Source organism: Actinoplanes campanulatus (assembly GCF_014647795.1).
Classification (GTDB): Bacteria; Actinomycetota; Actinomycetes; order Mycobacteriales; family Micromonosporaceae; genus Actinoplanes; species Actinoplanes campanulatus.
Map to the genome: position 1 here is coordinate 1 of NZ_BMPW01000029.1, position 100652 is coordinate 100652.

At 71.8% G+C, this 100652-nt stretch carries 66 protein-coding genes and 4 pseudogenes; 34 read left to right on the forward strand and 36 right to left on the reverse strand.

Translation table 11 applies throughout. The features are described 5' to 3' along the window. From IEZ13_RS39825 to IEZ13_RS39860, 8 genes are all read left to right on the forward strand, one after another. Nucleotides 1-1159, forward strand: a 1159-nt coding sequence (locus tag IEZ13_RS39825; protein ID WP_229795622.1) for a thioesterase domain-containing protein, incomplete at its 5' end; no start/stop codon positions are given. A 1-nt stretch (nt 1160) separates the two neighbouring features. Next, nucleotides 1161-2915 carry a carbamoyltransferase family protein gene (locus tag IEZ13_RS39830; RefSeq protein WP_183226753.1) on the forward strand — a complete coding sequence of 585 codons (1755 nt, stop codon included), beginning with the start codon at nt 1161-1163 and terminating at the stop codon, nt 2913-2915. Further along, nucleotides 2912-6190, forward strand: a complete 3279-nt coding sequence (locus IEZ13_RS39835) for a non-ribosomal peptide synthetase (protein WP_183226754.1) — start codon at nt 2912-2914, stop codon at nt 6188-6190. Before IEZ13_RS39830 ends, IEZ13_RS39835 begins: the two co-directional genes overlap by 4 nt. Next, nucleotides 6187-6381 (forward strand): MbtH family protein, encoded by a 195-nt coding sequence (locus IEZ13_RS39840; protein WP_183226755.1) that lies wholly within the window; start codon nt 6187-6189, stop codon nt 6379-6381. The genes IEZ13_RS39835 and IEZ13_RS39840 overlap by 4 nt, the downstream gene beginning before the upstream one ends. Nucleotides 6382-6392: 11 nt before the next feature. Then, nucleotides 6393-7676 carry an MFS transporter gene (locus IEZ13_RS39845; protein ID WP_183226756.1) on the forward strand — a complete coding sequence of 428 codons (1284 nt, stop codon included), beginning with the start codon at nt 6393-6395 and terminating at the stop codon, nt 7674-7676. Between the two features lie 15 nt (nt 7677-7691). After that, the gene (locus IEZ13_RS39850; protein WP_203834076.1) at nt 7692-8495 is read left to right on the forward strand and encodes a thioesterase II family protein; all 804 of its coding nucleotides are present in this window, start codon (nt 7692-7694) and stop codon (nt 8493-8495) included. Further along, nucleotides 8488-9648, forward strand: coding sequence for a cytochrome P450 (locus tag IEZ13_RS39855; RefSeq protein WP_183226757.1), 1161 nt, complete (start codon nt 8488-8490; stop codon nt 9646-9648). Before IEZ13_RS39850 ends, IEZ13_RS39855 begins: the two co-directional genes overlap by 8 nt. Nucleotides 9649-9680: 32 nt before the next feature. Then, nucleotides 9681-22823, forward strand: a complete 13143-nt coding sequence (locus IEZ13_RS39860; protein ID WP_183226758.1) for a type I polyketide synthase — start codon at nt 9681-9683, stop codon at nt 22821-22823. Here the strand turns inward: IEZ13_RS39860 and IEZ13_RS39865 are convergent. Then, nucleotides 22807-23718, reverse strand: coding sequence for a methyltransferase domain-containing protein (locus IEZ13_RS39865; RefSeq protein WP_183226759.1), 912 nt, complete (start codon nt 23716-23718; stop codon nt 22807-22809). The two genes, IEZ13_RS39860 and IEZ13_RS39865, sit on opposite strands and share 17 nt — an antisense overlap. Nucleotides 23719-23882: 164 nt before the next feature. On the opposite strand from IEZ13_RS39865, the gene IEZ13_RS39870 reads away from it, so the two are divergent. Continuing rightward, complete coding sequence (locus IEZ13_RS39870) at nt 23883-25025, forward strand: histidinol-phosphate transaminase (protein ID WP_183226760.1); 1143 nt, start codon at nt 23883-23885, stop codon at nt 25023-25025. On the opposite strand, the gene IEZ13_RS39875 is transcribed toward IEZ13_RS39870, so the two are convergent. The 3 genes from IEZ13_RS39875 to IEZ13_RS39885 all read right to left on the reverse strand — a co-directional run bounded on the left by IEZ13_RS39875 (nt 24924) and on the right by IEZ13_RS39885 (nt 31247). After that, nucleotides 24924-27815, reverse strand: a complete 2892-nt coding sequence (locus tag IEZ13_RS39875) for an ATP-binding protein (RefSeq protein WP_183226761.1) — start codon at nt 27813-27815, stop codon at nt 24924-24926. The two genes, IEZ13_RS39870 and IEZ13_RS39875, sit on opposite strands and share 102 nt — an antisense overlap. A 75-nt stretch (nt 27816-27890) precedes the next feature. Next, nucleotides 27891-28133, reverse strand: coding sequence for a hypothetical protein (locus IEZ13_RS39880; protein ID WP_183226762.1), 243 nt, complete (start codon nt 28131-28133; stop codon nt 27891-27893). 3 nt (nt 28134-28136) lie between these two features. After that, on the reverse strand, nt 28137-31247 hold the full coding sequence (locus tag IEZ13_RS39885) for a type 2 lanthipeptide synthetase LanM family protein (RefSeq protein WP_229795626.1): 3111 nt from the start codon (nt 31245-31247) through the stop codon (nt 28137-28139). Nucleotides 31248-31475: 228 nt separating this feature from the next. Here IEZ13_RS39885 and IEZ13_RS39890 point away from each other — a divergent pair, with 228 nt between their 5' ends. Beyond that, nucleotides 31476-33578, forward strand: a complete 2103-nt coding sequence (locus IEZ13_RS39890; RefSeq protein ID WP_183226763.1) for an AfsR/SARP family transcriptional regulator — start codon at nt 31476-31478, stop codon at nt 33576-33578. On the opposite strand, the gene IEZ13_RS39895 is transcribed toward IEZ13_RS39890, so the two are convergent. Beyond that, entirely contained in the window at nt 33557-34885 is a 1329-nt protein-coding gene (locus IEZ13_RS39895; protein ID WP_183226764.1) for a Zn-dependent hydrolase, read from the reverse strand. The genes IEZ13_RS39890 and IEZ13_RS39895 overlap by 22 nt on opposite strands. A 50-nt stretch (nt 34886-34935) precedes the next feature. On the opposite strand from IEZ13_RS39895, the gene IEZ13_RS39900 reads away from it, so the two are divergent. From IEZ13_RS39900 to IEZ13_RS39910, 3 genes and pseudogenes are all read left to right on the forward strand, one after another. Continuing rightward, nucleotides 34936-35559 carry a LuxR C-terminal-related transcriptional regulator gene (locus tag IEZ13_RS39900; protein WP_183226765.1) on the forward strand — a complete coding sequence of 208 codons (624 nt, stop codon included), beginning with the start codon at nt 34936-34938 and terminating at the stop codon, nt 35557-35559. A gap of 266 nt (nt 35560-35825) precedes the next feature. Beyond that, a pseudogene (locus IEZ13_RS39905) lies at nt 35826-41867 on the forward strand (type I polyketide synthase); the annotation flags it as partial. Further along, a complete protein-coding gene (locus IEZ13_RS39910; RefSeq protein ID WP_183226767.1) occupies nt 41861-43762 on the forward strand; it encodes an alpha-hydroxy-acid oxidizing protein in 1902 nt (633 codons plus the stop codon). The pseudogene IEZ13_RS39905 and the gene IEZ13_RS39910, both read left to right, overlap by 7 nt. Nucleotides 43763-43885: 123 nt before the next feature. Here the strand turns inward: IEZ13_RS39910 and IEZ13_RS39915 are convergent, their stop codons facing one another. After that, complete coding sequence (locus IEZ13_RS39915) at nt 43886-45172, reverse strand: MFS transporter (RefSeq protein ID WP_229795628.1); 1287 nt, start codon at nt 45170-45172, stop codon at nt 43886-43888. Nucleotides 45173-45283: 111 nt separating this feature from the next. Here IEZ13_RS39915 and IEZ13_RS39920 point away from each other — a divergent pair, with 111 nt between their 5' ends. After that, entirely contained in the window at nt 45284-45742 is a 459-nt protein-coding gene (locus tag IEZ13_RS39920) for a MarR family winged helix-turn-helix transcriptional regulator (protein ID WP_183226769.1), read from the forward strand. Between the two features lie 363 nt (nt 45743-46105). On the opposite strand, the gene lanKC is transcribed toward IEZ13_RS39920, so the two are convergent. Next, nucleotides 46106-48664, reverse strand: coding sequence for a class III lanthionine synthetase LanKC (gene lanKC / locus IEZ13_RS39925; protein WP_229795629.1), 2559 nt, complete (start codon nt 48662-48664; stop codon nt 46106-46108). Between the two features lie 233 nt (nt 48665-48897). On the opposite strand from lanKC, the gene IEZ13_RS39930 reads away from it, so the two are divergent. Together IEZ13_RS39930 and IEZ13_RS39935 are read left to right on the forward strand one after the other, a co-directional pair. Continuing rightward, on the forward strand, nt 48898-50172 hold the full coding sequence (locus IEZ13_RS39930) for a DUF1800 domain-containing protein (RefSeq protein WP_183226771.1): 1275 nt from the start codon (nt 48898-48900) through the stop codon (nt 50170-50172). A gap of 12 nt (nt 50173-50184) precedes the next feature. Further along, nucleotides 50185-51414, forward strand: a complete 1230-nt coding sequence (locus tag IEZ13_RS39935) for a DUF1501 domain-containing protein (RefSeq protein ID WP_183226772.1) — start codon at nt 50185-50187, stop codon at nt 51412-51414. A gap of 232 nt (nt 51415-51646) precedes the next feature. Here the strand turns inward: IEZ13_RS39935 and IEZ13_RS39940 are convergent, their stop codons facing one another. After that, nucleotides 51647-52603 carry an AraC-like ligand-binding domain-containing protein gene (locus IEZ13_RS39940; protein ID WP_183226773.1) on the reverse strand — a complete coding sequence of 319 codons (957 nt, stop codon included), beginning with the start codon at nt 52601-52603 and terminating at the stop codon, nt 51647-51649. Nucleotides 52604-52779: 176 nt separating this feature from the next. Between IEZ13_RS39940 and IEZ13_RS39945 the strand changes: the two genes are divergently transcribed. After that, nucleotides 52780-53268, forward strand: coding sequence for an RICIN domain-containing protein (locus IEZ13_RS39945; protein WP_183226774.1), 489 nt, complete (start codon nt 52780-52782; stop codon nt 53266-53268). Between the two features lie 136 nt (nt 53269-53404). Here the strand turns inward: IEZ13_RS39945 and IEZ13_RS39950 are convergent, their stop codons facing one another. Both IEZ13_RS39950 and IEZ13_RS39955 read right to left on the reverse strand, forming a co-directional pair. Beyond that, nucleotides 53405-54355 (reverse strand): hypothetical protein, encoded by a 951-nt coding sequence (locus IEZ13_RS39950; protein ID WP_229795631.1) that lies wholly within the window; start codon nt 54353-54355, stop codon nt 53405-53407. A 400-nt stretch (nt 54356-54755) separates the two neighbouring features. Then, nucleotides 54756-55895 (reverse strand): MFS transporter, encoded by a 1140-nt coding sequence (locus IEZ13_RS39955; RefSeq protein ID WP_183226775.1) that lies wholly within the window; start codon nt 55893-55895, stop codon nt 54756-54758. A gap of 65 nt (nt 55896-55960) precedes the next feature. On the opposite strand from IEZ13_RS39955, the gene pdxR reads away from it, so the two are divergent. Together pdxR and IEZ13_RS39965 are read left to right on the forward strand one after the other, a co-directional pair. Next, a complete protein-coding gene (pdxR, locus tag IEZ13_RS39960; RefSeq protein WP_183226776.1) occupies nt 55961-57346 on the forward strand; it encodes a MocR-like pyridoxine biosynthesis transcription factor PdxR in 1386 nt (461 codons plus the stop codon). 290 nt (nt 57347-57636) lie between these two features. Continuing rightward, nucleotides 57637-61011 carry a 3-keto-alpha-glucoside-1,2-lyase-like domain-containing protein gene (locus tag IEZ13_RS39965; protein ID WP_183226777.1) on the forward strand — a complete coding sequence of 1125 codons (3375 nt, stop codon included), beginning with the start codon at nt 57637-57639 and terminating at the stop codon, nt 61009-61011. Nucleotides 61012-61066: 55 nt separating this feature from the next. Here IEZ13_RS39965 and IEZ13_RS39970 read toward each other — a convergent pair whose 3' ends face one another. Then, nucleotides 61067-62971, reverse strand: coding sequence for a serine hydrolase domain-containing protein (locus tag IEZ13_RS39970; protein WP_183226778.1), 1905 nt, complete (start codon nt 62969-62971; stop codon nt 61067-61069). 176 nt (nt 62972-63147) lie between these two features. Between IEZ13_RS39970 and IEZ13_RS39975 the strand changes: the two genes are divergently transcribed. Both IEZ13_RS39975 and IEZ13_RS39980 read left to right on the forward strand, forming a co-directional pair. After that, nucleotides 63148-64272: a sensor histidine kinase gene (locus IEZ13_RS39975; protein WP_183226779.1), complete on the forward strand. Its 1125-nt coding sequence runs from the start codon at nt 63148-63150 to the stop codon at nt 64270-64272. Further along, nucleotides 64269-64922: a response regulator gene (locus IEZ13_RS39980; RefSeq protein WP_183226780.1), complete on the forward strand. Its 654-nt coding sequence runs from the start codon at nt 64269-64271 to the stop codon at nt 64920-64922. Before IEZ13_RS39975 ends, IEZ13_RS39980 begins: the two co-directional genes overlap by 4 nt. Before the next feature lie 38 nt (nt 64923-64960). On the opposite strand, the gene IEZ13_RS39985 is transcribed toward IEZ13_RS39980, so the two are convergent. After that, nucleotides 64961-67864 carry a type 1 periplasmic-binding domain-containing protein gene (locus IEZ13_RS39985; RefSeq protein ID WP_183226781.1) on the reverse strand — a complete coding sequence of 968 codons (2904 nt, stop codon included), beginning with the start codon at nt 67862-67864 and terminating at the stop codon, nt 64961-64963. Between the two features lie 250 nt (nt 67865-68114). Here IEZ13_RS39985 and IEZ13_RS39990 point away from each other — a divergent pair, with 250 nt between their 5' ends. Together IEZ13_RS39990 and IEZ13_RS39995 are read left to right on the forward strand one after the other, a co-directional pair. After that, a complete protein-coding gene (locus IEZ13_RS39990; protein WP_221246286.1) occupies nt 68115-68513 on the forward strand; it encodes a winged helix-turn-helix domain-containing protein in 399 nt (132 codons plus the stop codon). Between the two features lie 257 nt (nt 68514-68770). After that, the gene (locus IEZ13_RS39995; protein WP_183226783.1) at nt 68771-69115 is read left to right on the forward strand and encodes a hypothetical protein; all 345 of its coding nucleotides are present in this window, start codon (nt 68771-68773) and stop codon (nt 69113-69115) included. A gap of 57 nt (nt 69116-69172) precedes the next feature. Here the strand turns inward: IEZ13_RS39995 and IEZ13_RS40000 are convergent, their stop codons facing one another. Continuing rightward, nucleotides 69173-70195, reverse strand: coding sequence for a HEAT repeat domain-containing protein (locus IEZ13_RS40000; protein ID WP_183226784.1), 1023 nt, complete (start codon nt 70193-70195; stop codon nt 69173-69175). A 182-nt stretch (nt 70196-70377) separates the two neighbouring features. On the opposite strand from IEZ13_RS40000, the gene IEZ13_RS40005 reads away from it, so the two are divergent. Continuing rightward, nucleotides 70378-71229, forward strand: coding sequence for an alpha/beta fold hydrolase (locus tag IEZ13_RS40005; protein ID WP_203834075.1), 852 nt, complete (start codon nt 70378-70380; stop codon nt 71227-71229). Nucleotides 71230-71325: 96 nt separating this feature from the next. On the opposite strand, the gene IEZ13_RS40010 is transcribed toward IEZ13_RS40005, so the two are convergent. Continuing rightward, nucleotides 71326-72033 carry an MMPL family transporter gene (locus IEZ13_RS40010; protein WP_229795632.1) on the reverse strand — a complete coding sequence of 236 codons (708 nt, stop codon included), beginning with the start codon at nt 72031-72033 and terminating at the stop codon, nt 71326-71328. A gap of 883 nt (nt 72034-72916) precedes the next feature. On the opposite strand from IEZ13_RS40010, the gene IEZ13_RS40015 reads away from it, so the two are divergent. Together IEZ13_RS40015 and IEZ13_RS40020 are read left to right on the forward strand one after the other, a co-directional pair. Continuing rightward, nucleotides 72917-73249: an ArsR/SmtB family transcription factor gene (locus IEZ13_RS40015; RefSeq protein ID WP_183226785.1), complete on the forward strand. Its 333-nt coding sequence runs from the start codon at nt 72917-72919 to the stop codon at nt 73247-73249. After that, a complete protein-coding gene (locus IEZ13_RS40020) occupies nt 73246-73968 on the forward strand; it encodes a cation efflux transmembrane domain-containing protein (protein ID WP_183226786.1) in 723 nt (240 codons plus the stop codon). Before IEZ13_RS40015 ends, IEZ13_RS40020 begins: the two co-directional genes overlap by 4 nt. Nucleotides 73969-73987: 19 nt before the next feature. On the opposite strand, the gene IEZ13_RS47155 is transcribed toward IEZ13_RS40020, so the two are convergent. Genes IEZ13_RS47155 through IEZ13_RS40035 form a run of 4 tightly spaced genes read right to left on the reverse strand, consistent with a single transcriptional unit; the run spans nt 73988 to nt 76323 of the window. Continuing rightward, on the reverse strand, nt 73988-74398 hold the full coding sequence (locus IEZ13_RS47155; protein WP_203834074.1) for an arsenate reductase ArsC: 411 nt from the start codon (nt 74396-74398) through the stop codon (nt 73988-73990). A 42-nt stretch (nt 74399-74440) separates the two neighbouring features. Beyond that, nucleotides 74441-75169 (reverse strand): aquaporin, encoded by a 729-nt coding sequence (locus IEZ13_RS47160; RefSeq protein WP_203834073.1) that lies wholly within the window; start codon nt 75167-75169, stop codon nt 74441-74443. A gap of 52 nt (nt 75170-75221) precedes the next feature. Continuing rightward, nucleotides 75222-75911: an arsenate reductase/protein-tyrosine-phosphatase family protein gene (locus IEZ13_RS40030; RefSeq protein ID WP_183226787.1), complete on the reverse strand. Its 690-nt coding sequence runs from the start codon at nt 75909-75911 to the stop codon at nt 75222-75224. A gap of 55 nt (nt 75912-75966) precedes the next feature. Beyond that, the gene (locus IEZ13_RS40035; RefSeq protein ID WP_183226788.1) at nt 75967-76323 is read right to left on the reverse strand and encodes an ArsR/SmtB family transcription factor; all 357 of its coding nucleotides are present in this window, start codon (nt 76321-76323) and stop codon (nt 75967-75969) included. Nucleotides 76324-76466: 143 nt separating this feature from the next. Between IEZ13_RS40035 and IEZ13_RS40040 the strand changes: the two genes are divergently transcribed. The 4 genes from IEZ13_RS40040 to IEZ13_RS40055 all read left to right on the forward strand — a co-directional run bounded on the left by IEZ13_RS40040 (nt 76467) and on the right by IEZ13_RS40055 (nt 80041). Then, nucleotides 76467-76718, forward strand: coding sequence for a hypothetical protein (locus IEZ13_RS40040; RefSeq protein ID WP_183226789.1), 252 nt, complete (start codon nt 76467-76469; stop codon nt 76716-76718). 141 nt (nt 76719-76859) lie between these two features. Next, the gene (locus tag IEZ13_RS40045) at nt 76860-77315 is read left to right on the forward strand and encodes a hypothetical protein (RefSeq protein ID WP_183226790.1); all 456 of its coding nucleotides are present in this window, start codon (nt 76860-76862) and stop codon (nt 77313-77315) included. A 42-nt stretch (nt 77316-77357) separates the two neighbouring features. Next, the gene (locus tag IEZ13_RS40050) at nt 77358-78773 is read left to right on the forward strand and encodes an NAD(P)-binding domain-containing protein (protein ID WP_183226791.1); all 1416 of its coding nucleotides are present in this window, start codon (nt 77358-77360) and stop codon (nt 78771-78773) included. A gap of 14 nt (nt 78774-78787) precedes the next feature. Next, nucleotides 78788-80041 (forward strand): MFS transporter, encoded by a 1254-nt coding sequence (locus IEZ13_RS40055; protein WP_183226792.1) that lies wholly within the window; start codon nt 78788-78790, stop codon nt 80039-80041. A 218-nt stretch (nt 80042-80259) separates the two neighbouring features. Here the strand turns inward: IEZ13_RS40055 and IEZ13_RS40060 are convergent, their stop codons facing one another. The 10 genes from IEZ13_RS40060 to IEZ13_RS40105 form a co-directional block, all read right to left on the reverse strand. Continuing rightward, entirely contained in the window at nt 80260-80574 is a 315-nt protein-coding gene (locus IEZ13_RS40060; protein ID WP_183226793.1) for a hypothetical protein, read from the reverse strand. Continuing rightward, nucleotides 80571-81002 (reverse strand): MerR family transcriptional regulator, encoded by a 432-nt coding sequence (locus IEZ13_RS40065; protein WP_183226794.1) that lies wholly within the window; start codon nt 81000-81002, stop codon nt 80571-80573. The genes IEZ13_RS40060 and IEZ13_RS40065 overlap by 4 nt, the downstream gene beginning before the upstream one ends. Next, nucleotides 80999-81343 carry a rhodanese-like domain-containing protein gene (locus IEZ13_RS40070; RefSeq protein WP_183226795.1) on the reverse strand — a complete coding sequence of 115 codons (345 nt, stop codon included), beginning with the start codon at nt 81341-81343 and terminating at the stop codon, nt 80999-81001. Before IEZ13_RS40070 ends, IEZ13_RS40065 begins: the two co-directional genes overlap by 4 nt. Then, entirely contained in the window at nt 81343-82203 is an 861-nt protein-coding gene (locus IEZ13_RS40075) for a MerR family transcriptional regulator (protein WP_183226796.1), read from the reverse strand. Before IEZ13_RS40075 ends, IEZ13_RS40070 begins: the two co-directional genes overlap by 1 nt. Beyond that, complete coding sequence (locus IEZ13_RS40080) at nt 82200-82547, reverse strand: hypothetical protein (protein WP_183226797.1); 348 nt, start codon at nt 82545-82547, stop codon at nt 82200-82202. The genes IEZ13_RS40075 and IEZ13_RS40080 overlap by 4 nt, the downstream gene beginning before the upstream one ends. Nucleotides 82548-82911: 364 nt before the next feature. Continuing rightward, nucleotides 82912-83280, reverse strand: a complete 369-nt coding sequence (locus IEZ13_RS40085) for a hypothetical protein (RefSeq protein ID WP_183226798.1) — start codon at nt 83278-83280, stop codon at nt 82912-82914. Between the two features lie 530 nt (nt 83281-83810). After that, entirely contained in the window at nt 83811-84470 is a 660-nt protein-coding gene (locus IEZ13_RS40090; protein WP_183226799.1) for a hypothetical protein, read from the reverse strand. Between the two features lie 233 nt (nt 84471-84703). Next, nucleotides 84704-85780, reverse strand: a complete 1077-nt coding sequence (locus IEZ13_RS40095) for a glycoside hydrolase family 6 protein (RefSeq protein WP_229795635.1) — start codon at nt 85778-85780, stop codon at nt 84704-84706. A 3-nt stretch (nt 85781-85783) separates the two neighbouring features. After that, complete coding sequence (gene glxA, locus IEZ13_RS40100; RefSeq protein ID WP_183226800.1) at nt 85784-87733, reverse strand: radical copper oxidase GlxA; 1950 nt, start codon at nt 87731-87733, stop codon at nt 85784-85786. Beyond that, nucleotides 87730-89628, reverse strand: coding sequence for a glycosyltransferase family 2 protein (locus IEZ13_RS40105; RefSeq protein WP_229795637.1), 1899 nt, complete (start codon nt 89626-89628; stop codon nt 87730-87732). Before IEZ13_RS40105 ends, glxA begins: the two co-directional genes overlap by 4 nt. A 739-nt stretch (nt 89629-90367) precedes the next feature. On the opposite strand from IEZ13_RS40105, the pseudogene IEZ13_RS47165 reads away from it, so the two are divergent. After that, nucleotides 90368-90436: pseudogene (locus IEZ13_RS47165) on the forward strand (hypothetical protein); the annotation flags it as partial. Between the two features lie 87 nt (nt 90437-90523). On the opposite strand, the gene IEZ13_RS47170 reads toward IEZ13_RS47165, so the two are convergent. From IEZ13_RS47170 to IEZ13_RS40140, 7 genes are all read right to left on the reverse strand, one after another. Further along, the gene (locus tag IEZ13_RS47170) at nt 90524-90712 is read right to left on the reverse strand and encodes a hypothetical protein (RefSeq protein ID WP_229795639.1); all 189 of its coding nucleotides are present in this window, start codon (nt 90710-90712) and stop codon (nt 90524-90526) included. Between the two features lie 10 nt (nt 90713-90722). Continuing rightward, nucleotides 90723-91277, reverse strand: coding sequence for a hypothetical protein (locus tag IEZ13_RS40115; protein WP_183226802.1), 555 nt, complete (start codon nt 91275-91277; stop codon nt 90723-90725). Between the two features lie 239 nt (nt 91278-91516). Continuing rightward, on the reverse strand, nt 91517-92263 hold the full coding sequence (locus IEZ13_RS40120) for an enoyl-CoA hydratase family protein (protein ID WP_183226803.1): 747 nt from the start codon (nt 92261-92263) through the stop codon (nt 91517-91519). Between the two features lie 13 nt (nt 92264-92276). Next, nucleotides 92277-93434, reverse strand: a complete 1158-nt coding sequence (locus IEZ13_RS40125; RefSeq protein WP_183226815.1) for an acyl-CoA dehydrogenase family protein — start codon at nt 93432-93434, stop codon at nt 92277-92279. Beyond that, entirely contained in the window at nt 93434-95362 is a 1929-nt protein-coding gene (locus tag IEZ13_RS40130) for an acetyl/propionyl/methylcrotonyl-CoA carboxylase subunit alpha (protein WP_183226804.1), read from the reverse strand. The genes IEZ13_RS40125 and IEZ13_RS40130 overlap by 1 nt, the downstream gene beginning before the upstream one ends. Nucleotides 95363-95373: 11 nt before the next feature. Beyond that, nucleotides 95374-96909, reverse strand: coding sequence for an acyl-CoA carboxylase subunit beta (locus tag IEZ13_RS40135; protein WP_183226816.1), 1536 nt, complete (start codon nt 96907-96909; stop codon nt 95374-95376). A gap of 50 nt (nt 96910-96959) precedes the next feature. Next, entirely contained in the window at nt 96960-98669 is a 1710-nt protein-coding gene (locus tag IEZ13_RS40140) for an acyclic terpene utilization AtuA family protein (RefSeq protein WP_183226805.1), read from the reverse strand. Nucleotides 98670-98757: 88 nt separating this feature from the next. Here IEZ13_RS40140 and IEZ13_RS40145 point away from each other — a divergent pair, with 88 nt between their 5' ends. The 3 genes and pseudogenes from IEZ13_RS40145 to IEZ13_RS47180 form a co-directional block, all read left to right on the forward strand. After that, entirely contained in the window at nt 98758-99408 is a 651-nt protein-coding gene (locus IEZ13_RS40145) for a TetR/AcrR family transcriptional regulator (protein ID WP_183226806.1), read from the forward strand. A gap of 251 nt (nt 99409-99659) precedes the next feature. After that, nucleotides 99660-99806 (forward strand): annotated as a pseudogene (locus tag IEZ13_RS47175) (transposase); the annotation flags it as partial. A gap of 56 nt (nt 99807-99862) precedes the next feature. Further along, a pseudogene (locus IEZ13_RS47180) lies at nt 99863-100060 on the forward strand (transposase); the annotation flags it as partial. A gap of 200 nt (nt 100061-100260) precedes the next feature. On the opposite strand, the gene IEZ13_RS40155 reads toward IEZ13_RS47180, so the two are convergent. After that, nucleotides 100261-100470 (reverse strand): hypothetical protein, encoded by a 210-nt coding sequence (locus tag IEZ13_RS40155; protein ID WP_183226807.1) that lies wholly within the window; start codon nt 100468-100470, stop codon nt 100261-100263. Between the last annotated feature and the right edge of the window lie 182 nt (nt 100471-100652).

Here is a 100652-nt window from a genome sequence, read left to right on the forward strand (position 1 = left end):
GGATCGGGAGTATCTGGCGGCGCGGTTGCCGGCGGTGGCCGTTCCGGCGGTGCTGGTCGCGGTCGAGGCATTGCCGATGACAGCCGGGGGCAAGCTCGACCGGCGGGCGCTGACCGAGCCGGAGGAGCTTTCACGGCGGGGCGTGGTGGCTCCGCGGACGGAGACCGAGCAGCGGATCGCCGCGGTCTGGCAGAGCGTCCTCGGCGTCGACCGGGTCGGCGTACACGATGACTTCTTCGCTCTCGGCGGGCACTCTCTGCTGGCCATCCGGCTCACCATGCGGCTGAGCTCGGAATTCGGGACCGAGATCCCGCTCGCCCACCTTTACACCGCCCCCACCGTCGCCGAACAGGCCGAACGAATCGCGACGCTGCGGCCCGACCGCTCGGCCGTGGTGTCCCTCGGCGGAGTCCGGGGCGCGCGACCCCTCGTCCTCGTCCACCCCATCGGCGGCACGCTCTTCAGCTATCTGGATCTGCTGAGCGAGGTACGCGACGACGTCGAGGCGTACGGCCTGCAGGCGCACCTCGGCGAGAACTCCGGCGCGTCCGACATCGCGGCGCTGGCCCGGCGCTACGCCGACGAGCTGGCACCGGTCCTCGGCGACCGGGAACCGGTGCTCGCCGGCTGGTCCGTCGGCGGCGTCCTCGCCCACGAGGTGGGCCGCGCGCTCGCCGACCGTGGGATCCGCACCCACCGGCTGGTCCTGATCGACTCCGATCCGCGACCCGATGAGGCGGACGACGCCGCGTACCGGGCCGACATCGCCACCCTCGACGCGCTCCGCCGCGAGGTCGCCGACCACGGGCCGGCACCACTGCTGGGGTCGGCCGACGCGGACCGCCTGTTCGCCGCGCTCGGCGTCGATCCGGCAGCCGTCGCCGAACTGGACGGGCCCACCACCGCCGGGCTCATCACCTTCTGGCGCGACATGTTCACCGGGCTCGCCGCCCACCGGCCGGGCGTGTTCGCCGGCCCCGCCGAGCTCGTCCTCGGCCGCGGCGAGGGCCGCGACCTCATGGCCGTGGCGTGGCGCGAGCTGACCGGAACGCTCACGGTCACCCACACCGGCGGCGACCACTTCCAGCTGCTGCGCCGTCCATGGGTGACGGCGATCGCCGACGCCGTCCGCGGCACCACCGCACAGACAGGAGAGTGACGTGCTGATCCTCGGAATCAGCGGTCTCGACCGGGCTGCCGCGCTCAAGAAGCGGATGATGCCCGACCTCGACCGGCGCGAGCAGCGCCTGGTGCAGGGCCTCGACTCGGCCGCCGCCCTGGTCGACGAGAACGGCGTGATCGCCGCCTCGGCGCAGGAACGGCACGACGGCGTCAAGGGAACGGGCGCCTTCCCGGCCGACGCCGTCGCCGCCTGCCTGCGGATGGCCGGCGCCACCCTGGACGACGTCGACCTCGTCGCCCACGGCTTCCGCTATCAGCCCTCCGCGGCCTTCGAGATCGACGGCTACCAGCGGCGGTGGTACCGGGAGGCGTACAGCGAAGAGGTCCAGCTCGACGTGCTGCGGTCGCATTACCCGGACCAGGACTGGGAACGCAAACTCGTCCGCGTCCCCCACCACCTGGCGCACGCCGCGAGCACCTACCACCTGAGCGGCTTCCGCGACGCGCTGGTGCTGGTCGCCGACGGGATGGGCGAATCGGAGTCGACCACCCTGTTCAGCGGGCACGACGGTCGGCTGGACACGGTGCGCACCTATCCCGTCGCGAGCTCGCTCGGCATCCTCTACAGCGTCGTCACCCAGTATCTCGGCTTCCTGCCGGGCATGGACGAGTACAAGGTGATGGGGCTCGCCCCGTACGGCGACCTGGGCTCCTTCCCGGACGCCGGGCTGGTCACCCTCCGCCCGGGCGGCGGTCTGAGCGTGCCGCTGCTGGCCTGTGACAGGACGCCGGAGGAGCGGGAGACCCACCGCGGCGCGATCCGCCGCCTCGAAGAGCTGTTCGGCCCGGCCCGCCATCCCGACGCCCCGATCACGCAGCGGCACATGGACGTCGCCGCCGTCCTGCAGCGGTCGCTGGAGCAGAGCCTGCTCTTCGTCCTGGACGAAGGGCTCGCCGGGGAGACGTACCGCGATCTCTGCATGGCCGGCGGCGTCGCCCTCAACTGCACCGCCAACGGCCTCATCGCGCGCAGCGGCCGGTTCGACCGGGTCTTCGTCCAGCCCGCCTCGGGCGACGACGGAACCGCCCTCGGCGCGGCCCTTCATGTGTTACGCGGCCACGTTCCCGCCGTACCGAAAGCAATGGGAATGCCCTTCTGGGGCGAGGAGTTCAGCGGGACCGAGATCGAGGCGGCCCTGGCCACGCTCGGCCCCGGGCATCGGGTGCAGCATCTTCCCGGCGAGGCGCTGCTGGCGGAGACGTCCGGCCTCATCGCCTCCGGCGCGGTGGTCGCCTGGTTCCAGGGGCGCATGGAGTTCGGGCCGCGGGCCCTGGGCAACCGCAGCATCCTGGCCGATCCCACCGCGCCGGACATGCGCGCCCACCTGAACGCGGTGGTCAAGCAGCGCGAGGAGTTCCGGCCGTTCGCGCCGGCGGTGGTCGCCGAAGAGGCGGGCGAGTACTTCGAGATCGAGCCCGGCGAGGAGGCCCTCTACCGGCACATGCTCGTCGTCGCCCGGGTACGGGACAAGTACCGCGACGAGTTGCCGTCGATCACCCACGTCGACGGCTCCGCGCGGGTCCAGGTCGTCGACCGGGACCTCGCACCCCGGTTCCACTCCCTGATCCGCCGGTTCGGCGAGGACCACGGCACCCCGGTGGTCCTCAACACCTCCTTCAACCTTCGGGGACAACCGATCGTGCGGACGCCGCGGGAAGCCGTCGCCACCTACGCCCGCTCCGCTCTGGACGCCCTCGCCATCGGCGACTGGCTGGTACGGAGGATCCGATGATCGAGCACCACGACGTCGCGGCCGACCACCTGCGCGAGGCGGTCACCGGGATCTGGTGCGCCGTGCTCGGCGCCGACCACGCCGGACCCGAGGACGACTTCTTCGCCGAGGGCGGCGACTCCGCGCTGGCCGTCGAGGCCGCACTCAGCCTGCGCGCCGTCACCGGAACCGACCTCGAGATCGACATCCTCTACCAGTACCCGCAGTTCGGGCGCCTGCTGTCCTACCTGGCCGACCCGCGGCCCGAGCGCGAGGAACGCCCGCTCACGCCGGCCGAGGAACTGCTCTGGTTCGTGGAACGGCTGCGCCCCGGCACGCCGGTCTACCACATCGCCGCGCTCTACCGGTTCCCCGGCCGCATCGACATCCCGCGCCTGCGGACCGCCCTCGACGCCCTCGTCGCCGGCCACCCGGCCCTGCGGCGCGGCTTCGAAGCCCCTGGCCGGGCGGTCACCGCGGCCCGGGCGTCCGTCTCGTGCCGGTGGCTGGACGGCCGCGGCCTGCCGGCCGGCACGCTGCGGGAGCTGATCGACGAGCACGCCCGCCTGCCCTTCGACCTGGCCCGCCCGCCGCTGCTGCGGGCGGTCGCCGTCGAGCGGGGCGACGAAGGCGACCTCCTGCTGCTCACCGTGCACCATTTGGTGTGCGACGGCGGTTCGCTGGCGATCCTTGAGGACGCCCTCAGCGAGCTCTACACCGACGGTGGAGCCGGGCCCGCGCCGGGGACGGCCGCGATCCCCGAAGGCGCGCGGGCGGTCAACGAGGAGTCCCGGGCCTACTGGCGGCGCGTCCTGGCCGACTGTCCCCGCACCATCGCGCTGCCGCACGACCTGTCCCGGCCGGCCGCGCTGGACAACGCCGGCGACGTCCACCGCCTCGTCTGCCCCGGGGACCTGGTGGCCGACATGGAGCGATTCGCCGCCCGGGAACGGGTGAGCCCGTTCATGACCTGGATCGTCGCCTACGTGGCCGGCCTCGTCGCGCAGACCGGCGAACGCGATGTGGTGATCGGGATCGCCGCCTCCTCGCGGACCGCCGAGCAGCGCGGCGAGATCGGGATGTTCGTCGACCCGGTGCCGTTGCGGCTGGCCGTCCCGGACGGGACCACCGCCCGGGACCTGGCCCGCCAGGTGCGCTCCGCGACCACCGCGGCACTGGCCCACCGCGGCGTGCCCTTCCCGACGATCGTCGACGATCTAGGCCCCGGCGGCGATCCCAGCCGCGCGCCGCTGGTCCAGGCCGGCCTCAGCTATCTCGACGTGGCGGCAAGCGCGCTGCGGTTCGACGGGCATCAGGCCGTACGCGATCTGCTGCCCACCGGGACCGCGAAGTACGAACTGCTCTGGGCGGTCACCCGGCAGGCGGACCGTACGATCACCGAGCTCGAATACCTCAGCGGGCTGTTCACCACCGAGCGCGCCGGGGAACTGCACGCCGCAATGATCGCGGCGGCCGGCGCGGCGTTCGCGAACCCGGACGCACCGTTGCGACTGCCCGAACGCTCGATCCACGCCGGCCGGCGCCCCCTCCCGGAGCTCATCCGCCTGCGGGCCGGTCAACGGCCGGACGCACCCGCCGTCCGCGACCACGGCGTCGAACTCACCTACGCGCAGCTCGACGAGCGGGCCGTCGCCATCGCCACCGGACTGCGGGCGGCCGGGCTGCGCCGCGGTGACGTCGTCGCCGTACCGATGGCGCGCGGAGCCGACGCCATCTGCTCCTATCTCGGCATCTTCTACGCCGGGTGCGCCTATCTGCCGGTCGACCAGGGCCAGCCCGCCCGGCGGCTCCGGGCCGCCCTCGACGGGGTGGCGGACGCGGCGCTGGTCACCGCGGGGTCGCCGCCGCTGCCCGGGGGTCTGCGTGTGCTGCGGCTGGACGAGTTGCTCGGCGACCCGGACCGGGTCGCCGACCCGGCCGTCCCGGTGCGCGTCACCGGGGACGACGCCGCCTACCTGATGTCCACCTCCGGCACCACCGGGCGCCCCAAGACGGTCGTCGTTCCGCACCGCGCGATCAGCCGCCTCGTCCCCGACGCCGCCGGTCTGGAATACCGGCGCGACGACCGCGTCGCGCATCTGTGCAATCCCGCGTTCGACGCCGCCATCCTGGAGATCTGGGGCGCGCTCGGCGCCGGCGCCGTGCTGGCGATCGGCAACCGGGAGGACGTCTCGTCGCCGGCCCGGCTGCGCGCGTTCCTCGACGAGCACCGGATCAGCGTGCTGGGGCTGCCCACCGCGCTGCTCAACACCGTCATCGACTTCGCGCCGGACGCCCTCGGTGACCTCCGCCTGCTGATCTTCGGCGGGGAGAAGGCCGACGAGCAGCGGCTCGCACGGCTGCTGGCACACCGGCCGCCCGCCTCGGTCGTCAACGTCTACGGCCCGACCGAGAACACGACGGTCAGCACGCTGCAGCAGGTGACGGCGGCCGGTCTCGACCCGGGCCCGCTGCCGATCGGCCGGCCGGTCTCCGGGTCGACGGCGTACGCGCTCGGACCCGACGGCGAACCGGTCCCGCCCGGCGCCGAGGGCGAGCTGTACGTCGGCGGCGACGGCCTGGCCCGCGGCTACCACGGCAACCCCGCCCTCACCGCGGCCTGCTTCGTCCCGAACCCGTTCGGCCCCGGACGCCTCTACCGCACCGGGGACCGGGTGCGCATGCTGCCGGACGGAACCTTCTTCTTCCGAGGCCGGACGGACGACCAGGTCAAGGTCCGCGGCTACCGGGTCGAACTCGCCGAGATCGAGCACGCGCTGCGCTCGCTGCCGGGCGTCGACGACGCGGTGGTCGCCGCCCGCGCCACCTCCGACAGCGCCGAGCTGCTGGCCTGGGTCACCGGCGCCCGCGACGCCGCCGGGCTCACCGAGGACCTGCGGGCGCGGCTGCCCGCTTACATGATCCCGGCCGTGACCGTCACCGACCGGCTGCCCCTCAACGCGAACGGCAAGGTGGACCGCGCCGCGCTGCTCGCCTCCCCGGACGCCCCGGGCGCCACTGACGAGGCGCCCGGCGAAGACCCCGCGGACGACTCCGTGACCGAGGCCGTCGCCGCGCTGTGGCGCGAATCCCTCGGCCTGGCGCGGGTCCGCCCGGACGACAGCTTCGTCGCGCTGGGCGGCCATTCCATCAAGGCGCTGAGGCTGCTCGCCCGCCTCGACGAAGAACTCGGCGTCACCGTCGATCTGGCCGACTTCCTGGCCGACCCCACCATGCGCGCGCTGGTCGCCGCCGTGCACCACCTCCAACCGACCACCGAAAGGAAGCAGCCATGAGCGAGGACGAGTACGACGTCGTCGTCAACGACGAGGAGCAGTACTCCATCTGGGCCGCGGGCCGCGCGGTCCCGGCCGGGTGGCAGACCGTCGGCGTACGGGGCAGCCGCGAGAAGTGCCTGGAACACATCGAGGGGGTCTGGACCGACATGCGGCCCAAGAGCCTGCGCCTCGCCATGGGCGAGCACTGAGGAGGATCCCCATGTGGACGCTGCTGCGCACCAATCGGAGCTTCAGAAAGCTGTTCGCCTCCAGCGCGGTGACGAGCTTCGGCGAGACCGCCGTCTATCTCTCGCTCGCGATCTGGGTCAAGGATCTGACGGGCTCGAACGCCGCGGCCGGCATCGTGTTCCTCACCATCACCCTGCCCGGCCTGTTCGCGCCGGTGCTCGGCCACATCGTCGACCGGGTCAGCCGGCGACGGCTGATGATCGGCATGGATCTCGCGATGGCGGCGCTGTTCCTCACGCTGCTGGCCGTGCGCAGTGAGGACCAGGTGTGGATCATCTATCTGGTCACCCTCGCGTACGGCGTGCTCTCCGCCAGCCCGGCCCCGCCCGCGCTGCTGAAGGACGCCCTGCCGTCGGACGACGCGGCATCGGCGCGCTCCCTGCTCATGGCCGTCGGCGAGGGCGTCCGGATCGTCTCCCCGGTCGCCGGCGCCGCGGTGTACGTCGCGTTCGGCGGGGCCGCGCTGGCCGTCTTCGGCAGCGCGACCTTCCTGATCGCCGCGCTCCTGCTGATCTCCGTCCGTGTCGTGGAATCCGAGCCCGAGCCGGTCGGCGAGCGGCTCCGCACCTCCGTCGTCGCCGGTTTCCGTTTCATCCGCGGCGTGCCGCTGCTGCTGCGCCTCTCGCTGACGACCGTGGCGTTCATGCTGGTGGTCGGGCTGCTGGAGACCGCCGTGTTCGCCGCGATCCACGGACTGGACCGGCCGGCCGCATTCTTCGGCGTGATCACCTCGTTCCAGGGTGGCGGCTCCGTCGTCGGCGGGCTCATCTCCGGCACGTTCGTGAAGCGGTGGGGCGAGGTCCGAACGACCTGCGCGGGGTACGCGATGATCACCGGTGGTCTGCTGCTCTGCCTGGCCGGGAACACCCCCCTGTTCCTGCTCGGCGTCTTCTGCGTCGGGCTCGGCGTCCCGTTCGTGATGATCTCCCTCGGCACCGCCCTTCACCTCTACACACCCGGGCGCATGCAGGGCCGTGTCAACGCGGCGGTCACCGCGGTCAGTGGCGGCGCCCAGGCGCTGTCGATCGCCGCCGGCGCCGCCCTCATCGGCGTGCTCGGCTACCAGGCGATGTATCTCCTGACGGCCGGCACGGCCCTGCTGTGTGCGGCCTCGCTGCTGCTGGGCCGGGTGCCCCAGCCCGAGATCGTGAAGTCGGTGGCCGACGACGCCGTGGCCGACGACGCCGTGGCCGACGACGCCGTGGCCGACGACGCCGTGGCCGACGACGCCTTGGATCCGGAGACCAGCCGCTAGACCAGGAGGACGTACGTGGACCTCAACGCACCGCGACCGAGGGCCGGGCGGGCCGGCGGCTGGATCACCGGCCTGCCGCCCCGGCGATCTCCGGCCCTCCGCCTGTTCTGCCTGCCGTACGTGGGCGGCGGGGCGCAGGTCTACGAGCCGTGGCGCCCCGCGTTCGGTGAGGACGTCGAGGTCTGCGCCGTCGAGCTGCCCGGCCGCCAGACCCGCATGCGCGAGAGCCCGTACACGCGCCTGGACGCGCTCGTCGGCGCGCTCGCGTCCGCGATCGTGGACGAGCTCGACGTGCCGTACGCGCTCTTCGGCCACAGCATGGGATCGCTGGTCGCGTACGAACTGGCGCACGAGCTGCGCCGCCGCGGCGCCGGGGAGCCGTGCGTCCTGTTCGTCTCGGCCGGCCCGGCGCCGCGGGTCCCGCGCCTGCTGCCGCCACTGCACGCCGCACCCGAGGAACGGGTGGTCGCCCGGCTCGCCGAACTGGGCGGCCTGCCCCAGGAGATCCTCGACGAACCGGAGCTTCTGCGCTACTTCCTGCCGGCGATCCGGGCCGACTTCGAGGTGATAGAGACGTACGCGTACCGCCCCCGGCAACCGCTCGCCTGCCCGGTGGTGGCCTTCACCGGCAGCGACGACGAGGATCTGCCACCCGCCGGCCTGGCGCCGTGGGGCGAGGAGACCACCGGCCGGTTCGACCAGTACGTCCTGCCCGGTGGCCACTTCTTCCTGCGCGGGTCGCAAGACGAGCTGCTGACGCTGATGCGCGGCGCCCTCGCCCCGTACACCCGCTCGTGGAGGAGATTCGCCGATGCCTGAGAACGCGACCGGCCTGGGACCCCTACCCGCGTTCCTGGCGACCGACGGCACCGGCGTCGTCCCGATCGTCACGCCGATGGGCGACAAGATGTGGCTCGTCCGCGACCACGCCCTGGGCCGTCTCGTGCTCACCGACCAGCGGTTCAGCCGGGCCGAGGCGACCAGGCCGCAGGCGCCCCGCTTCAACGACGCCCAGCCCGCCGCCGACGCCATGATGAGCATGGACGGCGCCGGGCACGCCCGGCTGCGGCGGGTGGTGAGCGGCGCCTTCAGCACCCGCCGGGTGGCCGCGATGGCGCCCCACGTCGAACGCCTCACCGACGAGTGCCTCGACGGGCTCGCCGCGGCCGGACCGGGCGCCGACCTCATCGCGGGCCTCGCCACACCCCTGCCGCTGGCCGTCCTCTCCGCGGTGGTCGGCATTCCGCCGGAGGACAGCGACGTCTTCCGCGACCGGGTCGAGGTGCTCTTCGACATCTCGGCCAGCACGCCGCAGGAGAAGTCCCGCCGCCGCATCGAGCTCGTCGACTACATGGGCGACCTGATCGAGCAGAAGCGGCGGCGCACCGACGACGACCTGCTGACCGCCCTGATCGGAGCCCACGACCGGGGCCATCTGTCGCCGGGGGAACTGCTGACACTCGGCCTCACCCTGCTGATGGCCGGGTACGAGACCACGGTCGGCCAGATCGGCCTCTCGGTGCTCGCGCTGCTGTCGGACCCGGCCGTCCTCGCCGAACTGCGCGGCGATCCCGCGCTCGTGGAACCGGCCGTGGAGGAACTGCTGCGCCTCACGCCGGCCACGCCGCTCAGCTTTCCCCGGGTGGCCGTGGCCCCGGTCCGGCTCGGCACGGTCACCGTCCAGGCCGGCGAAGCCGTGGTCGTCTCGCTGCTGCACGGCAACCGGGACGAGGAGATCTGGCCGCGGCCGGAGGAGCTGAACACGTACGGCCGCGACGCCGTCCACCTGACCTTCGGGCACGGGGTGCACCGCTGCCTCGGCGCCCCGCTGGCCCGCCTCCAGCTGCGGATCGTCCTGGACCGCCTGCTGCGCCGTTTCCCCCAGCTACGCCTCGCCACCGGGCCCGACGCCGTGGTCTGGAAGTCGGGGCTGTCCATTCGCGGCCTGGTCCGGCTGCGCGTCGACTGGTAGCCGAGCCGGTCGCCGAGTCTAGGAGGAGCACCGTGCCCATCGCCGTCGTCGGCCTCGCCTGCCGATTCCCGCACGCGCCTGACCCCGCCGCGTACTGGCGGCTCCTGGCCGCGGGGAGGAGCGCGGTCGGCGAGGCCCCGGCCGGGCGCTGGAACGGAGTGGCCGGGCCACGGCGCGGCGGCTTCCTCGACACCGTCGGTGACTTCGACGCGGCGTTCTTCCGCATCTCGCCCCGCGAGGCCGCGGCCATGGACCCTCAGCAGCGGCTCGTGCTGGAGCTGGTCTGGGAGGCCCTGGAGGACGCCGGCATCGTGCCGGCCGCACTGCACGGCAGCCGTACGGCCGTCGTGGTCGGCGCGCTGCGTGACGACTACGCGGCCCTGGTGCACCAGCGGGGCGGCGCGTCGGTCACCCAGCACACCATGACCGGCGTCAACCGCGGGATCATCGCCAACCGGGTCTCCTACCACCTGGGGCTGCGCGGGCCGAGCCTGGTCGTCGACACCGCACAGTCCTCCTCGCTGACCGCGGTCCACCTGGCCTGCGCGAGCCTGCACAGCGGCGAGTCCACCCTCAGCGTCGCCGCGGGGGTGAACCTCAACCTGCTGTCCGGCAACGTGCTGGCCGAGCAGCGTTTCGGCGCGCTGTCGCCGGACGGCACGACGTACGCGTTCGACGCCCGGGCCAACGGCTTCGTGCCCGGCGAGGGCGGCGGCGTCGTCATCCTCAAGCCGCTGAGCGACGCGCTGGCCGCCGGCGACCGGATCCACGGCGTGATCCTCGGCAGCGCGGTCAACAACGACGGCGCCACCGACGGGCTCACCACGCCCAGCCGGGCCGCGCAGGAGGACGCGATCCGGGAAGCGTACGAACGATCCGGTGTCACCGCCGACGACGTGCAGTACGTCGAACTGCACGGCACCGGCACACCCGCCGGTGACCCGGTCGAGGCCGCGGCGCTGGGTGCCGTGCTGGGGTCCGGGCGCGGCGGCGGGACACGCCTAAGGGTCGGCTCGGTCAAGACCAACGTCGGGCACCTGGAGAGCGCCGCGGGCATCGCCGGACTGATCAAGGTGCTGCTGAGCATCCGCAACCGTCAGCTCCCGGCCAGTCTCCACTTCACCGCCCCCGGCCCGGCCGTCCCCCTCGCCGAGCTGGGGCTGGAGGTCCAGACGCGGCTGACCGGCTGGCCGCGGCCGGACCACCGGCTGGTGTCCGGCGTCAGCTCCTTCGGCATGGGCGGCACCAACTGCCACGTGGTGGTGGCCGAGCCCCCCGCGGCACCCGGATATCACGACGGCGCCGTCCCGGGATGGCCGGTGTCGTGGCCGATCTCCGGGCACAGCGAGGCGGCGTTACGAGCGCAGGCGGCACGGCTGAGGGAGTTCGCCACCGCCCACCCGGAGCACACGGCCGGCGCCGTCGCCCACACGCTGGTCACCCACCGGGCCGTGTTCGACCACCGCGCGGTCGTCACCGCCGGCGACCGCGACGGCCTGCTGAGCGGACTCGGCGCGGTGGCGGCCGGCAGGCCCGCGGCCGGCGTCGTGGCGGGAACGGCGGCGCCGGGCCGTCTGGGTTTCCTCTTCACCGGGCAGGGCTCGCAGCGCACCGGCATGGGCAGCGGCCTCTACGCCGCCTTCCCCCGCTACGCCAGGGCCTTCGACGAGGTCGCCGCCGCCCTCGACCCGCTGCTGGACCGGCCGATCGCGACCGTCATCGCCGAGGGCGGGCCGGACCTCGACCGCACCCTGTACACCCAGCCGGCCCTCTTCGCGGTCGAGGTGGCGCTCTTCCGGCTGCTCGAATCGTGGGGTCTGCGCCCGGACTACCTGGCCGGGCACTCGATCGGGGAGATCAGCGCCGCGCACGTCGCCGGAGTGCTCGGGCTGCCCGCCGCGGCACGCCTGGTCGCGGACCGGGCGCGGCTGATGTCGGCCCTGCCGGCGGGTGGGGCCATGCTGGCTGTCCGGGCGACCGAGGACGAGGTACGCGACCTGCTTCGCGTCGAGCGGGGCCGGCTCGAGGTCGCGGCCGTCAACGGCCCCGACGCCGTGGTCGTCTCCGGCGACGAGGCGGCCGTCCAGCGCGTCGCCACCGAGCTCATGGCACGCCGCCGCCGGGCGAAGCGGCTCGATGTGAGCCACGCCTTCCACTCGCCGCACATGGACCCGATGCTCGACGACTTCCGGGCAACTGTGGCGAGCCTCGATCTCGCGCCGCCCACCATCCCCCTCGTGTCCACCGTCACCGGAGCGCTGGCGCCGGCCGGCGAGCTCACGTCGCCGGACTACTGGGTCCGGCAGGTCCGGCGGCCGGTGCGCTTCCTCGACGCGGTCCGCACCCTCGAAGCCGAGGGCGTGACCACCTTTCTGGAACTGGGGCCCGACGGCGTCCTCGCGGCGCACGCCGCGGGCGGCGTGCGCGACACCGCCGCCGCCGGGACCGCCGCGGTGCTCAGGGCCGGCCGCCCCGACCCGGGAACGGCCCTCGAAGCGGTGGCCCGCGCCCACGTCCGGGGGCACGCGGTCGACTGGGACGCGGTGCTCGGCACATCCGGCTCCGCCCATGTGGAACTGCCCACCTACGCCTTCCAACGGCGCCACCACTGGTTCGACGGTTCCGCCGACGCGACCGTGCCCGCCGACGAGGCTCTCGGCGCGGAGGAACTGGTGGCCGCGCACCTCGCCGCCGTGCTCGGCAGCGCGCCCGGCGAACGGGTGCCGCCGCACACCCCGTTCCTCGACCTCGGCGTCAACTCGCTGATGGCCACCGAGCTGCGTACCGCCCTCGCCGACGCCACCGGCCTGCCGCTGCCGGGCGGCCTGCTCTTCGACCACCCCACACCGGCCGCACTGACCGCGTTCATCGCCGCCGGGCTGAACGGCGCCACCCCCACCGTGCCGCAACCGGTCGCCGAAGCCGTGGCCGACCCGGGCGAACCGATCGCGATCGTGGGGATGGCGTGCCGTTTCCCGGGTGGGGTGTCGTCGCCGGAGGATCTGTGGCGGCTGGTCGCCGACGGGGTCGACGCGGTGGGCGAGTTCCCGGCCGACCGGGGCTGGGACCTCGACGAGGTCTTCGCCGCCTCGCACACGCGGCACGGCGGATTCCTGCACGACGCCGGCGAGTTCGACGCGGCGTTCTTCGGCATCTCCCCCCGCGAGGCCGAGGCGATGGATCCGCAGCAGCGGCTGCTCCTCGAGACCGCCTGGGAGGCCGTCGAACGGGCCGGCATCGACCCGGCGTCGTTGCGGGGCAGCGGTACGGGCGTCTTCGTCGGCGCCACCGCCCTGGAGTACGGCCCGAGGATGGCCGAAGCTCCCGAGACCACCCGGGGACACGTGCTGACCGGCACCACCCCCAGCGTCGCCTCCGGCCGCATCGCCTACCAGCTGGGCCTGACCGGACCGGCGATCACCGTGGACACCGCGTGCTCGTCGTCGCTGGTGGCGCTGCACCTGGCCGTCCGTTCGCTGCGCTCCGGCGAATGCGACCTGGCGCTGGCCGGGGGAGCCACGGTGATGTCCACGCCCGGCATGTTCGTCGAGTTCTCGCGGCAGCGGGGGTTGTCGACCGATGGGCGGTGCAGGTCGTTCGCGGAGGACGCGGACGGGACCGGGTGGTCCGAGGGCGTGGGCTTGTTGCTGGTGGAGCGGCTGTCGGCGGCGCGGGCGAGGGGTCACCGTGTCTGGGCGGTGGTCCGGGGGTCGGCGGTCAACCAGGATGGCGCGTCTAACGGTCTGACGGCGCCGCACGGTCCGTCGCAGGAGGGGGTGCTGCGGGCGGCGCTGGCGGACGCGGGGCTGGGGGCGGCCGATGTGGACGCGGTGGAGGCGCACGGCACGGGGACGGTGCTGGGCGATCCGATCGAAGCGGAGGCGTTGGCGGGCGTCTATGGGCGGGGTGGGCCGGACGGGCTCTTTGTGGGCTCGCTGAAGTCGAACATCGGGCATGCGCAGGCGGCTGCGGGCGTGGGTGGCGTGATCAAGATGGTGGGGGCGTTGCGGTCGGGGGTGTTGCCGAGGTCGTTGCATGCCGAGACGCCGTCGTCGCGGGTGGATTGGGTGGGTGGTGGGCTGGTTCTGTTGTCGGGGGAGCGGGCGTGGCCTGAGGTGGGTCGTGCGCGCCGGGTGGGGGTGTCGTCGTTCGGCATCAGTGGCACGAATGCACACGTGATCCTGGAACAAGCCGAAGAACCAGAGCCTTCGGTACGCGCAGCGGCGGGCACCCCGGCCGTCATCCCGTGGGTGCTGAGCGCACGCAGTGCAGCCGCCCTGCGCGCCCAGGCCGCACGGCTGCGCGACCACCTCGACACGTTCCCGGCGGATGAGCGGGACATCGGTCTCGCCCTCGCCACCACCCGGACGACCTTCGAGCATCGCGCCGTGATCCTCGGTGCGGCCAAGAGCACCGGACTCGACGCCCTCGCGGCCGGTGCCACGGCGCCGAACCTGCACGTCGGCTCGGCGGCCGGAGCCGGGCGTACCGCCTTCCTCTTCACCGGTCAGGGCGCCCAGCACGCCGGCATGGGCCGCCGCCTGGCCGCCGCGCACCCCGTCTTCGCCGCCTTCCTCGACGAGGCCTGCGCCGCCTTCGACGGCCTCCTCGACGAGCCGCTGCGCGATGTCATGTGGGCCACCGAGGGCAGCCCGCTGGCACGGCTGCTGCACCTCACCGCGTACACCCAGCCCGCCCTGTTCGCCCTGGAGACAGCCCTGTTCCGGCTCCTGGAACACCACGGCACGGCTCCCGGACTGCTCGCCGGTCACTCGATCGGCGAGATCAGCGCGGCCCACGCGGCCGGCGTGCTCCCGCTGGCCGGCGCCGCCCGGCTGGTCGCGGCCCGCGGCCGGCTGATGGGTTCCGCCCCCGGCGGCGCCATGGCCGCGATCGAGGCCGAACCCGGCGAGATCCTGCGCACCCTGGCCGGCGAGGAGCGGGTCTGCATCGCCGCGATCAACGCACCCCGCTCCGTCGTGGTGTCGGGAGACGACGACGAGGTCGACCGCCTCGCCGCCCGCTGGAGAGAGGCCGGCCGCCGCGTACGCCGCCTGGCCGTGAACCACGCCTTCCACTCCCCGCACATGGACGCCGTCCTCGCCGACTTCCACACCGTCGTCGCCGGCATCGAGCTCCATCCGCCGCGCATCCCGATCGTCTCCACCGTCACCGGCGAGACAGCCACCGCCGCGCAGCTGACCTCGCCCGGCTACTGGACCCGGCAGATCCGCGAGACCGTCCGGTTCGCCGACGCCGCCGCCCGGCTCGCCGGACTCGGCGCCACCGTCCTCATCGAGGTCGGCCCCGACGCCGTGCTGGCCCCGCTGGCCGCCGGCACCGTCGACGGCACGGTCACGACCGTCTCCCTGATGCGCGCGGGCCACGACGAGGCCGAGACCTTCGCCGCCGGCATCGCCCGCGCCCACGCGAACGGCGCACCGCTGAACGCCGCCTCGTTCTTCCCCGGCGCGACCCCGGCCCCGCTACCCACCTACGCCTTCCAGCGGGAACACTTCTGGTCGGCGCCCGCCCCCCGCGCGGGCACCCGCGCCCTGGGGCTCGAACCCACCGACCACCCGGTGCTGGCCGCCGCGCTGGAACGCGCCGGAGACGCCGGCGTCGTGTTCACCGGGCGCATCACGCCGGCCACGCACGCGTGGATGTCGGACCACACGATCGCCGGGACCACCCTCGTACCGGCCACGATGCTGCTCGAACTGGCCGCCGCGGCCGGCGACCGGATCGGCACCCCCCGGGTGGGCGAGCTGACACTGGAACAGCCGCTCGAACTCGCCGGCCAGGCCGTGCAGCTGCAGGTGGAGGCCGCCGCCCCGGACACCGCCGGGCACCGCGCCTTCACCATCCACGCGCGTACGGACCGGGAATGGACCCGTCACGCCGCCGGATTCCTGGCACCCGCCGAAGCAGCACCCGCCGAAGCGGCACCGGGCGCATGGCCGCCCGAGGGCGCGGCACCGGAACCCGTCGAGGGGGCGTACGCGCGGCTGGCCGAGCTCGGCTACGACTACGGGCCGGCCCTCCAGGGGCTCGAAGCGGTGTGGCGGCACGGCACGGCCACGTTCGCCGAGATCCGGCTGCCCGCGAGCACCGAACGGTACCCGGTCCATCCGGCCCTGCTGGACACGGCACTGCACGCCCTGATCCTGGGCGAGGCACCGCAGGCCGGGCAGATCCTTCTGCCGTTCAGCTGGCGCGACGTCACCCTGCACGCGAGCACCGCCACCCGGCTCCGGGTCCGCGTCACGCCGGACGCCGACGGCACCGTGGCCGTGGAGCTGACCGAAACGGACGGCACCCCCGTGGCGTCGGTGCGGTCCCTGACCCTGCGCCCGCTGCCGAAGAGGCGGATCACGGCCGGCGACCTCTACACCGTGGACTGGCCGGTCGTACCCGCACCGGCCGCGGACATGACCGGCGTCGTCACCGTCGACGTCGCCGGGGCCACCCCCGCCCACGTCCTGCGACTCGTGCAGGAGTGGCTGGCCCGGGAGGACCCCGGCCGGCTGCTCCTGGTGACGCGCAACGCCGTGGCGGTGCGCCTGTCCGACGACGTCGACCTCGACGCCGCCGGCGTCTGGGGCCTGGTCCGCTCGGTCCAGTCCGAGCACCCCGGCCGGGTGCTCCTGGCCGACCTCGACACCGGCGACGCCGCGCCCGCGTTGCCCGCCGCCGTGGCCACGGGGGAACCACAGATCGCCGTACGCGCGGGCGAGATCCACGCGCCACGGCTCGTCCGCCGCCGGCCCGGCCCCGCGAACGCCGTGCGCCTCGATCCGGACGGGACCGTGCTCGTCACCGGTGGCACCGGCGGCCTCGGTGCGCTCGTGGCCCGGCACCTGGTGACCGAGTACGGCATGCGGAACCTGCTGCTCGTGAGCCGCAGCGGCCCGGCGGCACCGGGCGCGGCCGGGCTCACCGACGAGCTGACCGCGGCCGGCGCGCGGGTCACCGTGGCCGCCGCCGACATAACCGACCGGGACGTGCTGGCCCGCCTGCTGGCGACCGTTCCCGGCCGGCACCCCCTGACCGCCGTGGTGCACGCCGCGGGCGTCCTGGCCGACGCGACCGTCCCGGCGCTCACCGGGCAACGCCTGGCCGAGGTCATGCGGCCCAAAGCGGATGCCGCCCGCGCCCTGCACGAGCTGACCGAGGACATGGACCTCGCGGCCTTCGTCCTGTTCTCGTCCGTGTCCGGCATCGTCGGCACCCCGGGCCAGGCCAACTACGCGGCCGCCAACACGGTCCTCGACGCCCTGGCCCACCACCGCGCCGCCCGCGGGCTGGCCGCCACCTCCCTGGCCTGGGGGCTGTGGGACGCCACCCACGGCATGGGCGCCCGCCTCACCGGGGCGGACCTCGCCCGGTGGGAGCGGACCGGCATACGGCCGCTGACCCCGGCGCAGGGCCTCGCCCTGTTCGACGAGGCCCTCGCCGCCGGTGAGCCTCTCCTGGTGCCGGCCGTGCTCGAGCCGTCCCGGCTGGTGCGCGACGACACGCCCGTCCCGCACCTCTACCGGGCGCTGGTGCGGACCGCCCCGCGCGCCGTTCCCGCGCCACGGGCGGCCGGGTGGGCGGCCCGGATCGCCGCGCTGCCCGTGGCCAAGCGGGCGGACGCCGTCGCCGATCTGGTCCGGGCCGAGACGGCGGCGGTTCTCGGCCACGCCGGCACCGGCGCGGTCGACCCGCGGCGGGCCTTCAACGACCTCGGCTTCGACTCGATGGCCGCCGTGGACCTGCGCAACCGGCTCGCGACGGTCACCGGCGTCCGGCTCACCGCCACCGCCGTCTTCGACCACCCCACACCCGAGCTGCTCAGCGCCCATCTGCTGGCCGAGGTCGCCGAGGAGAAGCCGGCGCCGCGGGCCGCGGCCGCCACCGCGCCCGGCGACGGCGATCCGATCGCGATCGTGGGGATGGCGTGCCGTTTCCCGGGTGGGGTGTCGTCGCCGGAGGAACTGTGGCGGCTGGTCGCCGACGGGGTCGACGCGGTGGGCGAGTTCCCGGCCAACCGGGGCTGGGACCTGGACGCCCTGTACGACCCGGATCCGGATCGGTTCGGCACGTCGTACACCCGGCACGGCGGCTTCCTCCACGACGCCGACATGTTCGATCACGACTTCTTCGGGCTGTCACCGCGCGAGGCGACCGCCACCGACCCCCAACAGCGCATCCTGCTCGAAACCGCGTGGGAGACCTTCGAGAACGCCGGCATCGACCCCGACTCCCTGCGCGGCAGCAACACCGGCGTCTTCACCGGCGCGATGTACGACGACTACGCCTCCCGCCTCGCCCGGACCCCGCAGGAGCTGGAGGGGTTCCTGCTGACCGGCAACCTGTCCAGCGTCCTGTCCGGCCGGTTGTCCTACCGCTACGGCTTCCACGGCCCCTCGATCACCGTGGACACCGCGTGCTCGTCCTCGCTGGTGGCGTTGCACCTGGCCGTCCGCTCGCTGCGTTCCGGCGAGTGCGACCTCGCCCTGGCCGGCGGCGTCACCGTCATGAGCAGCCCGCGCACATTCGTGGAGTTCTCGCGGCAGCGGGGGTTGTCGGTGGATGGGCGGTGCAGGTCGTTTGCGGAGGGTGCGGAGGGGACGGGGTGGTCGGAGGGGGTTGGTTTGTTGTTGGTGGAGCGGTTGTCGGTGGCGCGGGCGCGGGGTCATCGGGTGTGGGCGGTGGTTCGGGGGTCGGCGGTCAATCAGGATGGTGCGTCGAATGGTTTGACGGCTCCGCATGGTCCGTCGCAGGAGCGGGTGTTGCGGGCGGCTCTGGCGGATGCGGGGTTGGATGCCGCCGATGTGGATGCGGTGGAAGCGCACGGGACGGGGACGGTGCTGGGGGATCCGATCGAGGCGGAGGCGTTGGCGGCGGTCTACGGGCGTGCCCGGCCGGGTGGGTTCTTCGTGGGTTCGTTGAAGTCGAACATCGGGCATGCGCAGGCCGCGGCGGGTGTCGGCGGGGTGATCAAGATGGTGGGTGCGTTGCGGTCGGGGGTGTTGCCGAGGTCGTTGCACGCTGAGGTGCCGTCGTCGCGGGTGGATTGGGTGGGTGGTGGGCTGGAGTTGTTGTCGGGGGAGCGGGCGTGGCCTGCGGTGGATCGTGCCCGCCGGGTGGGGGTGTCGTCGTTCGGCATTTCCGGGACGAACGCCCACGTGATCCTGGAACAGGCCGAGGAACCAGAGCCTCCGGTACGCACACCGCCGGCCGTCATCCCGTGGATCGTGACCGGTGCGACCACCGAAGCGGTGCGCGCGCAGGCCGCCCGCCTCGGGCGGCACGTCGAGGAGCACCCCGGGCAGTCCGCCGCCGACATCGGCTTCACGCTCGCCACCGGGCGGGCCCTCCTCGGCCACGGGGCCGCGGCGATCGGCGCCGACCGCGACTCGCTGCTGCGCGGGCTCACCGCCATCGCCGAGGGAGCGGATGCCCCCGGCGTGGTGCCCGCCCGCCGCCGCGGCCTGCCCGGCCGGACGGCCTTCCTGCTCACCGGGCAGGGCAGCCAGCGCCCCGGCATGGGCAGCGAGCTGTACGCGACCAGCCCCGCCTTCGCCGCGGCGCTCGACGACGTGTGCCGCCACCTCGACCCGCACCTGCCCCGCCCGCTCAAGGACGTCCTGTTCGCGCCGGCCGCATCGGCCGAGGCGGACCTTCTCGGCCGCACGGAGTTCACCCAGCCCGCGCTCTTCGCCGTCGAGGTGGCCCTCTGCCGCCTGCTCGACCACTACGGACTGACGCCCGCCTACCTTCTCGGTCACTCGGTCGGCGAGATCGTCGCGGCATGCGTCGCCGGCGTTCTCGACCTGCCCGACGCGTGCCGGCTGATCGCCGAGCGCGGCCGGCTGATGCAGGCGGCCCGCGGCGGCGGCGCGATGATCGCGATCGAGGCGGCCGAGGCCGAGGTACGGGAGACCCTCCTCCCGTACGGCGACCGGATCAGCATCGCCGCGGTCAACGGCCCCCGCGCCGTGGTCGTCTCCGGCGACACGGACGCGGCCGACGAGATCGCGGCCGGCTGGCGGGCCGGCGGCGTACGGACGTCACGCCTGTCCGTCTCGCACGCCTTCCATTCGCCGCACATGGACGGGGTGCTCGACGAGTTCCGTACCGTGGCCCGGAGCCTGACGTTCCACCCACCGCGCATCCCGATCGTCTCCAACGTGACCGGCGACCTCGCCCGCCCCGAGGAACTGGCGTCGCCCGACTACTGGGTACGCCACATCCGGGAGGCCGTGCGCTTCGCCGACGGGGTGCGCCGCCTGGAGAGCGAGGGCGTCACCGACCTGGTCGAGATCGGCCCCGACCCCATCCTCACGTCGCTGGCCCGGAACTGCCTGGCCGAGCCGGCCGGGGAGCTCATCGCGACGCTGCGCCGCAACCGGCCCGAGGCGGAGGCGGTCGCGCGGGCCGTCGCACTGCTGCGGCTGCGCGGCGCCGACCCCGACTGGGAGGCGGTCTTCCCCGGCGCCCGCCAGGTGTCCCTGCCCACCTACGCGTTCCAGCGCGAGCGGCACTGGATCGAGGCCCCCGAAGGCGCCTCCGGCACGGACCACCCGCTGCTCGGCCCGCCCGTGAGCCTCGCCGGCCGGGACGTCCTCGTGTTCACCGGGCGGTTGTCCGTGCGTACCCACCCGTGGCTCGCCGAGCACACCGTCGCGGGCGCCGTCCTCGTCCCGGCGACCGCGATGGTGGAGATGATCGCGAGTGCCGGCGAGCAGGCCGGGGCGCCCGGGATCGCCGAACTGACCCTGACCAGGCCGCTCGTCATGACCGCCGCGGGCGCCGTCCAGGTCCAGCTCACGGTCGCCGAGGCGGACGAGTCGGGGCACCGCGCGGCCACCCTGCACGCCCGGCCCGACGACGGGGACCACCCCTGGACGCCGCACGCCCAGGGCCTGGTGGGTCCCGCCTCCTCCGGCACCGGCGAAGGGCTGGCGGTGTGGCCACCGGCCGCCGCCGAGGTGCCCCTGGACGGCTTCTACGACACGCTCGCCGCCGCCGGGTACGCCTACGGGACGGCCTTCCGGTGCGTACGCCGCGTGTGGGGCGGGGACGGCGAGCTGTACGCCGAGGTCGAGCTGCCGGAGGCACAGCGGCCGGGAGCCCGCCGTTACGGCCTGCATCCCGCCCTGCTGGACGCCGTGCTGCACCCGCTGCTTCTCGGCGCGACCTCGAGCGAGCCGCTGCGGCTGCCGTTCGCCTGGACCGGGGTGAGCCGGTACGCCACCGGGGCCACCGCGCTGCGGGTGCGGCTGCGGTCCGCGGGAACGGGGGAGGCGTCCCTCACCCTGGCCGACGGGACGGGCGCGCCGGTGGCCGGAGTGGAATCCGTGCTCCTGCGCCCGGCCGACCGCCGTGCGCTGACCATGGCCACGGACGGACTGTTCCGCGTCACCTGGACGCCGGTGCCCGCCCCCGCCGCAAGCGCTGCCACCGACGCGACGGCGTCCTTCCCGGTGCTCGACGCCGGCGGGCCCGTTCCGGCGACCGTGGTCCTGGCCGCCGTCCCCGACCCCGGCGAGGCGGACGTTCCGGCCGCCACCCACGCCCTGCTCGGCCGGACCCTGCGCGCGGTGCAGCGGTGGATCGCCGACGAGCGGACCTCCGGCGCGACGCTGGTGGTCGTCACGCGTGGCGCGGTGGCGACCGGCGACGAGGACAGCATCGACCCCGCCGCCGCCGGGGTCTGGGGGCTCGTCCGTGCCGCGCAGACCGAGCATCCGGGCCGCATCGTCCTGGCCGACCTCGACACCGGCGATGTGCCACCAGGGCTGGCGGCCGCCGGGGAACCCCAGCTCGCGGTGCGGCGCGGTCGTATGCTGGCGCCGAGGCTGACCCCGGCCCGCCCGGACGGCGGCCGTGAGGCGGTGCGCTGGGACCGGGGCACCGTGCTGATCACCGGCGGGACCGGGACCCTCGGCGCGCTGCTCGCCCGCCATCTGGTGAACGAGCACGGCGTACGCCGGCTGGCCCTGGTCTCCCGTAGCGGAGCCGCCGCACCGGGCGCGGCCGAGCTCGCCGGGGAGCTGGCCGCCACCGGCGCCGAGGTGGTGTTCGCCGCCGCCGACGTGAGCGACCGGAACGCTCTGTCGGCCGTGCTGGCGGCCATTCCCGGCGAGCACCCGCTCACCGCGGTCGTCCACGCGGCCGGTGTGCTCGACGACGCGCTCGTCACGGACCTGAGCGAGGCCCGCCTGGACGCGGTCCTGGCCGCGAAGGCCGACGCCGCCTGGCACCTGCACGAGCTGACGAAGGACCTCGACCTGTCGGCGTTCGTCCTCTACTCCTCGGTCGCCGGGCTGCTCGGCACCGCGGGACAGGCCGGATACGCGGCGGCCAACGCCTTCCTGGACGCTCTCGCCCAGCGTCGCGTGGCGCGGGGGCTGCCCGCCCAATCCCTGGCCTGGGGCCTGTGGGAGCAGAGCAGCGACCTGAGCCGCGACCTGGCCGAGACCGACCGGCGGCGGCTGGCCCGGATCGGCCTGCGGCCGCTGTCCACGGTGGATGCCCTCGGCCTGTTCGACGCGGCGCCGTCCACCGGGGACGCGGTCCTGGCCCTCACCCCGGTGGACGCTCACGGCGACCACCCGCTGCTGCGCGGCCTGGTGGCGCGACCGGCGAGCCGGCCCGCTGCGGCGGCCGGCGGTGCGGCGGGGTTCGCGGCGGGACTCGCCGGACTGCCCGCGGCGGAACGCGACCGGATTCTGACCGACCTCGTCCGTGGAACCGCCGCCACCGTGCTCGGCCACGGCGACCGGGCGGCCGTGCACACCGATCGCAGCTTCCGGGACCTGGGCTTCGACTCGCTCACCGCGCTGGAGTTGCGCAACGCGCTCGCCCGCGGGACCGGGCTCGAGCTTCCCGCGAGCCTCGTCTTCGACCATCCGACGCCGGCCGCCGTCGTCCGGCATCTGGGCGACCTCGTGGCCGCCGAGAGCAAGCCCGCGGGCGAACCGGTCGCCGCGCGGCTCACCGGACTCGCCGCCGAGATCCGGCGGGCGGCCGCGGACCCCGAGGCCTTCGGTCGGATCGCCGCCGAACTGCACGCGCTGCTCGACGTGGCGGCCGAGGCGGCCGGGAGACCGGCCACCGTCGGCGCCGCCGTCGCGTCAGCGAGCGACGAGGAACTGTTCGCTCTGATCAACGACCTCGACTGACCGGCTCGTGCTTCTCGCACAGCAGCAGAATGCCGCCGGGGACACGGCATCGGACGATCTCGCGAACCTCGAAGCCGCCCGCGGTCAGGACGTCGCGCCAGCCGTCGGCGGGCAGCAGGGTCTGGCGCACCAGCGCGTGCACGTACGTGAACTCCGGCGTGAAGGGCTGGCCGGGCTCCCCCTCGGTCGGGGGTTCGATCTCGCCGACGAGCAGCTTGGCGCCGGCCGGGAGCCGGGCGGCCAGGTCGGTGAGGTAGCCCAGCAGGGCGTCGCGGCCGCCGGCCAGGATCTCGTGCAGGAGGTAGAAGGTGACGACCAGGTCGACCTTGTCGATCCCGGAGATCTCGTCGAGTGCGCGGACGTCGGCCCGGACCAGCTCGATCCGGTCCTGCATGTGGTTCGCCGCGACGGCTTCCCCGGCGGCCGCGTGGGCCGCGTGGTCGACGTCGACGCCGATGCCGCGGGCGCCGAACCGGTCGCAGACGGCCATGAGGAAGCGGGCGTTGCCGCTGCCGAGGTCCAGCACGGTGCCGAAGGAGATCTTCGCCAGGGTCTCCATCACCTGCGGGACGACGTCGGTGCGGGCCATCATCGCGGTGCCGCCGGCGACCCACCGGCCGTCCCGGGTGACGTCGGACCCGTATCGCATGCTCTGCGCGAGGAACGCGTCGATCCGGCGCATCGGCTCGCCGTATCCGCCGACCAGCCAGACGAGGAAGCCGCGATCGGCATACACCCGGGCGCCGTACTCGGTCAGGACGAAGCGCTCGCCCGACTCCCGCAGGACGCCACGGTGGCACAGGTATCGCAGCGTGGCGGCGAGCAGCGGGTCGCGGCCCTCCAGGGAGGCGAGAGTAATCCCGCCCTTCTCCAGTGCGGACAATTCGTCGGCCATTTCGAGCGCGGCTATCGCACTGGCGAGAGCATATCCGTGAAAGAGATCGAGAGCGGGGCGATCTTCCGGCTTGGTAGACACGGGAACAGACACGAATTCGTCCTCCTTGACCCGAGCGCGAGAGGTCGACTTTATCATTCTGAATACCAAAATGGAGGGTGTGAATGCCGATTACACCGCGGTCCGAAATTGTCGCGCTGCCGGGATATGCGGCACGCCGATCCGAGTCGCTGCCGGCGAAGCTCGCCAACAACGAGCTTCCGGAGGCGACGCTGCCGCCGCCGGTCGCCGCCGCGATCGCGGCCGCCGTCGCCGAGTCGCACCGGTACCCCGACATGGCCGCGACGGACCTGCTCGACAGGCTCGCCGAGCGGCACGCGCTGCCGGCCGGGCGGCTCGCGGTCGGCTGCGGCTCGGTGGCGCTGTGCCAGCAGGTGATCCAGGCGCTGTGCCGGCCGGGGGACGAGGTGATGTTCGCCTGGCGCTCGTTCGAGGCGTACCCGGTCTTCGCCAGGATGATGAACGCCACCGGGGTGCCGGTCGCCCTCGACGACGGTCACGCCCACGACCTCGACGCCATGCTGGCCGCGATCACGCCCCGTACCAGGATCGTCTTCGTGTGCAACCCGAACAATCCGACCGGCACCGTGGTCTCCGGCGAGGCGCTGCGGAGCTTCGTCGCCCGCGTGCCGCCGGACGTCCTGGTCGTCATCGACGAGGCGTACCGGGAGTTCGTCACCGACCCCGGGGTGCTCGACGGGCTGGAGGCGGTACGCGGTGCGGAGAACGTCGCGGTGCTGCGTACCTTCTCGAAGGCATACGGGCTCGCGGCGCTGCGGGTCGGCTATCTGGCCGGCCCGGCGACGGTCGCGTCGGCCGTCCGCAAGGTCGGCGTCCCGTTCGGCGTGAACGGGATCGCCCAGGCCGCGGCGGTCGCCGCCCTCGCCGTCGAGGGCGAGGTCACCGAGCGGTGCCGGCGGATCGCCGCCGAGCGGGACCGGGTCCGCGGCGACCTGCGGGCGCAGGGCTATCCGGTTCCGGCGACCCAGGCGAACTTCGTCTGGCTCCCGCTCGGCGACCGCACCGGGGACTTCGTCGCGCACGCGGCGGCGCACGGCGTGGACGTCCGAGGCTTCGCCGGTGACGGGGTCCGGGTCACCATCGGCGGCCCGGCCGGGAACGCGGCCTTCCTCCGGGCGTCCGGATCATTCCTGTCCGCCGGCCGCGAACTTGCGCAGCGCGGCGCGGTTGGGCAGGCCGGTCTTGGCCAGCAGGTTGCTGACGTGCCGCTCGACGGTGCGCGGTGACACGTGCAGGAGGTCGGCGATCTCCCGGTTGCCCATCCGCCCGGCGAGCAGTTCCAGCACCTCGAACTCGCGTCCGGTGACGCCCACCGACCGCAGCTCCTCCGGGACCCGGTCGACCCCGGCCCGGCGCTGCGGGACCCGGGCGCCCGACCTGCGCAGCAGGGCCCGGCAGGCGTCGGCCACGGGACGGACGTCGCGGTCGTGGAAGTACCGCTCGGCGGTGCGCAGCCAGCCGGGCGGGTCGCCCCAGCCGTCCACGATCGCCGCCTCGGCCACCAGGCGCAGGCCGAGGTTGCGGCTCATCTCGAAGGGCTCGGCCGCCTCCAGGGCCGCGGTCACCGCGTCCGCCGCCTCCGCGCCCCGCCCGGCCCGGCCGAGCAGGATCGCGTACGCGAACTGGGTGAACTGCCGGTCCCATCGCAGGGCGCTCGCCGGGTCGACGGCCATCGCGTCGTACTCCGCCCAGTCGGCTTCGCCGGCCAGCACGCGCATCAGCAGATGCAGGCCGTGCCGTCCGGAAAGGTAGTAGATGCTGGGCCCGCCCTCCACCCCGGACATCGCGCGGGCCAGCTCGTCGTGGGCGAGCCGCCGGTCCTCGCCGAGCAGCGCGCAGAACGCCCCGGCGAGCCCGTGCGCCCGGGGCGCGTGCAGGGCGAGGTTGCCGCCCCACCGTTCGAACTCGGCGAGCGCCGCGGTCATCGCGGTGCGGTCGCCCTCGTGCCCGGCGCACACCGCCCGCAGCAGCAACAGGTAACGCGTGGTCTCGAGAAGCTTCAGCCGTACGGTGGAGTCCAGCGCCTGATCGATGAGGGCGCGCGCCGCCGGGTAGTCGCCGCGCAGGATGGTGTGCAGCGCGATGCTGGACTCGGCCTGGTAGTGGGCGGTCACCGCGCCCACCCGGCCGGCCTTGTCGCGGGACTCCTCGAGCCGGGTCGTGTCCGCGTGCCGCAGGGCGTCGTCGTTGCCGAGGCGGATCAGCGCGTGGATCTCCCAGATCGGCAGGCCGTGCCGGGCGGCGAGGACGTTGGCCCGTTCCAGGCAGCGGGTCGCCTCGTCCGGGTTGCGGTGCCGCACGATGGCGCCGAGCAGCTGCCACGCCTGGCAGGCCACGACCGGCAGCGGTACGGCTTCGGCGACGGTGGCCGCGTGGCGGGCCAGCCGTTCGGCGCGGTCGAACTGGTCGGCGCCGGTGATGTCGAGGGCGAGGTGGGCCTCCACCACGTCGATCGGCGCGATGTCCTCCGGGGCCGGAACCGGGCCGAGCAGGCCGCGTGCCACCGTGGCCTGGTGCACCGCCTCGTCGAGCCGGCCGGCCACGGCGGCCGCCCAGGCGACCTGGGTGTGCAGGCGGGCGCGTCGCCGGGGGGTGAGCCCGCGTACCTGATCGAGGGTGTTGATCGAGGTCAGTGCCCGCTCCACCTCACCGGCCTCGGCCAGGGCCAGCAGCAGCTGTTCGAGGGCGTCGGCACGGTCCGACGCGTCGGTCAGCAGCTCGGTGGCCCGGTCCAGCAGGGACACCGCCGAGGCGGCGGCGCCACTGGCGAGCGCCCGCCGGCCGGCCTCGGTGAACAGCCGGCCCGCGGCGGGGCGGTCGCCCGCGTCCAGCCGCAGCCGGGCCGCCACCTCGCACCACTCGCCCGGATGGTCGGGAAAGAGGGTGTCGACGGCGCCGGCCACCGTGGCGGCGAGCCGAACCTGCTCCGCGCGATCCATGCGAGCCAGGACCGCGTCCCGGTTGAGCTGGTGACGGAACGTGTACCAGTCGGCGGTGTACTCGTCCGGGGCCACCAGGTGACCGGCCAGGTCGTCCTGGAGCAGGCTCAGCATGACCCGGTCGGACAGGCCGGTGGCCAGCTGCACGACCGCGAGCGGAAAGCGCGGCCCGAAGGTGGCCGCTGCCGAGAGCACCTCGAGCGTCTGCGGCCCGAGGATGGCCAGGCGCCGGGCCAGCGGGCGGGTGAGCTCCGGGGTGACCGCGGCCGCGTGCTCGCCGAGCCGCCACGAGCCGCCGTCCGGGACGATCAGCTCCTCGTCGACCATGACCTTGAGCATCTGCTCGGCCATGAACGGGTTTCCCGCACTGCCCGCCCACAGCAGCTCCACCGCGCTCTCGGGCAACCGCGCCCCGTCGGCGTCGAGGCAGGCGCCGGCCATCCGGCGCAGCGTCGGACGGCGCAGCGGGCCCAGCTCGAGCATGGTGCACCGGCCTCGCTGGGTGGCGGTCCTGGCCAGCGCGTACGCGACGCTGTCGCCCTCGCGGATACCGCCCAGCAGCAGGGTCGGCTGCATGTCGACGTTGTCCACCAGATACTCGAGCACCGCCAGCGTCTCCGCGTCGGCGTCGTGCAGGTCGTCCAGGCTCAGCAGGCATCCGCGGCCATGACCGGCGAGCCCGGTGAGCCGGAGGGTGGCCTCGGCCAACACGACCAGGGACTCGCCGCCTCCGCTGGGCGGCTCACCCCAGCCGGGGATCATCCGGCCGAGGATCGGTCCGTACGGTCCGAGTTCCGCCGGCTCGACGCGTTCCATCCTCAGCAGATAGAGGGCCGCCTCGGTGAGCGGCCGCAGCGGGGTGGCCGGGCCGACCGAGCTGGCCCGGCCGCGCATCAGGCGCATGCCGGCGGCGTACGCGATCTCGGTCATCGTGGACAGCAGCCGGGACTTCCCGATGCCGGCCTCTCCGGTGACGAAGACCGCGCCGCCGCGGCCTCCCCGTGCCTCGGCCAAGGCTTTCTCTACTACGCTCACCTCCCGGTCCCGGCCGATCAACATCGTCGAGTGTGGACGCATGCGGGTGAACCTACTCGGGGTGTCCGCCGCGTAACAGCTTGACAAGCATTGCCGACAGTTCCTGGCCGGGCGCCCCTACAGAGGGGACGGCGGGCAGCAGCTGGTCTCCAGGATGACCAGGTTCTCCGCGCCGGCGCCCTGCACCGCGGCGGCGATCCCGGCCGTCACCACGGCTACTGGCAGGGCGATCTGGGCCAGAGCGGCCGCCCGTACGCCGAAGTTGACCGACGGCAGCAGGCGCATGCGGCCGACGGCGTGCTCGGTGGTTTGTTCGCACTCGCCGTACTCGTCGTTCTCGTCGTTTTTGATCTCAGACATGGATCAGGTCCCCTCTGTCGGATGGTTGGCTGTCGATGCCAGGTCGTGGGCGGGCTGGAGCAGCAGGACCGAGGGCACGTCGCCGGGGGCGGCGAGCCGCAGCAGCCCGTATCCGATGCCGGCGAGCCCCGTCAGCAGGCCGGGCGTGCTGACGTCGCCGGGTACCCCGCACACCGGGCCGCCTCGGCGCAGGGCCTCCAGCACCCCGCCGGTCCGGCGGCGCAGCGCCGTGGCGGCGGGGGAGGGCCGGTCATCACCGGACGCCGCGATCGTCGCGAGCACGTCGAGCACGCCCAGCTCGCCGTGGCAGAGCGACAGATCGCGGTGGGCCGGTCCGTCGGCCAGCGCGGTCACGTCCGCGGCCGGCATCTCGTGCGGGACGCAGACGCCGGCGAGAGCCACCCCGGGATCGCCGTTGCACCAGCCGCCGCCCACGGGCGCGCCGTCGGCGGTCGCACGGGCCACCACCTGCGAGGCCAGCCGGCGCCCGGCCGCGCGGTGCTCCGGCCGCGGACCGCATCGCACGAGTGCCCAGGCGATGCCGCTCAGCCCGTCGGCGAACGAGAGCGGCAGAGTGCCGTCGACGTGGTCGGCGATCCGGGCGAGCCGGTCGGCGCAGTCGATCTCCGCCTCGGAGGCGGGTCCGGGACCCAGGCAGCGGCGCACCGCGGACAGGGCGGCCAGGCAGCCGGCGAGGCCGTCGGACCAGCCGGGTCCGGACAGCGCCCGCGACGACCGGCCGGCCAGCGCGGCCAGCCGTGCGGCACCGTCGCGTAGCGCCGGGTCGTCCAGCAGCAGACCGAGCCGGGCCAGGCCGTACGCGATCCCGCCGAGGCCGTTCAGGCCGCCCCAGCCGACCGTTTCGACCAGCTCGGGGCGGCCCGCGAACAGGTCGACCAGCGCGGGTGTGCCGGCCACCGCGGCGCGGGCCTGACCGGCGTAGCGGCCGACGCCGGTCACGGCGGCCAACTGGGCCAGGAACAGCGCCACCCCGAGGTATCCCGTGCCGAGGCTCGCGCCCATCGGCAGCACCAGCCACTGGCCGTCGACGTGTTCGACACCCAGCCAGTTGACCCGCTCCTCGCCGTACATCCGGGTGACGACGGCGTCGGCCATGGTGCGGGCGGCGGTGAGCAGGGCGTCCGGATGCACGACGGGGTTCGTCGGACTGGCCGGGGCCGGGACGCCGGGCCGGGGCGCCGGGTGGGCGGGCGCACCGCGCCGGGTGGCCAGCGTCGCTGAGATGATCCACTCCTGCTGCCGCCGGTCCACGTGGCCGAGCCCGGCGAGGGTGCCGAGGGCGGCGGCGACCCCGGCCCGGGGCAGCGGCACGGGGAAGCACGTGCCGTCCGGGGTCCGCAGCTCGCCGGAGCCGGCCGAGGCGAGGAACATCGGCACGTCGCCGTTCCACATCGCCGTGATCTCGTGCCCGACGAGCTGGGCCAGCAGCGGGTTGGCCCAGCGGTTGGCGTAGAGCACCGCGAACGCCTCGTCCCGGTCCAGCCCGTCGCGCAGCACGTCCGGGTGCGTCGTCTCGTCCAGGATCGTCGCGTACATCCAGCTGGGCCGGGTGATCACCCGGATCTCCAGATCGGCGCAGGCGGCGACGGCCGCGGCGAACTCGGCACGGTGGGTGGCGACGAAGTCGTAGGCCTGCCGGAAGCCGGCCACGATGGACTGCTCGTGGTCGCCGGGGTCGAGATCGGCGCCGGCCAGGCGGGGCCGGTTGGCCGAGCCGGTCATGGCGTACGGGCGGCGCACGAGCCGCATCCGGTCGGTGCCGGCGTCGAGCCAGTCCACCACGCTCGCCGGGCAGTGGCCGTCGCGGTCGCCGCCCAGCCCGGACAGGTCCGCGGCGCCCTGGTCGCCGATCACCAGCAGCGGCAGCAGGGCGGTGCGGTAGACCGACGAGGCGAGGGCGCCGGCCGCCGGGTCGGCGTCACCGGCGGGTGTCAGCTCGGCGTTGAACAGCGTCTCGGTGTCGATCAGCACGGGGGTCCCGGCGTCGGCGACGACGTTCTCGTAGTGCATGTCGGTGGTGCGCAGCACGTGCAGCAGGGCGAGCAGCGCGCCCTGGCGGCGGTAGAACCGGTCGGCCTCGGCGCGGTCGGGCAGGTCGCGGGCCGCCACGTACGCGGTCCAGCCGTAACCGGACCGGGCGACGGTGCGTGCGGTGCCCGGGGACAGCTCGGGGTGCCCGGCCGACAGCAGGTCGATGAACCGGCCCATGACGACCTGTGTGGTCACGTCCCGCGGCTTGTAGACGACGCGGCTGCCGTCGGCGAAGTCGACGAAGCTGACCGTGCGGCCGTTGTGGTGCCGGTCGCCGAGGCCGGCCACGACGGCGACGACCGGTCCCGGGTCGGCGGCACCGAGGAGAGAGCCGACCACCTCGTCGCGGTCGGCGGCCAGGCGGGCGAGCAGTTCCCGGGTCGCCGTCACGGTCGCGTCGGTGGCCTGGGCCAGCAGCCGCGCCAGTACGGGATACCGGGTGAGCAGCGCGGCCAGGCCGCGGGGGGACGCCATGCGGCGCGCGAAGTCGAGGAACCGGGCCCGCTCGTCGTCCCCGGTGAGCCGGTCGCGGGCGCCCCAGCGGTGCAGTTCGGCGACGAGCGCGCGGGCGGCCAGGTCGACGAGGTTCCGGCGCAGCGCCGTACCGAGGTGGAGAGCGACTTTCGGCAGGTCGAGCCAGTCGCCCGGGCCGGCGCCGGCGATGATCCGCTCGACGGCGTCGTCGGTGAACGGCCGCAGCACCCGGCCGAACGCGTCGCGCCAGTCGCCGTCCACCTCGGCCGCCGAGGCCGGCGCCGCGGCCGCCACCGCGCGCTCGGCGGTCGCCACCCACGCCGGCCGGACGGTCCGGGCGGCGAGGTCGGCGGCCGGCTCGGCCCGCAGCGCCGGCACCGCCTCCGGGTTCAGCCCGAGGTCGGCGAGGCGCTGCGTGAAGGGCTCGCCGGGGTCCGCGCACGACGGGCCGGCGGCGGGGCCGGGGCGGATCCGCTCGTGCAGGGCCAGTGCGGGCGCCCACCACCCGGCGCCGAGGAGCTTCCCTTCGGCGGGGGTGGAGGGGACGGCCATGGCGAGAACGATGCCCGCCCGTTCGTACGCAGTCATGGGTGTTTCGCACCCACATTTCGCCGCCGGTCAGGTCGGGGCGGCTCACCGGCCACGATCCGGCCTCCCGGAGCCGCCATGCGGGCCCGGTCGCCGGCGCCGGAACCGTCGGTCGGCCGCGGCGGCCGGGGAGAAATGTGCGGGCCGGCGCCGGATGCGGCCCGCCGTTACCCGCGGCAACTCTGGGGCCACCGCGCGTGGCGATCACTACGAGTTGCGGAGCGAGCGATGGAGTACCGGATTCTCGGCCCCCTCGAAGCCCGGCGCGGGGGTACCGCAATAGACATCAGGGGCAGACGCCAGCTGACCGTACTGGCGATCCTGCTCGTGGACGCGAACCGGGTCGTGCCCACGGATCACCTGGTCGAGGCGGTATGGGGCCGTCGACCGCCGACCACCAGCCGCAGCCAGATCCACATCTGCGTCTCGTCCCTGCGCCGTCAGCTGTTCGCCGGCGACGACCTGATCGACACGCGCGCCCCCGGTTACCGGCTGCGGGTCGCCGAGGAGGAGCTGGACCTGCACGTCTTCCAGGCCCGCGTGGCGGCCGCCCGGACGGCGGTCCAGGACGCGGACCCGCTGCGGGCCGTGGCCGAGCTGCGGGCGGCGCTCTCGCTGTGGCACGGCCGCGCGCTGGCCGGCATCGGCGGCGACGCGGTACGCGCACTGGCCGCCCGGTACGACGAGCAGCGACTCGCCGTACACGAGGAATGCCTGGAGCTGGAGCTGGCGCACGGCCCGGCGACCGCCCACGACCTCGCCGGTGAGCTGCTGGCCCTGGTCGCCGCCCATCCGCGCCGGGAACGCCTGCTGGCCCTGCTGATGACCGCGTTGTACCGGGCCGGCCGGCAGGCGGAGGCCCTGGACGAATATCACAAGGCCCGGCTGCGGTTCGTCGGTGAGCTGGGCATCGAGCCCGGCTCCGGACTGGACACGCTGTACCAGCGGATCCTCGCCCACGATCCGGCGCTGGCGGGCCCGGCCGCCCCGCCGCCGGAGCCGGTGCGTGCGGCGCGGACCGCCGACCGGGCCCCGCGCCGCCTCCCGGCCGACGTCGCGGACTTCACCGGCCGCCGGGACAGCCTCACCGGCCTGTTGACGGCGCTCGAACGGACCAGCGGCACCGCGGTGCCCACGGCGGTGGTCAGCGGCCGCGGCGGCGTCGGCAAGACCACGCTGGCCGTGCATGCCGCCCACCTTCTCGCGCCGCGGTTCCCGGACGGGCAGTTGTTCGCACGGCTCTCCGGGCCGGACGGGGCGCAGAACCCGCACGAGGTGCTCGGGCGCTTCCTGCGCGCGTACGGGCTGGGGGAGCGGGACATCCCGGACGGCACCGAGGAACGGGCGGAGACCTACCGCGATCTGATGGCCGACCGCCGGGCCCTGGTGATCCTCGACGACGCGCTCACCGAGAGCCAGGTGTTCCCGCTGTTGCCGGGCACGTCGCGGTGCCGGGTGATCATCACGTCGCGCCGGCCGCTGCCCGGCCTGCCCGCCGCCGTACGGCTGCGGCTGGCGCCCTTCACCGAGCGCAGCGCGCTGGAACTGGGCGGCCGGATCGCCGGGCACGCCCGGATCGAGGCCGACCATGCGGCCGCCGTGGCGCTGAACGAGACCTGCGGCTACCTGCCCCTCGCACTGCGGTTGGCGGCCGCCCGGCTGGCCGCGCACCCGCACTGGACGGTCGCCGACCTCGTCGCCCGGCTCGGTGCCGGTTCCGCCTGGCTGGCCGAGATGGAGGCCCAGACCGGCGTGGATCAGGCGTACGCCGGCCTGTCCGACGACGCGGGCCGCCTCTTCCGGCTGCTGCCGCTGGTCGAGGCGGCCGACTTCCCGGCATGGGTCGGCGCGCCGCTGCTGGACGTGGACCTCTGCCGTGCGGAGGCGCTGTTCGACGAACTCGCCGACATGGACCTGCTGGTCGCGCGGCCCGGTCCCGGCGGCACACGGTACTGGGTGCCCGGCTGGATCCTCGGCTACGCGCGACGGCTGCAGGCGCCGGAGCACGACCAGGCCCGGCGCAAGTCGCACGAACGCCTGCTGGGCGCGCTGCTCTACCTGTCCGAGATGGCGCATCGCCGGCGCGGCGGCCACGACCTGCGGCAGGCCGGGAACGGGGCGAGCCGCTGGGAGCTACCGGGCCCGGCGGCCGACCTGATCACCGCGGACCCGGCCGGCTGGTACGGGCGGGAACGTCCCTGGGTGCTGCGGGCGGTACGGCAGGCCACCGCGGCCGGCTTCGCCGAGCACGCATGGGGACTGGCGATGTGCACGGTGACCTTCGCCGGGCTGCCGGCACCCGCCGGCCGCTACCCGGACGACGAGTCGTGACCGTCCGGCCGGCTGAGCTCGGCCTGCGCCCCCAGCACCGCTTGCAACAGGACATTCGCGCCGTTGACGAGGTCGCCGGGCCCGGTGTCCTCGCCGGGTGCGTGGCTGATCCCGCGGCGGCTCGGCACGAAGATCATCCCGACCGGGGCGATCCGGGCCACGATCTGGGCGTCGTGCCCGGCCCCGCTCGGCATGGTGAGATGCGGCAGCCCCAGCCGGTCGGCCGCCTCCCGGATCACGCCGCGCAGGGCGGGCGCCGTCGACACCGGCCGCGACCGCATGGTGGCGGTGACCTCGACCCGGCAGCCGGAGGCCGCCGCCACGCGAGCGCACTGTTCGCGTACGACGTCCTCGCCTCGCGCCTGCCGGGCGGGATCGGTGTCGCGAACCTCGGCGGACAACCGCACGACACCGGGGACGGTGTTGGTGACGTTGGGCGCGGCCTCGATGAAACCGGTGGTGGCCGTCGCGCACACCCGGTCCTCGGCGGCGATGCGGCGGACGGCGAGGACGATCTCGGCCGCGGCCGTCAGGGCATCGCGGCGGTCGGCCATCGGCGTCGTCCCGGCGTGCTGCGCCTCACCGGTCACGCCGATGTCCAGGATCGTACGCCCGACGATGCCCTCCACCACGCCGACCGGCACCCCCTGGCGCTCCAGCGACGGACCCTGCTCGATGTGCAGCTCGATGAAGGCGGCCACGCTGCCCGGCGGCCAGGCCACATCGGCCAGCCGGTCCGGCGCGCCACCGGCCGTGGCCAGGTAGGCGCCGACCGGCCGTCCGGTGCGGTCGGTGGCGCCGAGCGGGTTCGCCAGCGAACCGCACAGCATCCGCGAGCCCCAGAACGGGGTCTGCACGAGCGCGCCCTCCTCGTTGGCGAAGGCGACGACGACCATCTCGACCGGCAGGCTGACCCGGTGCTCATGCAGGACCCGCAGCGTCTCGAGGGCGGCGAGCACCCCGTACGCGCCGTCCAGCCGGCCACCCCGCACCACCGTGTCCACATGCGAACCCACCAGCAGGACCGGCTTTGCGCGGCGCGTTCCCGGCCGGCGGGCGAACAGGTTGCCGGCCGGGTCCGTCTCGGCCTCCAGGCCGGCCGCGGCGCACAGGTCACCGAGGAACACCCGGGCGGCGTGCTCCTCCGCGCTGAGCCCCAGCCGGGTCACCCCGCCGGCCGGATCGGCCCCGATCTCGCCGAGTCGGTCCAGCGAGTCGATCAGTCGCGCGCCGTCGATCCGGAGCCCGGCGTGGCTGTCCAGGACGAGGCCGCCGGACTCGCGTGCTTTCAGGTTCGGCTGGGACATTGCCCTTCTTCCGCTCGTAGGGTTCCGTCTGTCCGGAGGGAACGACGCCGATGGCCCGGGTGCTGATCTGCGCGGTTCACACGCTGACCCGGCTGGGCCTGCGCGCCGTCGTCGACGGCTGCCCCGGCGTCGCGCTCGCCGGCGAGGCGGCCGACGGGCAGCAAGCCCTGGGAATGGTCCGGTCGTTGCGCCCGGACGTGCTGATCGCCGACGAGGCGCCGCCGCAGGTGGACGGCGTGGAACTGTCCCGGCGTACCCGCGACGATCCGGCGGCGCCGGCGGTGCTGTTGCTGCTCGACCACAGCGACCAACGGGTGGTGGAGGGCCTGCGAGCCGGCGCACTCGGGATGCTGAACAAGGACTGCGAGCCGGCCGAGCTGGGTGCGGCGGTGCGGGCCGTGACCGCCGGGCGGCGGTTCGTCTCCACCCGGCCGGGCGGCCGGACCTTGGCCGGCGTCCCGCCGGCCCTGGCCCGGCTGACGCCCCGGGAGCGGGAGGTGCTCGTGCTGCTGGCCGGCGGGCTGTCGAACGAGGAGATCAGCGCCCAGTTGCTGGTGACCCGGCCCACGGTCAAGTACCACGTGTCGCATCTGCTGCAGAAACTCGACGTCCGGGACCGGCTCCAGGCGGCGGTCTTCGCATACCAGCACGGGATCACCGGGCCGACCGGCTGACCGTCGTGAGATCCACCATGGTGCGACCGTAGGGCCCGCGACCCGAGGCCGACACCGCCGGAAGAATGGGTGCGGCCTATACCTCGGGCGGGGTCGGAAAACGCTATCGCCGAACTATTCCTATTCGCGACTGTCGTTTCTCCATCGTTTCTCCTTCACCGCTTTCCCGGACTCTTGACCCTGGTCGATCGCGATTCCTAAGGTCCGCTGGGATGGCTACTGAAGAGGAACTCCGGAAGTATCTGAGGATCGCCGTCGGCGACGCTCAGGAGTACCGTCGGCGGCTGCGCGAGGCCGAGGAACGAGACCGGCAGCCGATCGCGATCGTCGGCATGGCGTGCCGCTATCCCGGCGGAGTCACCTCGCCGGAGGACCTGTGGCGGCTCGTCGCGGACGGGGTGGACGCGATCGGCCCGTTCCCCGGCGACCGGGGCTGGGACCTGACCGCACTCTACGACCCGGATCCGGACGCCGCCGGCACCTCGTACGCCCGGGCCGGCGGGTTCCTGCACGACGCCGCCGACTTCGACCCCGAGCCGTTCGGCATCTCGCCGCGCGAGGCCCACGCGATCGACCCTCAGCAACGGCTGCTGCTGGAGGTCGCCTGGGAGACCTTCGAACGGGCCGGCATCCCCCCGGAGAGCGTCCGCGGCAGCCGCACCGGCGTGTTCGTCGGCGTGATGTACGACGACTACGCATCCCGGCTGGCCCCCGCCCCCGCCGCGTACGAGGGTTACCTCAGCGCCGGCAGCGCGGGCAGCGTGGCGTCCGGCCGGCTCGCGTACACCTTCGACCTCAAGGGTCCCGCCATCACCGTGGACACGGCGTGCTCCTCGTCGCTGGTCGCGCTGCACCTGGCCGTGCAGGCACTGCGCCGCGGAGAGTGCCGCATGGCGCTGACCGGTGGCGTGACCGTGATGGCCACACCGACGTCGTTCATCGAGTTCAGCCGGCAGCGCGGCCTGTCCGCCGACGGCCGCTGCCGGGCCTTCGCGGAGTCGGCCGACGGCACCGGCTGGGCCGAGGGCGCCGGGCTGCTGCTCGTGGAGCGGTTGTCGGACGCGGTACGCGAGGGCCACGAGGTGCTGGCGGTGATCCGTGGCTCGGCGGTGAACCAGGACGGCGCCAGCAACGGCCTGACCGCACCCAGCGGCACCGCCCAGGCGCAGCTGATCGAGCGGGCCCTGGCCGACGCCGGCGTGCCGGCCGCGGAGGTCGACGTGGTGGAGGCGCACGGCACCGGCACCCGTCTCGGTGACCCGGTCGAGGCGCGGGCGCTGATCGCCACGTACGGGCGGGCCCACACGGCCGACCGCCCGTTGCGGCTGGGGACGCTGAAGTCCAACATCGGGCACACCCAGGCGGCCGCCGGTGTCGGTGGAGTCATCAAGATGGTCGAGGCGCTGCGGCGCGGTGTGCTGCCCGCGACGTTGCACGCCGACCGGCCGACGTCGCACGTGGACTGGTCGGCCGGCACCGTGACCCTGCTGACCGAGCCGGTCCCGTGGCCCGCGGCCGGCCACCCGCGGCGGGCCGGGGTCTCGTCGTTCGGCATCAGCGGCACCAACGCGCATCTGATCCTGGAAGCCGTGCCGCCCGCCGCGCCGGCCGCACCGGATCCGCCTGAACCTGCCGCCGGCGTCGTTCCGCTGCTGCTCTCGGCGGCCGGCGCCGACGCGCTCGCCGCCCAGGCGCAACGGCTCCTCGGCCCCCTGGCATCCGCCGGCCTGGCCCCGCTCGGGCACACCCTCGCGACCGCCCGCGGCACCCTGCGGCACCGGGCGGTGGTGCTGGCCGCGGACCCGGGCGAAGCCGCGGCGGGCCTGCGCGCGCTCACCGCCGGCGAATCCACGCCACAGGTGTTCCGCGGCGTCGCCGACGAGGGCCGCACGGCGTTCCTCTTCGCCGGCCAGGGCTCCCAGCGCCCCGGCATGGGGGAGGGGCTGTACCGGGCGTACCCGGCCTACGCGGCAGCCTTCGACGCGGTCTGCGCCGCCATCGACCCGCATCTGACCCGGCCGTTGCGCGACGTGGTCTTCGCCGCCGAGGGCACGGCCGAGGCGACCCTGCTCAGACGCACCGAGTGGGCGCAGCCGGCCCTCTTCGCCGGCGAGGTCGCCCTGTTCCGGCTGCTGGAGTCCTGGGGCGTACGGGCGGACGCGGTGCTCGGCCACTCCGCCGGCGCCCTGGCGGCCGCGCACGTGTCCGGCGCACTGCCGCTGGCCGGAGCCGCCGAACTGGTGGCCGCCCGGGGCCGGGCCATGGGCCGGTTGCCGGCCGGCGGAGCGATGGTCGTGGTGAACGTCGCCGAGCCGGAAGCCGCGGCCCTCATCGCCGGCTACGAGGCCCATCTCTCGGTGGCCGCGGTGAACGGTCCGGAATCGACCGTCCTGTCCGGCGAGCGCCTCGCGCTGGCCATCGTCGTGGCGGCCTTCCAGTCCGGTGGCGGCAAGGCGACCTGGCTGCGCGTCAGCCACGCCTTCCACTCCCCGCTGATCGAGCCGGCGCTCGCCGGGCTGCGCGGCGCGGCCACCCGCCTCGACCCGGCCGAGCCCGGCATCACCCTCGTCTCCGACCTGACCGGAAAGGCCGTGGAGCCCGGCGGTCTGACCGACCCGGACTACTGGGCGCGGCACGCGCGCGGCACCACCCGATTCCTGGACGGCATGCGTCACCTCGCCGAGCTGGGCTGCACCCGCTTCCTGGAGGTGGGCCCCGGCGGCGACCTGGCCGCGCCGGCCGCCGCCTGTGTGCCCGGCAGCACCGTCGCGGCGGCCCTGCGAGCCGGCCGGCCGGAGCCCGCGACGTTGCTCGGCGCGCTCGCCCGGCTGCACGTCGTGGGCCAGCCGATCGACTGGGCGGGCGCCCTCGGCGGACGCGGCGCCCGGCGGATCCCGCTGCCGACGTACGCGTTCCGGCGCAGCCGATTCTGGCTGGACCCGCCCGCACCGGCCGGAGGCCACGACGCGGCCCGCGCGGCCGGCTGCACCCCGGCCGGCCACCCCCTGCTGGGCGCGGTGGCCGAGATCCCCGCAACGGGCGCCCTGCTGCTGACCGGCCGGCTGACGACGGGCGACCACCCGTGGCTGGCCGGGCACCGGGTCGCCGGCACGGTGCTCCTGCCGGGCGCCGCATGGCTGTCGATCGCCGGCCACGCGGCCCGGGCGGCCGGCTGCACCACGGTCGAGGAGCTGATCCTGGAGAACCCCCTGCCGGTGCCCGAGGACGCCGAGATACAACTGCGGGTGTACGTCGACGCGCCCGACGACTCCGGACGGCGGGCGGTCACCGTGCACGCCCGCCGGGAGGCGCACGAGTGGGTCCGGCACGCCCACGGCATCCTCGGCGACGAACCGGCCGGACCGGTCGCCGACCTGACCGCATGGCCACCGCCGGACGCGGAGCCCGTGCCCCTGGCGCCGGACCACCTCTACGCCCAGCTCGCCGCGCGGGGACTCGACTACGGACCCGACTTCCGCGGCGTCCGGGCGATGTGGCGCCGCGGCCCGGAGACCTACGCCGAGGTGACGCGGCCGCACGACGGCCATCTCCTGCATCCGGCGCTGCTGGACGCCGCGCTGCACCCGCTCGTGCTGACCGGCGTGGCCGGCGCGGACGGCACACCGGTGCCCCACACGTGGTCCGGCGTCCACCTTCCGGACACCGCCGTCTCCGCACTGCGGGTACGCCTGGCCCCGGCCGGCGCGCGGGCGGTCTCGATCGACATGGCGGACACCGACGGCGAACCGGTGGCGTCGATCCGCTCACTCGCGCTGCGCCCGATGCCCGGCGCCCGCGACGGCCTGCTGGTTCCCTCGTGGACGCCGCTCGCAATCCCGCCGGGGCCGGCCGACCGGTGGACGGAGGCGGACGGCCCCCCGCAGCAGGCGGACCGGATCCGGTACTCCTGCGACGTCCGAGGCGACGACGCCGCCGCGGTCCGGGCGGCGCTCCACCCCCTGCTGTCCCTGGCCCAGACCCTCACCTCCGACGACCGGTTCGCCGGCACCCGCCTGGCCGTACTCACCCGCGAAGCCGTCGCGGTCGACGGCGAGCAGCGGCCGGCCGGGCTCGCCCAGCGAGCCGCCTGGGGCTTCGTGCGGGCCCTGCAAGCAGAACATCCCGGCCGGTTCATCCTCGCCGACGATGACGGCGAGCCCGCCTCCCGGCAGGTGCTGGAGGCGGCCCTCGCGACCGGCGAGCCGCAGATCGCCCTGCGCGCCGGCGTGGCGTACCGCCCGGTGCTCGTCCACGACGAACCGGCCACCGTGCTCACCCCGCCGGCCGGGGAGCCGCACTGGCGCCTCGACTTCGTCGGCCGCAAGACCTTCGACGGCCTCACCCTGGCGCCGTGGCCCGAGGCCGGCGCTCCGCTCGGTCCGGGCCAGATCCGGGTACGCATGCGGGCCGCCGGCGTGAACTTCCGGGACGTCCTGCTGACCCTCGGCGTGATCGCGCCGTCGGTGGACGCCGACGCGACCCGCCCCGGCCAGGGCGGCGAGGGTGCCGGTGTCGTCATCGAGACCGGCCCCGGCGTGACCGCATGGCGAACCGGCGACCCGGTGATGGGCCTGTTCGCCGGCGTCGGGCCGGTCACGGTCACCGACCATCGGCTGGTGTGCCGGATCCCCGACGGCTGGTCCTTCGAGCAGGCCGCCGCCGTGCCGGTGGCCTACCTGACCGCGTACCACGGCCTCGTGGACATCGCCGGCCTCCGCGCCGGCGAGTCCGTCCTCGTGCACGCCGCGACCGGTGGCGTCGGCACCGCCGCGCTCGCGCTCGCCCGGCATCTGGGCGCCGACGTGTACGCGACGGCGAGCCCCGCCAAGTGGGACGTCCTGCGCGCGGCCGGGCTGCCGGACGACCACATCGCCTCGTCCCGCACCCTGGACTTCGTCCGCTTCGAGGGTGTCGACGTGGTGCTCAACTCGCTGGCCGGCGAGTTCATCGACGCCTCGCTGAGCCTGCTGCGCGACGGCGGCCGGTTCCTGGAGATGGGCAAGACCGCGCGGCTCGACCCCGCGGCGGTCGCCGCGGCGCATCCGGGTGTCGCCTACCGGGCCTACGACGTACGCGACCCCGGGCCGGACCGGATCCGGGACATGCTCGCCGGCCTTCTCGACCTCTTCGACCGGGGGATCCTCACACCGCCGCCGATCGCCACCTGGGACATCCGGCGGGCACCGGCCGCCTTCCGTCACCTCGGCGAGGCACGGCACATCGGCAAGGTCGTGCTCACCCTCACCGGCGACGAGGTCTGGGACACCACCCGCGCGGTCCTGATCGTCGGCGGACACGGCCGGCTCGGCCGGCTGGCCGCCCGACACCTGGCCACCGCGCACGGCGTCCGGCAGCTCGTGCTGATGGGCCGGCGCCTCCCGGCGCCCGGCAGCGCGGCCGCACGCGACCTCGCCGACCTCGCCGCCGGCGGCACCGACGTGCGCAGCGTGGCCTGCGACGCCGCCGACCGGGACGCCCTGGCGGCGGCCCTCGACGGGCTCGGCAGCGACGGCATACGCCTCGGCGGCATCGTGCACGCGGCGGGCGTCCTCGACGACGGTGTGCTCGCCGCCCTCACCCCCGAACGGCTCGACCGCGTCCTGCGGCCCAAGGTGGACGCGGCCCTCAACCTGCACGCCGCCACCCGTGACATGGACCTGCGCCGGTTCGTCGCGTTCTCCTCCCTCGCCGGCACCCTGGGCACCGCCGGGCAGGCCGGCTACGCCGCCGGCAACGCCTTCCTGGACGCCCTCATGGAGCTGCGGCGAGCGCAGGGACAGCCGGGCGCCTCGATCGTCTGGGGCCTGTGGCGCGGCGACGGTGACGACGGCGGCATGGGCGGCGGCCTGACCGAGGCCGACATCGCCCGGATGGCCCGGACCGGAGTGGTGGCGCTCTCCGACGAGCAGGGCCTCGAACTGCTCGACGCCGCGATCCGCCGGGACACGCCCACCGCCGTCGCGGCCGCCTGGGCACTCGGCGACGTGGCCCCCTCTCCGATGCTGCGCGACCTCGTACGCCCCCGTGCCGCCGAACCGGAGCCACCGTCCGGCGCCCCGGCCGACACGCTCATCGACGTCGTACGCCGGGAGACCGCCGTCGTGCTGGGACACCCGTCCGGTCTGGCGGTCGAACCCCACACGCCCTTCGACCGCATCGGCCTCGACTCACTCGCCGTGGTGGAACTGCGCAACCGCATCGCCGCCGCGACCGGGACCCGGCTGCCGGCCACCTTCATCTACGACTGGCCGACCCCGGCCCACCTGGCCGATCATCTCGGCCGACTGGCCCAGGAGGCGACGTGCTGAACGTGGAGACCACGCCGATCCGGACCGTCCACCCCCGGCCGGCCGCCCCGGCGCGGCTGGCCTGCTTCCCGCACGCGGGCGGCAGCGCCGATGCCTTCACCGCCCTCGCCGCGGCCTTGGCCGTCTCCGTCGCCGCCGACGTGGAGACCCTCTCGTTCCAGTACCCGGGCCGCCGGGAACGCGCGGCACAACCGTGCGCCACGGACATCGCCGCGCTCGCCGCCGAGGCGGCCGGCGCGCTGTCGTCGCGCCTCGACCGCCCGTTGTACCTGCTCGGCCACAGCATGGGCGCCCTCGTCGCGTTCGAGACCGCGCGGCTGCTGGAAAGCGAGGGTACGGTCACCGGGGTCTTCGTCTCGGCCGCCCGGCCGCCCGGCGACGACTGGGCGGAACCCGATCTCGACACGATGGACGACGCGGCGGTGATCGCCGAGCTGCGCCGGCTCGGCGGCGTCCCCGAGGCCCTGCTGGCCGAGGCCGACGTGGTCGAGGAGATCCTGCGCCTGCTGCGGGCCGACCACCGGGCGCTGCGCCGCTACGCGTGCCCGCCCGGCGCCGCGCTCCGCGCACCGGTGACCGTCCTGCTCGCCGACGCCGACCCCAAGAACTCACCCCAGCAGGTCGGCCGCTGGGCCCGGCACACCACCGGCGGCTGCGACACCGTGCGGCTGTCCGGCGGCCATTTCGCGTTGCTGGCCCCCGGTTCCGAGGCGGCCGCAATCCTGGCGGACCGCATGCGCCCCGCGCCCGCCGGCCTGGTCCGCGACATCTACCTCGCCGGCCTCGGGGGCGGCACCCCCCGGCTGACCACCGACCTGACCGCCCTGGAAGACCTGGCCCGCCCGGTCCTGACGCCGGCCGCCCTCGGCTACGTCACCGGCGACGCCGGAACCGGTGAGACCGGCCGGGCCAACCGGGCCGCCTACACCCGCCGGCACCTGGTGCCCCGCATGCTGCGCGGCGCCGACCGCCGCGACCTGAGCGTCACCGTTCTCGGGCAGCGCCTGCCGGTGCCGGTGCTGCTGGCACCCGTGGCCGCCCAGACCCTGGTGCACCCCGACGGCGAGCTGGCGTCGATCCGCGGCGCGGCCGACGCCGGCGTCCCGTTCGTCCTGTCCACCTGCGCGTCGCACTCCCTCGAGGAGGTCGCCGCCGCGGCCGGCCCGCAGCCACGGTGGTTCCAGCTCTACCTGCCCAATGACCGTGCCCTGGCCGAGTCCCTGGTCCGCCGCGCCGAGCGCCACGGATACACGGCGATCGTGCTGACCGTGGACGCACCGACCTTCGGCTACCGCCCCACCGACCTGGACCGCGGCTACCTGCCCTTCCTGCACGGCGCCGGCGTCGCCAACTTCACCACCGACCCGGTCTTCCGGGCCGCCGTGCCGCCCGGCCACGACACCCGCGCCGTCCTCCAGCACTGGGCCGAGGTGTTCGCCAACCCCGGCCTGAACTGGGACGACCTGCCGTGGCTGCGGACCGTCACCTCGCTGCCGATCCTGCTCAAGGGAATCCTGCACCCGGCCGACGCCCGGCGCGCGCTGGACCAGGGCGCGGTGGACGGCCTGATCGTCTCCAACCACGGCGGGCGCCAGCTCGACGGGTCGGTGGCCGCCCTGGACGCCCTTCCCGCCGTAAGGGCCGCGGTGGGCGACGCCGTGCCGATCCTCACCGACTCCGGCATCCGAACCGGCAGCGACGTCGTCAAGGCGCTGGCGCTGGGCGCGGACGCCGTCCTGCTGGGCCGGCCGTACCTCTTCGGGCTGGCCCTCGACGGCCGGGCCGGCGTGGCCCACGTGCTGCGCTGCCTGCTCGCCGACCTCGACCTGGCCCTCGCCCTCACCGGCTGCACCCGCATCGCGGACGTCACCACCGACCTCCTCGGGGATGCCTGACACCGGCAGAGCAACGGCGCGCTCGCCTTCGAGCACCAGTTCTCCGTGTTCCGAAGGCGCGACCTGGGACAGCCGCATGCGCCCGGCCTTCGTGAAGGACGGGCGCACGGCGAAAGCGGGTTGTCAGCGGTGTTCGACCACTTTTTCAAAGCTGATGGCGTCCGCGGCGCCGCCGAACTCGTCGGCGACCTCGCCGGCCACGTCGTCGGAGGAGCCATGCGCGCCTTCGGCGGCCATCGCGGCGTCCGCGGCGGCCAGCGGCTTGCGGCCGGTGGTCAGGACGAGCACACCGATGATCACGGCGACAGCGCCGATCACGAACGGGACGTGGATGTTCCAGTGGTCGACCATCTTGCCGGCGGCGTAGGGGGCGAGGCCGCCGCCGATGAAGCGGACGAAGCCGTAAGCGGCGGAGGCGACCGGCCGCTCGACCGGCGAGACCAGCATGACGGCCTGGGTGGTCAGCGTGTTGTTGATGCCGGCCACGACGCCGGAGGCGATCACGCAGGCGATGACCACCCAGCGGTTGGCGGTGAAGATCCCGATCAGCAGGATGAGTACGGCGAAGACGGTCAGGGCGCCGTACAGCGAAGGTGCTGTTCCGAATTTGCGTTGCAGCCATGGTGCGCCGGTGATCGAGAAGAAGGCGAGCAGCAGGCCCCAGGCGAAGAAGACGAAGCCGAGCTGGATGGCGCTCAGTTCCATCGGGTACGGCGCGAAGCCGAGCATCGTGAAGAAGCCCCAGTTGTACAGCAGTGCCGTGATGCCCATCGTCAGCAGGCTGCGGTGCCGCAACGCCTTGATCGGTTCCATGATCGAGGTTTTGCGGGCGGGTGTGGGCAGCGGCTCGACCAGAGTGATCGTGGCGAGCAGGGCGATCGCCATCAGGACGGCGACACCGAAGAACGGCCCGCGCCAGCTGATGTCGCCGAGTAGTCCACCGATCAGCGGGCCGGCCGCGATGCCGAGGCCGAGCGCGGCCTCGTAGAGCACGATCGCGCCGGCGAAACCACCGGTGGCCGACGCGACGATGAGGGCGAGGCTGGTGGCGATGAACATCGCGTTGCCCAGGCCCCAGCCGGCGCGGAAGCCGACGATTCCGTTGATCGAGTCGGACAGACCGGCGAGCGCCGCGAACACGACGATGAAGGCGAGTCCGGTGATCAGGGTGGCTTTGGCGCCGATGTGGCTGGAGACAAAGCCGGTGAACAGCATGGCGACCGCGGTGACCAGTAGATAGCTGGTGAACAGCAGGCTCACCTGGCTCGCGGTGGCGTCCAGTTTCTCGGAGATCGCCGGGAGGATCGGGTCGACCAGGCCGATGCCCATGAAGCTCACGACGCAGGCGAACGCGACCGCGAAGACCGCTTTGGGCTGTTTGAATAAAGATTGACCGGGAGCAGCACTCACCGGACCACCTCCGTGTGGAGAGGCTCGGCGGCGTTGATCATCCGAAAGAGATCGCTGTCGCCGCCGAGGATGGAAGACCAGCGGGGCCCACTGTAGGTGCATAATGAGGTTATGCAAATCCCGGAGGGGGAGAGTCGTGGATCACAGCTGCTGCCGGTGCTCAGCCGGCTGGGACGCCTTCTGCGCGAGATCGAAGGGCCGGACTATCCGAGTTCGGTCGCGACCGCGGTGCTGCGCAAACTGACCGACGAGGGCCCGGGCCGGGTGACCGACCTGGCGCGGCTGACCCGCGTCTCGCAGCCCGGCATGACCCAGCTGATCGGCCGCCTCGAGAAAGCCGATCTGGTCCGGCGGGTCCCCGACCCCGACGACCGGCGCGGCGTGCTGGTGGAGGTCACCGAGGCGGGCCGGAAGCTGCTGAACCGCACCTATGTGCATTACGCGGCCGTGCTCGACGAGATGTTCGAGCAGTTGAGCCCGGATGACAGCGACGCCGTCATCCGGGCTCTGCCGGCCCTGGCCCGCCTGGCCCAGGCCGGTGAGGAGAGGCGTTCAGGACCGGCTCGGTAAGCCTCGTCCGCGGGCCCGGCGCCGGCTTCCGGGCGCCTCGTCGTCGGCGGCTGCCGCGACCATCCACTTTGCTTGATCGGCGTTGATCGACAGTGGTGGTTCCTCAACTACCCGCCGAGGAACTAGGAACTTTCCCGAGCCCTCCGCAGGGGCACCCCGCCACGGTTGTGAGGTGCCCCTGCGTTGTGCCGGCTCACCACATCGCGGCCGGCGATGGCCCGGCGGTCTGCGGGCAGAGCGTCTCCGCGGGGCGGTGCCGCGCTGAAGTGGTGGTCCGCTATCAGCAGGCCAAGAGGCTGAGGCCGCTGTCGGTGGAGGCGGCGGCCTCGTCGAGGTGTTGTTCGTCGTCGCGGTCTTCGGCGGTCAGTTGCTGCAGATCGAGAATGTCCTGCATGGTGGTGCTCCTTTCGGTGCTGGTTGTGATGGTCCGGCCGGTGCCGGCCGGAGGCTGGTCAGGGGAGTCAGGAGCGGTAACGCCGGACGGTGGAGGCCGGCCAGGGCGAGCAGGACACCCGCGGTTCCGGTGTGCACGTCCATGGACAGGCGGCGCAGAGTGGTCCCGGGGTAGGCGACGCCACCGGCGTATCCGACGGCGTGCAACCGCAGATCGGTGAGGTGCCGGTCGACGGCGGCGGCCCGGCGCGCGGGATCGGTGGTGAGGGCGGCCTGGGCGATGAGTAGTCCGGCCCGGCCGGTGAGGAGTCCCGGATAGATGGTGAAAGCGGTCTCGCAGGCCCGCAGCAGCCGCGGCAGTTGTCCGGTGGCGGGCGTGTCGGGAAGGTGGCGCGCCAGCCGCGCCGCGACGAGCGCGAGGCCGGCGCTGCCGTGCCACAGGTAGGGCAGCGTGCGGCTGCCGTCGAGGACTTCCAGGCCGTGGCCGGTGTCGACGCATCCGGCCAGCGCCTGCTCCATCGCCTGTCGCGCCCGGGTCAGCCAGCGGGTCTCGCCGGTGACCTCGTGGAGCCGCAGGAAGGTGAGCGCGACGCCGGCGGCGCCGGTGAACAGGCCCGGCGGCAGGCCGGCCGGGTCGAGGTCGTGGGCTAGCGCGGCGGCGCGGTCGGTGAGGCGCTGGTCTCCACGATCGGTGCCGAGGTCGAGCAGTACCAGTGCGGCCCCGGCACGCCCATCGGTCAGATCGGCGCCGGTGACGTCGCGGTCGGGTATGCGGGACAGGATGGTCTCGGCGTGATCGGGTGCACCGAGCAGATGCAGGGTCCAGGCCACGCCGTGCGTGCCGGTCCAGAATCCCGGCCGCTCAGGTGGGGTGTCGTCCAGACGGGAGTACAGCCACTGACGGTACCGTGGCGGGACGGGTTCGCCGGCGGTGCTCAGCGCGAAGAGGACCCCACAGGCGCCGTAGCCGAATCCGAGTCCGCCGCTGGTGGCCTGTTCGACGTCACCGGGGAACAACCGATCGCCGCGCTGTGGTGTCGCGCTGGCGTGCAGCGCGCGGACCAGCACGGCCTGCAGGCGACCCGGGTCGGTGGGGGCGTCGACGGGCGCGGCGCGGTAACGGCGCGGCCCGGCCCGCAGGGTGTCCCGAAGCGCCTCGAGTGCCGGCCGGGGTACGTCGTAGCGGCGGTGCGCCCAGGCCAACTGCCGGTCGCTCACCGGGGGCACGAGTTCGTCCATCGCGACCAGTGGTAGCCACAGCCACCACCGGATCGCCGCCAGTGCGTACTCGTCGATGGCAGCCCCGCCCAGGTGCGCGGGGCTGCGGAAGCCGGGTGCGCCCAACCCGGGCCGGCGCTCGGAGTCGGTGACCGGAAATGCTGTCTCGGCGTCGATCAGCGTGGGCTCGTCGTGCTCGTCGACGAGGACGTTGCGCGGGTGCAGATCACCGAAGATCCAGCCGCGCTCGTGCATACCGGCGATCACCGCGGACAGCCGGTCCGCCAGCGCGGTGGCCCGCTTCGCGTACGCGAGGAGCTCGGCGGCGCCGGCGTCGGCGTGCAGCGGACAGTTCGCCGCCATCCACCGGCCCAGATGCACGCCGGGCACGTGCCGCATCGCCATGAAGGTGTGCTCCCAGGCGGTGAACAGGTCGTACACCTGGGGCACGCCGGGCAGCCCGGCCAGCCCGGACCACACCCGGTACTCGTGACGCAGTCGCTGCACGGCGTCGACGCCCCGAGCATCCAGGCCGGCGTGCGGGCGGCCCTCCTTGAGCACGACCGGCAACCCGTCGGTGTTCCGGTACGCCTGGTACACGCCGCCTCCGTTGGAGAAATGCAACGCCTTGACCACCCGGTACGGCAGCTTCTCCCCGCCTGCCCGTGCCGCCACATGCGGTGCGAGCACGTCCGGCATGCTCACCCAGTCCGGGACGGTGAACGCCGCGGTGCGCGGGTCCGGCACCAGGATGCCGTCCGGCCGGCGGACCGCCGCGACCCGTCGACCGTCACTGATCACCCACATCGGCCGGAATCCGCCGTAGCGTACGTACAGTGGCCCTTCTCCGATCCGCAGGTCACTGAGCACGTAGGCCCCGGGCATACCCGCCAGCTTCGTCTGGAGAGCATCGAGCGTTGCGGTCAACGCGTCTTCGTCGGGCGGGTAGACGGTCACGAACTTTCCGCTGGCCTCACGAGGCGCGTACTTGCCGTTGCGGCGCAACAACTCCGTCGGCGAGATCAGATGCTTGAACGCCGCCGCCTCCCGCACGCAGTAGCTGCGAACCACCTGCAGCACCTCTACCGCTGTGCCGCTCGTCGCCGAAACGTGAATCTTCCAGCCCTGCTCCGGCAACACACATCCCGCCGGCGTCAGCTGCCGCCACTCGCCCTGAACGCGACAGTCCCATCCCTCGGGCGCAGGCGCCAAGGCGGCGTAACCGTCTCCACAGCCACCCGGTTCCGACGCTACGGGTATGTCGAAAAATGGTCCCGGTGCCTCACAAGCACGGTCATAACGGACATCCACATCAGGTAGCTAAGCAGATTCCGAGCAGGTAACACGCGTCAATGGCGTTCAACCGCCGTGGGCGCTGCACGAACGATCGAACCTGCAATCGCTGGCTGCCGCTCACCCGTGCTTTCCGGCGTCGCTGCGGGCCGAACTCATCGCGGCGTCCGTCGCCGGCCGGCTCGCTGGGCCTCACCGCGACCTGATGCTCTCCTTACCCGGCTCTTACATCGACCGCCTACGTTGCCCGCATGACCGACCGTCGTGCCCTGTCCCACCTGCTGCGCCGTCTCACTTTCGGGCCCACCTCCGCCGAGGTCGACGCCGCCGTGCGGGCCGGCTATGACGCCACCCTGACCGGTCTGTTACGTTCCGCGCCGCTGCCGGCACCACCCGATCTCGGCGCCGACCCGGTCGCCCGTCTTCCCACCGGCGCCGGCCGTGATCAGCGCCAGGCGGCGCGCCGCGAACAGAGTGAGCAGGTCACCGCCTTGACTCGCTGGTGGCTGGCGCGGATGGCCGGCCCCGGGGCGGCGGAGAAGCTCACCTTCTTCTGGCACGGGCACTGGGCGACCAGCGTCCGCAAGGTCCGCTCGGCGCAGCTGATGCTGACCCAACAGCAAACCCTGCGACGGTACGGCAGCGGCGACACCGGTCCGCTGGTGCGGGCGATGGTGCGCGACCCCGCATTGATCCTCTGGTTGGACGGGCAGAAGAACATCCGCCGCGCCCCGAACGAGAACCTGGCCCGCGAGCTGATGGAACTGTTCACCCTCGGACTCGGCGCCTACACCGAGAACGACGTGAAGGCCGGCGCCCGCGTGCTCACCGGCTGGCAGGTCGACCGGGCTACCGGCGTCGCGACCCTGGCTCCGAAACGCCACGACGACCGGCCGGTCACCCTGCTCGGCCGGACCGGTGCCTGGGATGTCGACGCGTACGCCGATCAGCTTGTCCGTCATGAGGCCCACCTGCCGTTCCTGGCCGGCCGGCTGTGGGTGCGCTACGCCGCGGCGACCGGCCCGTCCGCGGACACTGTGGCGCGTATCGCCGCCGCAGGCCGCAACACGACCGCGCTACTGAGCGCCCTGTGCCGCGACCCGGATTTCGCCGCCACCGACGGACGCCAGGTCAAACAGCCCGTCGAATGGCTGATCGGCGCGCTGCGCCAGCTCAGCGTGAACGTCGCCGGCCTCGGCGAGCAGCCCCAGCAGCGCCTGATGAAGATCTTGCGCGGGCTCGGCCAGGTGCCGCTGCGACCACCATCGGTGGGTGGCTGGCCGGCCGGCGAGGCCTGGCTGACCACAGCCACGACCCTGGCCCGGCTGCAGGCCGCGCAGACCGTTGCCGCGCTGGCGCCCGCGGCCGCCGACCGGCTCACCGGCGCCGACCGGATCGAGGCACTGGCCGACCTGCTGGTCGTGAACACCTGGACCGCCGGTACGCGTGAGGCGCTCCAGTCGGCGAAGGATCCGCTCCGGCTGCTCGCCCTCGGCCTGAGCAGCCCCGAATACGCCGTGCACTGAGGAGAGCCCCTGATGGACACCGTCACCCGTCGCCGCTTCCTGATCGCCAGCGGGGTCACCGGCGCCGTAGCCCTGGCAGCCGGAGCCACCGCCTACACCCTCGACGACATCCTCGCCACGTCCGTGGACCGCGACGACACCGCGAAAACGCTGGTCCTGGTCACCCTCTACGGCGGCAACGACGGCCTCAACACCGTCATCCCGTACGCGGACCCGGCGTACCGGACAGCCCGGCCCGGCATGGCCTACAACCCCGCCACGATCCTGCGACTGGACGGCGAATACGGCCTCAACCCGGGCCTGACCGGCCTGCACCGGCTCTACCAGGACGATCGGCTGGCCGTGATCCAGGGCGTCGGCTATCCGCGCCCGAACCGCAGCCACTTCCAGTCGATGGACATCTGGCAGACCGCCCAACCCGACCGGCCCGGCGCCACCGGCTGGCTAGGGCGGTGGCTGGACACCACCGGCGGCGACCCGCGCCTGGCCGTCTCCTTCGAACCCGCCCTGCCGCCGCTGCTGGCCGGCGCCACGAGCGCCGGCGCGACCGTCCCCGGAGGCGAACTCGCCCTGCCCGGCGGCGTCCAGCCTGCGACTATCGAGCGGCTGTCCAGGCCGGAGCTTACGGCGTCGCCGGCCCTGGCGCGGGCCGCGGGCTGCTTCGCCGACCTGATGCGCGTACAGGACATGCTGCGCAGCGTCGAGGAGGGTGCCGGCGAGGAAGAGAACGACGACGGCGAGGCCCCGACGGCGACGGCCACCGGCGGTGCCGCTCCACCGCTCGACCGGCAACTGGCGCTGGTGGCCCGCTGCATCGAGGGCGGCGCGGCGACCCGCGTCTACTCGGTGTCGCTGGGCGGCTTCGACCTGCACGCCGACGGCAAGGACTCCCAGCAGGCGCAGCTCACCCGGCTCGACCAGCCGCTCGCCGCCTTCGCCGACCGGATGGCCGGCCGGGGTGTCGTGATCGCGGTCTACTCCGAGTTCGGGCGGCGGGTCCACGCCAACGCCTCCGACGGCACCGACCACGGCACCGCCTCGACCATGTTCCTGCTCGGCGACGGCGTCCGCGGCGGCCGGCACGGCGAGCCACCGAGCCTGACCGACCTCGACGACGGCGACCTGCGGCACACCGTCGACTTCCGCGACGTCTACGCCACCCTGCTGGCCGGGGTGCTCGGCAGCGACCCGGGCCGGTCACTCGACGGCTGGTCCGGACGCCTGGAGGGTGTCCTCGCCTGAGTATCCTGCCCAGAGGGGGTGCCGGGCCGTGAGCACCGGCCCCGGCGCCCGGGTGCGGGGTGGACCGGGCGAGGCCCGTTGTGGTGATCCGAGCCGCTGCGCGGGTCTGGTGGGCGTTGCCCAGCGTTCCGTCGCCGTGGTTTGCCACTCAGGCGTCGGCCGGTTTCGTTGTAGTGAATGGTGTAGTCCACGCCGTCCTTGATGGACCGCTCCTGGCCGGCACTGAGCACTGTCAGGTGTTGCTGCGGTAGTCGCGGGGTGGGGTGCCGGTGTGGCGGTGGAAGGCGCGACTGAAGTCGGCCGGACGGCCGAAACCCCAGCGGCGGGCGATGGTGGCGATAGTGAGGTGGTCGAGGCGGTGGTCGGCCAGGTCGCGGCGGGCCCGGTCCAGCCGACGGGCGCGGATGTGGGCGGCGACGCCGGCGGGGTGGTGCTGTTGGAAGAGGCGGTGCAGGTAGCGCTGGGAGATCCGGTGGGCGTCGGCGATCGTGGCGGGTCGCAGCTCCGGGCGATGCAGATTGTTCTCGATAAAGGCGATGATCCGCAGGTAGAGGGTGTACGTGGGGGAGCGCAGTGGCGGGTTCTCCCGCTCCAGATGGTGGGCGAGCACGGCGGTCGTCAGGTCCAGGGCGATGGTTTCGAGGCGCCGCGCGTCGCGTTCGATGTATTGGGTGCGGCCGTCTGCCAACGAGGTGAGGAAGGCCGCGAGGAGGCTGCCGATGCCTACGTTCCCGGGCAGCGAGGTGGCACAGAGGCCGGCCACTTGACGGGTGGGCAGGGGCAGCAGTCGCCGGGGGAACTGCAGGTGTACCGCCTCCGCCAGCGAGGTTGCGCTGACGATCGCCTCGAACGGCTGGGAGCTGTCGTAGATCACGAGGTCGCCGCGGCCGAGCATGGCGCTGGCGTCGTTCTGCTCGATGCCCTGCCGGCCGGCCCGGATGATACCGACCTGGTAGCACTCCGGGTCGGACTTGCGGATCTCCCGCGACGACCGCCGTGCCACTAGAGAGGTGTAGGACAGGGACGTGACCTGCGCATTGCCGAGCGGCATGGACCGGAGACGGCCGGTGAAGGCCTCCGGGTCCGGGCTGTCGATCGCTGTCGGTGCCAGCGAAGCGGCGGTGATCTCACGCCAGGCTTCCAGGCGTTCTCGTGCGGCGATCGTGGCGCTGTCGAACACAGTGAGCATGGCTCCCCGCTTCCCCGACATCCCCTCAAGGATAGCCAAACCTGTCGATATGCGCTGTCTGCGTAGGACTGTGCGCTCGACGACAACGACGGGGCCAGGCATCCGGGCCCAGACTGAACCGATCGCACCTTGACACGGGAGGCAATAGGATGCGGACTAGTAGATTTGGGCGGCTGATGATCGCTGCGATCCTGGCTGGAACGTCGATGGCAGCGGCCGGCCCCTCGGCGGCGCATGCCGCGTCATCGCAGCGCCTGCTCCTGGACGGGCCGTTCTACCTCATCAATGCCAATGGCAAGTATCTAGGGGCTGATGGAACCTGGCTCCGCCTGTACGGCAGCGGCGGCGGCAATCGCTACTTCAATACGGTTCCTGATCGGGGTTACGTTACTTTTGAACACAACGACTCCAAGAAGAACATCGGTACCGTCTACAACGGCACCTCCAGTGGGACACGAGTCTTCTTAGCCAATCCGTCCGGCAGTGGAACGCAGGACTGGAGTGCCGTTCCGTTCGGCGGCGGAACCGAATTCTTTGCGCTTCAAAACCTTTCCGCTATTGGGAAGTGCATGGGGATTTCGGGCGGCAGCAGCGGCACCGACATAGCCATCTTCCCGTGCGACCGGGCGCCTAACCAGCAGTGGAGGTTGCAGCGGGTACGGTGACGAGATTGCGACGGCTCGGGATGACAGGTCGTCATTTCGCGTAGGTGCCCGAAGAGCGTGCGGAACTTGGCCCGGCGGGTGAGGGACTCCTGCGGCTCGGTCGTCGAGCCGCAGCGAGTCTCCACCGTCGGATTCGTCAGCTCGCGACGTAGTCCTTGAATACGTGGACGCCGTCGAAGGCGCCGTCGTCGTTCGACCGGTTCGTGTTGAAGTACAGCTTGCCGCCGCTGATCCCCACGCCTTCGATCTCGAACATCGAGTATGTCGAGGACGTGATCCGGAAGGAGAGGTCGTCGGCCGCGGGCGCGGTTCCGGTCGTCGCCGGCGACACGTTCCGGTAGACGAGCACGATGCTGCGGTTGTCCTTGGTCAGCGGGTTGTAGAGCACATCCGTGGTCTCGTCGTAGAAGAAGCCTTGAGGATCGAAGGTCGTCAGGTCCGGCACTACGGCACCGTTGACGAGGGCGCCCTCGATCTGCAGGTCGAACGCCTTGACCAGATCGATGGTCCCGGAGGAGGCGCGCAGTGGCAGGCTGCCGTTGTAGACCGTCTTGCCGCTCTTGAACATGAACGTGATCGTCGTGCTGGTGACCGAGACCCGATCGATCCCGGAGGGCGCCAGCACGGCCCCGTTGAGCCGCAACTGGTACGAACCGGCGTGGTAGTAGGTGGTGCCGTCGTAACGCAGCCGCACCAGCTGCGCGCCGTCCTTGTCCATCGTGACGATGAACATGTGGTGCTGCCCGTCGATGTCGACGATCGTGATGTCGTTTCCGTGCCCGAGCCACGTGTTGGTCGACTTGTTGTCGGTGCCGTTCGTCATCACCACTCGCTCACCGGTGGTCTTGTTGACCCGGTAGATGACGGCGAGCGTGTCCGAACCGGTGTTGGTCTTGATCGAGTAGAGATAGGTGGTTCCGGCGGCGAAGCCCTGTACCCCGGTGCAGCCGCTCGTGTCGGGCGTGCCGGCCAGATCGGTGTACGTGTTGTAGTAGGCCGCTTGTGCCGCAGCGGGCGGACCGCCGGCGATCATGGCGACCACCAGGCCACATACCACGGCGGCGCGCGACATCCTGTTCTTGGACAACGGATTCCCTTCGCTGATCGGAGTTGGCTGTTCAGCCAGGCATCGATCTTGTGCGAGTCTGTCGGGGCCGTCGAGGGATTCGGTCCGTGATCTTGAGCATCTGCCCGGCACGGCGGATGCCGCGAGCGGCGCGGCCCACCCAACCGGTCGCGATCAGGGCGAGCGCGGCCGCGTACCCGCATCGGTCTTGTGCCGGCCGACCGGGCCCGGGTCCGGGCCGCCGCCGAGGCGATGATCGAACGGGGCAGGACGGCGACCGCCGCCTGAGCACGGGGGTGGACGATGCGGCCCGCGCTCATCGGCGGTGAGTGCGGGCCGTATCTCGGCAGTGCCGGTATCAGCGCCGGCACGTGCGGCTCTCGCTGTACACGCCATTACCAGCAGTTCGACAGCGCTGGGATCAGACCATTGCGGTCGGCTGACGTTGCGGCGACGCGCTGATGCGGGTCATGGCGACGGCCGCCGCGGCCAGCCCGGCGGCGCCGCCGAGGACGAAACCGGAGGCGGGCCCGGCCAGATCGGCGAGTGCGCCACCGGCCGCCGCACCGGCCGCGGTGCCGATCGCGGTCGCGGTGGCCAGCCAGGCGAACGCCTCGGTGGCCGTGCCGGCCGGTGCGGCCCGGTCGACCATCGCATAGGAACTCGCCAGGACCGGAGCGATCATGGAACCCGCTACGGCGATCAGCACGGCGGCCGCGATCACGTTGGCCGACGTGGTGACCAGGAGCAGATGACCTACGCCCAGCGCGGCCAGCAGCAGGGCGAAGCCGCGCCCGCCGCCGGCGCCGCCGCCGAGCCGGGTGGCGACGACCCCGCCGGCCAGCGATCCGGCACCCCAGAAACCGAGCAGCAGCCCGGCGGCCGGACCAGCCGAGGCGGCCACCGCGACCTCGGTGGCGCCGAACACCACCCCGACACCGGCCAGCACGGTCACCAGGGTGCGCATTTCCGGTGCGGCGAGGGCGTTGACCTTCGCCCGCCGGGCGCCGGTGGGCCGCCAGCGACGGGAGGCCGGCGAGCAGGCGAAGAGGGCGGTAGCCACGATCAGGACCAGGCCGGCGGCGGAGAGCGCCGTGCCGGTACCGGCCAGCGCGCCCAGGCCGATGGCGAGCGGGGGCCCGGACACCCAGGTCAGCTCGGTCGCGGCGGCGTCCGCGGCGTACGCCCGGCGCCGGCTCTCCTCGGCGGGACGCAGAACCGGGATCAGCGTGCGCATACACGCCCCGACCGGCGGGGTGGTGAGCCCGATGAGAGCGGCCAGTGCGAGCAGGGCCGGCAGCGGCGTACCGGCGGGCACCATCGCCATCACGATGAGCGCGGCACCGGCGACGAACGCGGAGCTCAGCAGCACCACGGTCTGACCGCGCCGGTCGACGAGGCGGCCCAGCAACGGGCCACCCGCGCCCTGCGCGATGGCGAGGGCGCCGGCGGCCGCACCGGCCGCGGTGTACGAACCGGACAGCTGCTCGACGTGTACCAGCAGGCAGATGCTGAGGGTGGCGATCGGTAGGCGAGCGAGGATCGAGGCGGTGAAAAGCATGCTCTTACGGTTCTGCCTGACTGGTACAAAGAACAGATCCAGTGCAGCTACCGAAAAGGGGACCAGTGGAGTTCCTGCTGACCGTCTCGAGGGACCGTCCCGGAACCCTCACCGCGCAGATACAGAGCCGGATCCGCGACGCTGTCCGCAACGGGAGCCTCCGCGCCGGCGCGCCGGTGCCGTCCACCCGCGACCTGGCCCGGCAGCTGGGTGTCTCGCGCAAGGTCACCGTGGACGCGTACGCGCAACTGGCCGCCGAGGGCTACCTCGCCCTGCGGCAAGGCGCTCAGCCACGGGTCGCGCCCGGCCCGTTCCCGGACGCCGCACCAGCACCCGAGCCGGTCACCGTGCCCCCGGCCCGCTTCGATTTCCTGCCCGCACGTCCCGACGTCTCGTCGTTCCCTCGTGCCGCCTGGATCCGCTGTCTGCGCGATGCGGTCAACGAGATCACCGTGGACGACCTCGGTTACGGCGACGTCTTCGGTGTCGCGGCGTTGCGCGACGGCCTGGCCGACTACCTGGGCCGGGTCCGCGGGGTGGTGGCCGGCCGCGACCGGATCATGGTCACCAGCGGCTTTCAGCAGAGTCTGGGCCTGATCTGCCGGGCGCTGGCCGCGCGTGGTGCCCGGCGGATCGCGTGCGAGGACCCCGGCAACCGGGAGCAGGCTCGGATCGTCGCCCGCGCGGGGCTGGAGCCGGTACACGTACCGGTGGATCATCTCGGTCTGAAGGTCGACCTGCTCGCCGTGGCCCAGGCCGATGCGGTGATCCTCACTCCAGCGCATCAGCACCCCACCGGGGTGGTGCTGGCGCCGGAGCGCCGCACCGCATTGATCGCCTGGCTGCGCGCCTGCGGCGCGATCGCCATCGAGGACGATTACGACGCCGAGTACCGCTACGACCGGCCGGCGGTGGGCGCGCTGCAAGGCCTGGATCAAAACCGTGTGGTGTACGCCGGAACGCTCAGCAAGGTCCTCGCTCCCGCCCTGCGGCTCGGCTGGATGGTTCTCCCGCCGGCACTGGTCGATTACGTGCGCGAGGAGAAGCTGCTGCACGACCAGGGCACCGCCCGCATCGAGCAGCTGGCGCTCGCTCACTTCCTGCGGCGCGGCGAGCTGGACCGCCACCTGCGCCGGATGCGCCTGCGCTACCGGCGCCGCCGCGACGCGATGATCGCGGCTCTGGCCGAGTCGCTGCCGGAGGCGACCGTCCGCGGCATCGCCGCCGGACTGCACGTCACGGTGCAACTGCCGAACACCGCCGACGAGACGGACATCGCGGCACACGCCCGATCCCGCGGCATCGCCCTCGCCACCATGAGCGACTACCGCAGCGGCGGCGGCCATCCGCCCACTCTGATCCTCGGCTACTCACAGATGACCGAGTCCCGTCTGCGCTCCGGCATACGTGAACTGGCCGCCGGTATCCACAGGCCGGCGAATCGCCGGTGACCGAGTACGCCGGATCCGGAAAGAGCGTTAACAATCGACACCTTTCGAAGTGTTGTCAAGCTCTCCGAATCATGAACCCTCTTCAGAAAGCCAACTTTCGCACGTGTCGATGAAAGTTCCGTTCGAACACGTTGAAGATCTGGACCGGTACGCGAAAGGCGTCCTACGGTGACGCCCTCCACGCCTTCGCGTCAAGGGCATGCGACGCCGCACGGCCTCCTCAAGGGACCTCCGGCGTCAGCGGATCCACCTCCGCAGCCCCGAGCGCCTCCATCCCACGAGGAGCACGGATGCTCAAACGGCCGTACCGGAAAGTCTTCTTGTCGCTTCTGACCCTCGGCCTCGCCGCCACCGCGGGCGCGCTGACCGCCCCGCCGGCACACGCCGCACCACCCCCGCAGGAGCCGGGAGTGACGCTGCGGGTCTTCGATGTACAGACCCCGCTGGACAAGATCTGCACCTTGAAGCCCGCCCAGACCCCGAACATCGACAAGCTGATGCCGACCATCGCCTGGTCCGGTGGGGACTTCGGTATCGAGGACAACTTCGTCGCGCAGGTGCTCGGCAACGTGACGGTCCCGGCCGCCGGCGCCTACACGTTCCGGTTGACCAGCGACGACGGCTCCCGGCTCTCCGTCGCCGACACCCTGGTGATCAACCACGACGGCCTGCACGGAGCGACGGCCAAGGAGGGCGCGATCACCCTGGCCGCCGGCATCCACCCGCTGCGGATCGACCACTTCGAACGCGGCGGCGGGCAGACCCTCACCCTGGAATGGCGCGCGCCGGGCGCGACCGCTTTCACGGTGGTGCCGAACTCGGCCCTGAGTACCGACGCCGGCGTCGTACGGGTGACGGCTCCCGGCCGCAAGGAGTGCGAGAGCGCCGGCGACAGCCCGGGTGACGGTCTACCGCTGACCGGGGTGCACCCCGGCTACGATCTGACCAACCTGCGGCCCGGGACCTTCCAGCCCAAGGTCACCGGAATGGACTGGTTCCCCGACGGCCGGCTCGCCGTCCTCACCTGGGGCGGCGCGGACGACTCGGGCACCTCGTCGGCGGGCGAGGTCTTCATCCTCGGCAACGCGACCGGCACCACGAGCCCGGGCAACGTGACGGTCAAGAAGGTAGCCGGTGGACTCAAGGAGCCGATGGGCCTCAAGATCGTCGACGGCGTGATCTACGTGTCGGAGAAGGCCCGGCTCACCCGGCTCGTCGACACCACGGGTGACGAGGTGACCGACCAGTACCAGAGCGTCGCGACCTGGCCGTACGGCGGGAACTTCCACGAGTTCGCGTTCGGCCTGCTCTACGAAGCGCCGAACTTCTACCTCAACCTGTCGGTGTCGATCAACTACGGCGGCAACACCACCAGCCCGCAGCCCGCCGCCAACCGCGGCACGACCATCAAGGTCAACAAGGACACCGGCGCGGTCTCCTACGTCGCCGGCGGCCTGCGCACCCCGCACGGGATCGGCTGGGGACCGGAGAACGGCCTGTTCGTCACCGACAACCAGGGCGGCTGGCTGCCCTCCTCCAAACTGCTGCACATCAAGCAGGACCGCTTCTTCAACCACTACACGACCCCGCCCGGCCCGTTCGACGCCAAGCCGGTCACCGCACCGGTGCTGTGGATGCCGCAGAACGAGATCGCCAACTCGCCCAGCACACCGGTGCTGGTCAAGGAGGGCGTCTTCGCCGGGCAACTGCTGATCGGCGACGTCACCTACGGCGGCATCCAGCGCGCCTACCTGGAAAAGGTCAACGGCGAGTACCAGGGCGCCCTGTTCCGGCTCACCCAAGGGCTGGAAGCGGGCGTGTCGGAGCTCAGCATCGGACCCGACGGCGCGATCTACGCCGGTGGCCTCGGCGCCGGCGGCAACTGGGGACAGACCGGCAAGCTCAGCTACGGCCTGCAGAAGCTGAGCCCCAACGGCAAGAACACCTTCGACATCCTGGCCATGCGCGCGAAGAACGGCGGCTTCGAACTCGAATACACCAAGCCGTTGTCCACCGAGACGGCCAACGCGCTGGCGGCACGATACGTGGTCAAGCAATGGCGCTACCAGCCCACCGCCGGCTACGGCGGCCCCAAGATCGACGAGCAGGTTCTGAACATCACCTCCGCCGGCGTGTCGGCGGACCGTAAGAAGGTCACCCTGGCCATCGACGGCCTCAAGGCCGGGCATGTGGTGTACGTACGATCGCCGCGCCCGTTCTCCGCCGACACCGGCGAAACGCTCTGGAGCACCGAAGCCTGGTACACCCTCAACTCGCTGACCAGCGGCCCGCCGCCGATCGGCAACACCTACCAGGCGGAGAACGCCGGCCTGTCCGGTAGCGCCGGCGTGGCCACCAACCACACCGGATACACCGGCTCCGGCTTCGTGGCCGGCTACGGCACCGTGGGCGCGACCACGACGTTCACCGTCAACGTCGCCGCGGCCGGCACCTACGACGTGGCACTGCGCTACGCCAACGGGCCCAACCCCTTCACCGGCACGAAGAAGATCAGCGTGTACGCCAACGGCGCCAAGATCGCGCAGACCAGCCTGGCCGACACCGGCGCCTGGGCGAACTGGACCACCAAGACCGAGAGCATCCCGCTCAACGCCGGCGCGAACACCATCGCCTACCGGTACGACACCGGCGACGACGGCCACGTCAACCTGGACGCCATCACCATCAGCGGCGGCGCCGGACCGATCACCGGCATCGCGGGCAAGTGCCTGGACGTCAGCAACAGCGGCACCGCCGACGGCACCAAGATCCAGCTGTACACCTGCAACAACAGCAACGCCCAGAAGTGGAGCCGGGCCGGCACCTCGTTCCGCGCCCTCGGCAAGTGCCTGGACATCGACAACGGCGGCACCGCCAACGGCACCAAGGTGCAGCTCTGGACGTGCAACAACTCCGCGGCGCAGGTGTGGCAGCCGCAGTCCAACGGCTCGATCCTCAACCCGCAGTCCGGCAAGGTGCTGGACGCGCTCAACGGCAGCTCCGCCGACGGCACCCAGGCCCACATCTGGGAGTACGTGGGCGCGGCCAGCCAGCACTGGGTGCTGGGTGGTGGATCCGGCGTGGTCGTGCTGTTCGACGGCGACGACCTGCAGTCCTGGCAGAAGTCCGACGGCACCGCGGCGAGCTGGCCGCTGTCCGGCGGGTCGATGGAGGTCCTCGGCGGTGACATCCGCACGAGGCAGACCTTCACCGATTTCAAGCTGCACGTCGAGTACTGGCAGCCGAACCTGCCGTCGAACGTGACCGGCCAGCAGCGCGGCAACAGCGGCGTCTACCTGCAGGACCGCTACGAGCTGCAGGTGCTGGACTCGTACGGCGACACCACGCTCGCCAACGACGAGGCCGGGAGCATCTACCTGAAGAAGGCACCCGACAGCAACGCGGCCGCGGCGCCGGAGACCTGGCAGACCTACGACATCACGTTCCGGGCGGCCCGCTTCAACAGCTCGGGCGCGAAGACCGAGAACGCCCGCGTGACCGTCGTGTGGAACGGCGTCACCGTCCACAACGACGTGGCGATCGACGGGCCCACCGGCGGGGGAGCGGCCGAGAACGCCACGCCCGGTCCCATCCGCCTGCAGGATCACGGCGACGCGGGCGCGAACGTGCGATACCGCAACATCCGCATCGAGCCGCTCGGCTGACCTCCACCACGCGGTGCCGGGACGAGTCCCGGCACCGCGTCACCATCTTCACGTCTCACCAGCCGAGCAGGTTCCACTGCCACAAGAACCAGGTCAGGGCCACCATCGCCGTCAGCAGGGCCGCCTGGTGGACACGGGCGGCCACGCCCGCGCCGCTGCCGCGCCAGCCTTTGACCGTCAGGCCCGTCGCGGCCACAGCCGCCGTCAGCGCCACGACCGGCACGCCCCGCAGCAATCGGAAGCTCAGCGGTACGCCGTAGAGGAACTCGCCGGACCGGGTCAGCACCGTGACGATCAGCCCGCCCAGGAACACCACACCGAGCACGGCCGCGGCCACCGCCAGCCGGCGCGCCAGCCGCCAGGTAGGCGTCGTCCCGGCCGGCCGCCGGCGGATCCGGCGTACCAGCCGGCCGATCAGCAGCGCCGGCACGCCGAGGACCGGCAGGAGGAACACCAGGAGCACACCCAGATTGACCGGCAGGGTCTCGGCACGCGACATCAGTTCGGCCGCCGATCCGTCGGTGGCCACGTAATGCCGGCCGTCCGTACCGACGAGGAACACCAGCCGGTCGCCGTCGGCGGCCTGATACCGCCCGTCGCCCTGCCGCGTCCACGTCTTCTGCCGGAACGTGAGGACACCGGCATCGTCGATGGCCAGCCGGGACGGCGAGAGCAGGGTGGTGAACTTCTCGAAGGAGGTCGCGTTGTGCCGGGCCGGCTTGTAGAACCCGGCTCGTGGCTCGGCCGGCCGCGCCGCACCGACGGTGGCCCGGGCGGCCTGCTCGCCGCCGGCGGCCCCACCCTCCGGAGCGAACCGGTCGAAGAAGTCGTCGACGAGCCTCTGCAGGTCCGGGTTGCCGCCGCTGAGGCTGTTCATGGTGAGGAAAAGCCCGAGGTCGCAGTCCGGCACCAGCATCATGATGCTGGTGAACCCCTCCCAACCGCCGTCGTGCAGCAGGACCCGGTGCCCGTTGACCGTGCGTTCCTTGAAGCCGTGGGCATATCCGTCGACGCGCGGGTCGGCGGTGAACGAACGCTGATGCATCCGCGCCGTGGTCTGCGGACTGAGGATCCGCCCGGCACCGAAGCGGCCCTCGTGCAGGTGGGCGTTCATGAAGCCGGCCATGTCCGCCGCGGTGGTGGTGATCGAGCCGTCCGGCGGCATCCGGTCGAAGGTGAACGGGTACACCTTCGGCGGGGTGAGATCGGTGTCGTAGCTGCGGGCCAGATCGGGGGCCAGGGCGGCGGGCACCGGCTCGGCGGCGGTGCTGCGTGCCATGCCGAGCGGGTCGAGCAGGTGCCGCTGGATGTACTGGTCGTAGCGTTCACCGCTGACCTCGCTGACGATGTGGCCGGCGAGGGCGGCCCCGTAGTTCGAGTAGGCGGAGACCTCACCGGGTGGGCGGATCCGGGCGGGCATGTGATCGGCCAGGTACCGGCCCAGCGGCGGTACGCCCGCGGCGTCGCGCGCGCCGGTGCCGGTGATGACGTCCTCGAAACCGGCGGTGTGGCTCATCAGGTGCCGCAGCGTGACCGGCTGGTCGTAGGTGCCCGGCACCTGGAAGCCGGCGAGATACCGGTTCACGTCGGCATCGAGGTCGAGCCGGCCGACCTCCACCTGCTGCATGACCGCCGTCCACGTGAACAGTTTGGAGATCGACGCGATCCGTACCAGGGAACGTGACGCGTCGAAGGGTACGGCGCGTTCGGTGTCGGCCATCCCGTACCCCTTGGCGAAGGCCGTGGCGCCGCCGGCGGCGACCGACACCGCCGCACCGGGCACCCGTGCGGCCGTCAACCGGATGGGCAGGGCGCCGTCGAAGAACCCGGCCAATGCGGCCGGAGTCGCCGTCGGGCAGGCGACCGGCACCGCGACGGCCGGCCGCGCGGGCGCGACGGCCGGTACCGCCACGCAGCCGAGGAACAGGCTGATCAGTGTCCGGCGGGTCAGGGCTCTCATCGTGGTGCTCCTCAAGTCTCATCGCTGGCGGGCGATGCCGAGCCTCCCGCTGACCGGTGCACCGGCACATCGCCGCACGGTCGGCGCCGGAACCCCACGAAAGGCGCAACCGGCGGGCCCCGATCGTCGACGAAAGTCGCAGTGGCCGCCCGGGCGGCACTGCCTAGGCTGCGGACATGCAAACGCGACCTACGGACCCCCGGCCGGCGGACGCCGCATTGGTGCTGGCGTGTCTCGCGCTGACGGTGCTGGCGGTGAAGACGCCCTGGTCGCCGCTGCCGTGGCCGGTCGTGGCGGTGGCCGGGGCACTGGGCAGCGCGGCCGTGTGGCTTCGCCGCCGGTGGCCGGTGGCCGCCGCGGTCACCGGTGCGGGTACCTTCGCGCTGACCGGCAACCCCGGGCCGCTCCTGATCGGGCTCTACCACGGCGCCCGGTACGCGCCACGTCGCAGCGGCTGGCTGTGCGGGCTCGCCGCATGGGCCGGCTTCGTGGGCTGGTCCTGGTTCGACATCGGGCAGTTGACCATCGACAACGTCGCCTTTCCACCCCTCGGCATCGGCCTGGTGGTCCTCGCTGGGATCAATCTCGCCACCCGCGACGAGCTGCTGGCGTCCCTGCAGGAGCAGGCTCGGCGGGCCGAGTCCGAGCGGCTGCTGCGCGACGAGCAGGCCCGCGCCGCCGAGCGCACCCGCATCGCCCGGGAGATGCACGACGTCCTGGCCCACAAGGTGTCGCTCATCGCCCTGTACGCCGGTGCGCTGGAACTGCGCGCCACCGACGATCCGAAACTGCGCGACGGCACGGCGCTGATCCGCACCACGGCCCGTGAGGCGCTGGTGGACCTCCGGGAGGTGCTGGGCATTCTGCGCACCGACGTGGCACCCGCATCGGAAGCCGCCACCGCCGGGCGGTTCCCGGACCTGAGCGCACTGGTCGGGGCGTCCAGCCGGGCGGGGCACCCGGTCGAGCTGCACGACGAGGCCGGCGACCTGCCGGCGGCCACCGCCCGGGTCGTGTACCGCATCGTCCAGGAGGGCCTGACCAACGCCCACAAACACGCACCCGAGGCACCGACGACCGTGTCGGTGCGCCGTGACGGGGACGGGAGCGTCGCCGTGTCCGTACACAACGAGATGGGTGCCGCACCGATGGACCTGCCCGGCTCCGGGGCCGGGCTGGTGGGTCTGGCGGAGCGGATCCGGCTGGTCGGCGGGTCGTTGCGCAGTGGCCCGGTGGCCGGGGACGGCTGGCAGCTGTCCGCCGTCGTACCCTGGCTGGACCCTCGATCGGAGTTTCGATGATCTCAGTACTGCTCGCCGACGACGAGGCGCTGATCCGGGCCGGCCTGCGGATGATCCTGGAGACGAGCGACGACCTGACCGTCGTCGACGAGGCCGGCGACGGTCAGGCGGCGGTGGCCGCCGTCGAGCGGCACCGGCCCGACGTCGTTCTGATGGACATCCGTATGCCCCGCCTCGACGGGCTCGAAGCGACGGCGGCCATCCGGGCCAAGCCGCAACCACCGTCGGTCATCGTGCTCACCACGTTCAACACCGACCACGACGTGTTCCGGGCCCTCGAAGCGGGCGCCACCGGATTCCTGCTGAAGGACACGCCACCCGCCGATCTGCTGCGAGCCGTACGCCTCGCCGCCGCCGGCGACGCCATGCTGTCACCGAGCGTGACCCGCCAGGTGATCCACCGCTTCACCGCGGAGGACCGGTCGCGCAGCCGCGTCGCGGCACTCGACAGGCTCCGCCCCCTGACCGAGCGGGAGCGCGAGGTGCTCGTACAGATCGGGCTCGGTCACGCCAATGCCGTCATCGCCCGCGCCCTGCACATGAGCGAAGCCACCGTGAAGAGCCACATCACCCGCCTGTTCGAGAAGCTCGCGGCCACCAACCGTGTCCAGCTGGCCATCGCCGCGTTCCGGGCCGGCCTGGTCGAATGATGGGTTGTGGCCGGCTGTCTTCGGCTGGGCACCGGCTGCTAGTCCTTGGGACAGCCGTTGCTCTCCTGCGGTGCGGCACCCTCCGTCCCGTACAGATCCCCGATCAGGAACAGACAACGCGGCGCGGTATTCGCCGCCTCCTGCGCACTGGCCGGCGTGGGCAGCCGTAGGATTGCGGTATTCCGGGACGCGCCCACCCTCGACTCTGCGAACGTGATCCGCCCACTCGCGCCCACGTAGGCGAACTCGCGGTCGCGGAACAGTTGCGCCAGCCAGGCCCGGTTCCACGCTCCTGGTCCGGCCTTCCGGGCCGCGGTGACGACCATGTCGGCTGCGTCGAAGGCGATGCCCACCCGTTCGCCCGGGTACGACGGCACCGCCCACGCCTCGCCGTTCAGTTCGGACGCCTCATCGTTGATCAGGTCGTAGTAGCCGGCGCAGAACTCCACCAGCGGCCCCTTGTCGGACAGCGGCGCCGCGGGACTGCGCTCCGCGGCGCAACTGCGCCCGGCGAGGACGACCAGGCTGCCGAGTGCTACGTAGTCCAGGTTCATCTCGGACACGAAGCTCTGCTGCCGAAAGGAAGGCTGAGCGACTATCCGTTCGATCGCGTCGTCGGCGACGATCCGCGGCAGAGCCTGCACCGCGCAGTCCTCCTTGATGTTCTGCAGGAAGCTCGAATAGCCCGTCTCCCGGCCGGCATAGAAGTACATCCGGCGTTCGCCGGACGCCCGGGGATCAGGCTTCGTGCAAGGTTTCAGGGCATTCTCGTCTGACAGATCGATGACCTCGACCTCGACCGCGGTGAGGCTTTCGGCGGCTTTTTCGACCTCGGTCACCAGACTTTCGATGTAGTCGTCGGGTGGGTCGGAGCGCTCGGGGCGGACGATGGTGAGCAGGTGGACTGCCGGGTCCTTGAGATGGTTCAGATAGCCGGCCAACAGCTTGGCCTGTTGCGGGTTCCCGGACACCATCTGGAAGTAGAACTTCGAGATGTCGGCCAGCCCGGAGCCGGTCAGCGTGGTGCCGATCGTCGGTACGGCCGCCCGTCCCAGGTCAGCGATGGCCAGCCTGGTCTGCTTGACCGTGCGGTCCAGACCGACCACGGCCTTGATGCTCGCGTCCCGCTCGACCAGTGGGATCAGCACGTCCCGGGTGACCCGGTCGGCCGCGGCCATCTCGCGGCCGCCGTTCGCGATGATCACGCGGAGCAGGGGATCGTCCTCGCCGGTCACCGAGATGTTCTGCTGCCGCTGCACGATGGCGAGCCCGATCAGCTCCTCGGCGACCGCAATGTCGGTTTCGAGGTCGGCGCCGGCATGGGTGAGGCCACCGAAGTAGATGATGCTGATCAGCGGCCGGTTCCGGTGCGTGTCGTGAATCCTGGCCGCCTCGGCGTTGAGCCGGAAGATCTCGCGCTGGGCGGCCGCGAGCCGGTCGTTGGTGCCGAAGATCTGGCCGTCGTTGTCGCTGTAGCCGACGCATTGTTTGTCGCCGGGCGCGATCTCGGCCAGCCGCACGTCGATCCCGGCAGAGGTTTTCGCCCTCAGGTAGGAGCAGCCCGCCTGCCAGAAGTCCTGCAACCGGGCGGCGGGCAGCGCGGCGACCGCGACCAGGCAGCCCACCAGGATCACCTCGAGCACGCCGCGCCGGGCCAGCCGGGAAGGCTTGCCCGGGTCGAGGTCCAGGTCGGCCCAGGCGTCGGGATCCTCGCCGGAGGTCCGGGCGATCGCCTCCGGCCGCAGCGGCTCGGGCAGGTGAATGGTGAGGAACCGGGCGTCGGCCGCGAGTTTCTGCCGCTGGACGGGCAGTTCTCGCTTCCAGGTGCTGTAGGCGGTGGCGCTGGCCGGGGCGAACAGCGGCACCTCCTCGGGCCGGTCGATTTCCGTGCCGGCATCAGGAGTCCCGGGCTCGTCGCGGCACCCGGCGATGACCAGCAAGGGGTCCACTTTTCCGGTCTCGTTGCGGACGTCGTTGATCAGGCGCAGCAGCGGGAGACCGCCGTTCTCCTCGCTCGCGTGGTCGATCAGCACCGGTACGTACGCCGTGCGCCGCCACCCCCGGCGCCGCGGCAGCACCGACAACCGGCGCCGCCGGTACGCCTGCCGCAGATCCTCCAGGAAGGCGTGGACGAGCAGTTTGTGGAGCTGTCCGGCGTTCTGCTCGTCGAGCCGGCCGGCGGTGAGGCGTTCCGCGAAGCCGAAGAAGTCGGAGGAGTGCTCCGGCACCATGTAGGTCTGGCGCCGCATGAACCACCGGGCCTCCGGCACGATGCCGTACGAGCGGCGGCCGAGCCATTTGAGGATCAAGAGCCGGACGAACCAGAGCGCCCCGCTGAGGCCGAGGGTGCTGAACCCGCTGTCGCCCTGGGCGGACACCTGGGTTTGTGCCGCCTCCTGAATGGAGGGCGATTGACCACGCCATTTCCGGAGCAGCGCGACGATCTCCGACTGGGGGTCGCGGTTGCGGGATGGGGTGAGCGTCTGGCGGGTGAGGAACTTGGCGACGCGGTACCGGCGGAAGCTGTTGGGCCGGGCGGAGAACCGGTCCTCCTGGAGGCGCTGACACAGCTGTTCCAGCAAGATCAGCTTGGGTGGTTCGGATGCCGCCGTCGACGCGAGGACCGCGGTCGCGGCGTCCAGGAACACATAGGGCGTCCGCGGCTCAGCCTTTTCCAGCACATCGCGGAATCCCCGGAGGAATCCGTGCACGGACTCCTCCGGCCCGACCAGGCGGATGAGCGGCAGGGGGATGTCGCCGTGCACCGCCATGTCCGACACCCGGGGCAGGAACGGAGGCCGTTTGCGCAGCGTGAGCACCAGCTTCAGCAGCTCATGGACCCCTGGGAAGACAGGTGGCCTGAACTCCGCTGCCATGTGTGCCCCGCTCCACGCAACTGATCTACATCGAAGCGATGATGATAGCCATTCGTCGCTACGCATCGGGGTCACACGATGTCGGTAAGTAGGCGATACCGGAGTGGGAGCCGGAGCGATATGCCTCACCGGGAGCCAATAGTCACAGCGCAGCATGAACATCATTGCGCTTGGTATCGATCCCAGTCTCCGCCGTGATCATCCACGAGAGATCACGATGGACGGAGCCGATCAGGCATACGTGACACGGCGAGGCAATCGTGGACTTGCGGCTGTTGGGGCCGGTGCAACTGTGGACCGAGGAAAACCGATCAGGGTGGGGCCGCCGAAACAGCGGGCGGTCCTGGCCGCCTTGGCCTATTCGGTGGGGCAACCGGTGCCGGTCAGTGTGCTGATCGAGCGGGTCTGGTGCGACAGCCCACCCGCCGAGGCGCGGACGAGCATTCAAGCCTATGTGACGCGGCTGCGGCGACTCACGGGGCCGGAGCGGCCGATCGACATCGCCCGGGCCGGCGACGGCTACCAACTCAACCTGCCCTGGCCGGATGTCGACGTGAACAGGACCCGCCATCTCGCCCGGCAGGCGCGTTCCAGTCTGGAGATCGGTGACCGACTGCATCGGCATCCGGCCGACCACCTCGGGGTCGAACCGGGGCCAGAGCTGCGCCGGCTGCACCAGGCGCTGCTGCAACCCAAGCCGGACCCCGGCCGGTAACCGAATTGGCGGGAGTACCGGCTCTCGGCGGGGTTGTTCCTCCCATGAGATCCCGACCGGCTGATGCCGGCCGGACATGATCCTGACGCGCAGCGGTTGCGGTCGGCTTGGCGTGTGCTTGGCGTCCGCTTGACGGCCCTCATCCACCGTGTACCACCTCGACAGCCGCCACTCGCGGCGACCCGCCGACTCAAGTACCTGGCCGACACCGCCGCACTCCGGATCCCGAAGACGCACGGGATCTGCAACGATGAATCATGACCTCCGGATGGCGGAACGATGGGGATCCTCTGGCAGCGATCGCGGGCGCGATCGCCCTGATCATGATCGTTTTCTATGTCGGACTGATACGTCAGCAGGGTGGTCAGGTGGCGGCCTGGTTCCTCGCCGGACTGGCAATCGCAGCACTTCTTTCGATCTATGGCGTAGCTCGCACAGCGCCCGGGCGCCGGCCGGTGCTGGCGGTGTCGGGCCTGATGATGGTGGCACTCGGCCTTCTCGGCATCCTGTCGATCGGAATACCCATCCTCGGTGCGGGCGTTCTGGCCCTGGTCGCTGCCACGCGCGCAGCGGGCGCCGGGGCGGGGTCGCCCGCTCGGTAGAGGGTTCGCCGGCGCGCGGAGACGTGCGTTCCCCGTTCCCGGCGCTGGGTGATGCGATTACGTAATTCTCTGCATCCAATACTCGGCGTCGTAGGCCTTCATGGCGAGCTGGCTACCCGGTGCGGCTTCGCCGGCGAGGCGCATCAACTCCGCACAAGCCGTGGCATCTCCGCTTCGGGCCAGGGCCGACAGCACCTCGGGCCGTACGTGTGGGTCGGGATCATCTCGGTTCACGGTGATGGCCCGCCTCGTCACCGGATGATCGAAGGCGTGGGTGCACAGGACCCGGACCGCGCTCGCACGTACCCGACCGTCACAGTCTGTAGCGAGTTTGGCCAGGAGGTCCGTCGCGATCAGGCTGGCGAGAACGCTGACATCTGATTCGGCGGTCAGGCGGATCCGCAGGACGCAGAGAATCTCCTCCCGGCACGGTGCCGGGCCGATGGCAAGGGCATGCAGCAATTCGGCCGCGTACAGCCGTGCGTGAAGGTCAGGAGCCAGCAGTACGGCAGTGGCCCAGCGCGCGGTCGCCTCGACGTCTGGCCTACTGCTCGCCGTGTGCCAGGACTGTGTCCAGTTGACCGAGTTCGGGTCTCGGTCCATCAGGGCACGCGCCATCAACTCGTCGAGCGAGGCGCCGATACCAAGGTGCTCTTCGACGTAGGTCACGATCGCCACATGAGCCATCTGCATCTGCGCCCATCGGCCGTCGGCTGCGGTCGCCCGGATGGATGCCGTGTGGTCGTAGGCGTCGACCGGAACGGTCTCACGTTGGACCACGGCGCCGGCATCGCCAAGCCGTCGTCGTAGCTCAGTCATGGGGTCGACGCCCACCCAGCTGCGGGCGATGCGCAGCATGGGCTTCGTCGTGTTCTCCTCCAGGCGGTCCTGAATGACCTGGTAAGCCCCGTAGTCCGCGGCCCACAACATCAGCTCGGTGTCGTTACGGGCAGAGTCGGACCAGCCGTTCTCGAGGAGTTCCCGGACACGCGTGCCGTGCCCGGCCGCTGCCGCCGCCCGCAGCAGGGCGCTGCCCTCGCCGACGGCGGGGCCAGCCGGATACACCAAACGATCTTGCATCGAAGCCATTGTTCACGAGCCGGGGCGTGGGCCGCCACTCCGTCCTGGAGCCACTCCTATTAGCCGCCCGGGAACCGCCTTCATCTGCCGCGTCAAGTGCGCGCCGGTCTGGCGGGTTCGTCACACGTCATCGCTTCTCGGCCATCCGGCGTTGCGGAACCGGAAAGGGTAGCGTCCATGTTGTGGAGGCGTTTTCCCGCAACGGCATGCGGTTCGACGTGTCGGACGAGGGGCCGGTGGGCGCGGAGACGGTCGTGCTCCTGCACGGGTTCCCACAGAGCGCGCAATCGTGGATCGGCGTTTCCCGGCCGCTGCTCGCGGCCGGTTACCGGGTCATCGCGCCGGACCAACGCGGTTACACCCCGCGAGCCCGGCCTCGGTCCCGGCGGGCTTACCGGCTCAACGAACTCGTGGCCGACGTCGTGGCCCTCGCCGATGCCGCCGGGACCGAACGGATTCACCTGGTAGGCCACGACTGGGGCGGCGGGGTTGCGTGGATGTTCGCCGCCACGAGACCGGAACGCCTGCATACCCTCACCGCCGTTTCCGCACCACACCCACGTGCGGTGGCAAAAGCCATGCTGACCAGTCGGCAGTCCTGGCAGGCGTGGCACGTCGGGTTCTTCCAGGTGCCGTGGCTTCCCGAGGCTGCCATCCGGTCGCGGGGTGGCCGCCTCGCGGTGGCACTGCTCGAGCGGTCCGGCCTCAGTGCAGACCTGGCGAGGGCGTACGCCGACCGGCTCATCAACGACCCCGAGGGCCTGGCCGCCGCGTTGCGCTGGTACCGCGCCATGCCGCTCGACACCTCCGTCGGACTCAGGGCCGGAGCGGTCACCGTCCCGACGACCTACGTCTGGAGCACCAACGACATCGCCATCGGTCGCCGTGCCGCGGAGCTGACCAGCCGGTGGGTGACAGGCCCGTTCGACTTCAAGGTGCTCGAAGGCGTTTCGCACTGGATCCCCGAACAGGCGCCGGATGCACTGGCCACGTACATCCTGGAGCGGATCAGAAGCATTTCACCGACGACCTGAATGACGCGCCGTTTCGGCATGGGGACGTTGCCGATCCTCCACGCCGTCCGCCGGCGGACGCACGGATCTGTCGCCGAGCAGTCACCATCGCGAGGCTTACGCGACCGCAGTGGTGGAAGTCGATGAGAGGCCGAACGCATCGCTGACGGCGAGCAGCGACAGCATGCTCACCGCGACGCCGATCAGAGCCGTGACCAGCGGCAGCCCGGCGGCAACCAGCGAGCCGAGCGTGATGAACAGAATCACCGCGGCCAGCCCGATGGCCACCAGTTCAGCGATGCCGGCCGGCCCACCGGCTTCCAGTGCGTCACCGCCCGCCTCGACGGTCAGACCGGATGCGCGGGCCGTGCCGGCCGCGGCGTCGAGGTCAGCGCGACTGTCAGCGTTCACGCTGCTCGCGGCCACCTCGAAGGTGACGGTCGCGTACGCCGCTGTCTTGTCATCGCTGACCGCGTGGGACTCGAACGGGTCGTCCACCCGGTCAACCTGGCCCCCTTGGCCCAACTGCGCGACCGCAGTGTCGATCACCGACTTGTAGGGTTCGGATGTGACCTGCTGGCCATCGGGAGCCACGAACACCACTCGCGCCTCAGCGCTCTCCGCGATCAGGCCCGGGAATCGTTCCTGCAGCAGCTCGAACGTTTGCTGCGACTCTGTTCCCGGCATCGAGAAGTCGTCGGCGGGAGCCGCCGGCGCCGTCAACCCCGCGAAGATCGCCCCGCCCAGAATCGTGAGCCACGCGAGGAGCATCGCGATTCGGTGTTCAAACGCGAAGCGGCCGAGTCTGGCCAAGATCGTCGCCACAGAAGGTCTCCATCCCAAGTGCGTGAAGAAACCACCATCCCGATTTGAGCGTCGAAAGTCGTCGTTCCGATGACGGCATTTCGGTACGTAATCCGCACCCCGTGATCCCGCTCGCCGTACTGCACAAGCAGTAGGCCAGCACCCCGCCTGAACGCTCGCCTCCGAGCGTCCACACATCTGGCACCGCGATGGGGATTCGGTAAGAGGAGGCACCGGCGAGCGTGTCGGCGGGCGAACATCGCTCACGAGATGGCCCACGTGCTGCTAGAACACGAGTCACGAGGTCACCGGCGCCGGGCTCGATGCCGTGGCCGCGGCTCTCGACGACCCGCGTTCGGCCATCACCGCCCCTCACTGATGTCCGGCAGGGGCACGTACCGCACGGTCTTGCCGGCCTCCAGCGGCACGGCCGCGTAGTACACGCCTGCTGGACCTGGGCGTTCACGACGACCTCGCTCATGGACTGCCACGCCGAGAGGTCGTGGCATCAGAAGCGTTGATCCTGTGCCGCCCGAAAAGTCATCACCGCTGGTAGATCAAGGGCACCACCGTCTTTGGGAGCATGACCGGGTGATCGTGTCCCTGGCGGAATGCGAAGCAGCGGCAGGTGCTCTCACGGCTGGCCAGGTCTCGGGTGGTGGCTTCGGCGGCGGGCGAGGGGCTATCTCGGTGCGGTCGGTGACAGTCCGCTGCTGGCTGTGCAACGCGGTGGCGAACAGGGAGTCGAGTTCGGCGATACGTAACGGTCGTTCGGCGACGGTGGGCAAGGTGGACCCCTACGGTGCCCGCATCGGAGTCATCGGTGGCCATACCCGGGTGTCGGATGCGGCAGTGAGGGGGAGTCAGGCTTCGAACAGTACATCGTCTGCTGTACTGTTCGGGTGTGCAGACTTTGACTCACGGCGCGGTACTGGCCCGGTTCGGGCACGCCATCTCGGATTCGACCCGGGCGCGGCTACTCCTGGCGCTGCTCGACGGTCCGGGATATCCGGCGCAGCTGGCCGAGTTGCTCGGCACGACCCGGCAGAACGTGTCGAACCACCTGACCTGCCTGCGGGGCTGCGGCCTGGTCGTGGCCGTCCCGGAAGGTAGGCGGGTCCGTTACGAACTCGCCGACCCCCGGCTGGCCCACGCCCTGGGTGACCTGCTGGGCGTGGTGCTCGCCGTGGATCCCGACGGCTGCCCGGACTCCGCGACGAGGGGCTGCTGCGGATGACCGGCCCGCTGATCCCGATCACCCCGGCCGGCCTGTCGCCGCAACGCCGGACCGCGCTGCATCGGCGAGTGCGTCTGCTGGTCGCCGCGACCATCACCTACAACGTCATCGAGGCAGTCGTCGCGATCACCGCGGGCACCGTCGCCTCCTCGACCGCGCTGATCGGCTTCGGCCTGGACTCGGTGATCGAGGTGTCCTCGGCCGCTGCGGTGGCCTGGCAGTTCACCGGTAAAGATCCGCAGCGGCGGGAGAGGGCCGCGCTGCGCGTCATCGCCGTCTCATTCTTCGCCCTGGCGGCGTACGTGAGCGTCGAGTCGATCCGGGCACTGGCCGGCGGCACGGAGGCCGAGCACTCCAGCGAGGGCCTGATCCTGGCCGCGCTCTCGCTGGCGATCATGCCCGGCCTGTCGTACGCCCAGCGGCGGGCAGGCCGCGATCTCGGCTCCCGGTCGGCCGTCGCCGACTCCAAGCAGACCCTGCTGTGCACCTACCTGTCCGCGGTCCTGCTGGTGGGTCTGGCGGTCAACAGCCTTTTCGGCTGGTCCTGGGCCGACCCGGTCGCCGCTCTCGTCATCGCCGCCGTCGCGGTCAAGGAAGGCCGAGAGGCCTGGCGGGGCGACGCCTGCTGCGCGTTAGTCACGACGGTGACGGCGCCGGAGAGCCCGGACGCTTGCGGTTGCGCGCCCGGCTGCGACTGCTGCGGCAGCGCTCGGACCTGATGCCGGAAGCGCGTGCGGGTCAGGCAGGCGGAAGCAGATCTGCGAGCAGGGCCTCGATTCGCGTACGGATCTCGTCGCGGATCGGGCGGACGGCCTCGACGCCCTTGCCGGCCGGGTCTTCGAGTTTCCAGTCCTCGTAGCGTTTGCCGGGGAAGACGGGGCAGGCGTCGCCGCAGCCCATGGTGATGATGACGTCGGATTCCTTGGCGGCGTCCCAGGTCAGCTTGGTGGGAGTCTGGTCGGTGATGTCGATGCCGACCTCCTTCATGGCCTCGACAGCGGCGGGGTTGATGGTGTCGGCGGGGGCGGAGCCGGCGGAGCGGACCTCGACGCGGTCGCCCGCGAGGTGGCGTAGCCAGCCGGCGGCCATCTGGGAGCGGCCGGCGTTGTGGACGCAGACGAACAGGACGGTTGGCTTGATGTCGCTCATGGCTTCTGTTCTTCCTCGAGGGCCGGTGCTGCTGGGGCAGGGTCAGACGGTGCGGCTGGGTTCGACGACGACCTTGTCGGCGGTGTCACCGGCGGTGGGGTAGAGGGCGAGCAGGACGCCGACGCCGATGATCAGGCCGACGACTTGGGCTGTGACGAAGCCGGGCACCGAAGCTGGGGCGATGCCGGCGAAGGTGTCGGTGAAGGCGCGGCCGATGGTGACGGCGGGGTTGGCGAAGCTGGTGCTGCTGGTGAACCAGTAGGCGGCGCCGATGTAGGCACCGACGGCGGCGGGGGCGACGGAGGCACGGCCGGATCGGCTGATGGCGAAGATCAGCAGGAGCAGGCCGACGACGGCGACGATCTCGCCGAGCCAAAGGTTGCCGGCGGTGCGGTCTTTGGTCGACATGGTGACGGGTGCCAGGTCGAACATCAGGTTCGCCAGGATCGAGCCGGTGATCGCTCCAAGGGTCTGCGCTACGGCGTACCCGGTCAGGTCCTTGATCTTCAAGCCGGTGCCGGTCCGTCGGCCCAGGAACCAGTCGGCGGCGGAGACGACCGGATTGAAGTGGGCGCCGGAGACCGGGCCGAAGGTGAGGATCAGCGTGCCGAGGGCGAATGCGGTGGCGACCGAGTTCTCGAGCAGTTGCAGGCCGACGTCGTTGGGCGACAGTCGGGTCGCCATGATGCCGGAGCCGACGACGGCGGTGACCAGCAGTGCGGTGCCGAGGAACTCGGCGAGCAGCCGCCGCCACAGGGTGATCTGGTGCATGGGTTGGAATGGCTCCGGTTCCGTCGGCGGGGATGTCACTGGATGGCTGGGGTCAGCCGTGGTCGGCTCCGGTGTGGATGACGGGGGCGATCCGGTCTATGCGGTCGGCCAGGTCGGTGTAGGCGGCCTCGAACGCCTCGTCGGTGTCGATACGGGCGGGATCGGGCACGGACCAGTGCAGCCGCGGGCGGATCGGGCCGGTGAGGTCTTCGTGGGCGTTGTCGCAGACCGCGATGATCAGGTCGCCCTCGCCGACGACGTCGTCGACGTGGTGGGTGCCGGTGGGGTCGAGGGCGAGGCCGTGCTCGTGGGCGACCCGGACCGCCCGTGGATGCACGCGCTGGGCGGGGGCGGTGCCGGCGGAGGCGACCTCGCCGCCGATGCGGTCACGCCATAGCGCCGCGGCCAGCTGGGAGCGAGCCGAGTTGTGGGTGCAGACGAACACCACCCGTTCCGCGCTGTCCAGCCGTGGCGTGGTGAGCGAGGACAGCACGCCAGGGATGAGGCGCAGGTAGGTGCGGCGGCGATCGCCCTCGGACCTGGTGCGCACGAGCAGGCCCGCTTCCTGGAGGACCTTGACGTGGTGGGCGACCAGGTTGGTGGCCATGGCAAGGCCGGTGGCGATCTCGCCGGGGGAGGCGTCGCCGAGGACGAGCGCGTCGACGATGGCGAGGCGGGCGGGGTCGCCGAGAGCGGCATGCACCCGTGCCCGCGCCGTCAGCGACGAAGTTTCAGCGTTCATTGACTCAATGATTGCTGATCCATATGCGCCCTGGCAAGCGAATGCCGGCGGGGCATCAGGTGAGAAGGCTGGCCAACTGCCGCATCATGTCCGGCCGGGCCCGGTAGTACACCCAGCTGCCGCGCCGCTCGGCGTCGACCAGGCCGGCCTCGCGCAGGGTCTTGAGGTGATGCGAGATGGTCGGCCCGGAGAGCTCGAACGCCGGGGTCAGGTCGCACACGCAGGCTTCGCCGCCCGGTGCGGACGCGATCATCGACATCAGTTGCAGCCGGACCGGATCGCCGAGGGCCTTGAATGCCGGCGCCAGGACTGCGGCGGTCTCTGCCGGGATGCGGCTCTGCGTCATCGGCGGGCAGCACGGCTCGTCCGGGGTGGGATCGGAGAGCGTGAGCGGCACGGCTGATTTCGACATGCGTCTAGGTTGACATCTATCTAAACCGCGTGCAACTCTCTGTTTCGAGAAACATCGAATTCGACAGACGTCGAGACGAGTCGCGAGGGGTCCGCCATGTTCCGTTTCATCCGCCATGCCCGCGTCGCCGAAGGAGCACGACGATGACCGACACCACCAGCGCGACCCCGATGACCGGCGGCTTCACCGGCGACCCCGCCGACGCCTTCACCGTCACCGGCACCGGCGGCTGCTGCGGCAACCCCGCGCAGGCCCCGCTCGCCCTGCCCGACCCGGCCGCCGCGACCGCCGCCCCGTGCTGCGGCACCACCGCCGAAGCCGAGCAGTCCGGCTCCTGCTGCGGAATCGCCGCCAAGCGGCAGGCCGTCGACGCCGGACAAGGCTGCTGCGGATGACCAGCCCGACGACCGCCCTCACCGGCCTGGACACGCTGCTCGGCCAGGTGTCCGTCGAGCGGATGACCGCCCCTGCGGGCGCCGCTCGGCATCGCCGGCTACGGCGACCCCACCGGCCGGTGGCTGCTCGTCCCGGACGGCATGAGCCTGTTCGACGCCTACGGCCGTGCCGAGGGTGCGGCCGGGCTGCTGACGGCCCGTGGTGTGGACGCCGACGGCTGGCACCACACCATGCTGGCCGGTCCGGACCCGGGCCCGCTGCCGGTGCTGTCGATCGAGCCGGGCCTGCACCGGCGGATGACCGCCGCCGCCCGACGTGCCGACGGTGGCGCGACGCTGTCTGCCGCTTCGCCGATCCGCCGGGCCGAGGTCACGGCCACCAACCTGCATGCCCGCTACCGCAACGCCTCGCCCGGTGGACTGGATCTGCTGCTCACCGCCCACCACGCCCGCGGGCTCACCGACGCCGGCGAAAGTCCGGTGGTGATCAACGTGGACGGCGCCGGCCACCTGACCACGGCAGCCGCGGTTGAACCCTACGAGCGCGTGGCCGATTCCCAGGCCGTCCCGCTCGAGCGCCTCAGCCCGTACATCTGAACGTCTTTCGCCTTGATTTGTCTCCGTAAGGAAGCCTTTCTCATGACCAGCAATGTTCCGGATCTGCCCATCGTGATCATCGGCGCCGGTCCGGTGGGGCTCGCCGCCGCCGCGCATCTGGCCGAGCGCGGCCTGCCGTTCCTTATCCTCGAAACGGGTTCCGGCCCGGCCGCCGCCGTTCGCGACTGGGGTCACGTGCGGCTGTTCTCGCCCTGGCGCTACAATATCGACCCGGCCGCCGCCCGCCTGCTCGGCGACGCGGGCTGGGTGCGCCCCGACGACGACAAGCTGCCCACCGGCGCCCAGCTCGCCGCCGACTACCTGCAGCCGCTGGCCGACCTGCCCGCGCTCAAGCCGCACATCCGCTACCGGGCCCGCGTCGCCGCGGTCACCCGCCTCGGCCTGGACCGGGTCCGCAGCGCCGGCCGCGACAGCACCCCGTTCCTGGTACGGCTTGCCGACGGCACCGACATCCACGCCCGCGCGGTCATCGACGCCTCCGGCACCTGGGGCACCCCGAACGTGCTCGGCGCGTTCGGCATCCCCGCCCACGGCGAGAACACCGCAGCGGAGCACATCGACAGCGCCCTGCCGGACGTTCTGGGCCGCGACCGGGACCGGTTCGCCGGCAAGCGCATCCTGGTGGTCGGCGCGGGACACTCCGCCGCCAACACCATCCTCGCCCTGGCGGCCCTCGCCGAACAGCAACCGGGCACCCAGGTGACCTGGGCCGTGCGGTCCAGCGCCCCGACCCGCACCTACGGCGGGCAGAGCGCCGACGCCCTAGCCGAACGCGGCGCCCTCGGCACCCGCTTGCGCCAAGCCGTAGAGAACGGCGCCGTCACCCTGCTCACCCGCTTCCTGGTCCAGCGCGTCACCGCTGATGGCGACTCGGTGCAGGTGTCCGACGGCGAACGCACCGTCACCGCCGACCGGATCGTCTCGGCGACCGGATTCCGGCCCGACCACACGATCACCGGTGAGCTGCGCCTGGATCTCGACCCGATCCTCGGCTCCACCCGGGCGCTGGCACCGCTGATCGACCCCAACGAGCATTCCTGCGGGACCGTCCCGCCGCACGGCGCCGACGAACTCGCCCACCCCGAGTCCGGCTACTACGCCATCGGCGTCAAGAGCTACGGCCGCGCGCCGACCTTCCTGCTCGCCACCGGCTACGAACAGGCCCGCTCGGTGGTCGCCGCCCTCGCCGGTGACTGGGACGCCGCCCGTGACGTCCAGCTCGACCTGCCCGAGACCGGCGTCTGCAACAGCGACCCGGTCGCCGCCGACGACACCATCAGCTCGGGCGGCGGCTGCTGCGGCACCTCAGCCCCGGTCGAGGTCGCGTCGACCGGGCGTGGCCTGGCGACCGGGATCGCCGGAGGGCTGCTCACCGCCCCGGTGCTGATCACCCTCGGCGACAAGCCGTCCGGCGACCAGACCGGCACCTGCTGCTGACCACCGTGCGAACCATGACCCCGCCGGCCACCACCAGTGGCCGGCGGACGTTCCACGGCTGGTGGATCGTCGCGACCTTCGCCGTCACTCAGACCATCGGGTACGGCAGCCTCTACTACGCCTTCGCCGTCCTGCTGCACCCGATCGCTGCCGACCTGCACACCTCGCCAGTCGTGGTGACCGGCGCGTTCACGACGGCGATCCTTGCCCAAGCCGCGGCAGCCGTGCCCGTCGGTAGATGGCTCGACCGGCACGGCGGCCGCGCCCTGATGACCGCCGGGGCGATGCTCGGCGCGGGCATGCTGGTGGCCTGGTCCCAGACCCGCACGACGTGGCAGCTGTATATGGTCTTCGCCGGGCTCGGCGTGGCGATGGCGATGGCCCTATACGAGGCAGCCACGTCGGTACTGGTGTCCTGGTTCGACGCTGACCGCCGTCCGAAAGCGATCCTCGGCATGATCATCGTCGCCGGGTTCGCCAGCACCATCTTCATGCCGCTGACCGGCTGGCTCACCGACCGGCACGGCTGGCGTCCCACCCTGCTGTTGCTCGCTGGACTGTACGCGAGCGTCGCCGTCCCACTGCACCTGCTCGTCGTCCGCCGACCACCGGAAGTGGTGCGCGGACCAGGGCGAGCGAGCGCCGGCCACCGGCGGACCCTGATCCGGGCCGCCATGCGCGACCGCCGGTTCTGGTGGCTGACCGTAGCGTTCGTCGCCCAGGCCGCCGCGATGACCACCATGACCGTCCACCTGGTCGGCTACCTCACCAGCCGCGGCCACCCGGCGACCTTCGCCGCGACCGTGGCCGGGCTGCTCGGTGTCCTGTCGGTCACCGGCCGGTTGCTGCTCACCGCCACCGGCCGCCGTGTCCGGCTGCACCGCCTCGTCGCCGCCATCTTCACCCTGCAAGCCGCCGCCGCGTTGAGCCTGCCGCTGCTCGCCGGCACCCGGATCGGAGCGATCCTCGCCGTCACCGCGTTCGGGCTCGGCTTCGGCATCGCCAGCCTCGCCACCCCGCAACTTCTCGCCGACCGGTACGGCACCGGCGCGTACGCCAGCATCGCCGGCACCCTCGCCGCGTTCGTCACCCTCGCCAAAGCCGGCGCGCCCCTGGCCGCGGCTCTCCTGCTCACCGCTACCGGCGGCTACCTGACCGTCCTGCTCAGCACCGGCGCCGCCAGCCTGATCGCCGTCGCCGGGATCCTCGCCCACGCCGACACCCCACGGCCCGTACACACCGCGCCCGGCACCGCCCCGCTCGGCTGACCGGGCGCGCTACGCCACCGCAACCGGCTTCGACCGAGCCAAGAACAGGCTGGAACCTGCCGTGGACACCCCTCGCCTGACCCGGCACGGTGCGCGACGACATCCGAGTTCGCCTCAAGAAGCCGCTACCGAAACTCGGCGGGCTTTCGTCGCCTGCGCCGTCATGCCGGCGCATCGGCTGGGCGCGGCCCCGTTCGGGCGCCGCGCCCGAGACGTGGTCAGCAGCCGCATCCGGTGTTGCCGCAGCCGCAACCCGTGCCTGCCCGTTGGGCGGAGCGACGCCGGTGTAGCCACCACATGCCCAGCGCCAGGGCGGCCAGGCCGGCGGCGACGGCGAGCAGCGTCTGTTCCAGGAATGCGGCGCCGGCGCTGGTGAGCACGCCGGCGGCGATGAGCAACGGCAGCGCGCAGCAGGCGGCGCAGACGAACAGGGCGAGCCCGCCGGTGATCTTGCTCCGGCGTGGCGGGGCGTTGTCGATGACGGCCGGGACCGGTGGTGTGGTCCGGGTCGGTGGCGGGACGGGCCGACTCATGCAGGTCCTCCGGAAGGCGCGTTGCCGATGGTCAGGTACGGGATCGGGCAGTCGGTGCAGGTGCAGTCGGTGAGGCTGTCGCAGCGGGCGTCGACCACTTCGGTGAGGGTGGTGCGGATGGCGGTGAGGTCGGCGATCCTCTGATCGATCTCGGCGATCTTGCTGATGGCGCGTTGCCGCAGATCCGCCGTCGGGTGCCGGCGGCGTCCGGCGTCGAGCAGTTCGGCGACCTCGTCGAGGGTGAATCCGAGCCGTTGCGCTGCCTTGATCACGTGGAGCAGGGCGACGGTGTCCGGTGGGTAGAGACGGTGCCCGCCGATCGATCGGGTCGGCTCGGCGAGTAGGCCGCGGCGTTCGTAGTAGCGCAAGGTCTGAATGTTGACGCCGGCCTGCTCGGCGACCTCGCCGGTGCGCAACCCGCCGGTCACGACGCCCCCGCAGCGGCGCGCGATCCCTCGAACGGCAGACCGGCTTGCGTCCAGTCGGCCTTGCCGCCCTCGTAGACTCGCACGTCGGTGTAGCCGAGCCGGGTGAACGCGGCGGCGGTGACCTTCGAGCGGCCGCAAGACGGGCCGGAACAGTAGGTGACCACGGTCGCGTCCCGGTCCGGTGCCAGCGCGGCCGCCTGCTCGGCGGTCAACTCGGCGGGCACGTTGACCGCGCCCGGAGTGTGTTCGGCGTCGTAGTGCGGCTGCGGTAGCGCCTCGACAAGGATTACTGTTCCGGCGTCGAGGAGGGCACGCAGTTGGTCACGGACGATCCGCCGCATCACCGGCCTCCAGGTGCACTGATGTCGTCCGGAAGCCCGACCATCGCGGCGAGTGTCCCGGCGGCGTCGGTGGGCATGCGGATCTCCAGCCGCAGGCCGGTGCCGTCGATGATGAGGGTGTAGCTGCCGAACGAGCAGCAGCGGTACTCGGCGGCTGCCAGCCGGCCCAGGGTGCCGGCGAGGTCGACATCGAGACCGAACCGTAGCGCCACCCCGTCGGGGCTGTCCGGTAGCGGGTCGCGGTGCTTCACGCGGGCCAGGACCTGCTGCCACACGTCGATCCGGCTGTGCATGTCGCCGCCGTCGGCAGCCAGGTCGCAGGCCAGTGACGTCTCATCGGACGCGTCGTGCGGGAAGTGGTAGGTGCTGCCCGCCGCTGGCAGTGCTGCGGTGCAGCCGCAGGTGTCACCGCACGGCCCGTCGTGTGGCGCCGTGGCGAGAGCGGCGGCGACCGCTTGCAGACGAGCCGCGTCCTCACTCAGCGACGCGCTGCGGCTGATCTGCGCCGCCCAGCCGGAGTTTCCCGGGCCGGCTGCGACGGCCTGCCGGTTGTGCTCGGCGATCTCGGCCTGCACCTGGTCGAGCCGGACGCCGACCGCGGTCACCAGACGCTGTTGGGTGTCGGCGCAGTCGCCGGCGCGCCAGGCGGTGGCCAAGGTGCCGAGGGTGTCGGCGTCCAAGCCGAGGTCGTCGGCGCCGGCCAGCAGCCGGACCGTGTTCACCTCGGCCGGCGGGTAGCCGAGGCGGTCGCCGTCGCTGCGGGCCGGCGGCAGAAGTCCGGCCTCCGCGTAGGCCCGCACCCGTGCCAGGGGCACCGCCGACGTGTCGGCCAGCTCGGCGATATCCAGCAGGGCGGTCATGACATCGCCGCCGCGGATACGGCTTCGGCCCGCTCCGCGAGCGAGGCGAGCACGTCAACGTGCGCGACCGGGACCTCGACATCGAGGACGGCGGCCTCACCGTCGGCGGCCTGCTGCGGCGTGGTGGTGAAGGTGAAGAACGAGCAGCACCGGGTCTCGCGGGCGGTCAGGTCCTCCACCCGATGGACCAACCCGGCCGGGCCGGTCAGGTACAACCGGGCGTGCGTCGCGTCGACCTGCTCGACCTCGCGAACAGCGGTAGCGAACAACTCATCGAACTCCGCCAACCGCAACGGCCGCTCCGACGTCGGCAGCGTGCACGCATCCGGAACCACGAAAGACATACCGGCCTCCTCGAACAGGGCGCCAGCGGCGCCGTCTGTTCGACGGTAAGCCTGTACCTAGGTACCGAATGCAACACCCAGATTCGAGGCGTTCACCTGGCCGGCCGACGATGAGCCTCAGCCCCGGTGCACCGATACCACGTAAACGGCATCGCCGAGCGCCAGGCCTTGAACGAGAAACCGAGGCCGCGTATCAGGGCGCGCATCTCGTCCAGCTCGGCGAGGTCGTGTTTGCTGAGCGTCTGCTCTGTGGGCGGTAGCCACTGTCGCCTTTGGGGTTGGCACCGTGCCGCTGCTGGAAACGGAGATTTAACACCGAATGTGTGGGCCGGACACCCGTCCGGCCCACATCGGCAACACCTTCTTACTGGACTTGGCAGCGGTCGCCATAGCCCTTGTAGCAGCGGTCGCCGTAACGGTGGCCGTAGCGGTCGTGATCACGGTCGCCATAACGGTGGCCGTAACGGTGGTTGTAGCGGTCGCCATAACGGTGGCCGTAGCGGTCGTGATCACGGTCGCCATAACGGTGGCCGTAACGGTAGTTGTCACGGTGGCCGTAACGGTCGTAACAGCGGTCGGCGTGGTACTTCCAGCACGGCCACGAGGTGGAAACCGACACTTCCGTCGGTCCGGTCCGACCGGTCGGGTCTGCCGAAGCCGCCGCCGGCAGCATGCTCCCTCCGGCTGCCACCGCTAGCACTGCGGTCGCCCAGATACGCGCGATCCGATTCATGGGATCGTCCCTTCTCTTTTGGCCTACAGCAGTCAGCTGACGCGTGGGATACTGCCCGGAAATTAGATCGGCTAATCTCCGGAACTCACGCTTTTTTACCGATATTATGATTTGCGGTCCGCAGAGCTTTGGGCCCTGGATAACTGATTCGGTCGCCCTTGCCGCCTTTGGCCCGAACGCGGCGTTTGGCATCTCTCCGCCCGACCGGATTTGTTTGGCCGGTTACGCAGTGAAAATACGTTCAATTCGGGTCGTCGCCTTCAGTGATCCCGGTCATCCAGCGACTCACGTGCAAGGTCATCGCCGTCTGGGACATGGATCATCCGGACGGGGGCAGGTCTGCTGGGCTGGCCCTCAAGGCGTGGCGGGCTCAGTCGTAGATCTGCGCTCCGTGCTGGACGCGGCGATGCGCACGAGACAACCGCGACTCGGAGGAGACCCGGGGCAGGCCGTGAGGGCTGACGGCCTGCCCCGGCCTGCCGCGGAGAGCATTGCCAGTTGACGACGGGCGTGACTCCTGCTGACCCCGCTTACCGTCCCGTGCCCTTCTGGTGGATGCGGCTGAGCGTCTCCTGCCACACATCCGGCCCGGCCTGATCCGCTTTCTTGGTCGTGAAATAGTCGCCGTGCCGGATGACTGCCCAGGCGAGAACCACCAGGCAGGACAGTGACAGGGCCAGCAGGAGGCCTTGGGCGATGTCTTCCGTCCACGAATACCAGTCGGGGTAGAGCAGCGCGTCAATCTCGGGAATGCGCGCGGTGAATCCCTCGCTGGCCAGCTCGTCGAAATAGGCGGGGAATCCGGTCAGGGCGACGCCGTCGGCGCCGACGACGAACATTCCCCACAGGACCAGAGTCGCGGTGGTGACCAGAATCGTGGTTCGAGCCCAACGACGGCCGCGCAGAACAAACGGCGCGAGAACACCGCATGCCACGCCGACCGCACCCATCACGAGCAGCTCGATCGCACCGCCGTGACCGCGCAGCATCAGTGGTGGCGTCGGCCCGCCCTGATCGGCGACGTCAGCAAAGATCGCCGTCAGCTTCTCCGGCGCGGAGGTGCCCCACCACCGCAGTTCCACCACCGCGACGATGACGAGAAAAAGACCGGTCACCGCCAGCACGCCGAGCAGACTTGACGACAGCCGGACCAGCCGGGGAGCACCCGTCATTTCCATGATCGAGATCATAGGGTGAAGACCTGGCTGAGGTGCCAGGCCGTGTGCGGATCGCTTGGCCCTGGAGGTCGTAGACGGTTTTCCCGGCGGGGGTGCGCGCCGAGTAGGACTCCGAAACGCAGATCGTCCTTTCGATGGTCAGGCCGAGAACGCCACGGTCGAAAGCTTATGGTGCGGGCTGCATGCCTCAACGCCAACGGTGATCGACCGCCGTGACCCGTGATGATCCGTCAGACGCGCTCTGGTCAGCCCGGGTGACCGGCCAGTTCCAGCGCGTACCGCGGGAACCAACGGCCGGCCGGCGGTGAGCCGGCGGTGCAGGCGCCGTCGGACTCGCCCGGCCGCTTGATCCACAGGTACGCGTCGACGAGCGGATGCCCGGTCTCGACCGTCGGCGGCGTACCGAGGGCCCGGCCCGGCGGGTTGCACCAGTGCCGGTCGCCGGCGCCCATCTGCGCCGGCCCGTTGCCGTTGCGGCTGGTGTCGACCACGAAGTGCGCGCCGCCGAGCAGCCCCGACAGCGCCGTCCCGTACGCGATGTTGTCCGGCGTGCTCTCGAAGTTGGCGACGTTGAGCGCGAAGCCGTTCGCCCGGTCGATGCCCGCGGCCCGCAGGGCCGGCGCCATCCGGCCCGCCTCGACCCAGGTCGGGTTGCCGGCGTCGAGGTAGACCCGCACGCCCGGCACAGCACGGAACGCGTCGACGGCGGCGCCGAGCAACCGGTAGCGTTCGGCCGCCGCGGCCGCGGGAAGGCAGCCGTCGACGGCCTGCGCGACGGCGTCCGGCTCGAGCACGACGATCGCCCGATGGCCGGCGAGCGCCGCCGCGAGGGCGCCGACCCACCGCCGGTACGCGCCGGCGTCACGCGCGCCGCCGGCGGAGTGACCCGAGCAGTCGCGCTGGGGAAGGTAGTACACGGAGAGCACCGGCACCTGGCCGGCCGCGCCGGCCTCGCGGACCAGGCGGCGGGCGCGGTCGGCGTACCCGGATGCCTCGTCGGTAAACCAGGTGGCCGTCGGCTGCTCGGCGATCCGGCGGATCGCCGCGGCCTCGCCGGTGCGTCCGGCGGCCTCGAGGCCGCGCAGGTGATCTACGGCCAGCCCGGTGCGTTCGACGAACAACGGCCAGCCGGCGAGCCGTCCGGTCGGGGCAGCATCGGAACCCCTCGCATCCGGTGTCGGCCCGCCGGCCCCCGCCCGGTCCGTCGCGTCCCCCTTCGCGACGAACCAGGCGGCTGCGCCGAGCAGCAGCACGGCGCAGAGTGCGGCCGCCACCAGGAGTGGGCGGCGGCCGCGTGGCCGCATCAGGGCATGGCGCGCCATCGGTCAGAGCACCTGCACCCAGCGGCCGACCGACGGCACGCCCTTGTCGTCGACCAGGTACAGCAGGTACCAGCCGGAGGGCACCAGGCCCTTGGCCTTCGGGACGGACAGGGCCAGACCACCCGGCACGGGGGTGATGTCAAGGGCGACCGAGCGCTGGTCGACGTCGGTCACGTGGGTGACGGCGCTGGGCCGCATGAGCCGGGCGGCGCGGATGCGGCCCGCGTCGGCGGTCGTGAACGTGACGGTGGTGCCCCGCTGGACCGCGGCGGGCCCCTCGGCCACGGTGGGCCGGTCACCCTTGAACAGATACGGCGGGGAGTAGACCTCGATCCGCTGCTCGAAGGTGCCGGGGTTCTTGCCGGAGGGGTCGTAGAGCGGGTCGCTGCCCATGGTGATGACCCGGCCGTCGGGCAGCAGGATCGCCTCGGAGTGGTAGTTGCGGCCGATGGTGGAGTCGGCGGCGCGGGCGAAGCTGTTGCTGGCGGGGTGGTAGATCTGCGCGTTGAACAGGTCGCTGCGGGTCTTGCCCTGGTATTCGCCGCCGCGGTAGCCGGAGGAGCCGCCGGTGGTGAGGACGGTGTCGTCGGGCAGGAGCACGGTGCTGAGGTAGCGGGCGGGTTCGGGCAGGTCGGGGCCGGGTCGGTAGGTGGGTTTGGGTTCGTCGAGGTCGGCGATGGCGGTGCGGGCGGTGGAGACGGGTGATTCGCCGATCTCGCCGCCGCCGAAGATCATGACCTTCTGGTCCTGTGCGGGTGCGAGCAGGACGGAGGAGCTGGTTTCGGTCATGCGGGGGTAGGACAGCCCGGGGACGGTCTGGAAGCGGTTGTCGGTGAGGTCCCAGAGCCCGGGGGTACGGCCCTCGGTGTCGGAGCCGTAGCCGGAGTTGGAGCCGGAGAAGAAGAGCCGGCCGTCCTGCATGAGGTGCAGCCCGGGGTAGGTGGGGAATACCCGCTTGAGCTCGGGCGCGTCGACCCAGCGCCGCTGACCGGCGAGGTAGCGCTCGTTGTTGCCGGGCAGCATCCGGCCGAACCCGTCGAGGCCGGAGACGGCCAGGACGTCGCCGTTCGGGGTCTCGGCGAGGGTCGGATACCAGCGGGGCTTCACCATGTTGCCGGTGCGGATGTAGCGCTCGGTGTTCGGGTCGAACTCGTACGACGTGTTGTCGCCGCCGTACTCCTGCTTTTCCCGGGTGATCTTGTCGGCGAGGCCGTAGAGGTTGCGCCGGTCATCGCCGGTGAGGCCGGCCAGGGCGTACTGGGCGGGGCCGCGGACGATGGCGGTGTCGCCGGCGAGCTCGGCGTCGACCCACACCTCAGCCTCGCCGGCGTGCGTCATCACCTCGTCGCCGTGCTTCATGGTGACGGCGGCGGGAACGGTGACGTCGGCGCGGGTCAGGTACGCGAAACCGTTCTCGCCGGTCAGCCGGGTGCCCTTGGGGAAGAACCGCGGCCCGCCGACGGCGGACTCGTTCTTGATCTTCATGACGCCCGCGGCGTTGGCGATGTCCTTCTCGAGGACCTCGTACGACTTGGTGCCGCCGGCGACGAGCAGGTTGCCGTTGGCGAGGAACGTGTGTCCCGCGCAGAACACGTCGGTGGGGGTGGGCACCTCGGTGAACTTGTCGTGTGCGGGGTCGTAGAGCACGGTGCGGAAGGTGCCGGCCTCGAAGTTCTCCCGGTTGTTGCCGCTGCCGGCGATGATCAGGACCTTGCCGGTGTGCAGCAGCGCGGCGTGGATCGCGTTGACCCGGAAGTCGGCCGGCACCGGAAGGCGCGACCAGTATCCGTGCTTCTGCGTGTAGGGCAGCCGGCTGATCTGGAACTCGTGCAGCTTCTCGGCGCCGAAGACCACCATGGGCCGGTTGACGACGGCGAGGACCGTCAGGACCACGAGGGTGACGAACCCGCTGAGCAGGCGGCGGGCCGCGGTCGGGCGGGGGCGGGGACTCATGTGTGCGACTCCACGGTTAGGGCGGGCCTGGTGGCGCCGGCGTCGGCGCTCGTGCGGTCGGATCCGGCGGGGCGGGACGGGACGCGGCGGCGACGCCGGTCCTGTACCAGCCAGATGGCCGGCGGCAGGAGACAGATGACCAGGTTGAGGGCGGGCCACAGCCACATCGCGCCGTGCACGTGGCCGGCGAACGGGGCGATGACCAGCAGCGCGGCGAAGAACGCCGCCCAGCGCAGGCTCTGCCGGAAGGTGAGCAGCCGGTCCGGGCTGGCCGAGTCGCCCTTGGGCGTCACCACGAACTTGCTGTTGCGGCGCAGCAGCGCGCCGAGGAACGACGACACGTAGATCGGCGTGGAGAGCGTCGACACCAGCATGCCGGCCAGGCCGGACGAGCCGGCCTCCTCGTGCGGACTGACGTTGTGACGCCGGTTCCAGACGTAGAGGCCGACCTGGAAGAGCGCGGCGTCCACGTAGAGCATCAGCCACACCTCCTGCGGCACCTGCACACCCTTCGCACCCAGCACCAGGTAGCAGGCGGCGTTCACCGCGCCGAGCAGCCAGGCGAGTGCGGTGAGCGGGTAGTAGGAGGTGAGCAGGGCGTAGTGCAGGCCGCGGCGGAAGCCGAGGCTCCACATGAACCTGGCGAAGGAGGTGACCACGACCTCGTCGGTGCCGCGTGACCAGCGGTGCTGCTGGCTGAAGTAGTCGGTCCAGGAGGACGGACCCTCGCCGACGGCAAGCACGTCCGGGGTGTAGACCGAGCGCCAACGCTTGCCGGTCTGCGGGTTGCGTCCACTGTGCACCGCGAGGCTGGTCGCCATGTCCTCGGTGATGGAGTCCTGCAGGCCGCCGATGCCGCGTAGGGCGCTGATGCGTACGGCGTTGTTGGTGCCGACGAGCATGGAGACGCCGAGGCTGTTGCCGGCGCGCTGCAGCAGGGAGTGGAAGAGGTACTGCTGTGACTCGGCCCAGCGGGTGACGACGTTGTCGTAGTTGCCGTAGATCTGGGGTCCGACGACGAAGGCGACGTCCGGGTCGCGGAAATAGCCGAGGAGGCGTTCGCAGAAGTTCGGCAGCGGCACGTGGTCCGGGTCGACGGAGACGAACACGTCGTAGTCGTCGCCGTTGGCGTCGACCCAGGAGTTGTAGTTGCCGTGTTTGGTCTTGGCCTTGAAGGCGCCAGCGGGGGTGTTGTAGTCGGGTCGGCCCTTGCGGCTGAAGTGGTTGACGCCGAGGCGCGAGCACATCTCGCGCACCTGTTCGTCGTCACCCTCGTCGAGCAGCCACACGTCGTACCGGCCGGGGTGGCGGACCTGGAGGGCGGCGCGCAGGGTGCGCTCGACCATCTCCACGGGCTCCTTGCCCGGCACGATGGTGGTCAGGAACGCCACCCGCAGGTCGGCCTGCGGCACCACGGGGACCGGGTCGCGGGCCCACAGGGTTGCCAGGCACAGCGTGACGACGTTGACCAGCCGGAACAGCTCGATCAGCGCGGTCGCCACGATCATGACGATCGTCGCCGCGTACAGCCCGGGGTGCAGGGTGCGCTCCGGAACCTCGATCGAGGAGAGCAGCCAGGCGAAGAAGGTGCTCTCGAACGCGAAGGCGAAGAGCGTGATCAGCACCGTGGAGATCGGCCGGCGGCGGGCCAGGGGCCGCATCTCGACCTTGTACCCGTGTGCCGGCGCGTGCCGGGCCTGGCCGGCCAGGACGCTGAAGCCGGCGTAGTCGTAGCCGCCGTCGGGGATGGCCATCGTGGCGTCGTCGCCCGGGTCGGGGAGCGATGTGCCGGTCCGATCGTCGTCCAGACCGGCGGGCGCGCCCGCGGTCGAGTTCATCGGTACGGGCGCGGCGGTGCGCTCGGTCCTTCCCGGGGGCATTTCAGTGACACTCATCGACGGTTCTCTCACCTCGCGGGATCTGTTACCGGATGTGACGGGGACGGTAATACCGGTGACCGTCCTTTACGGATCGCCGCTGAAGCCAACCGTGTTCACGCCCGGCAAATGGCGCTCTTCAATAGCGCCATTGCGGTTGGGTTCCTGAATGTTTCCCGACAGTTCCACAAGGAGACCGTCGAGCCATAAATTTGAGCCTCGAACGTGATCAGTGACACGTGACCGGCGAGTAGTTATATACGCAGCGTGGCGGCGGGTTCTGGTGCAGCGTAGTTGATCAATGTCTTCTCAGGGTGTCGCGCCGCACTTCCGCTATATCCAGATTGCCCTGGTAGTGGCGCCCCGGCCGTTCAATGCCGTCTGTGTCGGCGCGGTTCGGCCTGACCGTTTCGCGGAAATCGACAGTGGACGGCCGCGCGTGACGGCCGTCATGTCCGCGGCGGCGCCAGCCGGCCCCGACCCCGGGCGTCACACGCTGTAACCGTCGTTACGTAAGGCATCCGCCGTTACCACGTTTTAGCGGCCCCCGAAACATTCTTGGGCTACGCATTCTCGAATGCTCGGTGGCGGCCCGATCGGGGGTCGTCTCCCACTATTCCGAAAGGTTGCCGGCGCGGTCGTGGGAACGTTAACAATCACGCAGAAGCGGCAACGATGTGACCGAGGGTGATTTACGTGGGTCATCGCGGACCGCCGCCGCCGACTCGGCGGCGGGGGCGGGGGAGTGCCAGCGCTAATGGGCGATCTTCGCCTGACCGGTCTGCTGATCTGCGACGTGTGTGGGCGACGGCTGTCGGGGCATTGGGTGAACAACCGGGCTGGCTACCGCTGCCGGCACGGGCATACCAGCGCTCAACCGGCTTCCGGGGATGCGCCGCGCTGGGTGTACCGGTCAGAGGCTCGCCTCGTCGAGGACCTGATCGCCTCGAACCCGGAACTGGGCGGCCTGGCGGATGCGGGCGATGTCGCGGCGTATCCGAGGGCGCGGGACATGGTGGTCGTCTGTGGCCACGGCGCTCCGGTGCTCGAGGACACCGCCGGCGAGCCCGAAGACCGCCTGGGGTTCAACGTGTCCGAGCACTGCCGGAGGCTCATGTCGGGCCGGGCTGCTCCGCGGAGAAGGGTTCGGGGCGTTGCTCGATGCGGGTGACCCCGATCGATCTCAGCGCGTCCACTGCCGCGGAGCGGACGGCCGGCCCGTCGGGTAGCGGGGTGTGCACGTGAACCGTGTTCTGCCTGCTCATTGGCTCAACATCGAACACCACGTCGGTGCCGTCCCCGAGCACGTGTCGGAGCCGCTCGACGAAGTCTCGGAAGTGTCCAGGAGCCACCAGGTCGGTGCACACGACGGTGGTGACCGTCCGTTCGAGCGGCGGCTGGGGCAGGGTCGTCCAGATCCGGGCCTGGTACCAGTCCGGCCTGGCGTTCGCGTGCCGCAGCAGAGCCAGGCAGAACCAGCCGACGGCGGCGACGGCGAGGAGGGCGACGGCGACCGTGGCCGGTGTTCCTATCCTCTGCCAGGGCTTCAAGACGACGAAGAACGGCGCCACCATCACCGCTAGGAGGGCGAAGAACATGGTGCGCGCGATGCGGCGGTTCGTGGCAGGCCCTGGATTCTCCGACCCGTCGGTCTCGGCACCGTCCACAGTCGGTCTCCTTCCACGGCCCCCACTCGGCGGGAGCCTAGTTGTAGCAGGCCCATTGTGTCTCGGTTACGGCCGGGGCCCGGCCTGCACCAGCTGCGGCTGCTGGTGCGCCCGGACACGGTGCTGCGCCGGCAGCGTGACCTCGCCGCCGCCTCTGCCGGACGCACCTCGATGGCGATTACCTCGCCTGGAACACAATCCGATGGCGCGGAAAACTCGTTGGCAACGGACAGCCGCGTTCACCGCCGCTCCAGGAATGCCTGCATCGCCCGCTGAGCCTCCGGGCTGGCGAACAGCGCGGCCGAGCGCTGCGCGGCCTGCTCCCCGTCCCGATCGATGCGGCTGACCAGGTCGCTGGTGAGCAGCCGTTTGGTTTCTGCGAGTCCCTGCGGGCTGCCCTTGACCAGTTCGGTGAGGGCCTCGGCGACCGCGGCCGCTAGTTCGTCGTCCGGCACGCAGCGGGTGACCAGGCCGATAGCGGCGGCCTCGGCGGCGTCGAACGTGCGGCCGGACAGGAAGATGTCGGCCGCCGCCCGCGGTGCAAGGCGCGGCAGCAGACTCAACGAGATCGCAGACGGGGCGAGCCCGAGCCGCACTTCGGTGAGCGCGAACGTGACCGAGTCCGCGGCGATCACGATGTCGGCCGCGCCGACCAGACCGAGGCCGCCGGCGCGAACCGGGCCGGCCAACTCGACGACCACCGGCTTGGGCAAGGTGGCGATCTGCCGCTGGAGACGGACGATCTCACGCGGCCCGTCACTGCTCAGACCCTGGCGCGCCTCGGCGAGATCGGCACCCGCGCAAAACACCCGCCCGCTGGACCGCACCAGGACGACACGCACGTCGGGATCCTGCTCGGCAGCAGCCAGGCGACTGCTGAACTCGGCCATCAACTGCCTGCTCAGCGCGTTGCGGTTGTGCGGGCTGTCCAACGTGACCGTGACAACGCCACCGGCGATGCTCGAATGGACAAGCGAAGAGGTCAACGCGAGATCCCTATCAGTACGAGCGGGGAAGCTTGAGGGAGAACTGGGCGATGAAGTTGAGCGCCATCTCGCGGCTGACCGGCGCGATCCGGGACAGCCGTACGTTGGCCAGGGCTTGAACGAGGCCGTACTCGACGGCCAGCCCGTTGCCGCCGTGGGTTTGGATCGCCTGGTCGACCGCTTTGCAGGCCACCTCACCGGCGGCGTACTTGGCCATGTTCGCCGCCTCCCCGGCCGCTTGCAGATCACCCGCCGCGTCGAGTGCGGCGGCCTTCTGCGTCAGCAGGCGCGCCGCCTCGATCTCGACGTGGATCTGAGCCAGCGGATGGGCGATCGCCTGGTGCGTGCCGATCGGGGCACCCCAGACCTCGCGCTCTCTCGCGTAGTCGACGGCCTTGCGTAGCGCCCACCGGGCGGTGCCGGTGGCCTGCGACGCCGCCATGATCCGTTCCGGGTTGAGGCCGGCGAACAGCTGGTCGAGGCCGGCGTCCTCTTGACCGACGAGCGCGTCGGCGGGCAGCCGGACGTCGTCGAAGAACAGGCTGAACTGCTTCTCGGGGGAGACCAGGCCGGTCTCGATCGGCTGGTGGACGAACCGGTGCGCGTCGGTGGGCACCATGAAGAGCGCGGGTTTGAGCTTGCCGGTACGCGCGTCCTCGGTACGCCCGACCACCAGGACGTGACCGGCCTCGTCCACCCCGCTGATGTAGGTCTTACGGCCGGTCAGCACCCAGTCGCTGCCGTCGCGGTGGGCCCGGGTGATGATCTGGTGCGAGTTCGAGCCGGCATCCGGCTCGGTGATGCCGAAGGCGTAGCGGGCCTCACCGGTGGCCAGGCCCGGTAGCCACCGCTGTTTCTGCTCGTCGGTGCCGGAGCGGGCGATGATCGTGCCGACGATGGCCGGCGAGACGACCAGCAGCAGCAGGGGACAGCCGGCGGTCGCCAGCTCTTCCACGACAGCGGCGAGGTCACCGATGTCGCCGCCTCCTCCGCCGTACTCCTCGGGGATCGAGACGCCCAGGTAACCGGCTTTGGCGGCCTCGTCCCACAGCTCGGTGGTTTTGGCGCCGCGGGCCGCGGCCGCGTAGAAGTACGACTCGCCGTACTTGCGTCCGAGCTGGCGGACCGCAGCGCGCAGGTCGCGCCGTTCCTGAGACTCGACGAAACTGATCAACGGTCCTCCTCGGCGACCGAGATGACGGCCAGCACGGCGCCCGCGACGACCTGCCGGCCCACACTCGCGGTGAGCGCGGTGACGGTGCCGTCGGTCGGCGCGGTGACGGTGTGCTGCATCTTCATGGCTTCCAGCACGACGATGGGGTCGCCCTTGCTGACCACGGCGCCCACGTCGACGGCAACCGCGGTGATCGCCGCCGGCATCGGCGCGAGCAGCGAGCCGTGGACGACCGTTTCGGCCGGGTCGACGAAGGTGGGGATCAGCTCGAAACCGACGGACCCGGACGGGCCGTCGACATCGACCGCGGTGCCCGCGACGGTGACCCGGTAGGTTTCCCGGATCGGGCCGTCGCTCAGCACGACCTGGTTGCCCCGGGCGTCGATGACGTCGACACCGGCGACGAAGTCCGACATCAGCCGGTGGCCGATCGACGTGTATGTCACGGCGTACTGCTGCTGGCCGCGCCGGTAGGTGCGCTGCCGGGGCTGGCTGGCGGCGTTGCGCCAGGCGGGCGGGATCCGGGTGAGCACCGGCGCTGCCGCGGCGGTCTGGGTGGCCTGCCCGATGGCGGCCGCCATCGCGGCCTTGGCGAGCCGCCGCGGATCGTCGCCGCCGGTCCACAGGTCGAGGCGCTCGTCGAGCAGGGTGGTGTGCATCCGCCCGGCCACGAACTCCTTGTCGGCGAGTACGGCACGCAGCAGGTCGAGGTTGGTGGTGATGCCGTGCAACCGTGCGCGGCGCAGGGTGTCGCCGAGCATCCGGATCGCGGTGTCGCGATCGTCGGCACAGGCGATGATCTTGGCGAGCATGGCGTCGTAGTGGACGCCGACGTCACTGCCGGCCTCGATCGCGGAGTCGACCCGTACGCCCGGATGTTCCGGCACGTCGAAGATCCGGATGCGGCCGGTCTGCGGAGCGAATCCGGCGGCCGGGTCCTCGGCGTAGAGCCGCACTTCGATCGCGTGACCCGAGATCGCGGGAGCTTCGCCGGGCAGCGGCTTGCCCTCGGCGACGGCGATCTGGAGAGCGACCAGGTCGAGGCCGGTGACGCATTCGGTGACCGGGTGCTCGACCTGCAGGCGGGTGTTCATCTCGAGGAAGAAGATCTGGTCCTGATCGACGAGGAACTCGACTGTTCCCGCTCCGCGGTATCCCGCCGCCTGCGCGGCGGCCCGGGCGAAGGCATGCAACGCGGTACGGGTCTGATCGGGTAGATAGGGCGCGGGCGCCTCCTCGACCACCTTCTGATGGCGGCGCTGGATCGAGCAGTCACGGTCGCCCAGCACCCAGACGGTGCCGTGCGTGTCGGCGAGGACCTGAACCTCGACGTGCCGTGCCGTCGGCAGGTACGGCTCGGCGAAGACGGTCCCGTCGCCGAACGCGGACGCTGCCTCCGCCTCGGCCTTCGCGATCTGTTCGGCAAGCAGGTCGAGTGATTCCACGATCCGCATGCCCCGGCCACCCCCGCCTGCCGACGCCTTGACCAGCAGCGGCAAGTCCGCCGCGGTGACGGTGGCGAGGTCGACCTCCAGAACCGGCACCCCGGCGGCGGCCATGACTCGTTTGGCGTCGACCTTGCTGCCCATCGTCGCGATGGACTCCGGCGCCGGGCCGATCCAGGTGAGGCCGGCCGCCTCGACGGCGCTGGCGAAGGCGGCGGTCTCGGAGAGGAAACCGTAGCCGGGATGGATGGCGTCGGCGCCCGCCGCCCGTGCCGCCTCGATGATCAGGTCACCGCGCAGGTAGGTGTCGGCCGGCGCGCTGCCCGGCAGCCTGATCGCCGTGTCGGCGTCGGCGACGAACGGGGCGGTGGCATCAGCGTCGGAATGCACGGCAACGGTCGCGATGCCGAGAGCGCGACAGGTACGGAACACCCGGCGTGCGATCTCTCCACGGTTGGCGACCAGAATCCTGCGGATCAACGGATCCCCTTTCACAGGCGGAAGACGCCGTAGCCACGGGCGCCGGCCACCGGCGCGCTGTGAATCGCCGAGAGGCAGATTCCGAGAATCGTGCGGGTGTCGCGGGGATCGATGACCCCGTCGTCATACCCCAGACCGGAGGTGAAGTAGGCCAGGGACTGTTCCTCGACCTGCTTCTCGACCATGGCGCGCATCGCGGCGTCACCCTGTTCGTCGAATGGCAGCCCTCGGGCCGCGGCCGCCTGCTGGGAGACGATCGAGATGACCCCGGCGAGCTGCGCCGGGCCCATCACCGCCGACTTGGCGCCGGTCCAGCCGAACATGAACCGCGGATCGTAGGCGCGCCCGCTCATGCCGTAGTTGCCGGCCCCGTACGAGGCACCCATCACCACCGACAGATGCGGGACGGTCGAGTTCGACACCGCGTTGATCATCTGAGCGCCGTGTTTGATGATGCCGCCCTGCTCGTACTCGGCGCCGACCATGTAGCCGGTGGTGTTGTGCAGGAACAGCAGCGGTGTATCGCTCTGGTTGGCCAGCTGGATGAACTGGGCGGCCTTCTGCGCCTCCTGGCTGAACAGCACTCCCTGCGCGTTGGCGAGGATCCCGATCGGATAGCCGTGCAACTGCGCCCAGCCGGTCACCAGCGACGGCCCGTACAGCGGTTTGAACTCATCGAAGTCGCTGCCGTCGACGATGCGGCCGATGACCTCACGGGGATCGAACGGGACCTTCAGGTCGGCCGGCACGATGCCGAGCAGGTCCTCGGTGTCCAGCTGCGGCTCGGCGTAGTTCGTCTGCGGAGCGGACCCGGCCTTGCGCCAGTTGAGCCGGCGCACGATGGACCGTCCGATCCGCAGCGCGTCGAGCTCGTCGACGGCCAGAAAGTCGGCCAGGCCGGACGTACGCGCGTGCATCTCGGCCCCGCCGAGCGACTCGTCGTCGGACTCCTCACCGGTGGCCATCTTGACCAGCGGCGGCCCGCCGAGGAAGACCTTGGCCCCACCCTTGACCATGACCGTGTAGTCGCTCATCCCCGGCACGTAGGCGCCACCGGCCGTGGAGTTGCCGAACACCAGAGCGATCGTGGGCCGGCGGTCGGCGCTGGCGGCGGTGAGATTACGGAACACCGCGCCGCCCGGGATGAAGATGTCCTTCTGGGTTTGCAGGTCCGCTCCGCCGGACTCGACAAGCGTGATGGTGGGCAGCCGGTTCTGCCCGGCGATCTGGTTGGCGCGGAAGATCTTGCGCACGGTCACCGGGTTGGACGCGCCACCCTTCACCGTGGGGTCATGGGCGATGATCATGCACTCCACGCCCTCGATCACACCCAGACCGGTGACCACCGAACCGCCGACCGCGAAATCGGTTCCCCAGCCGGCCAGGACGCCGAGCTCGAGGAACGGCGAGTCCGGATCGATGAGCAGTTCGATCCGCTCCCGGGCGGTCAGCTTGCCGCGCCGGTGATGCCGCTCGACGGCCTTGGGGCCGCCTCCGGCCAGGGCTGTGGCCTGCTGCGCCGCGAGGTCGGCGACGCGTTCCAGCATCACCTCCCGATTGGCGGCGTAGCCGGGCGAGGTCGCATCGACGCTGGTTTTCACGGGAGAAGCTCCTTGGGCAGGTTCACGGTGCGTGCGCGCAGCCACTCGCCGACGGCCTTGGCCTGCGGGTCGAAACGGGTGGACGACGCGACACCGTCACCGAGAAGTCCCTCGATCACAATGTTGACCGCGCGGAGATTCGGCAGCGCGAAAACCTCGATGCCGAGTCCCGCCGACTCCGGAAGCAGCCGGGAGACGACGGTCGGCGTCAGCCAGTCACGCAGCCATGCGTACGCTTCGGCCCGCCGGGGATGACCGACCGGGACCCAGACCCCCACGTTGGCCGTTCCGCCCTTGTCTCCGGACCGCGCAAACACCAAACGGCCCAACGGCACTTCAACTTCCAACCCTTCGTGGGTACGCCCGAAGCCGGCCACCGCCTCGTCCGGCGGGTCTGCGGTCACCGGCGGCGGCGCGATGTCCACCGGCGTGCCGTCGGGCCGGATCACGACGTGGGGCACCATCTCCTGGGGCAGATAGGCGGCACGGTAGATCCCGAACGGGGCCCCCGGGCCGGGCGGCGCGGTCACGTGGAAGCCCGGATAGGACGCGAGGGCCAGTTCTATTGCGGCGCTACTGAACGCGCGGCCCACCACAGCCGGATCAGGGTCCTTGACGCAGCAGCGCAGCACCGCTGAGGCCGCTGACTGGGTGGCGGGGTCGGCATGGTCGGTGCGTGCCAGGTCCCACACGATCTCCGCCGGCGGCCGGGCATCGAGTGCCTGCGTGATCTGCTGACGCACCCAGCTCGCCTTCTCCTCGATGTCCAGGCCGGTCAGGACGAACTCGACGGTGTTCCGCCACCCGCCGACACTGTTGAGGGCGATCTTCGTCGTCGGGGGAGGGGCGACACCGCGCACCGCGCTGACCCGCACCCGGTCGGGACCGGACTGCTGCAGCTCGACCGTGTCCAGGCACGCCGTCACGTCCGGATTGGCGTAGTGCGGCCCGGCCACCTCGTACACCAGTTGCGCAGTGACCGTGTCGACCGTGACCGCGCCTCCGGTGCCGGGATGTTTGGTCACCACGGCGGTTCCGTCCGCGCTGACCTCGGCGAGTGGGAAGCCCAGCGGGCGGGTGGTGTCGACCGTGGCGAAACCGGAGAAGTTGCCGCCGGTGGCCTGCGTGCCGCATTCGAGGATGTGACCGACGACGACGCCGGCCGCCAGGCGGTCGAAGTCGGTGCGCTCCCAACCGAACTCGGCGATCGCCGGTCCCAGCGTCAGCGCCGCGTCGGTGACGCGGCCGGTGACGACGATGTCGGCGCCGGCGTTGAGCGCTTCGGCGATCCCGAAGGCGCCGAGGTAGGCGTTGGCGGTCAATGCTCCCGGCCAGCCGTGTGCCGCGGCCTCGCCGATCAGGTCGTCGCCCTGCACGTGGGCGACGGCGACCTCGGTGCCCTGCTCCGTCGCCAGGGCTCGGATGGCCTGCGCGAGCCCGGCCGGGTTGAGTCCACCGGCGTTGGTCACGATCCGTACCCCGCGTTGCCGGGCCAGCGTGAGGCAGCCGGCGAGTTGCCGCAGGAAGGTCTTCGCGTAGCCGAGCGACGGGTCCTTCTGGCGGTCCTTGCCCAGGATGAGCATGGTCAGCTCGGCCAGGTAGTCCCCGGTCAGGTAGTCCAGCGGCCCGCCCTCGAGCATCTCGGACATCGCCGAGAAGCGGTCACCGTAGAAGCCCGAGCAGTTTCCGATACGGATCGTACGCATTGTCCGGCTCAACACCTCGACCATCGATGTAGTGGTGACCGCCACACTAAACTTTCTGACAAAGTAGTCAAGTAAGGTGAGAAGTCTGATGGGACGAACTCGAACGAACCCCGCACCGACCGCACCGGCCACCGCCAAGGGCCGGCGAACCCACGACGCGCTGATCGCCGCCGGCCGGGAGATCATCGAGGAGCACGGGTGGGCGGGGTTCACCACCGAGGCCGTCACTCAGTCGGTCGGCGTCTCCTATGGGACCTTCTACACCTACTTCGAGTCCAAAGACGATCTGCTGCGCAAGATCGTCCAAGCGGCCGCAGGTCAGATGATCACCGCGAGCCTGGTGCCGGACACCCCCGACGACCCGTACGCACGCATCGTCGAAGCGAACCGCCGGTTCCTGGCCGCCAAAGGCAAAGCCGCCAAAGTGCTCCGAATGGTCGAGCATGGCGCCTACCTCGACGACAACCTGCGCAGCCTGCTCCTTGAGGTTCGTGAGTTCTACGTCGGCCGCAGCGAGGAAGGCATCCGCCGGCTGCAGGCAGCCGGGCTCGCCAACCCCGATCTCGATCCCCGCCTGACCGCGATCGCACTCGGCGGCATGGTCGAGCAGGTAGCCGTGATCATCGACGAACTACGCGAACCCCTCGACACGGAGAAGATGGTCGACCATCTCTCCCGGCTCTGGGCGTCGGCCATCGGCCTCCGGATTCCCGACACCAACGCCCAGAACCCGGCGTAGCGGGTTCGCACAACTCCGCAGGGGGCTCTGTTGCGTCATTCGATCGGGAGACGCGTTCAGCCCAGTAGTGCTTTGTCACTCTCGGGTGGTCGATGGTGACGAATAGGTCTTGATCTTGATGTTGTCGAGGTGTGGATACCGTTGCCGTGCAGCGTCTCGCCGATGACCTGGACGATTTCGTCAGGGATGTGTTCGCGCCGCTGACGCGTGTGGGCTGGCAGGACCGGGCCGGTGACTACTTGCGGCGACTGATGCTCGACGGGCGGCACAAGTCGATCCAACCGATGGCGGCCCCACCCGCCGGCCCGCATGAGCAGGCTCTGAACCATTTCGTCACGAACAGCCCCTGCGACGCCGCCGCAGTGCGGCAACGCCTCGCGGTCCGGATGGATGAGGCGATCGAGCCGACGGCATGGGCCTTGGACGACACCGGCTGGTTCAAGTGCGGCCCCCGATGCGGCGTCTGGTGCGGCTGGCGAAGTTGCGCTGGCGCATCGAGCACGACTACCGCGAGGTCAAGACCGGCCTCGGCCTGGACCACTACGAAGGCCACACCTGGCAAGGCTGACACCACCAAACCACCCTCGTCTCCGCCGCGCACGCGTTCCCGACCCTGCAACGCCTCGACCCAAGATCCCGTGCGCCGGAATGACCCTCTACTCCGTACTCCGACGCCAGGGCGGCCCGCCGCCTGTTTACGCCACAGCCGCCCGGTGCGCGACGGGCGAGACCGCATTCTGGCTGCGGCTTCTGTCGGCCAATTGCGTCGGTGTCCGTCACCGGGAGGATTGCAGCCGATGATGGCAGGGGTGCTGACCCGGGAGGGTCATGGTCTCCCGGGTCAGCGCTTACTTACGCGGCTTCGACACTGAAGCGCTGCTGGTCGGCGTCGATCGCGACGATCCTGACCGATACGCGAGTGTCGACCGGCCAGGTCTGCTGGTACGCGAGACCGGTGCAGCCGTCGGCTTCGACGAACGAGCCGAACGGTATCTGTTTGGTCACCACGCCCTCGACGAGGTCGCCGACCTGGTGGCTAGTCGTGAACTCTTGCCAGCCCATGTTTCACCGGGCATCAAGGGCGGAAGCCCGGTCCGTCGGGGCCGGGAGGAAGCCTGGTACGGCGCGGGGGCGTGTCGTCATGGCATCTCCAGCATTGAGGCATATCTTCAATAAGTGATGGTGATCGAGTTGCTGAAACTCGCCCCGACGGGCGAGCAGGCCGCGATGCTGGACGCGACGAT

Coding starts and splice junctions, on each gene's coding strand:
- IEZ13_RS40075 (WP_183226796.1), bottom strand. CDS start 82,203: ATGACCGCCCTGCTGGATATCGCCGAGCTGGCCGACACGTCGGCGGTG.
- IEZ13_RS40085 (WP_183226798.1), bottom strand. CDS start 83,280: ATGAATCGGATCGCGCGTATCTGGGCGACCGCAGTGCTAGCGGTGGCA.
- IEZ13_RS39975 (WP_183226779.1), top strand. CDS start 63,148: ATGCAAACGCGACCTACGGACCCCCGGCCGGCGGACGCCGCATTGGTG.
- IEZ13_RS39835 (WP_183226754.1), top strand. CDS start 2,912: ATGATCGAGCACCACGACGTCGCGGCCGACCACCTGCGCGAGGCGGTC.
- IEZ13_RS39870 (WP_183226760.1), top strand. CDS start 23,883: ATGCCGATTACACCGCGGTCCGAAATTGTCGCGCTGCCGGGATATGCG.
- IEZ13_RS40045 (WP_183226790.1), top strand. CDS start 76,860: ATGAGCCTGTTCGACGCCTACGGCCGTGCCGAGGGTGCGGCCGGGCTG.
- IEZ13_RS39900 (WP_183226765.1), top strand. CDS start 34,936: ATGGCCCGGGTGCTGATCTGCGCGGTTCACACGCTGACCCGGCTGGGC.
- IEZ13_RS39920 (WP_183226769.1), top strand. CDS start 45,284: ATGCAAATCCCGGAGGGGGAGAGTCGTGGATCACAGCTGCTGCCGGTG.
- IEZ13_RS40035 (WP_183226788.1), bottom strand. CDS start 76,323: ATGTCGAAATCAGCCGTGCCGCTCACGCTCTCCGATCCCACCCCGGAC.
- IEZ13_RS40155 (WP_183226807.1), bottom strand. CDS start 100,470: ATGGGCTGGCAAGAGTTCACGACTAGCCACCAGGTCGGCGACCTCGTC.
- IEZ13_RS39970 (WP_183226778.1), bottom strand. CDS start 62,971: ATGAGAGCCCTGACCCGCCGGACACTGATCAGCCTGTTCCTCGGCTGC.
- IEZ13_RS39995 (WP_183226783.1), top strand. CDS start 68,771: ATGACCTCCGGATGGCGGAACGATGGGGATCCTCTGGCAGCGATCGCG.
- IEZ13_RS39845 (WP_183226756.1), top strand. CDS start 6,393: ATGTGGACGCTGCTGCGCACCAATCGGAGCTTCAGAAAGCTGTTCGCC.
- IEZ13_RS39855 (WP_183226757.1), top strand. CDS start 8,488: ATGCCTGAGAACGCGACCGGCCTGGGACCCCTACCCGCGTTCCTGGCG.
- IEZ13_RS39935 (WP_183226772.1), top strand. CDS start 50,185: ATGGACACCGTCACCCGTCGCCGCTTCCTGATCGCCAGCGGGGTCACC.
- IEZ13_RS40070 (WP_183226795.1), bottom strand. CDS start 81,343: ATGCGGCGGATCGTCCGTGACCAACTGCGTGCCCTCCTCGACGCCGGA.
- IEZ13_RS40140 (WP_183226805.1), bottom strand. CDS start 98,669: ATGCGTACGATCCGTATCGGAAACTGCTCGGGCTTCTACGGTGACCGC.
- IEZ13_RS40105 (WP_229795637.1), bottom strand. CDS start 89,628: ATGAGTGTCACTGAAATGCCCCCGGGAAGGACCGAGCGCACCGCCGCG.
- IEZ13_RS40135 (WP_183226816.1), bottom strand. CDS start 96,909: ATGCTGGAACGCGTCGCCGACCTCGCGGCGCAGCAGGCCACAGCCCTG.
- IEZ13_RS47160 (WP_203834073.1), bottom strand. CDS start 75,169: ATGCACCAGATCACCCTGTGGCGGCGGCTGCTCGCCGAGTTCCTCGGC.
- IEZ13_RS39890 (WP_183226763.1), top strand. CDS start 31,476: ATGGAGTACCGGATTCTCGGCCCCCTCGAAGCCCGGCGCGGGGGTACC.
- IEZ13_RS39985 (WP_183226781.1), bottom strand. CDS start 67,864: ATGCGTAGCGACGAATGGCTATCATCATCGCTTCGATGTAGATCAGTT.
- IEZ13_RS39885 (WP_229795626.1), bottom strand. CDS start 31,247: ATGACTGCGTACGAACGGGCGGGCATCGTTCTCGCCATGGCCGTCCCC.
- IEZ13_RS40050 (WP_183226791.1), top strand. CDS start 77,358: ATGACCAGCAATGTTCCGGATCTGCCCATCGTGATCATCGGCGCCGGT.
- IEZ13_RS39875 (WP_183226761.1), bottom strand. CDS start 27,815: ATGCGTCCACACTCGACGATGTTGATCGGCCGGGACCGGGAGGTGAGC.
- IEZ13_RS40055 (WP_183226792.1), top strand. CDS start 78,788: ATGACCCCGCCGGCCACCACCAGTGGCCGGCGGACGTTCCACGGCTGG.
- IEZ13_RS39895 (WP_183226764.1), bottom strand. CDS start 34,885: ATGTCCCAGCCGAACCTGAAAGCACGCGAGTCCGGCGGCCTCGTCCTG.
- IEZ13_RS40090 (WP_183226799.1), bottom strand. CDS start 84,470: ATGATCTCGATCATGGAAATGACGGGTGCTCCCCGGCTGGTCCGGCTG.
- IEZ13_RS39955 (WP_183226775.1), bottom strand. CDS start 55,895: ATGCTTTTCACCGCCTCGATCCTCGCTCGCCTACCGATCGCCACCCTC.
- IEZ13_RS40020 (WP_183226786.1), top strand. CDS start 73,246: ATGACCGGCCCGCTGATCCCGATCACCCCGGCCGGCCTGTCGCCGCAA.
- IEZ13_RS39945 (WP_183226774.1), top strand. CDS start 52,780: ATGATCGCTGCGATCCTGGCTGGAACGTCGATGGCAGCGGCCGGCCCC.
- IEZ13_RS39880 (WP_183226762.1), bottom strand. CDS start 28,133: ATGTCTGAGATCAAAAACGACGAGAACGACGAGTACGGCGAGTGCGAA.
- IEZ13_RS39865 (WP_183226759.1), bottom strand. CDS start 23,718: ATGGCCGACGAATTGTCCGCACTGGAGAAGGGCGGGATTACTCTCGCC.
- IEZ13_RS39980 (WP_183226780.1), top strand. CDS start 64,269: ATGATCTCAGTACTGCTCGCCGACGACGAGGCGCTGATCCGGGCCGGC.
- IEZ13_RS40095 (WP_229795635.1), bottom strand. CDS start 85,780: ATGGCGCGCCATGCCCTGATGCGGCCACGCGGCCGCCGCCCACTCCTG.
- IEZ13_RS39840 (WP_183226755.1), top strand. CDS start 6,187: ATGAGCGAGGACGAGTACGACGTCGTCGTCAACGACGAGGAGCAGTAC.
- IEZ13_RS39940 (WP_183226773.1), bottom strand. CDS start 52,603: ATGCTCACTGTGTTCGACAGCGCCACGATCGCCGCACGAGAACGCCTG.
- IEZ13_RS40060 (WP_183226793.1), bottom strand. CDS start 80,574: ATGAGTCGGCCCGTCCCGCCACCGACCCGGACCACACCACCGGTCCCG.
- IEZ13_RS47155 (WP_203834074.1), bottom strand. CDS start 74,398: ATGAGCGACATCAAGCCAACCGTCCTGTTCGTCTGCGTCCACAACGCC.
- IEZ13_RS40000 (WP_183226784.1), bottom strand. CDS start 70,195: ATGCAAGATCGTTTGGTGTATCCGGCTGGCCCCGCCGTCGGCGAGGGC.
- IEZ13_RS40030 (WP_183226787.1), bottom strand. CDS start 75,911: ATGAACGCTGAAACTTCGTCGCTGACGGCGCGGGCACGGGTGCATGCC.
- IEZ13_RS39965 (WP_183226777.1), top strand. CDS start 57,637: ATGCTCAAACGGCCGTACCGGAAAGTCTTCTTGTCGCTTCTGACCCTC.
- glxA (WP_183226800.1), bottom strand. CDS start 87,733: ATGAGTCCCCGCCCCCGCCCGACCGCGGCCCGCCGCCTGCTCAGCGGG.
- IEZ13_RS40040 (WP_183226789.1), top strand. CDS start 76,467: ATGACCGACACCACCAGCGCGACCCCGATGACCGGCGGCTTCACCGGC.
- IEZ13_RS40080 (WP_183226797.1), bottom strand. CDS start 82,547: ATGTCTTTCGTGGTTCCGGATGCGTGCACGCTGCCGACGTCGGAGCGG.
- IEZ13_RS39930 (WP_183226771.1), top strand. CDS start 48,898: ATGACCGACCGTCGTGCCCTGTCCCACCTGCTGCGCCGTCTCACTTTC.
- IEZ13_RS40145 (WP_183226806.1), top strand. CDS start 98,758: ATGGGACGAACTCGAACGAACCCCGCACCGACCGCACCGGCCACCGCC.